Consider the following 107,618-nt stretch of genomic DNA (forward strand, 5'->3'; position numbering starts at 1 on the left):
AGTATCTTAACATAAAGATAAAACGTCATGAATATACTACTAGCAATGATACCCGCTTTTTTTTGGGGAACAACGTATGCTGTAACTCAATATACGTTGACAGATTGGCCACCTCTTTTATTGGGTGCCTTAAGAGCCCTTCCTGCTGGATTATTGCTTTTACTGCTTAAGCCATCTATGCCTCTACGTGCAGACCTACCTCGTCTTTTTACTCTAGGTCTGATTAATATCGCTACATTCTTTTGCTTAATATTTGTTATGGCATTGACATTACCGTCTGCAATCTCAGGTGTGGGGATGGTATCAGTACCTGTATTTGCCATGATATATCACTGGTTAGTACACAAGCATCAACCAAATTATATTCAGGGTATATCGGGCGCAGCGCTAATTGGTCTAGCTTGGTTTCTATTTTCTCCCAGTCAGATTGTATTAAACCCAGTTGGGCTCGCTGCCATGCTATGCGCTATTATGTGTATTGTTATTGGCAGCACTTTAACGAAATCTCTCGGTACAAAAATACATTGGTGGACGGTTTTGACTTGGCAAATGATTATAGGAGGCAGTATGTTATCAGTAGCAGCAGGAGTAGATGCTAGCATTTCACCTGAACGATATACTGATGTCATCAGCCATTTTTCTGTAATCAATGGGGTTGGTTTATTATGGGTGATTGGATTAAATACAGCGCTGGGGTATGGCATGTATGTTTGGTTACTACAACGCATGACTGTCGTTGATTTTACATTTGGTGGAATTGCCAATCCAGTGGCTGGTATTGTTTCTGGTATAGTGTTACTTGGCGAGTCATTCACTTCCTTACAGTACAGTCTCATGGCTGGAATGATAGTGATGTCACTGTTACCACAAATAATACTTTCTCTAAGACAACATAAACCTTGTCCCTAATGGAGCAAATTAAGTAAATGATGTCGTTTACACTGTAAAACACATGTACAGGAAATAAAACCAAGTGCTGAGCACTTGGTTTTTTTGATGAGCTTAAAGTGTAGCGTTATGATATACCTGCTGAACATCATCACAATCATCCAAAAGGTCAATGAACTTTTGGAATTTCTCAGCATCTTCACCAGTAACTGGTGTATGGTTCTGAGGCACAAAAGTTATCTCCTCAACATCCAAAACTACCTCAGGATATTCCGTATTGAGAGCGGTTTTTGCTTTAAAGAACTCAGTATGAGGAGCAAACACAGTAATTACACCCTCATCCAGCTCAATGTCTGTGACATCAACATCTGCCAGCATTAGCGCTTCCAGTACCGACTCTTCGTCTTCACCTTTAAACTGAAATACCGCCTGGTGATCAAACATATGGGCAGTTGTACCTGGAGAACCTATCTTAGCTCCCGTTTTAACAAAGCATTGACGAACATCTTGGAATGTTCGATTACCGTTATCAGTTAAACAATCCACAATGACGCTGGCACCACCAGGCGAAAAACCTTCATATCGTGCTGGTTGATATTCTTCACCACCACCACCACACGCCTTATCAATCGCCTTATCAATAACATGGGCGGGAACTTGATCTTTTTTTGCTTTTGCAATGAGATGTTTTAATGGCTGATTCATGTCTGGATCTGAACCACCATTTTTGGCGCACATGTAAATTTCTTTACCGTATTTGGAATAAACTTTAATTTTTGCGCCTTGTGTTTTAGCCATCGAGGCTTTGCGCACTTCAAAACTTCTTCCCATCGGGATCTTCTCTCTAAGTCAATTTAACGCGGAGGATTTTAGCAAAAAACAAAACCATTTCAATTTCTCGATTGGCAAAAAAGCCTTAAGCAACTCCCATAATTTGCTTATATTTGGCAACGGATTCGAGAAAAGCGCTTCTCTCATCTGGATCTCTAATCTTCTCAGCACTCTGAGCTATTCCTTCAGAACCAGCCTTGGCTTCTCTCATTTTCCAAACGAGAAAAGATGCTTGCTTATCAAGCTCTATTTTGTTTTTTTCTTTGCTTGGGAGTGTAGATAGGTTTATAGACATTATACCGCTAAGTTATCTGTAACAATATGATTAGGACTATAACATAATCGCGTATGAAAGTAGCGCCTGTAGTGGTTGAGGTATTTGACCAAAAAGTAAGGGTGGCTTTAGCCACCCTTATATTGATAATCATTGAAGTCGACATTAATGTAATATGCCCAGCTCCTTTGCTTCTTCAATTGTTAAACCACTCTCCCGGATCTCTTTTAAAGCTTCGATACGACGGCGAGCTTCTGCTGATTTAACATTTCTTGTTGGCTTTTGCGAATCAACTTCCTCACTAAGATCCCACTTATCAGTGATCTCAGCCATTTCATCATGGTCAATGGAATTAATGGACATTGTAACCTCCGAACAAACCACATTAGGATCAGATGATCTTTAAAAATCTAACTGCCCTTATTAAGAAGTTTAGACTGATAAGGTGATTAAGCTAATTATTTGAAATCGACAAATACCAATTCAATTAATAATCAGTGTAATTAAATAAGCGAATAGAAGCATCTAGCGTAAAAATATCCTGTGTATTTCTAGATTAATGCAGGCAATTTACTGGACACATAAACAAGAAAACCTCTTGATCATGTGTCCAGTAAATTTCAACTTTGTGGGTAAACGAAAAACTTACCAAAAAGATTTTTGGCCGAACCGAGTTTCAGCCATTGCACATAAACCAGTTCAAGAAAGTAAACGGACAAAAAAATTGTTCGAAAAATCCTCTAAATTACAAGTTCATGAACACAAAAATAAGAGTACACAGCGAATTACCAATGAAATCGATGGCGGTACGAACTATGCGGAATGGATAAAAGTTCCCAACTTTAGCGATAAGATATTAAATCCCATAGGGGATTCACAATCAATGACACAACAAATTTGGCAGTGAGAGCCGGAGGAATATCACCTCCAGAGATACATGGCACTGGCTTCAGTGCAGAAGGACTTGCAAATAAAATTAATCAACTTTAGTCATAATATGAAAGCATGATCAAGGAATATTTTTGATCGTGCTTCTGAAAAAAGTGCAAAAAAAAAGCGAGTTCTAAGAACTCGCAAAAAATTCAGAATGAATCTAACAATATGAGCCAATCTACAAGGGATAATCCAGATCCCTCATTCATCAGAAAGGACAAAAGGTTGTCTATTCGCGATAGATAATAACTAACGTAAGAACCATAAATGTCAGTTAACTGTCAGCAGAATGTAGTAGATATGTCTGATATTCATCCATGAATGATCTCATGATTTTAACTAGAGACATTTCAGTGTAAATAGCATATTAAAACAATAGCTTACACTGCAACTTCATCTAGTACTCGATAAACACTTTCATCAAGATGCCCGCTATACACCTGCTTACAAACTTTCCTTCTCACCGCAAGCCCTGCTATTAGGCGTTCAATAGAAAGGTGTTTGGTGTCATTTTGGCTATTGTAAAGCTCAATAAGTTTGCTCAACGTTTCATAAGGAATAACCTCTTCCCCTACTTTAAGAAAATCAAGCTTCTCCATAAGCTCCTTGCACTCTTCAAGAATTGAACTGTGTGAATGCCCTGTCATTGCAGATAGTGCTGTTACAGAGCGTTCCAGAGCCTCAGAAGAGGTATATTTGGATAGGGTAATGGTTATCTCATCAGCATTTATCTCAGCCAAATGTTTACGCACCTTAACTCTACGTCCAAGTTTACCTTTAGGGGAGCGTTCTTTTCTCTGAATAGGTTCAAACTCACCGTCGATAATCTGGGACATCTCATCGAGTTGCTGCTTAGTCACCATTTCATTACGTAGTGGGTTAGGGAGAGTGGGAGCCATATTACGTTTACCTGCATTTGTCATGCGAGCCCTAGCGTAACGTAGCACTTCATCTGCGTCGCACTTTATATCTACTTGGTAGTCTTTATTCTTTCCACTTTGTTCAACAGGACAAATGGTCAGGTGATAACCCCAAAGATTTACTTTAAAAATATCCTCATCACTTTGTTGATCTTCAGATAATTTTTTGAGTTCACGGATCAGATCCATTGAGAATCGACGCCATTCAATGTTACGTGCCAATTTTTGATTTAACGCACTTAGTAACATCACATCACTATGACGACGTGACATGCGACTACGGAAATAACTGTAAAGCTGGAAAACAAGTGTATGCTGCCTAAGGATTTCAGGAGGAAACAAGAAAAAGTAGTCACGCGTCAGTAACTCTTCATAAAAAGAAGGTTCCCAAACCAAGATATAGAGATTGGGTTTAATTCGAATTTCTCCATCTTCACCTTCTGTTGGAGCTTCCTCAGATGCTGTAATAGTTCGCGCTAGAAAACGAAAACGATCACTTTTAAAGCCCTCTGGCATATTTTCGCTTAACCATCTGCCAGTTAATTCATGGAGCTGGAAATCTGTAAATTCAATTCGATCGATACTGTCTCTAATCGAATCTCGAGCTGGCCCACTGTCCTTCTTCCCACGCAAAGAGAGGATATCTGTAATATACAACGGGGTTTTGTTAGGCGCATGTTTTGCGTCAATATGATAATCATCTTGATGATGTTCATGGTACTGAACCGTTAAAGTAAACAAGGCAAATAGCGTCATTAGATCGTCCACAGTCATAATACTCTTAGAAGATCGAGTTTCAATGACAGCTTTAGTACCAGATATAGACACTAAGCTCTTTTGATATTGTTTACGGGTACGAGGAGGCGCTAAAGCTTGATCAATAATCCCAGCCCAGTTAGTCGGAGATACAACAAATTGATCCGCCTCATCTTTCATTGCTGGTGGAGTGTTTAATCCATATTCATTCAGTAATCGTTTATTGACATGTGTTTGTGCTAGTGCTTTAGAACGTTTTTGTTTTTCACTTCGCTTTACAGACTCTGTCATCAAACTGGCTGCACCTAACACTGAAATTAACTGGTTTGGATTTACAAAACGATGCAGCATCGTTTTGCCAGCCAATCCTTGCTCAAACCGAACCGGTATTTGTTGAAACAGACCTATGTTTACAGCCGCCCGTAAACGTTGTTGGATTGCTGCTCGAGTAAGCTGCCCATCAGTTGCATCAATTAATTCTGTCGTTGAAACCAATCCATCTTTGCTTGTAAAGCCTTGAAGTGAAATAAGATTTAGCAGCTCAACTATACTTCTCGTCACTCCTTTAAAATGTTGATACTGTTCAATCCAATTAACAGCAGCGTCAGACACTTCAAACATATGCCCGTCTTTATGACTTCTGGGGGATTTAATCAGGACTTTATCTTTTGAGGTCATGGAGATTTATCCGTATAACGTAGACCGTAATCTTAATATCATTCCGAAAGAATAGAGAAAAACAGTTTATAAATAAAGAAAAAACTTGTTGTTTTTTTTAGTTTGCTGCCTGTATCTAACTTACTCTTGAAAGAGTTATGGCGTACCTCCAAAGTGCAGACCTTATATTCAAGTGATCTATTTTCAGTGATCTTTATGCATTAAGCGTCTACCACTACTTGTTAGTTTATCTAGATGCCGAAAGCTTAGGATCATTAGGCCCAAGATAAGAGATAGTGTATTTTTCTCAATCTCAAACTAGCAGGTTCTAGTAAACAGAATAGCTAGGTTAAATAGGGCTGAAGATACATTTTCCATTATTATCGTTCTTTAAATCTGATCTTAATGATTAAAGTGATCTAAATTGATTATATGATCTAATGATCCGGTAGAGAATGAAAGTCTAATGCTTTGTTTTATATGGTATATTTACCTTGCTCATTAGGAAGGATGATCAAGATATGTGTGAAACCATGATCATTATTAAAAAGAAGCATGATCAGTTTTGTGCGAAACGATGATCAATATAATGACGTATATATGATCATTAAAAATCGAAAGCATGATCATTATATATTCACATATTATCCACAGTTCTTTGCTGTCAATCTTTCTGTATCTGCTGTATTTCGTATTATTTGCCCTAATTTGTTTAGAACTATGATCAAGGTATCCACAATATCCTATCCTATCCTTTCTATGGATAGCCTAGAGAATTTTATTTTATAGTTTTAAGTTCTGCTTATTACTTGACTTTCAAGTCAGTTGTATACGAAAGCATGATCAAGATATGATTTTTGTTCTCTGACTGGTTTGTTTTGTTTCTGGATATATCTATGTCTATATCGCGTTTAATCAGATAGCTTTATTCATCTACGTTTAGCCGTAATCTAGTAAGTTATACTCATTCTTCCGAAGTGTGATATTACTTGATCATTGATCCGAAAGACGATCATAGCATTAAGTGTAAATTTTATTTTCCTATTCAGTTGCACTAACTCTTGATCATTGTTCCAAGAACGAATTTTGTACTGAAAGCATGATCAAGTGTATTTCCTTGATCATGCTTTCAGAAAGAAAAAGATATTTAATAAAAGCATTGAGATATATCAGTAGATATAGCTTCTATTATTGCCTTTGTAGTGGATTTTTGAGTCGATAAGTCAAAATTACACTGGCCGTAAGATATGGTTAACTATCAATCGTTCCGTAGCTATATAGCATTCTAAATATCATCTATTTACAATGTAAATAAGTGACGCTGTGACATTTTTAATCTGTTTCTATATTTACATAAAGTATCGAGGAATATTTTAATAGATGCATACAGGTTTTTGTCTTTAATTAATCTAGTTTGTAAATATCATACTATTAGTGTGATTTTGATTCATAAATGTATGTTCAGCATTTTGTTGTATTTGTTTATTTTTGTTGTACAATTGTAATCAGTGACTTATAGCGGAATGTGGTAATGAAAAGAGAACAAACAATTGAGAGCCTTGTTCACCTAGCAGAGCAAACAGCTCAGGTGCAAGCTGACCGGATTGAAATCGTTTTAGAGGAACGTAGTGATGAGCACTTTCCTGCTATGTCTAAAGCTCTAATGGAAACACGGTCAGGATTAACAAGGAGAAAGTTAGACGAAGCTATTGGTAAGTTGGAAGCATCTGGACACCAGTTCACGAAAAATAATGCTAACCATTATTCTATTTCACTGCAGGAAGCACACATGTTGATGGATGCTGCTGGAGTACCAAAGTTCCACCAGAGAAAAAATATACAAGGCAAAAAGCCGTGGATTATAAATGTACAGAATCAAAAAGGTGGCACTGGAAAATCAATGACAGCAGTACACCTTGCTGCCTGTTTAGCATTGAATCTAGATAAGCGCTATCGCATTTGTTTGATTGACTTAGATCCACAGGGATCATTACGTTTATTTCTTAACCCGCAAATTAGCCTAACAGATCATGACAATATTTATTCTGCGGTTGATGTGATGCTAGATAATGTTCCTGAAGGCGTAAATGTTGATAACGAGTTTTTACACAAAAACGTATTACTACCGACTCAATACCCGAATTTAAAAACAGTTTCTGCATTTCCTGAAGATGCAATGTTTAATGCTGAAGCTTGGCAAAATCTATCGCAAAATCAATCTCTTGATATAGTTAAATTATTGAAAGAAAAGCTTATAGATAAAATATCTGATGACTTTGATATTATAATGATAGATACAGGGCCACATGTTGACCCTTTAGTCTGGAATGCTATGTATGCATCAAATGCTTTGCTTATTCCATGTGCAGCTAAACGTCTTGATTGGGCTTCAACAGTGAATTTTTTCCAGCACTTACCAACGGTTTATGAAATGTTTCCACAAGATTGGCAAGGGCTTGAATTCGTACGTTTGATGCCAACAATGTTTGAAGATGACAATAAAAAACAAGTGGCAGTACTGACTGAAATGAATTATTTACTCGGTGATCAAGTGACTATGGCGACGATACCTCGTAGTAGAGCTTTTGAAACCTGCGCAGATACTTATAGTACTGTGTTTGACTTAACAACTGGAGACTTTGAAGGTGGTAAAAAAACACTAGCTACAGCGCAAGATGCAGTCCAAAAAAGTGCTTTAGAGCTTGAACGTGTCCTTCATAGTAATTGGTCATCACTCAATCAGGGGTAAGTAAATAATGGCAATTAAAACTTCAGATTTAAACGCAAGATTATTTGGAAAAGCGAACAAACGCCATGTCTCTAGTCCACTAGAAGCACAGAATGCGGCTAAAGACCAAGCTCAAGTGATTGAACTTGCAGTCGCAGGGGAAGATATTGTTACCTTTGAGTTGTTAAGAATTCCTGCTGATGCAGTTGCACATGAAACGATTGTATTTGCTGATAATGCTAGGGAGCAGTCTTTTCTAAATGAGCATGCTCTATCTGATATATTGAGTACGTTAAAAGAACGTGGTCAGCAATATCCCGCGGTTGGACGAAAAAGTTTGGACGGTAAGATAGAGGTGTTGGATGGCAGCCGTCGTCGAATGTCTTGTATTCTTGCTAATAAAGACTTTCTTATCTACGTTGCTGAGGATATTAATAGTGAGCATGCTAAGTTTTTATCTGATGTTGCTAATGCCCACAAGCCTTTATCTTTGTATGAAAAAGGTAAGGAAATGCAAGCTAAACTCAATAATGGAGAGGCGGAAGATCAAAAGGCTTTAGCGAAAATGTTTCAATGTAGTGAAGCTTTAGTGAGTGGGGCCTTAAAAGCTGCCGACTTACCTTTATCATTACTACAAGCTTATCCTAATGTGGCCGATCTTGGCCGTCCAACCATAGTCAAGTTACATAAACAGTTTAATGAACTAAATGAAACAAATCGAAGTCAGGTTCTTAGTAGATGCGCTTCAACGGAAGGCTTTGTATGGCAGAGGAGTAAGGCGCAGGGAGTAGCCCGTATAACAAGAGAAGTTTCTGAGACTATCGAACAGTGGATAGAAGAACTAGCTCCAAAAGAGTGTCAGGGAAATCGCAAAGTTGAACTTGTTAAGGGACGAGCTAGCTACAGTCGTAAAGGGTCAGGTCTTGTTCTTAATCTCAAAAAAATAGATGATGATCTTATGCAAGAAATTATTGGCTTCATTAATAAAAAATTGGAGTAAAATAGTACCTGTTTAGACCTATGTTTTTAGCTGCACTTTGAGCTTATGTTTTGCTCTTAATACAGTCACTCTATGAAAGGCCTCCAATATTTGGACATCAATGATTGGGGGGGGTTTCATGACTCTCATTTTGTCACCATAGTTGTTATAATTCTTTTATTCCTAATTGATAATACTTTCTATGCTTGATTATTTTTCACACCTAAAAGAATCCGCCGCTAAATCTAACCATAGATATGGTCTAGTTTTGCACGGTGATCTTGGCTGGACAGCCAACACAGTAGAGATGATAAAAAGTTTATATTGTTACTCAGATACGGTCCAGTTAGGTGGTGAAGTAAGAGATGCAGGCGTACGTTATGTCAATTTTAAACAAGGAAAGACGCTATTAGGCCAAGAATGCAATTTATTAATTTGTTATCTATCCGAAGGATTTGATGCAAATTCATTTTGTGCTGCTTCAGGGAGTGTTAAAGGGGGAGGGTTGGTCATAATATTACCCTCATTTAATACCATCTCACCATGTGGGCAGTGTTGGCTTGAAACTGCATTTAGTCGATTGATTCAAGTTGAGCAATCCAAGCCACTGACAAAACACCCTAATGTTAGCGAATCAACTGGGGTTCCTTTTACTGAGCAGAGTTTGGCTGTTAAGAAAATCCATAAAGTTTTAACTGGTCATCGTAAACGTCCTTTAGTCATGACTGCTGATCGAGGGAGAGGTAAAAGTAGTGCATTAGGGTTAGCTGCAGCTGAACTTATGAATCAGCGTAGTATAAGAATTTGTATTACAGCACCGAGCCTTGCAACAGTTACTCCTGTTTTTGAACATGCCCAAATACACGTTAAAAATTGTATCATCAAGAAAGGACGAGTTTCGAATTCTAATGCTTCATTAGAGTTTATTGCACCTGATGAACTGCTCAGAGGTCAACCTGATTGTGATCTATTACTTGTTGATGAGGCTTCAGCAATCCCAGTTCCCATGTTACAGAAGATGGTAGAGTTTTATAATCGGGCTGTTTTCTCTACTACAATACATGGCTATGAAGGGTGTGGTAGAGGATTTACTATTAAGTTTGAAAACTGGCTTAGGAAGACTCGGCCAGGTACTGCTTTTTTCCACCTTAATCAACCTATTCGTTGGGCTGAAAATGACCCTTTAGAAAATTGGTTATTTGAGACTTTTCTGCTAGATACAGATCTTAAGACATTAGTGGCTCTCGAACAGGTCGAAGTTAGATTAGAAAAGGTCAGTAAGCAGCAACTTGTTAATCAGCCTCATATACTGCGAGAGCTGTTTGCTTTACTAGTTAATGCTCACTACCAAACAACGCCTAACGATTTGATGTTATTGTTAGAGGAAGAAGAGATAGATCTCTATGCAGTGGTTTCCAGTGATACATATGTTGGCTGTATCATGACAATCAATGAAGGTGGATTAGAGGAGAGTTTAATTAAATCAATTCAGCGTGGTCAACGCAGACCTAAAGGTCATCTGGTTCCAGTCACACTTGCCAATCACTTAGGGATCTCTCAAGCCGCGTGTCAACGTAGCACTCGTATTATGCGAATTGCCATACACCCTGATATTCAGAGAACGGGAATTGGCACCGAAATATTGTCTCAATTTTTGCAAAGTTCAGATGTTGATTTTGTTTCTACTAGTTTTGGAGCAACGGCGGAATTGATCAGGTTCTGGGCCAAAAGTGGTTTTTCGCCAGTTAAAATGGGAACGCAAAGAGATCAAGCAAGTGGTTGTCATTCTATTATAATGGTGAAGGGTAAAGTTGATTGGTTAGAGAGTGCAAGGGAGCTTAATCATCAATCAATATGTTACCTTCTAACTACGCAATTTTCTGATATTGCAATCGACATTGTTCGTATTTTATTCGTGATGAGTAATGCTTCCGTCGGAAATCATGAATCCAAAACCTTGATTATGAATTATTGTTTAGGAGGAGCTAGTTATGAGAGTATCGCTCCGTTGTTATTTAATTGGATGCTATCGTCATCCGATATTGTTAGAGAGTCTTCAGATCTACTTGTACGTAAAGTACTGCAACAGCGTTCTTGGGAAATGTGTGGTAAGGAGTTTTCGATATTGGGCAGAAAACGCTTGGAACAACAACTCAAAGCGGATATTCAATTTTTGCTTGAATCGATTAAGTTGTGACTTTCTTTACAGTGTAAATTTTACTTTGTTATAATTCACTGCCCCCTATTTTTTTATATTCTCACTAAATATTTACAGTGTAAACTCACTTACAAATCAAATGAAACAACTATTCACTAGTTCCCTCTCAAAAAATATGGTTATTTTTAATAAATAAAATGCCTATTTAACATATTGAAAGTTATGTAATTATATTTATATTGCTAGCAAATTTTATGAATTTGTATTCATATCTGACATTGGCTTGGTTGGCTAAATAGTGAATCCTTTCTACACTCTGAATGAGGCGTAATGCTTCAATAAACGGCTAGGAAATATAAAAAACAAAAAAGGTTGAAACATGAACTGTTTACTGCCTGAGTCTCTAGACATTTCAACAGTGCTAGATGTCACGACTCTGTACCAAGAATGGCTTACTAACCAAGACTCCATCGAACTGAATGCCGAAAAGGTTGTTCGGGTTGATGCGGCCGGCATTCAGCTTCTTTCTTGTCTTTTTATTTCTGCAAAAAAAAATCACATAGAGATTCAAATACTTAAACCTACGGAGCTTTTAACTGATGGAATTCGGACGTTAGGGTTAAGTAGTGTTTTTGAACGGACAATGAAAGTCGGAGAGTAACCACTATGACCAAGATACTTGCAGTAGATGACTCTGTGTCAATACGTCAAATGGTTAGCCACACGTTACGTGATGCAGGCTATGAAGTAGAAACAGCAAATGACGGTCGAGATGCACTTACTAAGGTTGCAAGCCATAAGTTTGATGTTGTGATATCAGATGTCAATATGCCCATTATGGGAGGTTTTGAGCTAGTTAAAGCCTTGAGAGATAAACCTCAGTATAAATTCACTCCAATTTTAATGTTAACAACAGAAACAAGTACTGAAAAAAAACAGCAGGGTAAATCGGCTGGGGCTACTGGATGGCTGGTTAAGCCATTCAATCCAGAAACGCTATTAAAAACACTAAAGCGCGTTATTTGACCACAATATCTGCACTAAACAACGTCATCAGGCAAGGGAAAAGCTTATGGCTTTAGATATGGAACAATTGCGCAAGATGTTTTACGAAGAATGTCGTGAAAATCTTGAAGTATTAGAAGATGTACTCCTTAACTTGGACATTAACAATGTCGAAGAAGAGTCAATTAATACTATATTTCGAGCTGCCCACTCGATTAAGGGAGGAGCTGCGACTTTCAATTTACTTGATATTAGTGAGTTCACTCATTCTGTAGAAGCTTATCTTGATCTAGTCCGTAACCAGCAACGAGAGCTAACTGCAAGTACAGTAGATCTATTGCTTAAAAGTGGCGATTGTATTCATGCGATGCTCGAAGGGCATGAGCAAGGAAGTGATGTCGATATTGAGCTGAAAAATCAAGTTAGTGCTCAACTTCATTCGCTATTGGGGGAGTTAGTCGATGAGCCCATTGAGCCTCCACCAGTTTTATCATCCCAGACCACTGCTTCTTCTTTAATTCAAACTGGTCAATCTGATTGGCAGGTGAAATTTGAGCCTCATCCTGAAATGTTTTTTAGTGGCAATGACCCGCTTAGAATACTAAGAGAACTAAAGGATCTACATACTTCGTGTGTGATTATTGCTGATACCAAATCGCTACCTGAGCTAGATCTAATTGAGGCTGAACTGTGTTATTTGAATTGGACAGTTAAACTATCAGGGGATGTGACAGAAGAGGCTATACGTGAGATTTTTGAGTGGGTAGAAGATGAATGCGATCTGTACATAGACAGAGTTCCGACAAGTCAAAAAGTTACTACGAGCACAGAAGGAATCCAATATAGCAGTGAGTCAGCTAAGCTTAACAACCAACCATCGATATCTAGCCCTGCCAAGTCGGAGCCCAAAACCAATAAAGCGGCTAAATCTGAATCAAGTGTGAGTTCTATTCGAGTCGACATAGACAAAGTTGATAGTTTGATCAACTTAGTTGGAGAGTTAGTGATTACTCAGTCCATGCTCACCGAAATAGGCAATGACTTTACGATTGATAAAATTGAGAAGCTCAAAGTTGGGCTAGCTCAGTTGCTTCAAAATAGTAAGGACTTACAAGAGAATGTGCTTAACATTCGCATGTTACCGATGAGCTTTGCATTTAGCCGTTTCCCTAGGCTGGTTCGTGATTTATCAAGCAGACTTGATAAGCAGGTCGACTTACAAATTCAAGGTGAGCAGACAGAACTAGATAAGACGGTACTTGAACGTATTGTGGATCCATTAGTTCACTTAGTGAGAAACGGCATCGATCATGGTATTGAGCAGCCAGATACTCGTTTAGAGCGGGGTAAGCCAGCACAAGGTGTGATTAAGCTTAATGCTTTTCATCAAGGCGGCTCTATTGTGATCGAAATCAAGGATGATGGTGCAGGGCTTGACTGTGAAAAACTGTGGAATAAAGCGACTGAAAAAGGAGTACTGGCAGCAGAAGTTCGCCGTGAGGATATGAATGACAAACAAATCATGAATTTGATTTTTGCTCCCGGCTTTTCAACTGCGGAGGAAGTCTCTGATATTTCAGGCCGTGGTGTGGGAATGGACGTTGTTAAGAGAAATATCGAAGAACTTGGTGGGCATATTGAAGTTGAGTCTAAGCTCGGAGTTGGTAGTAGTTTTACTATAAGCCTGCCGTTAACTCTGGCAATACTTGATGGGCAGCTAGTCAAGGTTGGGGGGGAGGTATACATCATTCCACTTTTGACCATTGTCGAATCTATTCAAATAGATACAAGCTGTATCAAGCTGGCGTCTGGAGGGATTGAGCTATATCGGTTACGCGATGAGAACATCCCCATATTACGCCTTCAAGAAGAATTAGAAATGGGCCGAAGTGGGTCTCTTGACGCGAGAATACTCTGTTTTGTTGAAGCGGCAGGTAATCGAGTAGGGCTACTTATTGATGAGCTTCTTGATCAACAACAAGTCGTTATCAAGAGTTTGGAATCGAACTACAACAAAGTTGCAGGCATTTCAGGAGCCACTATTTTAGGAGATGGTTCAGTTTCGTTGATCATAGATGTTCAAGGGTTGATAACACACTTTCTAAAACGAACCTCTGACTCTGCCCATAAAGGTATTGCGGCTTAAGGAGAGGTAAATGGAATCTGAATTAATAACACACGATTTAGCGGCAAAAAAAGTTTCGCCAATACAAGGCCAAGTTTCTTTAGATTATGCCACTGAAGAAGGTGTATCTGAAAGTGCTGATTTCTTAAGCTTTAAATTAGAAAGGGAGCTATACGGCGTTGATATTAAAGATGTTGAAGAGATTCGTGTTTGGGAGAGGCCAACTCCAATTCCGCATGCACCTGAATTTGTCAAAGGTGTCATTAATTTACGTGGAATGATTGTTCCTGTTGTCGACCTAAGATGTCGTTTTGGTGTAGGGAACAGTGAATATCTGCCAAGTACCGTAGTGATTGTGCTTCGGTTTGAATCAGATGAGAGTGAACGCTTAATGGGCTTGGTGGTCGATGCGGTTAGTGATGTCGTCAGTCAAGGGCATAATGATTTGTATCCAAGTGTTGGGGAGTCATTAGTCACCCCGTATTTACAAGGGTTGTTGAACGTTGGCGATCAAGTTATGTCTCTGCTGAATACAGAGGAGTTACTTAATATAGATCGTGTATTGGGGAGAGAGTCATGATCATGCCGCAGGAATTTCTCAGCTTTATCTTGGGAGAAGACGAATATGGCGTCCCCATTCTTGATGTCCGTGAAGTACGCGGTTGGGGAGCTGTCCGAGAAGTACCCAACTCTCCATCATATATGCTGGGCGTGTTAGAAATTCGAGGAGAATACGTACCGATTGTTGATTTGAGATCACGGTTTGGTTTGCCACCAGCAGAGATTAGTGCAACGACAGTTGTGATTGTACTCAACGATGCTCAGATGCATCCGCTAGGCATTATTGTTGATGGGGTCTCAGAGGTTTATCCACTAACAGATGAACAAATAAAACCAGCACCACATGTATCGCGGTCGGTTGACCATAGCTTCATCCGAGGTATTGCATCGGTTGAGAACGGTCACCTGATATTAATAAAACTTGAGGCTCTGTTCGATGTGGCAGAGTTGGCTGAACTTGACCAGAAAGAGCAGAGTTTGGCCTAACAAGTCATACGAAACAATCAGTGAGAGGTGACTCATGGCATTTTGGAATCGCAAACCCAAATCAAATGTAATTGAGCAATTTGAAGCAGAAGCATCGGATAGCTTAATGGAAACAGACGATCCTGAAGAAAAAAGTCTGTCAAAAGACCAGCTTGTTTCAGCGCTCAATGCTGCGCAAACAGCATTGATGATGATCGATAGAGACTTTAATATTACCTACATTAATCAGAAGTCCATTGATTTACTGAAAAGTCATGAAAGTTTATTTCAGTCGGTTTGGCCCAACTTTCGTGCCGATGAAGAGTTCTTAATGGGGTATTGTATAGATGGCTTTCATGCAAACCCTGCCCATCAACGTCAGTTGCTTTCGAATCCATCTAACCTACCTCATACCGCAACAATTACTGTTAAAGATGTACAGATTGAGCTAAATGTTGGCGCTATTATTGATGCTAATGGAAACTATGTAGGGAATACGTTGGAGTGGTCTGATGTGACAGATGTACTCAAGCAGCGTGACGATATTGCACGTCTTCGGGCTGCCGTAGACCAAGCTCAGACAGCAATGGTTATGATAGACCGTGATTTCAGTATCACTTATGTGAACCAAGCAACTATCCAGCTTTTTGGTATACATGAAGCAGCGCTCAGGACGGTATGGTCAGGTTTCACCGCTTCTGAAGAATGGTTAATGGGGCGATGCATCGATGAATTTCATAAAAACCCTGCTCACCAGAGACAACTATTGTCAACACCCAATAATCTCCCTCACAAAACCGATATAAACATCGCAGATATAAAAATTGAACTTAATGTTGCTGCAATTATGGATGCCAAGGGAAACTATATTGGTAATACACTAGAGTGGCAAGATGTCACTGCAAGGCGAGCTAAAGACCAGGAAGTCGGTCGTTTAGCTTCTGCGGTAAAAGGAATGACAACCAATCTCATGATGGCGGACAAAGAGGGAATTATTCAATACCTTAACCCATCATTATCTAATTTGCTTAAGTCGAGAGAAAGTGATTTACAGAAAGCATTACCAGGTTTTGATGCCAATAATTTAGTGGGTAAAAATATCGATGTATTCCATAAAAACCCAAGTCATCAAAGGAATATTATCAATAACCCAGATCGCTTACCTTTCTCTTCTAACGTGGCAGTTGGAGGGCTTGAATTTAATTTAACTTGCATTGCAATGCATGATGCTCAGGGTAACTACATCGGGCCAGCACTTCAGTGGGAAGATATTACCGAGCAGCAAGATGGCCAAAGACAGGTTGAGTCATTGATTCAGCGAGCAATATCAGGTGAATTAAATGAGCGCATTGACACGTCTGTTTACAGTGGTTTCATGAAAGAGTTAGGGGATGGTATTAACAACTTGCTCGATACCATGGTGGAACCCATTGGTCAATGTATTGATGTCATGAGCCGTGTGGCTGATGGGGATTTAAATACCAATATGTCTGACAATAAAGGTGAATTCGGCAGGCTGTCAGATGCGGTTAATACCTCAATTATCAACATTCGAAATATGGTGGAAAAGATTACTCAATCTTCGGCCCGAGTGGCGACAGCTTCTACTGAGATTGCTGAAGGAAATAATGATTTAAGTCAGCGTGTTGAAGCCCAAGCATCAAATCTGGAGGAGACAGCTGCGAGTATGGAGCAGATGACCGCCACAGTAAGACAAAATGCGGATAATGCTAAAGGTGCGAATACACTGGCTGAAGATGCGACTAAAAAAGCTAGTAAGGGAGGAGATGTGGTTGGCCAAGCGGTATCGGCTATGTCTGAAATTAACAGCGCAAGTAAGAAAATTGCCGATATCATTGGTGTTATCGATGAAATTGCTTTCCAGACAAATTTATTGGCGTTAAATGCAGCAGTAGAAGCAGCCAGAGCAGGAGAGCAAGGTCGCGGCTTTGCAGTAGTCGCTGGAGAAGTCCGTAACCTAGCGCAAAGAAGTGCAGCAGCAGCGAAAGAAATTAAAGGTTTGATCAATGATAGTGTTGAGAAAGTCGATGAGGGCTCCAGATTGGTCGACGAATCAGGCGATACACTCAATGAAATTGTAGAGGCTGTAGAAAAAGTCACTGAGCTCATTGTTCAGATTGCTTCCTCCAGCCTTGAGCAATCAACGGGCATCGATGAAATTAATCGTGCCATTTCGACTATGGATGAAATGACTCAACAGAATGCTTCTTTAGTTGAGGAGACATCTGCGGCTAGTCAGTCGTTGAAAGATGAAGGGAAACAGCTGCTGCACCTAATGAACTTCTTTGCTTCAGATGACAATGTTGCGACGTTCGAATCAAAAAGATCACAGCAACCTGCTCAAAAAAGTAATGTTAGAGAAATACGAACCCCTCGGGTTGCTAACTCCGGTTTTCAAGCCAGTGAGGAAGGGGACGAATGGGAAGAGTTTTAAGCAGTGAAGATGGAGTTGTATCTGGTACAGAGTTTGAACTGACGGATAAGGACTTTAGATTTATCCAGTGGTTCATGCACAAGCATGCCGGTATCTATTTTTCTGATCGAAAACGTACCATGGTATATGGCCGTATTAGTCGTCAGCTTAGGCGGCTAGGACTGAATCGTTTTGCAGATTACAAGCTGCTGATTGAACAAGATAGTGAAGAACGTGTTGGTTTTATTAATAGCCTTACAACCAATAAGACACAGTTCTTTCGAGAATATCATCACTTTGAATTTCTCGAAAATGTTATGTTGAAAGAGTGGTTAAAACAAGGCGTTCATAATCTAAATTTGTGGTCTGCAGGCTGTTCTACAGGAGAGGAGCCTTACAGTTTAGCTTCTTCACTCTATTTTAAGGAAGCGTTTAGTTCTTTCGAGAAGGTTCAGATATATGCGACAGATCTTGACACTAAAGTACTTTCTCATGCTGAGCAAGGTATTTACAGTGAGGAAGCTGTTTCGTCTATTCCAGATAAATACTTGCAATCTTGTTTTTTTAAAGGAAAAGGATACCAGCAAGGGAACATCAAAGTAGCTAAAGGTTTACAAAAATGTATCAACTTTCAGCAGCTAAATTTGCTTGATGATTGGGGATGGGAGCAACCTTTTGACCTTATTTCATGCAGAAATGTGATGATTTATTTTGATAAGCAAACCCAAGAAAAATTGATAAGACGTTTTTATCAGCAACTTAAACCTCACGGAATACTATTTATAGGTCACTCTGAAAGTGTCGGTTCTTGTAGCGATCTCTTCAGGCACCTCGGGAAAACCATTTATATAAAACAATAGGAAAAACTATGGTTGGACTTAAGGAAGCAAAGCCGATGCATGACAGTAGTCATTTCAATCGCTTTTATCACCGTCAAAAAGAGATGCACATGGTAAAGGTATTGCCTGGAGGGCTGTATTGGAGTCAGAAAAACGATGAATTAATTGCCACAGGATTAGGTTCATGTGTTGCTGTTTGCCTGTGGGATGAACTCGTTGGCATTGGTGGAATGAATCATTTTTTACTTCCTTTTTGCAACCACTCTGAAATCAATGCATGGCGCCCTGGTGAGATTATATCTACAGCTTCGCGTTATGGCAGCCATGCAATGGAAATGTTGATTAATGCGATGATTTCTCATGGTGCTCGTCGATCTGAGCTGAAAATTAAGCTTTTTGGAGGTGCTCAAATGATGGGTAAACATTCGATGATTGGAGAAAAGAATGTTGCTTTTATCTTGGATTATGCTGAACGTGAAAAACTCAATGTCATTGCTCAGGATCTTGGTGGATTAGAGCCAAGGAAGATCATATTTAATCCTCTGACGGGAAAGGTTTGGCTCAAGAGACTTCCGTACACTGAGGTTCATCATCTTCAACAACAAGAAGATAAATATGCTAGCAAATTAAGTCGCGAGAGTCATAGTTTGCAGGATAATGAAGTGGAGTTGTTTGGATGAAAAAAATTAAAGTCTTGGTTGTAGATGACTCACCAGTATTTAGGGCTTTGCTTGAACAAATCATTAACTCTGACCCTTGTCTTAATGTTGTCGCATTAGCTGAAGACCCCTTCCAAGCACGTGAATTGATTAAGAGACATAACCCAGATGTTATTACATTAGACATTGAGATGCCAAAGATGAATGGTGTCCAGTTTCTTAAAAACCTAATGCGGTTAAGGCCAACCCCAGTTGTTATGATATCAACCTTAACGCAGCACGGTGCTGAACCTACATTAACGGCTTTAGAACTTGGGGCTGTTGATTACTTTCCCAAGCCATCAGTCCACAATACCGCTGAGATGGTCAACTACAAAGATCTTGTCAATGATAAAATCAAAATGGCAGCTGGTGCCAATGTTCATAATGATTCTTGCCAAAATTCTTCATCTCAGGCATTGACAACAGGTGCTGGTAAAACAGCAATTGAAATCATAGCTATTGGCGCTTCTACTGGTGGGACAGAGGCGGTTAGGCAAGTATTGTCTGCGTTGCCTGCAGGACTGCCTCCTATCGTTATTACTCAGCATATCAGTGCTATGTTTAGTGCTTCTTTTGCTCAGAGGTTGAACGAAAACTGTGCCTTAGAAGTCAAGGAATTATCAGTTAACAAAGCGCCGTTAGTCAATGGTTGTGCTTATGTTGCTCCAGGAGATAAGCATTTGGTTGTTGTTAAGCAGGGAAATCACCTGTATTGCCAGCTAGATGATAGGCCAAGCGTCAATCGGCACAAACCTTCTGTTGATGTGATGTTTGATGCTGTGGCTGAAACGGTAGGTGAAAACGCGATCGGTGTCATTCTAACTGGAATGGGGCAGGATGGTGCTAAAGGGATGCTTAAAATGAGGCAACAAGGTGCAAGAACTATAGCACAAGACCAAGCTTCTTCAGTGGTATGGGGCATGCCTCGTGTCGCTGTTGAAATGAATGCTGCCCAGAAGATAAAGAGTCTTAAACACATTCCACAACAGATATGTGATTGTCTAGACAACCATTCTTGAGTGTTCAAAGATAAGGTTAGGGGAGATTATGAATAGAAAAATAATGGTCACACAGTATCGATATGGTGTTGCTATCGGGGCTCAGCTTGTACTGCTGTCAATTGGTATGACATTGTCTTCCTCGCTGGCACATGTCGCTGTGATGGTTTTAGCTGCTGCTGTACCTTGGTTTGTCATGCCTCGAAAATCAATTGATGAGTGTGAGAAAGATCTTACCGTCAAACCTGTTAAAAATGTGCAGTCCTCTGCCAAGGAGGTAAGTGAAGCAATTGGCCGGATATCACAGCAGCTAAATGAACCGCTAAGGTTACAAAGTAGTGTTGTAGATGAGTCGGTTGAAACATTAAACAGTAGTTTCTTTGAATTACAAAGTTTGGCGGAAAATCAAAATGATATTGCTGAAGCGCTCGTAGTCAAAACTCTAGGTAGTAAAGATGATACGTACGACATTACTCAAGTTTTACCGAAAACAGAAGCTATTATCCGCCAGTTTGTCGAGACACTCATCACTGTATCGGAGAAAAGTATTTCTGCGGTACACAGTATTCACGATATGTCAGATAAACTGGGTAAAGTATTCAAGTTGCTTAAACAAGTTCGAGGGCTATCTGAGCAAACCAATTTACTTGCTCTCAATGCTGCAATAGAGGCTGCACGTGCTGGTGATGCTGGTCGAGGTTTTGCTGTTGTTGCTCAAGAGGTGCGTAATTTGTCGGTGAAAGCGGAAGAGTTAAATAGTCTGATTGAGAAAGAAATTAACGTTGCGCAAAATACTGTCAAGGAAGCTAACAAAACGGTCGGAGAAATGGCCTCGATTGATATGACAGATGCAATCGAATCAAAAGATAAAGTTGATGAGATGTTACTTGGAGTACAGAAACACAATGCTTTGGTTGAGCGTGAAGTACAGAAAATCAAGTCCATTGGAATAAAACTGCAAAGCAAGGTTGGTGATGGTATTAGGGCGTTACAGTTTACAGATATTATTATCCAGCAGGGTGAATATGCTCAAGCCAGTACGGAGTTTCTTGAAAAAATGGAGAACCACTTTGCTAAATATGCGAGTGGTAGGATTGATGGAGACGAATTTCATCAGGCTATAAACAGCCTTAAACATAACATTGAGCAAAGAAGTGCGCCGGCAGCATCTCAAGCAAGCATTGAAGAAGGCGAAATTGAGTTTTTTTGAAATTTTTCTTGGGTGAATCATGCAAGGGATAAAGCCTTGCTGTCTTAATAGGGAAACATTATGTCAGTTGAGTCAGAAATCGATACAAGTGCGAAGCACATTACTATCGTTATAGAGGGAGCGTTTGGCTTTAGTCTTGTTCAGGATTTTCGTCGTTGTTATTCCGATAAAAAAAATTATCGCTTTACTATCGATTTACGCAAAGTTGATTATATCGATAGTGCAGGTTTGGGGATGTTGCTTAATATGCATAATTATCTTGAGCAAGATGATGGCATGATCCGCATTACCAACACCCTACCTCAAGTTCGAAAAATATTATCTATTTCTCGTTTTGATAAAAAGTTTGCCATCGAGTAGATATCGAGGAGGGTTGTATGCATGTCATGATAGTTGACGACCACGCGACCAATAGAGAGTTGTGTCGGTTTATGTTAAGTGGCATAACAGAAAAGGTCACCACTTTTGAAAACGGTGAGGGAGTTGTCAGCGCCATGCGAAAAATGCCGCTTTTGCCTGATGTCATTCTTCTTGATGTAATGATGCCAGTCAAAGATGGTTTTACAACAGCTAAGGAAATCCGTGAAGCGTTTTCCGGAACACATATGCCGATTATTTTCCTTACCGTGTTAGATGATCACGTTTCATTTGAAAAATGCTTGACGGTTGGTGATGATTTTATTCCCAAGCCAGTAGAACGTAGTGTATTGATAGCTAAGGTACAGGCTCACTATCGAATTGTGAAAATACACAACCAAGTTAGAGAACAAAGAGACGAGCTGAGTCATTTTCACGAGCAGGTGCGCTATGATTATGCGATTGCTGAATCAATTTTTTCCAACTTGATGGACGAAATGGGCTCTCAGTTAAATAATATCTACGGTATCGATTACAAATCCACACCATCGACGGTCTTCAATGGGGATATGATCGTGGTCGCCAATCGTCCACATGGTGGTGTTTATGTCATGATCGCTGATGCTACAGGTCACGGTCTTCCAGCGGCTATTTCTGCTATTCCTGCGACACGAGCTTTTTTTTCCATGGCAGCTAAAGGCCTGTCGCTCGGTGATATTGTACGCGAGCTTAATGATGTATTGGTAAGATTTTTACCTATGGGTATGATGTTAGCTGCAAGTGTATTTGAAGTTAGAGCAAACGGTTTTGAGGTTTCATGGTGGGGTGGTGGGTTGCCTGATGGTTATTTATTAGAGAAAGATGGCACCATCGTTCGTAAACTAGTATCAACCCATATGCCGCTTGGCGTACTAAAAGAGCATGAGTTTGAAGCTGAGCTTACACATTATAAGATGGAACCAGATCAAAGGATTGTTTGTTATACCGATGGAGTTGTTGAAGCTGATAATGGAGCCGGGGAGCAATTTGGGCAGTGGCGGCTAGAAGAAGCGTTGACTTCAGGCCGAGCAATCATCCCTACTGTTTTTGAATCGGTTAAAAATTTCTCCAGCCGTAATGTTGGTGATGACTTATCTATACTGGCAATGACGTTTCCTATTTCCAATAGTAACGATAGAATTACTCAACAAAACAATTCTTATTTAAGTCAGACTCAATCTCAGTCTACGATACGTTTCCCTGCTTCTGTACTAAAGTCAGTCACTGTAATGAGTGAAGTAAGGCAGTTTATGACAGGTGTCATGTCGGGAGCACATCTTGATTTAGTATGTTCAGTATTATCTGAGTTATTTGCCAATGCCATTGAGCATGGGTTACTCAATATGGATTCTAGAATCAAAGAAGAGCCAGATGGATTTTTTACTTTTTATCAGATGCGTGAACAAAAACTTCAAGAATTGTCAGATAAGTATTGGTTATCTTTGTCTATTAATTATCAACCGGATAATACAAAGGTAATCATGACTCTTGAGCATAATGGTGAAGGCTTCGATCACGCTAAGATAAAAACTGGAAGTGATAAATCTTTGACACATGGTCGTGGCATCGTACTTGCTTCAGAATTATGTGATTCATTGGAATATTCAAAGCAGGGTAAATGTGTGACTGCCGTCTATCGTTTGGACTCGAAACATCATTTCCCCAGTTCTGACTAATGATATTTACAGTGTAAAAGTAAGTGAGAAGTGACCGAGCGCCTACTTTGCTATAAATTAAATATTCTATTCCAACAGGATTATATAAACTAAACTTAAAGGGATGACAAAAAGTAGGCTGTAAATGTGGAACAAATTAGTCAGCTTATCTGAAGACGAACGACATGTTATAGCTAAGTTGCCACAGGATATCAATCTTGAAGGTAAACTTAGCGATAAAGGTGTTGAGGAAGTGTTAAACAATATCGGCGCTACCGACTTTTGTATACTGACCGAAGAAATTAATCGATTCGTTAATTGTGCAAATGAAGGTAAAAGTGAAGCGTTGATTGGCTTTCCGATCGCTGAAGTAAGAGATGCTGAAGTAGAGGTTGTTTTATCTGATCATGATATGCTTGCTAGCATGGTAGTGACAGGGGCATTTCGTGGTGCACCATTGAAGGGGCCTCAAATTGTTCATGCTCTAGCACGCGCCCATGTTACTAAAGGTATTAATAAACTTGCACTAAAGAAAGTCTTAGTGATGAGTCATCAACTTAAGCCTGGTGAGACTTTTACGCAAGCGGTTGCGAAAGGCAAAAATCCGGTTCAAGGTCAAGATGCTAAGTTTATTCCTTTGGTTAAAGACGTCACTAAGCAAGTTTTAGCACCAACAGAAGATGAAAGTGGCAAAGTTGATATGCTGAATCTCGGTGAGACTGTCACGGTTGAAGCTAATTCGCGTTTGATGAAGAGAATACCTGCCACTAAGGGAGTCCCTGGTATAACCGTGCAAGGGAAGTCTATCCCGCCAAAACCAGGCAGTGACGCTATACTTAAAGCCTCCAAAGGCTCCGAAATCTCTTCAGATGATCCCAATGTACTTATTGCTTCTGTATCTGGAATGCCAATTATCAAAGAGCGTTCAGTTGAGGTTGAAGATGCAATTTGTCTCCCTTCGATTGGTGTTGCAACTGGGCATATAAAATTTAAAGGTAACGTGATTGTTACGGGAAATATTGAGTCTGATATGGTTGTTCGCACCACCGGAAATCTCACTGTCGGTGGGTTTATTGAATCGGCTGACGTTCAGGCTCAGGGGGATATTGAAGTTGCCAAGGGTATTATTGGGCATAATGTTTCAGGCGATGCTGAAAAAACCTGCAAGATTAAATCAGGTGGGTCTATTACGGCAAACTATGCACAATTTTCTGATTTGCAGGCAGCTGAAAATATTAATCTCTCCATACATTGTATGGGTAATGGGATACGGTGCGGTAAAGACCTTACAGTATCAGATGCAGCAGGAAAACAAGGAACGCTCAGTGGTGGGAGTGCTATGGTCGGCGGCAAGATTACTTGCATCAACTTAGGAGTAGAAGGGGATACTGCGACTCATGTGAATGCATTCGCTCGCTATGCAAATTTTAAGGAGCGACAGCATAAATATAAAGAAGAATATACAGCAGCCCAAGAAGCAACCATGAATGTGGTCAGGAAAGAGCTTGAATTTAAAAAACGACCCAAAGTAGAGCGAACTGAAGAAGAACAAGAGAACATTGATAAGTTAAAGCAAGAATCTAATGCTAGATTAGAAAAAGCAAAAATGGCTAGAGATAGACTTGAAATGGAGTTGGAAGAAGCACTGGAAGAAAACATTATAGAGGTCAAGCACAAGGTCTATACACACGTCACGGTGCAGTATGGCGAAGAAAAGGTGATCACAAAACGTGTCCATGGTGCCAGTACTTTTAGCTTTACTCAGTATGAGATAAAATGTGCCTCAGCTATGGATGAAGAAGCACTGGAGCAAGATTAATAATTTACTTATATTGAAAGTAACCAACTCGGTGCGGTTACTTCGTTTGAATAACTCAAATCATTTTATACAGCTGATAATACATTGACAATGTTCATTGTAATCGCAAATGCAGAGCACATAAGCAAAGTGATAGCCAAACTTCCCGTTAAACAGGAAATTGTCAGCCTAGTTCGAATGTTAAGATCATAAACGAGTTCTAGTCTTGCCCCTGCACTTCCTAAGAATGGTTGTGATAAGTTTAAATTTTGACATCAATGGCTCTCATGGCTATCTCCTAAAATAGGAACAACCAGAATATCGACAGGAGAGCGGTTAATCAGCTGCCGAGAGTAAGAAATAATCTTGCTCCAAAAATCCTGATGATGACCACATAGCAATAAATCCACATGATAGCTTTCTATAGTCTCGGAAAGTTTATTGGCTAAATTTCCAGTGCCAACTAAAAAATGTCGGATAGGAAAGTTTGCGTTAGCTTCGAATGATCTTAATTTTTTCATAGCAAGTTCATTGACAGGCCTGACATGTATGTCGGTATGAATGTCGACGAGATCTGGGTAGATCTCACCATGAGTACCATCAATGTGAATAAACGAGATATCAGCGTTGTGCTGTTTAGCCATAAATATTGCTCTTTCAATCAGTAGGTTACTTTCACTAGAGATCTCTAAAGCAACTAAAATATGTTGGTATCTCATCTTGATTTCCTTCTATTATCTCAGACTTTTCCATCATAATTTTAAAAACTAAAAAATACTGCTTACATGATCTCGTATATGCAATGTTACGCTTATCATTGCAAGTGTGACTGCGATTGAGCCGATAAAAATTTAGTGAAATCTCAATAGTTGACACTTTCGGCACATAACTTTTACCTAGATTTGTTAGAGTTGCGTCAATGATAACAATGTACACCTTTCACTGTAGGTCTTGCCCCTGGGTGCCTACATTTTTAAGATCCTATGAAGTTAAACCGATGTATTAATCGCCTGCGCAACTATGACTTAGAGCGTAGTTTGTTCAAGCAACGGGCAGTTGTAGCCTTTGTCATTATGGTATTGCTGTGTTTTGTGCTTGTTGCAAATTTATACCAGCTCGAAGTAAAAGAGTTTTCTTATTATCAGACACGAGCAAACGATAATCGTATCCAAGTTCTGCCTATCTCTCCGCCTAGGGGATTGATTTATGACAGAAACGGTAATCTTGTGGCTCAAAATATTCCAGTTTACGTATTGGAAGTTGTTCCTAACAAGGTGGCGTCTTTACGTGGATCTATCCTTCATTTATCAAACTATATTGAACTATCGCCAGAGCAACAGGAGAAACTCACGCAATTACGCCCTGCTGGACATAAGCCACAGACAATTAAAAGTGGTTTAAGTGAAGTAGAAGTTGCACGATTTTCGGCTCATCAGCATGAATTTCCAGGTTTTAGACTGAATGCAGAAATGAAACGTTATTATCCTTACGGGGCATCGTTAACGCATGTGGTCGGGTACGTAGCACACATCAACGATCGAGACTTGGAACATTTAAAAGAAGGGGGAGAGCTTGCTAATTACCGGGCAACCAAAACGATTGGGAAACTTGGTATTGAGCGATATTATGAAAAACTTTTGCATGGGCAACAGGGCTATGAGGAAGTTGAAGTTAATAACCGTGGGCGTGTGATACGAACTCTTAAATATGTTCCTCCAGTAGCTGGAAAAGATCTCGTTTTAAATATTGATGTCGCTTTGCAAAATCATGTTTATCAACTTTTTGGGGATAGACAAGGTAGTGCGGTTGTCCTTGATCCAAAAGACAATAGTGTTCTAGCAATGGCTTCGAGCCCAAGCTATGATCCCAACCCATTTGTTGACGGGATTTCTAGTGCCGATTATCGTAAATTACTTCAAAACCCTTATCATCCATTACTCAACCGAGCGACTTTAGGGGTCTACCCTCCAGCATCAACGGTAAAACCATTCATTGCCATTGCAGGTTTAAGTGAGAAAGTTATCAATCCTGAGACGGTTCGTAACGACCATGGTCGTTGGCAGATACCTGGATCGAGCCGCCATTCTAAAGCTTGGCGTGATTGGAGACGTTGGGGGCACGGTAATGTAGACGTTACTTTAGCGATTGAAGAATCGGTTGATTCTTTTTTTTACCAAATTGCTTATGACCTAGGAATAGACAGAATATCTGATTGGATGGGAATGTTTGGCTTTGGTCAGAGAACGGGTGTTGATATTTTCGAAGAGACGACTGCCAATATGCCAACGAGAGAGTGGAAGCAACGGCGTCACCACCAGCCGTGGTACAAAGGTGATACTGTGCCTATCGGAATTGGTCAAGGTTATTGGACAGCAACGCCTCTTCAGCTAGCTAAAGCGACTTCGGTGTTAGTGAATCATGGTGATGTGACGCCTCCTCATATACTTAAGGCGGTCATTGAACATGGACAGAGTTATGAAGCTGCACAACTTGTCGACTACCCTACAACAAATGACATGAAGCAAGTTAAAGATACCTATTGGGACATCTCGCTTAATGCAATGCGTTTAGTAAATGAAGGGTCTAGGGGTTCTGGTCGAAGAGTGTTCAAAGGGGCTCAATATTGCAGCGGTGGAAAGTCTGGTACGGCACAGGTCTTTGGCTTAAAAAAGGATGAAGTCTATAACTCAAAAGAGTTAAGCCATAATCTACTCGATCATGCCCTATTTACTGGTTTTGCTCCATGTGAGGATCCTGATTACGTTACAGCTGTCGTTATAGAACATGGGAATGGTGGCTCTAAAGTTGGTGCACCATTTGTTCGAAATGTGTTTGATTACTTATTGTTGAAACACAAGAGTTAGGTAAAGAGATACTACTACGTTTAATTGTTAGGGACATAAAAGCTGGCAATAACACCAGCTTTTCCTAAAAATATTAATTTACCAACAAGTTACTTTTTGGATGCACTTTTGTTTACGTCTTTCCAATATTGAATGCGAATACGGTGAAGTTGAGCTCTTCTCATTTTTTTCATCAAATTACCTCATATAGCAACGTATTTTCTCTTGATTTCATTAAATCAAGTACTTAATGAACAAATTTACTTTAGTGAGCATATTTAAGGATTACCACTTGACTAAATGTTGTTTTTACATATTTCCTCAAGTTTCTGTTATGAAAGTGAAAAACGTCTCATTTTAATGGAATCGTAATGTAATTCTTATAAAGACAGCTTGCGCATACTTTACAAAAGAAACAATAGTTTAACTTGGTTGTCATTTTTTCAGTCTATCCTCACCAAAGATTAAAAAACACACACAAGGAATAGCAATGAAAAACCACGAAGAGCAAGAGTCTCAATTTAGTCAAATGATAGATGCGAGGCTATCTCGTCGACGTTTTTTAACAGGGACTGCTGCTGTTGGAGCTGGTACTTTTTTATCACTTAATCCGATCGCTAAAGCATTTGCAGCGAATAAGAAAAGCACTTTATTGAATTTCTCTGCGGTACCTGCTTCGACAGACGACACCCTGGTTGTGCCTAAAGGCTATAGTGCGACACCTTTGGTTTCATGGGGGGACCCCCTTTTTGCTGATGCCCCTGAGTTTGACTCAAGTGGAAAACAAGATTCTAAAGCTCAATTGAGACAGTTTGGTGATAACAATGATGGAATGAGCTTATTCCCTATTAGCCAAGATCGGGCAGTTATAGCGGTGAATAATGAGTATACCAACTACGAATACCTGTTTGACCATGGTGGTAAATCGATGACGGCAGATGATGTTGCCAAGTCACAAGCTGCCCATGGAGTAACGGTATTCGAAATTAAAAAATCAGGCAGCCAATGGCACTTAGACAAGAAGGGTACCCGTAATCGCAGAATTACAGCCAATACTGAAATGAGATTAACGGGTCCTGCTGCAGGGCATAGTTTGATGAAAACTAAACTCGATCCCTCGGGTACTAAGCCTTTTGGAACATTTGCAAATTGTGCTAATGGGCAAACTCCGTGGGGCACTTACCTCACTTGTGAAGAAAATTTCGATGGCTATTTTGGCAGCGTCAAATCTGTAGATGTATCTGATGATCACAAACGCTATGGAATTTCACCAGTACAAAGTGAATATCAATGGCACAACAATGATGAACGTTTTGATATTGCTATTCACCCTAATGAGGCCCACCGCTTTGGTTGGGTGGTAGAAATTGATCCACACGACCCTGAATCTACGCCGCTTAAAAGAACAGCTCTTGGTCGCTTTAAACATGAGAATGCGGCTGTTGTTGTCAACGATGATGGTCATGTCGTGGTGTATATGGGGGATGATGAACGTGGAGAGCATCTTTACAAGTTTGTTTCCAAGTACAAGTATCAATTAGGTCATGACAAAGAGAATAGAAGCCTTCTTGAAGAAGGGACTCTGTATGTTGCTAAGTTTTATATGGACAAAGACGAATTGAAAGGTCAGGGCGAGTGGGTGGAGTTAACCTATGGGAAAAATGGTCTTAATAAAACCAACGGCTTTAATGATCAGGCTGAAATCGTCACATTTGCACGTCGAGCTGCAACTCATGTAGGTGCAACAACTATGGACCGTCCAGAGTGGGTTGCGGTTCATCCTGACAAGCAATTTGTTTTTTGTACTCTAACAAATAATAAGAATCGAGGTGTAAAAGAGGGTCAACCAGTCGGAGGGCCTAATCCACGTAAAAAGAATAATTATGGGCAGATTGTTCGTTGGTCACCAACCAAAGGAGATCATACAGCTGAGAGGTTTGAGTGGGATTTATATCTGGTTGCGGGTAACCCAAGTGTCCATAAGGGTAATTTGTATGCAGGGAGCGACAATATTAATCCAGATAATATGTTTAATAGTCCAGACGGTATAGGTTTTGATAAAGCTGGTCGTTTGTGGATTCAAACTGACGGTGACTATTCCAATAAAGGAGATTTTGCTGGCCAAGGGAATAACCAAATGCTCTGCGCAGACCCTGATACCGGAGAAATACGACGTTTTTTAACTGGGCCTATTGCTTGTGAAATCACGGGTTTAACGTTCTCTGAAGATTACAAAACAATGTTTATAGGGGTTCAACATCCCGGTGATAAAGGGGCGCCGTCTCATTTTCCTGCTGGTGGTAAAAGTAAGCCAAGATCAACCATCATGGCTATTACGCGTGAAGATGGTGGTGTAATAGGTGCGTAATTGCCTCAATGTGTTTGCAGCGCTATGAATAAAAAGGAGCAGTGATGCTCCTTTTTATCTTTGATAATATTTAGCAGTGGAAGGTAAGTACGTCTTAATCTGAGCGTCCACGGCCAACAATTTTCCATTTGTCTACAACCAGTCCATTTTTCACAATATGTAACCAGTCAAAGTTGTTTAGTGTAGTGTCACAGTGGCTTGGAGTAAGGGTTAAGGTCTGGCCTATCTTGAGCGTGTGGTCTGAATTGAGGTGCAATATGCCATGTTCATCACCACCACATTGATACGTGATGTTTTGATAATAATCGACAGTCGGCATTCCCAAATCGATTGAAAGTGATTTCATTCCAGCATCAACAACAGCTCTATTGGGTGTTGGGTGGCTTATGACTGTGCTGATAACTTTTAATGCAGAGGTAAATTGCAAGTTTTTATCCTGATCTTTTTCATCTCCTATATTGATATATGATGAATCCATAAACAGGTAAGATCCTGCTTGTATCTCAGTGAAATGTAAGTTCTGGTAGGCTTGATAAGTCCCTGTACCTCCCCCGCTGATTATTTGTGGGGTTAGTTTACGTGGCTTAAGCTCAGTTTCTATGTAATCAAAAAGAGTAGTAACAGCTGAACGTGCTTGCTTCTGTCTTTCTTCAAAACCTTTGATAAGCTGTAGGTGACCACTGTATGCTTGTATTCCTGAGTAATTAACCCCTTCAGCTTCGATAATTTTTTCAATGAGATCCAATAAATCTGGGCCGACTGTAACGCCGCACCTTTGTTGGCCGCTTTCCACTTCTATGAAAAGGTTTACTTCTACTTTAGATAGTTGTGCAAACTTGGCAATATCGTCTACGTGCTTTGGGTGGTCGATAACCTGATATAACTTAGCGTCTGGATATTGAGTATGGAGCTTAATTAAACGCTGAATTTTTACATCGCCTGCAATGGGGGTTGTGATAAGAATGTCTTTAATGCCGCCTTCTAGCATGACTTCAGCTTCACCTAACTTTGAGGTGCATATGCCTCTGGCACCGAAATCAATCTGTTTTTGTGCCAGTTGAGGAATTTTATGTGCTTTAGTATGAGGCCTGAGTGTTAAGCCGAGTTTATCAATTCTACGCTGCATTTCTGCTAGGTTATTTTCAACGGTATCCATATCGATAAACAAAGCCGGTGTATCTAGGTTTTCTAATTTCATAGTTTGACACTTATTATTGTATTGCGAATTTGGAGCCTTAAAGAGTTGCCGTATTGGTATGGTTTTGCCTAATATTAAACTATCGCCCTTTATTGCCGTTAACAACTTAAGAGATTTGTTAAATTTTGCGACTCATTTTGAAAGCGAAACTGTATTAATTATGCCGTAGTAGCTATCTGTATGAACAGTATATGCTTTTTTGAAAAAATTACGGCTTAATTTATGGCATACCGCTTGCGTAATTGAGATTGGACATGCATTTAGAATCACAGGAGGAGTCATGGCTCATTCACTGAATTCTCACACCAGCCAGCGTAGTATCAATATCTCTGGGCTACGAATGTTTGCAGATAATGCATCACATCATTCTGATAGTTCAAACGAACACAGGTCTGCTCTCAAAGATGATTATTGGACAGATGATAATGACTTTCCTCTATTGGTAGATTCAGGATTATTCGAACTACCTGAAGCAGCCTGCCCCTATACACTGTTTGATATTGATAGTGTGGTTGCCAGTAAGGAAACCTTGGGGTCCCTTACTATCGATGGTCATGGGCGTTGGTGTTATTCGGTATACAATATCAAGATGCAGTTTCTAAAGCCAGGTGAGAAAAAAATGGAACATTTCTCACTATATACAGAACAAGGCCAATTGCTGACTGTTTTTTTAACTTTGGTGGGCACCGATAGTGGTGCGGCTGTTAAAAAAGTGTTTACGGAAGCGACTGGCTTTGAGAGTTAGGTTTATCTAGGTCTAGGCGGCATTTAGCTGAGTGGCTAATTCGCGGCCATTTCCTCTGAATTGATCGACTGTTGTAGCGAACTCATTAGGTATTTGGAGTAACCTTGAATCTGGATGCTCAGTTATATATTTTAATTTGGATTCGTTGTTCATGAGTCCGTCCCAATCTCTATGAATAGAGAGAGCCAAATGAATTGTGGTAGCCATTTGGGGGGACAGTTCAGCGTCTCTTGGCTCATGAAAGTTTGCAATAGCATCAATCATTGGAGCTGGAAACTTCCACGTTTTTGCCAGTTTTGCGCCTAAAGCCGGAGCACTGATATTGAGTAATTCTTCTTGTACAGATATAGCATCTTCTCCATTTTGTGTTCTTATCGCTATTTCAGCTGCAGCCTCTGGTACTAGGGTATGAATCATTAGTTCACCAATATTATGAAGAATACCTGTTGTAAAAACTTCATGGGTGTCCATTTGTACTTGTTCAGCGATTTTGCTCGCAATGACAGAAACTTCGAAAGTATCTTCCCAATATTGATTAAGATCTAAGGTTTTGACTTTAGGAAAGGCGCTAGATAATACAGATGCAACGACTAATGTTCTTACTGGGCCTGTTCCTACGCGTAAAAGTGCCTGATGAACTGAGGATACAGATGTATTCCCACCAAAATGGGCAGAATTAGCCATACGTAGTAGTCGAGCACTAAGGACTTGATCGGTTGAAATCTTTTGTGAAAGTTTGTCGAAATCTACTTCATCCTGATTGACCATGTTAAGTAAGTCTTGGAGTACTTTTTGTATGCGAGGTAATTCATTGATGCGAGATAACAGAGCTTCTTGAGCCATTTGTATACCCTCTTAAGCTTATAGACGTTAGTAAAGGATAGCATGTCCCGCTTGAGACAAGATTATTGGTTTTGAGTAATAAAAATCAATCTCTGGTCACAATTTGAGTGTTCGAGAGTTTGATTTATTGATAGCATTAGCATGGATAGTCGGGGAGCTAAATTAGGCAGTAACTTGAAAGCTGAGATCGCATTGCGGGACCCGTAGAACCTGATTCAGTTAACACTGGCGTAGGGAACTATTTGCAATGGGCAGACATCACACAGGTGTGCTCAGTTTGTTTAGTCTCTTCTTTGATAAGCGAGACCTGCAGCCAGCAAAGAGTTCCTTTACCTTTAGCACTAGGAACGATTATGTTAAATAAAAGCATCACCTACCCCGTAGTACTCACCATTGCCGGTTCGGATAGTAGTGGTGGAGCTGGGATTCAAGCAGACATTAAGGCGATGTCTGCTACAGGAACCTATCCATGCTCTGTTATTACGGCCATCACCTCCCAAAATACGCTAGGCGTAACTGCTGTCCATTCTATTCCTCTTAAACACATAGCAAGCCAAATAGATGCAGTATTGAGCGACCTCAACGTTGTTGCGGTCAAAGTTGGTATGCTAGTTGATGACCAAGTGATTAGGCTCGTTGCCGATAAGCTTCGACAATATCGGCCTAAAAACTTGGTTTTAGACCCAGTGATGGTTTCAACCAGTGGTCAAAGGTTATTAGAGCATTCAGCTGTGATGACTTTGAAAGAAGAATTGATTCCAATGATGGATTTAATTACTCCTAACTTACCTGAAGGCGCAGCATTGATAGGTAGTCAGGATCCAAAAGATAACAATCAGATGGAAAATATGGTTGAGCCCTTGCGGGGATTAGGTTCAGAGATGGTGCTTTTAAAAGGGGGACATATGGATTCAGACCAAAATAGCTGCTCTGACTTACTCATATTATCTGATAGTGTTGAGTGGCTGCATTCCAGGCGTTATTCAACAAGAAACACTCATGGAACTGGATGTACACTTTCTGCAGCCATTACATCATACCTAGCCCAAGGGTATAAGCTACATAAAGCTGTTTATTTAGGGAAGCAGTACGTCTCAAAAACTATTGCTAATGCTGATGATCTCAAGATAGGAAGAGGGCATGGCCCTGTACATCACTTTTTTGATGGGCATACGAATGTTCGATGATAGTATTTTCTTAGTGTTACCTAGCACTATCACAAAATGTAAAAACGGTGCCTAAAGGAATTAAAAGTGCAATTCTTAGGTTTGGGTTATCATTGATGCCATAAAATTTTTATATTATTGAAACGTTTAACAGCTTTGTGTGATGATTTTAACATGTTAGCGTTAACTTTCACTTATTTGACATTGATCTGATAAATCATCCCTATTGCTTCGATTACTATTCACCCTCTTCAAAGTATGGTGCGGAGTTTTACTAGTGAAGCATTCCTTTTCGAGCAAGCAATATGGTGTGACCCTTCTAGTAATATTTTTCTTAGGGATTATGGCTCTGAGTTTAATGGCTAGTGATATTGACTTATTTAGTCCCGTATCCGCATCTACTGGCTTTAGTTATACAGCTCTAACATTTTCCGCAGGGCCAAAAGGATTTATTGTTTCTCTCGTAGTCTTAGCTGCTATGACGTGGAGACTTACCCCTAACAGGGTTCTGTGGATGAAGAAAATGTTCCATTTAGGTTTGATTCTTGCCGTAGGTTTTATTTGTAAAACGGCTCTAAAGCAAGTTACAGAAAGCCCGCGTCCATACACTGAAGTATTGACGCAAAACCTCTTGATTCCTCAGCCTTCGCACTTCTATAACCTAAGCTTGTTTCAAAAGCAGCAAGTGATTGAGGAAGTGACAAACAATGTGAGTACTTGGAGAACCAATCAGTGGCAGGGAGAAAAAGATTTTTCTTTTCCCTCAGGGCATACGATTTTCGTCGCTATATGTTTGGCTTTTTTTGGTAATTTGTTTCTTCAAAATGGCCGCTATCTTCTTACGCTCGCACTCAGTACATGGGCAATGGGGGTTGCATATAGCCGCTTATGGCTTGGAATGCACAGGCCGATCGACCTTTTGGGGTCAGTCGTGTTTGTGTTGTTAGTTTATATTCTTAGTGTAAAACTGGAGAAAGTGAGTGATAAAGTCTTAAGCCGTTGTCTTAAAGTAAAAGTTGGTGGGAGCTAGAAGAGTAATTGTCAGGAAAAAACTCACTTTTCCTGACAATGGTAATCTGCGTTATAGGTCGCGCATAAGTGTTTCATATTCTTCATTAGTCTGAGAAATAAGGTGGTGAAGTTCAAGCGCATCCTTGTCATCAAGATCCAGTTGCCATTGATGTTGTGCTCCTTTGCCCTTAAGACGTGTGTTTCCGGCTAACTTTTCAAAACTTATATCGTAAAGGTCAGTTTGATGGTGTTCCTTTTTTTCAATAATATCAACACCTAAAATTCCTGTTGGGTTGACCTCTATATGAGCATGAAAGTGATTTTTGTCTTGTAGCTGGTAGTCTCTGAATGTTGAAATCATGTATAACCCCCTTAGTGATTTATTGATGAGTTTTTCAATTGTAGGACAGAGATCTGAATGTGGTAAAAAATAGTTTTCAAGCTTGATCTAGGTTAAACAGATGTTCAAAATTCCGTCACGGATTTCAACATTTTTTCAATTGCATTGATAGCATGGGTAACAGAAGCAGGTGGTGATTTAGAATAAGGATGCAAGGCATAAACATTGTTTATAGCTAAGTAATGCTCCTTAAAACAAGGTTCTAAGTCCGGGTATCGGCTTAGCAGGAAATCTGGTAGTAAGCCAACGCCCATTCCGTTTTGAATTAAGCTAGCCACTTGGTTGACGTTGTTTGCTCTATGATGGGCAGTATAACAGAGCTCAGTTGTTAATGAATTACCCCTGTGGTTAAGAGTATGAACGATATCTTTTTCCTGCCATTGGTTCGCAATATAGTTAGCTTCAGCTGCACTTTGGCAGGCACGTTTTGATTGACAGAGTACGTCCTGAAAACGACCAATTCGCTTTTGTTTTATATTGCTATCTGGGGACTCTCCGAACCGAATTGCGATATCTATATCATTTTGGAGTAAGTCTAATTGGCGATCATCAGCGATTAAATTTAGTGATACTTTTGGGTAAGAGGCAAATGCACTGCATAAAGCAGGTATGACAATAAGCTCCATCAAAGCTACTGGTGCAGTGACCGATATTTTACCATATGGTTGCTGTTGTAATTGATGGATATCCTCCCAAGCATGAGACATTACATCATTCAATGCGACGCAATGTCGGTAGAACTGCTCACCAGCGAGGGTAAGTGATTGTCGGCGTGTTGTTCGCTTTAGCAAGTCTATGTTTAGCTCATTTTCGAGTTGCTTAAGATGATTGCTGAGAACTGACTTTGATAGTTCGAGTCTTTCAGCGGCTTTAGAAATCGATCCTGAGTCTACAATCGCCTTAAAGATCATCATTTGTCTGTGTTTATTCATTATTGTTCTCCTTTTAAAAACAGTTTTTCTAATTGGTCTGCTTTTATATGTTAAATCTAGATGCACACTGCTTGCATAAAAAAGCAAGGAAGAATTAAATCATCAACTTAGAGTCTATGTAAAGTGGGTAGTCAAGCGTGGAAAAATAGCGATATCAAATGACAATAAATCGATGATGAAATTTTTATATGATCTTCAAAGTGGACCATGAGTAAAGACTTTGGCGTTGTACATAAAGAGGTATGGAGCATTTGCGAAGATGGTGCTGTCAGACTGCCTTTTGATGAGTTTGAAGTCTTGGGTTAACGATACGTTACAATAAGGCCTCGGGGTGAAGGTTTGATGGATGATTGGCAACTACCAAGTACCAACACAAAATATTTAACAAGGTAGATATACCATTTCAAAGTAATGTTCACTTGAACATTATAAAGTCAATTTCTTTGGTTGAACATGTTGCCTCCATCCAATCTCTAGGTGTCATTCCTATAGCATTTCTCGTTTTCATTTGGACTGATTTAGCAGTTTGGAGTAATGCTTTCGAAAAAATCAACTTGTTCACTCTTTTAATGCTGTTTCTTTCGTCATTTTTTAACGCCCAATGAAGAGCAAAGGCATTAAAGATATTCTTTTCTTCTACAGAGGCTAACATAGATTTTATGTGATTTTGGTTACCCAACTCAGCAGCAATATGCAGAGGGGTAAAACCTCGACTATCTTGCCGGGAGCTTTGTTGAGGTGAAAACTTAGATAGGTCAAGATTATTGTGAAATGCGCCAAAATGACAAGGTAGTTGGCCTAGTTTGTTTTTTTGATTAATGAAGCTTGGGAATCTTTTAGCTATGAAGTCTGAAAGTGGCGAATTAATCATCAATGAATAATGTAGAAGATTGTTATCTATTGAATCGCGGATATTACTGAGTTTTTTATTATTTATCATGTCAATAAATAGCTCGGATTCTTGGTTATCAAGGGTTTTGATGGGATCGAAGAATAAGTTAAAGAGCGTAACCGACCCTTTGTTTCTTTGGCATTGTTCGATTAAGTCATTCATTCCATTCTCACGGTAATTTTTTTATCTGGAAGGAATTCGCTAATGAAATCCTTGCAGGCTTTAATGCTTTTAAAGGTTGCAATGTCGTTACGTTTGGTCACAAACACAAAATGTTGATCTTTTAGTTTTCCTTGGAAGTAAATAACCCTATCTGAGATCACCATTTCAATATTATCCATGTGATTTCTAGTTAGAGTGTCGACATCATAAGCGCTAATTCTCATCATCTTTTAATTCAACTTGAAATATAAAAATGCCTAGTTTTTTTAATGTTTTTGAACATGAATCTAGGCTTTTAAAGTTTTTTTTCATGCCATGAGAATCTGACATATACACAAACTTCTCATCTGGAGTTAAAAACTGGATACTGAACCCAAGTTTTTCTTCTATTACCGATGTAAAAGATATAAATCCGAGCGATACCATAATCTGAGCTTTTCCTTGGGAAATCAACATTTCATCGCTCATTACATCGCCCTACCATCGCCTTAAGCGTACCGATAAATTATCTATTTTTCTCTTTGTTATATCAATACTTAAAAAATCAAAAATTAATTATTGAAATAAAAAATTCAATATTGCATTATTGATTCGTTCTTTAAGAACTGAGTTGTATTTTAAATAGTCAATAATTTTTGTTGATAACTCTATATATTAAGAGTGGGTCATGACTTAAAGTAGTGATACGCTGAACTAGTTATTTTCAAAGGCGGATTTTTCGGTGATTAGCCAAGTCAAATAATGTCTCTGGAATAATTCTAGGTATTTGTGAACATATCGAGTGGACTTTGATTTAGTACATATGGTCTTAGTGGAAAATACGATGAAAGATAATGTTTGATTAATCAATTACCTTTCATTAAATTCTAGGGATAAGTTTTTGGTTTATCGGGCCATAAGCGGAATAAATGGATTTGAATCATAAGCACTAAGATTATTGAGCGGTATATCTAGCCTAATTGATATACTTTGAGCCATGACTATATTTTTAATGCCCTAAAATACGAATAGATGATAGAAAAATGGAATGTTTGTAATGGTTATTACCATTAATTTCAATAAATTTGGTACTCGGTTAATTTGGATCGTGTATGTTTAGCTGATCAAGAATATTTCTCAGTGATTCACTAGTCGCACTGCCTTGTTCTTTCGACAGGTTTAGTGCCCATTTTCCAAGAGAACAGTAGACATCAGTGAGCATTCCGTCATCATCCTTTAAAGCATTTAAGTGTGTACTAACTGTCTCTGAATCCCCTCGCGCTATAGGGCCAGTTAAAGCGGATACTGCTCCCAAGGCGAATATATTTGTAATTGTGCCACGGACAATCGGTTCCATCACTTTGAGCGCCGTTTTTCTATCAAGACCAGAGTCAACGTACATTGAGGTTGCTGCTTCTATTAAAGCAACAAGGTTATTGCATGCCATCACAGTTGCGCCATGATAGAGGGCTTTTTTATCTGTATTGATTCTAAATATATGCCCCCCAATGCTTTGAAAACATCCTTCGAGTATGCCTAGCGCCTTTTCATCACCTTCTACCGCGCAAAAAGTCCCCTTAAAATCTGACACTGCGATTGATGGTTCCGCAAAGCTTTTGACCGGATGTACGCTAGCTATATAGCAACCATGCTCTTGGGCACGTTGAAAAATACGTGAAGGTACAGCGCCACTACAATGAAAAATTACGCTGTTTTGTTTAAAGTCGTGTACATCTAACATGCGATCGCACACTTCTCCAAGAGCCCCGTCCGCCGTTGTTATCATATACAGGTCGGCTTGCTCCATGTCACTTAAGTTGGCAATGGGAGTTCCTGTGCCGATAAATGAAGCAGCTCTTTCAGCGCTTAATTTGGTTCGGTTATAAATCGAACCTACCTGAAAAACTTTGGTATTGACCAGCAGTTTTCCAAGAGTTTGGCCAACACGTCCTGCACCCACAATATTTATTTTCATACTGATTTCCAAGCTCGACTATTGAACGATATAAGCTGTAAACTTATGTCTTAGTATCTAGATTAACAATAATTAGATCGATACATTATCGAGAATATATCGTTAATTCAATATTCGTTTTATATTGATGCTGAATAGATTTTGGGCAGAAGCGTGCTAGTCAGTTGGACTAACACGGACACATTTATAAGTGTGAGATGATGTGTTACTTTTTGCTAAAAAATAGGCAGGGTAGTGGGTGTAAATATTGCTGATACTAGTCTTCTGTCGCTTCATGGATGGCTTGTTTGGTATCCCCCCATACCTTGGATGAGTCATCTTTTACGCCTTGCCAAGTGCTTGAACAGCCCGCGATCAGCATAATTATGGCGATAAGTGCAGTTTTCATGTTCTATTCCTTAAGTTGTTCACTTGTTGTTAACTATATCAAAAATGACTAAAGCAAACAGGTATTTGCTCTTTCTTTGTGCTTTAGACTGAGTCTCAGCCATCGAAATAGTGAATAACCTAGCTGTTCCAATTGAAATCGGTTTATACTTCGACTGTTATAGAAATACTTTTTTAGGAATGATTAATGGAACTTGAAGCAGTTGCAAAGGCGCTTAAAGAGCTTGGCCACCCAACCCGTTTATCTATTTATAAGTGCGTTGTTAAAGCGGGAAAGAAAGGCGTTGCTGTTGGTGTTATCCAAGATATGTTGGATATTCCAGGGTCGACTTTGTCTCATCATATTTCGAGTTTAGCGTCTGCAAACCTTATAACACAGCGGCGAGAAGGGCGAACATTGTATTGTGTGGCCGAGTATCAAAATCTTTCAGAGGTGATTTGCTTCCTTCAAGCTGAATGCTGTATTAATGAGTCATGTTAATACAATCCCCTTTATGTAGGATAACTATTTATGATTTCAGCACTGTATGCTTCTATATTAGCTGGCTTAATGATTTGGCTTTCTTTTCAAGTAATTAAACAACGCCGACGTGCTAAAATTGCGTATGCCGATGGCGGCGTTAATGCGCTTCAAGTTGCTCGTAGTGCGCATAGCAATGCGGTTGATTACATTCCTATTACGCTAATTTTGCTGGCGCTGGCTGAGTTCAATGGTGCTAGCCCTTGGATGATTCATGGTATTGCTATCTTGTTTGTTGTCGGTCGGGTGATACATGCTAAAGCGATATTGGCAGAGAGCTTAAAGGGCCGAGTTCAAGGAATGAAGTTAACGTTTTTGTCGATGGCATTACTAATTGCTTTAAACTTGGTTTATCTTCCATACAGCCAGTTATGGTAGCGGCTCAGGGTGAATATATTGACCCTTATTCCTTACATTTCTGTAAAACCTTTTTGCGTTTTACTTCAGCTGTTTTATGTTTTGAGACGGTTAACGTTTTTGTAACAAAAAAAAGCCCTCCCTCATTTTATATGGGATCATTCGGCCTGCCGTTTGGTCCTGATGAGGAAAAGTATAATGAATCGAAACGATAACGTCCCCTTGCCCAACAATACAAGCGAGTGGCTGTTTAACCGGAACAGCTTAATTGTACTTGCAGACATTGCCTTGTTTACCGCCTTATATTTCACCTTGCCTTTTGAGCCTAAAGTTGTGCTTGGCCTAAGTATGCTGGTTTTTATTGCTATTCTTTGGCTGACTGAGGCATTGCATGTCACTGTGACTGCTATTTTTGTTCCGGTTATGGCAGTCTTGTTTGGCATTTTTGATACCCAGACCGCTTTGAATAACTTTTCAAACTCGATTATCTTTTTATTTCTAGGTGGTTTTGCTCTTGCTGCTGCAATGCATCGTCAGGGGCTAGATAAAGTCATTGCGGATAAAGTCTTAGTGATTGCGAGAGGGAAGATGAGCATCGCTGTGTTTATGCTGTTTGGTGTTACAGCAGGCTTATCAATGTGGATTAGTAATACAGCGACAACGGCAATGATGTTACCACTTGTTTTAGGCGTGTTGAGTAAAGTTAATTCTGAAAGTGGCCATAAAACCTATGTGTTTGTGCTGTTAGGAACAGCATATAGCGCTAGCATCGGTGGTATAGCAACTGTTGTGGGTAGCCCACCCAATGCGATTGCCGCAGCAGAAGTGGGTCTTACTTTTACCGATTGGATGAGTTACGGTCTTCCAGCGTCGCTACTGCTGTTGCCCATTGCGATTGCGGTATTGTTTTATGTTTTAAAACCTAATTTATCTGGTCAGTTTGAGTTAGAACATACCCCTGTCACTTGGGACAAAGGAAAAATGGTGACTTTAGCGATCTTTGCTTTAACGGTCTCTTGTTGGATTTTTAGTAAGCCGATTAATGCCATGATCGGCGGTTACGCAAAATTTGATACCATCGTGGCCTTGAGCGCTGTGATAGCAGTCAATTTTGCTCGGGTTGTCCATTGGAAAGATATTGAGAAAACAGCGGACTGGGGCGTGTTGTTACTGTTTGGTGGTGGTATATGTTTGAGTAATGTACTCAAAGCGACGGGGACCAGTGTATTTTTGGCGAATGTGCTGAGTGAGTTGATTTCAAATATTGGCATTGTTCTTATTATCGCGATCATAGCCGCTTTTGTGGTTTTCCTTACGGAATTTGCCAGTAATACCGCAAGTGCTGCTTTGCTTATCCCTGTTTTTGGTAGTGTTGCCCAGGCATTTGGTCTACCACCAGTTGTACTATCTGTGTTAATTGCTGTTGCAGCTTCTTGTGCCTTTATGTTGCCAGTGGCCACACCACCAAATGCTATTGTGTTTGGGTCTGGTCACATTAAACAGAGTGAAATGATGCGGGTGGGTATCGTTCTAAATATTGCCTGTATTGCGGTCCTTACTCTTATAGCCACTTTGTTTTGGACTTAAGCGTCTGACAGATCTCGATTGTCAAAGAAACTTTATCTACTCTTTATTTGGTTTAAAGTCTAGTAATGGCGAAACCTTGAAGAGCAACGCATACTTAGTAGGTCATATCAAAGAGAGCGCTTAGATGAAAAATGAACTTGAACTGACTAAGGTACTTCATGCTTATGAAACAGTAATGTCAAAAGGGACACCAACGGAATATGGTAAGATTTACGAGGGTGTAGAAGCGTACTCAGATTATGACGGATATAGTGTTTATTTACGAGGTAACGGTGTTGAGATCAAGATTGGGTTCCATAATACCTATCACCTTGAGTATGATCAGGAACATTTGCGCGATAGCTTCCTTAAAAAGGTAGCAATGTTAGCCAAATAATAGAAAGCCCTATCTAGCGGGCTTTCTACTCAAGTTTAATCTTCTTCGACTAAAGTAATGCTATCGGAACAGTCTTCAGAGGCTTCCGATTTATTGTGACCATTTAAGGTATGGAAACGCTTTCTGCCTCTAGCGAGCTGTACATACTTAAGCCACACTCTTTCTAACTTCGACTTGGCTTTTGAGGGGGTTTCTAACACCTTGATGAAGTGTTTTTCCTCGGTATTTTCTGGTTTAATTTGGCCGGTCTCTAAACCCAGCATAGTGTCACCATAAAGGGTTAGAATTTGTTCTTCGGCAAGCGTAAAATCACCAGATTTAGCAAAGCCGCGTGGGAACTTTTTATTGTCAAAAAAACGTTTTTTACCATGACGAAATAGAGTGTCAGACATAGTAGGTCGCCTCTGTTAACCTATTTAGTTGAACTAAATCGAAAAGTAGGCGTAAATTTAGCAAAAGAAAAACAAAACCTTTTTATCGTGTCCATTAAACACTTTTATTAAGGTTGTAAATCTGTTTATCTAGTAGAAAGTATGTTGAACCCATTAATGTTGGTCCTAATCGAGGTCTTTTCATGGATGTTAAAGTCTTCAAGACATTTTTAGAATTAGCTAATGTCCGCCATTTTGGGCGTGCCGCTGAGAATCTTTATATTACTCAGGCGGCAGTTAGTGCTCGTATCAAACAGTTAGAAAATTACTTTGATACCCAACTTTTTATCCGTAATAGGAATAATATCAAATTGACGTCTTCTGGAGAGCGTTTGGTGGGGTATGCTGAAGTTATGGTCGCGACGCTTCAGCAGGCCAAGTTGGAACTATCACTTGAGAGTGGTAAAGCGCTACAGTTAACAATGGGTGGTACACCTAATGTTTGGGATGCGTACTTACAAAATTGCTTAAGTATTGTTACAGATGCATTTGGTGGCTACGGTTTTATGGCTGAAGTGATGGGCCGCGAATCTCTTAATCGCAGCCTACAGGAAAGAACCCTAGACATGGCTTTTGCATTCGATCAAATTAAAGCTGATGAACTGCATTGTAAGCGAGTTGCCGACATTGTTTTGGTACTGGTATCTACTGATGAGCATCATGTAGGGACGGTTTTTGAGGATAAATATGTGTACGTTGATTGGGGTACCAAATTTGCTTCAGAGCATGCGGGGAGACATCCTAAGATCCCAGCGCCTTATTTGAGAACATCAACGGCGCGTATTGCGCTTGATTTTATCTTGGAAAAAGGTGGTAGTGCTTACTTACCCACATCACTTGTTGAGCCCTTTATTACCAGCGGCCAGCTTTTTAAGGTCAGCGGGGTTGATGATTGGAATAGGCCTATTTATTTAAGTTACCGTAAAGCAAGTTCCTCTATTGAGGCTATCGGGCAGGTTGAAGAATTAGTCAGGGATATTGACCCTACCACTGCTTATTCATTTCAACAAATGGCTGATCTTCCTTTGGAAGAAGAGATCTGACTCAAGAACCTAAATCTAACACAGTTTAAGAGAAATTTAATCTCATCATCGATGGATCCTTCTTGAGAAGTTAAGCGTGTTGAGTGAGTGTTAGTATCCCATCAGCTGTAACAAATTTTCAGCGGTAGTGATGGCTTCTTTACGATTCGTTATCGCGAGTTTTTGATATAGGTTGCGAATGTGAGTTTTGATGGTCGTCCCAGCAACATCGAGCTCTTGCGCGATTTGTTCATTGCTAAAGCCAGAATAAATTAAGCCAAGCACTTGCCATTCTCGTTGAGTCAGGGGGCTAGTGCGCACGAGCTCCGGAACACTTGGGTGGTGGATTAACTTATTAACAAATTCTTCGTCGAAGTGTATTGAGCGGCTTCTTTGGCTACAAGAAATATCTTTAAGTAATTGTTGAGCTCGATGGCGCTCAAGATCGCTTAGTTCATTTTGAGTGACTAGTTTGTTTAGTACAGCGCTAATTCGAGTTCCTTCGATGAGAAAGTTACCTAAAATTCCTGTTTGATTTGTTAGTTCTAGAGCTTGTTTTAAAAGTAACTTTGCCCTTAATTCATCGTGCTGTTCCATTGCGAGAACCGTTTCAACAATTAAATTTCGGTTGTTATCTGTAACTAGCTGATTGCCATGGGCGTTTTGTTGTAGAAAGCTCAGGGTTTTAGAGGCATCATCAAACTTGCTTAAATTGATTTGAGCTCGTGCCATGTTTCTCCATTGAAGTTGAGTGAAATGGTTACAAGCATCTTTTGGCTTTGGTGTCGTATCTAACCAGTGCTGCATAGATTCCATATCATCTCGTGCTTGCCAAAATAAAATTAATGATAATGATGCATTGGCTGTCCAGTCGACATGGTAAGTAGATTGTTTTAATAAATATGTAATATTATCAATGAACTTGCTAGCTTTATCGATTTCTCCTCGAGCAATTGAGATGCGAGCTAGCATGGAATAACAATGAAGGTGTTTAGTTTGGCTAGCACGCCCTAGTATATCCAGACCTTTGTAAGAACATTCCTCAGCTTCGTCAAGACGGTTCCAACACCAGAATACCTGTGCACGGAGTCGGAGCAGAAATTCATGCATGGGGACTTGATGTAATTGGTGTTCTTCCACTAATTTAAAAGCATTTTCTTGAACTTCAAATGCGGCTTGAACATAACCTTGTGCAATGAGAATTTCACTTTGTTGCAGCATCGCCCATAATGCTTGATGATAAACTTGATATTGGCGAGCCAGCTTTTCTGTCTGCTGCATCATAGGGAGAGCACGGTTTAGATACCCCAATACATGGTTAACTTCACCAATCACAGAAGTGGCGACGATCCTACTCCTATAAGTGTTACTATTGAGTTGGCCTAAAGATAGTTCAGCGAGCTCAAGCGCTTTTTCAGGTTCATTTTGGTTAATCGCCACCTGAGCACGCAAGGCATTAAACTCTCCTTTTTGTTTCGTACTTAGAGATACATTAAATGCCTTCATTTGTTCATCTGCGACGGATAATAAATCGCCCACATCATTGTATCTATGCTGACTTTGTGCCAACCAAGCCTGAAGCATACATAATTTAGGTTCACTATAGAGCTGCTCTGGAGTGAGTGTATCAATGGCATTTTCTAATGTTTGTAGTTCACCACGGTTGAACATTTCCCAGCCATAGTTGCATACAATATCTGCCGTAAGCTGTAGGTTACCTGTTTTTTGAATATGCTGAAGTGCTTGATGAGGAGATGACAGTTTTAACCATGCCTGCGCTGCTGCTTGATGTAACTCTTCTTCTTGATGCGGGATGTGTGCGGTTCGTTCATGAGAGAGAAATTCAGCAAATAAATTATGAAAGCGGAACCAGTTTTGCTCTCCTTCGAGTGGGTGTATAAATAATCCATAGCGATTGAGTGATTCAATAACATTAAGAGCATCTTTTCTTTGGGTGATTTCAGACACCAAAACATCATTGAAGTGGTCGAAAATAGAGCATTGCAATAAGAATAGACGTGTGTCAGCGTCAAGTTGTTCAAACACTTCTTCAACTAAATAATCCCATAAGTGGCGATGGTTAAATTGTGAGTATGATTCAAGTGATTGAGCCAAACTCTTGTGTTGATGTTGAGTCTGCAAAGCAATGAGTTGTAATGCAGATGGCCAGCCTTCGACATAATTGCGTATATGATTGACAACAGTGCTATCAATGTCTCCTGAAATTCTAGATCTGAAAAATCGAGTGGTTTCTTCATTGTCAAAGGCAAGAAGTTCATCACTTATTTCTACCATCAGATCGCGCACTCTTAAGTTAGCAGTGCCAAGAGGAGGGGTGGCTCTACTGGTAACAACCAAGGTGAGGTTGTCTGGCATATGCTTTATAAAAAAGCGCAGTGACTCGTGGATTTCGTTGTTTGAGATAAGATGGTAATCATCGAGAACGAGATAGCATTCCTGCTGGTAATGAACAAGTTCGGCACAAACTTGACTAAAAAGAGAGTGAAGTGATGAGAATTGTCGTTTTTCTACCAGTTTTTGTGAGGCTGTACAGGAGTTGTGAGCCGCCTTGTTCAGTGCCCGTAATAGATAATTCATAAACCGAAAAGTGTCGTTGTCGCTCTCATCAATGTTATACCAACCAAGGTTAGATTTATCTGCCAGCCATTGAGACGCCATTGTCGTTTTGCCATAGCCTGCCGGCGAACGAAATAGTATCAGCTTATAGCAGGGAGCATTTTGTAATAAATCTAGAACTCTTGGACGGATAATGGCGTTGTGTAGTCGTCCTGGGCGGGTTAATTTAGAAGAAATCCACATCTTTTTTCCTCTGGTCTCAGATAACCATAATATTGATTTATCTTTGGAGTGCATCCGATAATGATATCGATGTTACTTGAGATCCATAGAGGCAGTTATTGATCAACCATCATATTTTCGTATATTTCACATTTTAAATTTGCCTACGCCCTTAATGTGTGATCCTAATCACCATTGTTGCCTTTGATAGTATGGTTCATAGACTGTTTTACACTTATCAAGATGAAAATTACTCATTTAGCCAATGCAATATGTGATCGAAAGAACATATCAATCAATTTATTAAACATTTAGCATTTACGATTCGAAAACACGGATTAAGGTTAAACCGTCGTGTGATGTGATCGTTGTCACCACCAGTTTTGCCATATTCGGCTGAATTGAGAGTTAGATCACTGAGGCCATACTTATGGGAACTCTACGCCCTGCATTCTCCTCCTGAACGCTTCTTTAATTAGGAGGATGTTTCAGTTATTGCGTTATTGCACGATATCGCTCAAATGGACTAACCCCGATAAGTGAGATTTCTCTAATGAAACCGACTCAACAGAAAAATTTTGATACGGCAGCATTTAAGCAAAGTGTTGTGAATCATTTGACCTCAACTTATGCCACGACAAAAGAGAGAGCAGGCAGCCGAGCCTGGTATCTAGCGATGGGAAGAGCTCTGGCTGAATTGACCACTCTTGATATGCTGCAGACTGAGCAAGATAGCAAAATCAATAATGCTAAAAGTGTTAACTATTTATCTCTTGAGTTTTTGATTGGTCGGTTAACGGGTAATAATTTAATTAGCCTTGGTCTTTACGAGCAAATTAGTATCGCTATGACTGAATTGGGCCAGAGTTTAACTGATCTACTGGAAGAGGAACGTGACCCATCATTGGGTAATGGTGGCTTGGGGCGTTTAGCTGCTTGCTTCATGGACTCTCTTGCAGCTCAGGAATTTCCGGCGGTTGGGTATGGTCTTCATTACGAATACGGTCTATTTAAACAATCTTTTAAAGATGGGCATCAGCAGGAAGTGCCTGATGCCTGGCGATGTATAGAAGGTTATCCGTGGGAAATTGCTCGTCCTGAACTTGCTCAAGAGATTGGTTTTTATGGCCATGTTGAAGTTTATCGAGAAGGTGGTAAAGAGAATCGACGTTGGGTTCCGAGTATGTCGGTAAAAGCTATGCCATGGGACTTACCTATTGTGGGTTATCAATCAGACACGGTCTACCCTTTACGTTTGTGGGAATGTAGGGCAATAGCGCCATTCTCACTAGCAAGCTTTAACAATGGTGATTATTTTGAAGCCCAGCATGCCTTAATTGATGCTGGCAACATTACAAAAATCTTGTACCCAAACGACAACCATGAGAAAGGAAAAACACTGCGTCTTATGCAGCAATATTTCCACTCTGCTGCTTCGGTAAGAGATATTCTACGTCGTCATGAGGAAGCGGGGAATACTCTAAAATCCTTACCAAAATATGAAACTATTCAGTTAAACGATACCCATCCTACGATCGCTATTCCAGAGCTGATGCGTATTTTAATCGATGAGAAGGGCTTGGGCTGGGATGAAGCTTGGGCTATAAGCTCACAGACATTTGCTTATACCAACCATACTTTGCTTCCTGAAGCATTAGAAACTTGGAGTGAGTCATTAATTCAGCGTTTGTTGCCACGACATATGGAAATCATATATCACATTAACCATCTCTTTTTACAAGAGGTACGCAATAAATGGCCAGGTGACGTCGTGAAGCAGCAAAAACTATCAATCATTGAAGAAGGCTTTCATCGCATGGTGAGAATGGCCAATTTAAGTGTGATTGGTTCTTATGCGGTCAATGGTGTTGCGGCCCTTCATTCTGAGTTGGTCAAACGTGATTTGTTTCCTGAATTTGATGAACTGTATCCTTCTAAGCTACAGAATGTCACCAATGGTATTACTCCACGTCGATGGCTAAAGTTTTGTAACCAGGGTTTGTCTGAACTTATCTCTAGAAAAATAGGCCACGACTGGCCTGCGAATTTAGAGCAACTTGAGAAAATCGCTCAGTATGCGAATGATGATCAGTTCCAGAAAGAGTTTATGGCGGTAAAGAGACAGAACAAACAACGACTTGCCAATTGGGTGAAAGATAATATAGGAATAGAATTAGATACAAATGCTATTTTTGATGTACAAATTAAACGCTTGCATGAATATAAGCGCCAGCATCTCAACATGTTACATATTTTGTCGCTATACCACCGCTTACGGCATGATCCTGATTTTGTCATGGTTCCACGTGTCGTCTTCTTTGCTGCTAAAGCGGCACCGGGATACCATTTAGCAAAAGATATTATCTATGCAGTCAATAAAATAGCTGACAAGATCAATCATGATCCGCGAATCGGTAATAAACTCAAAATTGTGTTTGTTCCAGACTATCGTGTGAGTATGGCTGAAATCATTATTCCAGCCGCTGATGTTTCTGAGCAAATATCAACAGCAGGTAAAGAAGCATCCGGTACCGGAAATATGAAAATGGCGCTTAATGGCGCATTGACTATAGGGACTATGGATGGGGCGAATGTCGAAATTCGAGAAGAAGTGGGCGATGATAATATTTACATCTTCGGCCTTGAGGTCGATGAGGTTGAATCGATACTTGCCCAAGGCTATAACCCATTCGATTATTATCATGCTGATCCTTTGCTCAAAGCTTCTTTAGATCTTTTGCTCGGTGATGAATTTACGCCCGGTGAGCCAGAGAAATTACGCGCTATTTATGACAGTTTGTTAGATGGTGGTGACCCGTATTTGTGTCTTGCTGATTTTGCTTCGTATGTTCAGGCGCATGAGGATATGGATAGACAGTATCGTGATGAATCTGGCTGGGCCAAAAAAGCGATACTCAATACAGCGTTAGTTGGAAAATTTAGCTCTGATCGTTCCATCCGGGACTATGTCAATAATATTTGGCAACTAGAAGCGGTAAAACGATAGCTTTATCAACGAAGCCAAGAATAACATCTCTTGGCTTTGCTCATTAATCACAACTCAACATATGGAAGGTAGAAACTCCTTCGGAGATTGCGATGATACAAAAAAAAATTTTAAACCAAGTCGCTGAAATGGCCAATATTTCTAGTAGTTATATAAGCGCTTGGGGAGAAGAGACACACGTTGAAGAGCAAACTATTCGAGATTTACTGACATCTTTAGGTTACGACACTTTCAATGATGAAAGGCTACTGAAATCAGCACAAAAGAAACACAAGCAAGACGTTTTAAACCCAGTATTGGTTGTGCATGATGGCAACCCTATTCATGTGGCAATGAACTTAGGGGTAAGTGCTCGTGAAAGTGAATTCAGTTGGCGTTTAGATACGGAACAAGGGCAAGTATTAGAAGGGTACCTACAATCACAAATTGTTCGCGATGAGAGAAGTACAGGTGGGCCTTTAGTTTTTGAATTACCCAATGATCTTGAGTGGGGATATCACAAGCTCACGATGACCCGTAAGCGTCGAAAATCACCTTATACAATGACATTAATTGTTACCCCTAAATCTTGCTTTAAACAACAAGAAATCGAAAGCGGCAAAAAGATGTGGGGTCCGAGTGTACAACTATATACGCTTCGTACACAGCATAATTGGGGAATGGGTGATTTTGGGGACTTAAAACAGTTGGTTTCAGATATCGCATCACGAGGAGGTGATTTTGTTGGATTAAACCCTGTCCATGCCTTATTTCCTGCCAATCCAGAGGGGGCAAGCCCATACAGCCCATCGTCCCGACGTTGGTTAAATATTATGTACATTGATGTGAGCTCTGTTGCCGAATTTTCTTTGTCCGTGGAGGCTCAGCAGAAAGTTGGCAGTGCAGAGTTTCAGCAGCGCCTGCAGAAAGTGCGTGAATCTCATTGGGTTAACTATACGGAAGTGGCTGAGCTTAAATTGAGTGTGTTACCGCTACTTTATCGTGAATTTAAAACTCGCCATCTTAATAAATGCACCGAACGAGCTGAAGCCTTTCTGGCTTTTGTTGAAGAAGGTGGTGATAGTTTGTTGCACCAAGCGACTTTTGATGCATTGCATGCAGCTTTACATGCTCAAGATGCCAATATTTGGGGATGGCCAGCTTTTCCTCAAGAACTGGGTTGCTTTGATAGTGTGGCCGTTGACAAATTTATGGCTGAAAATTTAGACCAAGTTCATTTGTATATGTATCTACAGTGGGTTGCAGATATACAAATCCATGAAGCTCAGACACTGGCAGAAGAAAAAGGGATGTTAGTTGGACTGTATCGTGATTTAGCCGTTGGTGTTGCTGACTCTGGTGCTGAAACTTGGGCTGATAATGGAAACTTGGTTATGGATGTCAGTATTGGTGCGCCACCTGATGTATTGGGACCTTTGGGGCAAAATTGGGGATTACCCCCACTTAATCCTCAAATGTTACAAGCAACTGGATATGAAGCCTTCATCAAGCTGTTACGGGCTAACATGAAGCATTGTGGTGCATTACGTATCGACCATGTTCTTGGGCTTTTACGTTTGTGGTGGATCCCAAGAAATAAAAAGGCGACTCAGGGGGCATATCTCTATTATCCGGTTGAGGATATGTTATCAATTCTAGCACTAGAGTCGCACCGACATAAATGCAGTGTGATTGGTGAAGACCTTGGTACTGTACCTGATGAGATCGTGGGGCTGTTGAGTGATGCAGGTGTGCACTCTTATAAGGTCTTTTTCTTTGAAACATCAAAAGAAGATGGAGGGTACCTTTCACCACAGCATTATACTCAGCAGTCGATGGCAGCATTGTGTACACATGATATGCCTACGCTTCGTGGTTTTTGGCATTGTGATGATCTTAAAATGGGTCAAGAGTTGGGCTTATACCCAGATGAAGAGCAGCTAAAAGGGTTATTTACTGATCGATTGGAGAGTAAACAAGGGATTCTTGATTCCGTGTCATGGCACGGGTTCTTACCCGATGGGGTTGGGGGTGATGCCCAATATGTCCCGATGGACTCTTATTTGGCTGAAGGGCTTCAGCAGCATGTTGCATCTGGTTCTTCAGCACTACTTAGTGTCCAACTTGAAGATTGGTTAGAGATGGATAAGCCCGTTAACATTCCCGGGACCATCGATGAATACCCTAACTGGCGGCGCAAGCTCTCTATGAATCTTGATGAGATTTTTGCCAAAGAAAAGGTGAACCGTATTGCTAGCAAGTTAACTAAAGCACGGGCGAAAGCAAGCTAACTGATAGTTCAGTGAGGGCATTATCAAACATAGGATATAAGTGTTCTTCACACTTTTCATTGTATAAGAAGCCCGCATTTTGAACGGGCTTACATGTATTAAACGAGATATTGTTTACTTTTCGCTTTGAGCTCACATTCACCATATAGTGCTCTTTGCAGTAGTTAGCTAAATTTAAAAATGAGTTAATGCTCAGAAAGTTAGGCTAGGGAGAGAATTACTTGAAAACGGCAATAAGAGATAAAAATAGTATAATGTACAACCAGCTCTCAAGGGCATCTTGCTCTGAGCCATTTTCATTTCTAGGACCATTTCTAGCACCAAAGCAGGGGGACTTGAGAGTTTGGATGCCGGGTGCGGATAAGGTAGAAGTAATTCTAGATGGGGAAACCCGTCTAGCATTGGAGCGCGAGGGCTCATCGGGCTTTATTTTGCGTCACGCGCGAGATTTAAGCAAAACGTATTATCAACTTGCGGTAAGTTGGCCAGACTCTGAGCAAATTCTTGATGATCCATATCAATATCATGCCATTTACGCTGATTTTGAGGATTTGCATACTCCAAACAAAATGTATCACCATATGGGGGCCCAATTTGTTACTTTACAGCGTGCAGGTAAGTCTATCCATGGTGTACGTTTTCTCGTGTATGCACCTAATGCGTCGGCATGCAGCCTAGTTGGAGAGTTTAACCAATGGGATGGGCGCCGCACGCCAATGCAAAAGTTAGATTACGGTATTTGGGGAATATTTATCCCGAATTTGGCAGAGGGTGCCCACTATAAATTTGAACTAAAAGGCCCTAATGGAGAAGGTTTACCACACAAAGCAGATCCCTGGGGAACGTATGCAGAGCAGTATCCGTCGTTTGCTTCATTGACATACGATCATAGCCGATATAAATGGCAAGACTCACAGTGGCAAAACCGCCCTATCACTCAAAAAACAAAACAGGCCTTATCCTTTTATGAAGTGCACATAGGTTCTTGGCGACGAAATGACAAAGGCGATTTTCTTACCTATCGCGAGCTCGCTGAGCAACTTATACCCTACTTGAAAGATATGGGATACAGCCATGTAGAACTGATGCCTGTGTCTGAACATCCATTTTATGGCTCTTGGGGCTATCAGCCGGTTGGGTTGTTTGCACCGACCAGTAGGTTTGGTTCGCCGGATGACTTTAAATATTTTGTCGATCAGTGTCACTTGGCAGGCATAGGTGTCGTGATTGATTGGGTTCCGGCGCATTTTCCATCTGACGAGCATGGTTTAGCTAATTTTGATGGTACACCATTATTCCACGATCCGGATCCTCGTCGCGGTTGGCATCCAGATTGGAACTCTTACATTTATGATTTAGGTAGAGAACATGTACGCCGCTTTCTAGTTTCTAATGCTTTATATTGGTTTGAACAGTTTCATGTTGATGGAATACGGGTCGATGCGGTGGCATCCATGCTGTATCTGGATTATTCACGCAGTCATGATCAATGGATTCCAAATGTCGATGGAGGAAATGAAAACTATGATGCAATTGCTACCTTGAAATGGATGAATGAACAAGTCTATCAATATTTTCCCAATGCAATGACTATTGCAGAGGAGTCGACGGCCTTTCCAAATGTTTCTACCCCAACATTTATGGGGGGGCTGGGTTTTGGATTTAAGTGGAATATGGGCTGGATGCACGATTCCTTATCGTACATCAAAGAGCAGCCTGTTCATCGAAAATATCACCATGACACTATCACTTTTCCAATGGTCTACGCGCATAGTGAGAACTATGTTTTACCGCTATCGCATGATGAAGTCGTGTATGGCAAGGGCGCTATCCATAGCAAAATGCCAGGAGATGAATGGCAGCAAACCGCCAATCTTAGAGCTTATTTAGGTTATATGTATGCGCAGCCCGGTAAAAAGCTCAATTTTATGGGAGCGGAAATTGGCCAAACCGCAGAGTGGAACCATGAAGAACAATTACAATGGTTTTTGCTTGATTTTGAGCGCCATCAGGGAGTGCAGTCATTAACCCGCGACCTCAATAAACTGTATGCATCACAGCTTGCTTTGTATCAGCTTGATTGTGAACCGCGTGGTTTTGAATGGCGTCTTCAAGATGCAGCTCAAGCCTCAATTTTGGCCTATGAGCGCTTAAGTGATAAGGGGGAGCGCATCTTAGTTATTAGCAATTTTACCCCTGTTTCGCACGATAGCTTTCGTCTTGGGGTTCCCTTTGCTGGTGAATATCAATTGTTGCTCAATACGGATGATACCCATTATGCTGGCAGTGGTTATGCGATTAACCATTCTATAGTGACAGATTTCGTTGAAAGTGAAAGCCAGCCTCAATCTCTTCTGATGCGTATTCCACCATTGGCAACGGTATTCTACAAGCTAATATAGCCCCCCTTTTATGTAGAAAAGTAAACGCCTACTAACTTAATGCTAGTGGGCGTTTAGTATCAGAGGTGATTCAGTATATTCTAGGTAGTACGCTATACCAGATGGTCATCCATTTCTTTAGTTCGTAAGCTGACTAGGTTTATGCTCTTCAATTGAATGCTTTTTACTCCAGCGATCGACGACCATAGCGCCAATTAAATCACCTTGAACGTTAACCGCTGTCCTAAATGTATCCAAAGGCCTTTCAATAATGAGAAGGATGGCGATTGCTTCAAGAGGGATCCCTGCGGCTAGAAGGACGAGCTGCATGCCAGACATTGAACCTGACGGCATCCCAGGAGCCCCAACCGATGATACCATTGCCATGATGAAAATCATCACGATCCCACTTGTTGATAGATCAATACCAAATAATTGAGCTAAGAATACAGCGGCTACTCCTTCAAATAGAGCAGTACCGTCCATATTCATTACAGCTCCCATCGGTAATACTAGGCTGCTGGTGGAATCTGATACTCCCAATTTCTCTTTAGCGGTTTGAAGGCTAAGAGGCAGTGTGGCTGAACTTGATGAAGTGGCTAAAGCCATCGACATTGGTGCTGAAAGAGCCTTGAACAATGGGATGGGTGATGTTCCTGTTGCCAGTTTTGCAATCAGAGGTAGTACGAACAAACTGTGAATCATTGTTAGGCCAAAGACGAGTAAGCCAAACTCGAATAATTGGCTGAATAGGGTACTGTTTGATTCAATCGTCAATTCGAAAACAATAGCAAATACTGCAAATGGCGCTAAGCGAATAATACCTCTAACTAAAGTAGAAATACTCTGATTTATCCCTTTTACAACCTCAAAGACAGGATGAGAATTGTCTAAAGTTGCCAGTAGGGCAATTGCAATAAGAATGGAAAAGGTGACTATGGCAAGTAAATTACTACCTGATAAGGCGGCAATCGGATTCATCAGCGCCATGGAAAGTAGTTTATTTAAAATGCTTATTCCTTGAGCGGATGAATCGTCAATCAAAGTTAAGCTATCGGCAGCAGGAGGCGCAGAGGTTAGTGGTGTCCATTCAGGCATCATAAGTGCTGCCCCTAGACCTATGCATATTGCAATAGTAGTTGTGATTAAGTAGTAAACAACGGCTACGGAACCTACTTGTTTGAGTCTGACAACGCTTCCGATATTACTAATACCTTCAATTAGGCTGAACATCACCATGAGGCCGACAATGGCTTTTAGCAATCCCAAATAAACAAGTTTGATTAGTGAAAGTGGTTCATTTAATGCTAGCAAAGTGTGTTTTTCAAAGGGTAATAACTGAGTTGTAGCCCAAGCAACGAGTGCAGCAATGATAATTTGGGTAGTTAATGATTGTTTTAAAAAGGCTCCCATGCCTTGTTCCTTGTATCTATTTTGAATACCGCCTTAAATGAGGCAGGTGCGAATAAGTGACGAAGGGTAAAATAAAATACCTGAATTGGGTAGTAGACTTTGGTTACATAGCCAAAGATAAAGTTATAAGAAATCGATAGATATTATTTTTAAAAGATTCTTTAGGGGGATTATTTTTCACCCTCAACAGTTTTTTCGTTTGGTTAGTCATAATTTTTCCCAATTTACCACCTTTAATCTCTAATACCACCCCACGCATTAGGCTTAAGAGGAAAGGCCACCCATCCTCCTGATCGTCTGGGTTTCCAATGAACTTATCATTTTATTCAAACTTATAGATCTTAACAAAACCAACATTTTTGACGAAGAGAATAAAGCCATCTTGAAAAATGATAAATAGTTTTGATCTGGTTGATTTGTCGTCATTTTTTAATGTTTTTATAAAATTTTATTATGAGGTTGGCTCTGTGATTGTTAGCGTTAGGGAGGGTTGTTTTCCGATGTAAAATAACTAATTTAATATGTGATTGTACGGGTATAAAAAATAAGTAGGTTATATGAAATTCAATAAATTAAGTGTATTAATCGGGGTTGCTTTGCTTCCATCATGGAGCGCAGTGGCGGATACAATAGAGCAAACATTAATTTTTACTCCTGACAACTGTGATCCAGGGTGGTATTGCCAATATAAGTCAAACCCTAGTGAACAAGGTGGCTTAGATACAAGTCAACTCAGCAGCTATAAAATGGCATTTAAGTCTCTGCCTCAAGTGCCGGGTGTCAACGTGGGTGAATCCGTATGGAGTAATGGGGCTTTCGTCATTGCTGGTGGCAATGCCGCGGGTCAAGAAGTACAGCAATGGCCTGAATTTTCCGCAGATGTAACTTTCGATGGGGCGCCAAGTGGCGGTGGAGATGGAGGAACGGAAGGAGGCACAGATGTTTTGCCTACTGAAAATGCCGTTATTCATCATGTTACTTTCCCTTATGATGATGCGCAGACGACAATTGATGTTTTCAACTTAAATACACCTTATGCGACAGATGTGGTCATTTCTAATTTAATTGCCGGTACTCTGTATTCTTACCTTGTTGAGAAAAAATATCCTGAAGTTCATTTCAATAAGGAGTATCTAGTTGGTTCTATTTTGTCGCAATTATTACAAGAAGCGGGGCTATCGGACTCTAGAATCAATCCTGATTATTCTGCGGAGGCCGAGAAACAAGCGATTCATGAGCCGGGATACGCGAGTCAATTGCTTGCTGTGGGGCAAGGTGGTCCATATCAAATTAATGACTACAGCAAACGTCTACCGGACGCGTCAACACCTGGCTCTTTGGGTCTAATTAACTACGATGCGCTATACCAAGGTTTGGGCTACACCATTGATGATCAAGACAGCAGTGCGCAAAGTGAGCGGGTTGGGCCAGATTCTCTAGACGACATGTACTTTGGCCCGATCGCAGCGACTTATTTCCAATTCAATGATATTAACCGCTTAGAAGTATTAGCTGGTCAAAGTTGGTATCAGAGCCAGGAAGCGTGGAATACCTGTTTTAACACAGCACTGAAAGACGAGGGATTTACCAGCGATCCTAATGCCCTTCGTTTAACCGATTTCTTAATCAATGTTATTTACAATGCGGGTGACTATAGTCCAGTATTTCAGAGTTACCTCGATGTTTGTGTTAGTGCCTACGGTGATGGAACTAACTTTGACTTTACTTCAGAGTTGCCATATTTGAATGATTATGATCTTGACCCACAAGGGTACCAAGAGGTGATCTCTGACAACAATCAATATACTGAGGGAGATTCGACGTATTTCCGTTATCCACGTCAAGTTTCCTTTTACGCAGACCAGCTGTTTGGTAAGGATTTATCCGCATCTGGTCTAAACATGACTAATACTCAGATACTAACAGTCGCTGATCTAGAACCCGTTTTTGTCAAAGTGTTTGCTCAACTATCATACAAAACCCAGCAAGAGCAATTACCAAAGCTAATTGATGAAGGCACAGCAGAGCTGGCATTTCAGCAAGCGATAGAAAACGCGGGAGTAACACTCGATACCTCTTACTCTTTGTCTGTTGAATCTCAACGTAATGCTTTATTTGATTTCCTCTACCAAGCATTTGTACAGTTAGAGTCTAGTACAGCAGATCTCGGTGCGGTTAGTGGAGAAATCACAGGTGACGATAATGGCAACGGAGGAACCACGCCCCCTGTTGATGGTGAAGAATGGAATCCATCAACAGAATACAGCGTCGAATGTACCGTGGTTACTTACAAAGGGCAGGAATATCAGAATCAGTGGTGGACGAAAGGAGATGAACCAAATCCTGCTGAAGGAGATACTTACAATACAGTGTGGCGTTTCCCAAGCGCTGCCAGTAACGATTGTCCTTAAATGACATACTAAAGTAGCTTTTGAGCTATCTGACATTGAAAAAACGCCATGATTTCTTATTCATGGCGTTTTTTTTCAACTAAATTGTCTTTAAGTGAAATTTTATTAGTGGTGTTTCTATCTATTTAACCATGGCGCTGCCTTATAGGACTTATCTGGTTGATAAGTTGTATAGCGGCTTGTAGAGAGAAATCGAGGTTGTTATGGAGTTAGCAAATCAGATACAAGCGTGGTTGTACGCTGGGCATACCTCTATTTGGGTACTGTTTGTTGGCATCATCTTACTTTCTTATTTACTTGAAGACTTAGCCATAGTGACGGCGGCGACTCTTGCTGTGCAAGAATTAATGCCGATGAGTACCGCCTTGTTTGCGATTTTTGTTGGTATTGCTACTGGAGATTTAGGATTGTATTTCATCGGTAAAAGTGCCAAACGTGTTCGTTTCTTACGTTATCGGATGTTTCAGTATCGGCGTGTTCGTCTGATAAATAGAAAACTACACCAAAATGCGCTTGTGACTTTATTTATTGTTCGGTTTATTCCTGGGTTGCGCACGGTAGGTTTTACTCTAAGTGGCTTCCTCGATATCCCGATCATGCGCTTTTTAGCTGCCGTTATTGGTGCGACATCGCTTTGGACCATTTTAATCTTTGGCTCATTTTATCATTTAGGTAATGTGGCTTGGCTCAAAGATAGCCATATTATCTGGGCACTGATACCTGTAGGGCTATGCTTAATGTGGATGTTAAACAAAATTATTACAACGACCTTACTAAGAGGCATGTATGACAACGCTCGCTAGTATTCAAATGATTCCACAAGGGAAGGTTAATGGCGGAATGCCAATTCTTCCTGCTCCTAAGAGGGTTATCTCGCCGTTTGAGTTTTTACCCGCATGGTTTGTTTATGCACCGGTTGTGTTACAAAGTGCTGCTTTAAGTGTGTACCACAGGGACTGGGCTCTACCTTTAATTGCTAATCCTGCAATTAAACTCAGCGGCATGGTCGGAGAATCGAAACATGATATTTTTGGTGCCGCTGGAGAGGTTACTCGTCAGTGGGTATTACCTTTCATTTTTTTAGAGAAAACCGATATTGAACAAGAGCAATTATTCAGTTTGGCAAAAACAACAATGGAAGATAAAGCACTCAACTATCCGCTTGTAGCTAAACCAGATTTGGGTTGCCGTGGTGTGGGAGTCAAGTTGATTAAAAACGATCAACAATTGCGAGATTACATTGAAACTTTCCCGAATAAGGGCCGGTTTTTGTTGCAAGAGAGATCCAACTATAGTGCTGAGGCGGGCATTTTTTATGTCCGCCAGCCAGGAGAGAAAGGCGGTAAAGTCATCTCTATTACCTTAAAATATTCTCCTTATGTTGTGGGTGATGGCGAGTCCACCCTCAAACAATTGATAGAACGTTGTCCAAGGGCAGGAAAGTTACAGCACTTATACCTCCCCCGTCATAAGGAAGCTTTAGATACTGCTATTCCTGAAGGGGATGAATTTCAGTTGGCATTTGCGGGTAGCCATTCAAGAGGATGTATTTTCCGTAATGGGAATCAGTTTATCACTCCAGAACTTGAGCAAAAATTAGATCAGATTTTGGGAGACTTCAAAGGTTTTAACTATGGCCGCTTAGATGTGAAGTTCAAAGATATCCAACTGTTAATGTGTGGTACTGACTTTGATATTTTAGAAATCAACGGCGCAAGTAGTGAAGCTGCCCATATTTGGGATAGCGACACTTCGTTGTCACATATATTTAGTACGCTGCTTCAACAGTATCGCTTACTGTACCAAATCGGCTCGAAACATAAGAAGCAAGGCTATAAGACGCCCTCCTTGGGAGCCTTATTGCAAGCGTGGCGTGAGGAAAAATTGTTGACTCAACTTTATCCGATGACGGATTAATCGCTTTGTTTAGGAAATAATATGAAGAATACACCGACAGCTGTATCCGAGCCGATTCAATCTCTGTCTTCCCAAACTTTGATTGGTTGCCTTGAAACCCTTAACCAGGGATTAGAGTTTTTGGATAGACTATCTCCTGAAGACTATACTTCTGTTGCAGCCCCTCATATGAATAGCTCTATAGGTGAGCATTATCGTCACTGGCTGGACTTGTTTCATGCCATTCGACTCGACTGTGACAAGATTGATTACAACGTTAGGCGAAGAGGGCATTGCGTAGAAAGAGAGATAAACACTGCTAAGGAAGAAATAAAACAGTTGATTGAATGGCTATTTAAGTTACCAGCCAGCCGCCTTGATCAAGCTGTGACAGTTGAGACAGAAGTACTATTGTCTCAAACTTGTGCAGAAGAAGTTCAATCTTCCCTTGCCCGTGAGCTGACCTTTGCTGCGCTCCATGCAACTCATCATTTTGCAATGATCAAAGTTACGGCCTCTCTACGTGGTATTGCATCCGATACTGGATTTGGTCTTGCACCAGCAACAGCGACATATCAGAGGGCACAATAATTTATGTGCACACTATCTTGGACGTATTACGACAGTAGACATTATGAGGTGTATTTTAACCGTGATGAGCAGCGCACTCGCATGGCAGCACTTGAACCTCAAGGGTTTGTTATTGATGGTGTAAATTGTGTAATGCCGATAGATTCTGCAGGTGGCGGGAGTTGGATATCCACCAATCAATATGCTGTGACGATATGCCTGCTCAACTACTATCAGGGGCGCGCTCCACAAAGTATGCTTACCAGCCGAGGTGTCGTGGTGAAAAAGCTGGCGAGTAGTGACTCTAGCCGAACAGTTAGACTACGTTTATTGGAGATGGATTTAACGTCTTTTGCTCCTTTTACTCTCGTCTCTTTCGATCTTGATGGAACTAAGCAAGTCAATGCGTGGACATGGGATGGTCAGAATCTGGAACACTCTATTATTAGTGCACCCGTTGTATCATCGGCTAAGCATTATCAACAAGCGCGTAGATACAGAGTTGATTTGTATGAAAAATTACGTTTGACCACAAAAGTAAAAAAACTGGGTACTCGTTTTCACATGAGTTTTGATAACGATCATCCGCACCTTTCGCCTTTAATGGCAAGAGATGATGCCAGAACGGTAAGTTTTACCTCAGTGTCTGCCTGCGCAGATCACCAGAAAATGTATTATCAATCCATTGACAACAATAGTGGTGTTGATTTTGAAATCGAAAAAACATGTTTAATGACCGAGCAAGGAGTTTTTAAATGAAGAAGCTATTGGCCCTTTTTATATTATTTGTGAGTTGGCCTTCTTGGTCTGCAGATAAAATCTCTACCGGATATTTTAGTAATAAGGCGGTAAGTGGTTACGATACGGTGGCGTATTTTACCGAAGGAAAACCTGTAAAAGGGGATGATAAATGGCAATTTGAGTATCAAGGGGCAGATTGGTATTTTTCCTCTCAGGAGAACTTAGACAAGTTTAAAGCCAGCCCAGAAGCTTATGCTCCTCAGTATGGTGGCTACTGTGCATGGGCGGTCTCTGCCAAGAATGATTTTGCTTCTTCAGACCCTGAAAAATGGGCGATTGTTGATGGAAAATTGTATCTCAATTACAACGCAGACGTAAAAAATATGTGGGATAAGGACCGTGCAGGCCATATCAAACAAGCTAATGTGAATTGGCCAAACCTTATCAAATAAAAGGATTCTAATGATGAAAATCTCTCCGGTTAAACATATCCCTGCAGCTTTTATCGCTTTTGTGTTTGTTCAATCACTTTTCTTTAAGTTTTCTGGTTCTAATGAGACAGATCATATTTTTGGCACCTTAGGAGAATGGTCGGGCCTTGAATGGTTTGGGATATATGGAGGGTATTTGGTCGGTATTTCTGAGTTGATTGCTTCAGTGCTGCTGTTTACTCGTTTTCATGGTGTGGGCGCAGCAATGAGTGCTGGAATCATGTCCGGAGCAATTTTCTTTCATCTCTTTACTCCACTAGGTGTAGTCATGCCTGAATTTAATGCTATGGGTGAGATTGTTGGAGATGACGGTGGTTTACTGTTTGGTATGGCCTGCATTGTTTGGGCGTGTGGTGTTTTCTTGTTCATCCGAGATGTTAAGACTGAAGGTTCGTTTACACGAAATCTGTTAGTCAAAGGAGAGTAGTATGCAGAAAAGTCCTTTCCGGTTACCTCGTAAAACGCCTTTTGGTATTGGTGAAAGTATGGTGGAGTGGGCGACAGGTCTGTCGACTTTAGATGCTTTATATACGCAAGATGAGTTACCTGAAGATAGCTTCGATTTTATGCACGAAGCCCTAAGGCGCATCGGCACGCAATATCGCGTTGATTATGGCAGTCTTGATAGTATATCTAAGAAAGGGCCGTTGCTCATAGTCGCTAATCATCCATTTGGAGGAATCGAAGGGGTTATTCTTGCAGCACTAATTTCAAAGGTGCGTAAAGACGTCAAGGTGCTTGCCAATGAACTTCTAAAACGAATTCCTGAACTGGATGACCTTTTTATTGGTGTTGATGTGTTTGGTGGTAAGCAAGCCAGGCTAACAAATAGTAAAGCTATAAAATCAGCGAATAAGCATTTGAAGCAAGGAGGAGTTCTGATCCTTTTCCCAGCAGGTGAGGTATCTGCTTGGCAGTCCCATGAGAATAAGGTAACCGATAAAGTTTGGAGTAAATCGGTTGCTAAGTTTGTAAAGTACTCAGAGGCGACGACAGTTCCGATCTTTATCAATGGGAGAAATAGCAAATTATTTTATCAGGCGGGCAGAATTCATCCGCTACTTAGAACGGCTTTATTGGGACGAGAGTTACTAAACAAAGCAGGACAAACCATTTCAGTGTCAGTGGGTAATGCTATACCATTTTCAGAACTTAAAGGTTTTGAGAAAGAAAGTGATATTACCCAATATTTGCGCCTCAATACTTATTTAATGGGTAGTATGGGTGGCGTGTCGACAGTGAATGAACCTATGGTGGATATAGGATTAGCTATAATAGACCCCATAGAACCCCACTTTTTGCAAAATGAATTGACTCAGATCCAACAGTATAAACTTATAGAGCAGGGGGAGTTTGAAGTGTACTGTGCTCCCACAGCGGCTATTCCGTACATGATGAAAGAAATAGGACGAGTTAGAGAGCAAAGCTTTCGTGAAGTGGGTGAAGGTAGTGGCTTAGCTTGTGATATCGATAATTATGATCCTCATTATCACCAATTATTTGTTTGGCACAAAAAAAACCAAGACTTGGTAGGGGCTTATCGACTTGGACTCGTTGATGAATTAATGGCAAATGGTGGATTAGAACAGCTCTATTCAACCAGCTTATTTAACTATGACCTCGCTTTTCTACAAACATTAGGACAATCTATTGAAGTTGGGCGCTCGGTCGTTTCTAAGCAATATCAACGTAACATACATTCGCTGTTATTATTGTGGAAAGGAATTGCTAAATTCATCCAGCGCCATCCTCAATATACGCATTTGTTTGGTCCTGTAAGTATTAGCAATGATTATAGCCCAGTGGCAAGACAGCTTATTGCCTCTGTCATGTCAATTCATTACTACGATGAGGAAAAAGCCAAATTAGTGTCTCCGACTACACCGCTCAAAGAAAGTGGTCAGGAATTCTGGCGTCCAGATATGTTGAGTTCTCTTGCCGACTTACCTTTACTCTCGAAAGTGCTGGACCGGTTAGATCAAGGAATGGGAGTGCCAGTACTACTAAGACAGTACCTTGGATTACATGGTAAATTAGTATGTTTCAACGTCGATCCGGCATTTAACTTTGCATTAGATGGGCTTATCGTTGTGGATTTAACCACAGTGCCTGTTAATACCCTTGGAAAATACATGGGGCGCGAAGAAGCAAAAGTATACCTTACCCAACATCAAGAAAAGAAAAAGTCTGATATTGAATGAAACGTTTTTCCCTATCGTTAACGATAGGGAAATATTATAGAATTTGTTTTAGTATTTTGAGAACGCCATCTTCGTAATTACTGGGCGCAGTAAATCTTGCTATCTGCTTGATTTTATTGTGAGCGTTGCCCATTGCGTAAGAATAGTAACTTTCTTCAAGCATTTCTAAATCATTCAAATAATCACCAAAACTCATTGTTTGTTGATGGGTAAACCCGAGTGTTTGCTGAAGATATTTGATGGCGGCCCCTTTGGATGCATTAATATTCATCACATCCAGCCATATTTTGGCACTGACAACAACTTGATGTGTGGTACCAAAGTGAGAGTTTATAGTTGGGAATACGCACTCTTGGGTACCATTAAAGTGACAAATCGCGACTTTGATAAACTCATCTTTTACGTTCAGTAGATCGTCGACACTTTGGCAGCGGTGATAATAGTGAGATATTTCCTCGATAGCTTGAGGATCTTGAGTTTCAATATAGGCTGAGCGTTTACCACATAACACAACATGCGCACCTGTGATCTCTCTTGCTAGTTCTATTATATCTTTAATTGAGTCAGCACCAATGGTACAACAATATAGTTCCCTATCTTGGTACATTACTAGAGTGCCATTTTCCGCGATAAACACTATACGGTCTTTGATTGGGTAAAAAGTCTCTCTGAGGCTGTAATACTGGCGTCCTGAAGCCGCAGCAAAAGTAATGTTTTTTTGTTCAAGTTGTGAAAAGATCTCGAAAAACTCTGGGTTGAGATCACCGTTTTCGTTTAAAAGAGTGCCATCCATATCGGAAGCAACGAATTTAATATCCATAAGCGACATACAAGGTTTACCTAAAGTTTACTAATTGCCAACCCTGAGAGGGCGTCGGCTACATATAGAAAGTAAATTACAGTAACTAGAGATAATCGCAAGTTTGTTAATAAAATCGAGAATTTTTTAGAGACGTTTAAATGCAAAAACGAACAAAATGCATTTCTAGATCGATATCGATATCTAATTCCATGTGATACTTTTTTCTTACAACGCTCTCAACTGCGGCTATCCAGAACATCATTGCTGCCGTATTTTGTTTCAAAACTCTAATTTGCCATTGTCCACGATACTTTGATGTCAGTTTATGAAAAACTTGTTTACCAACTCCCTGACCTTTGAATTTCCTCAATATAAAAAATTGTTCGATGTCCCAAGTGTTTTTGCACTGAGGGTACCTTCTTAAGAGTGCAAAGCCGGCGATTTCATTCTCTATATAAATAAAATAAGGTATGTGATCCTCTTGATTCCAATAGGAAGTTAAAGTATTTTTATCAAAGATAAATTGACCATTTTCAGGAATACTCCAACCCATAAACTCTGTCATATCATAAACATAGTAAGAAAAGAGGTTTTCCAATACACTTTGTTGGCTTTGCCGTATTTCTCTAAGTTCAATATCCATTAGGCGGTAGTATCCAAGGTTAATGGGTAAAATTGTCCTGATATACTTACTTCGCTCATAGTACAAAGTAACACCCCAGGTTGATTGTTATCAGAGCTGGCTATTAGTTTACCGTTTAGATCCCAAATACTATTGTTGCCACATGTTTCCCATCCTCCCGTCGTGGAAATATGATTACACAATAAGGTAGGTATTTGATGGCGAAACGCTATATTAGATAAGATCTCTGCATCATGTTGATAACCTGAAGGGGAGATAAGAGCACTGGCAATATACACATCAGCCGCCTTTTTTATAGCGCGTTTGGAATGTTCGGGCTCAGAGAAATCAGCGCACACAGCAAGTGCGATTTTATGTTCACCAATAGTGAATTGATAGTCTTTCTCTCCTGGTAAGCAATATTGTTCTTCGCCGTCATGCAAGTATTGTTTAGAGTAAAATTCGATGTTACCGCAAGGAAAACAAATCACTGCCCCAATCTGCGGCTTTGAACTTTGTGTGGCTAGAGGACAACCTGCAATTACAATGATGTCATTGTTTTTTGAAGCTTTAGATAAATCTTTAAATATGCGGTCAGATGGCTTTAATGCGTTCTCATTTGCTATATCGAGTTCATAGCCAGTTAAGGATAGCTCTGGAAAAACGATGAGTTGTGCTCCCAAGAATGCTGAGTGTTCAATATGAGTTAGATGGTGATCCAGATTAGATTGAAATCCACCCCGTGTAACTGGGCATTGGGATAGAGCAATTGTTAGAATGGGTTGCATTATTCTTCGCAAATGTAGATTGTGATCAAAAGGTTGACTTAAAGCCACTCTAAATCTTTATATGGCTGAGCTCGTAAGCTGTCTAAGCGTGTATTTAAATTACCGCAGTGGATCTCCAATTTATGCCCATCAGGGTCGAGAAGATAGGCCGATAGCCCTTCGCTGCAATTTTTTTTCCACAGTTTAATACTACTCTTATCAAGTCTCTGGCACAGTGCTGAAAAATTCTCCTCTTCAACATTAAATGCGATATGGCTGTAATCTTTGCTCGGATGAGGCTTATCACATGAGAGACACAACCATAAATCACCAGCTGACAAGTATGCACCCTTTGCCCACTTTACTTTACCTTTGAAGCCAAGGACTTGAATGTAAAATGCGAGGGATACTTCTAAGTCATTAACAGCAAGAGTAAGATGATTAAGACCTGAGACCATATTTATTACCTGATAATCAATTTTGATTTATCTTGTCGATAGACTAATCATGCAGCCTAGATACCTGAACCGCTGCGTCATATGGGCTTCATGCTTAGTGTATATTCCAGACATGATAAATTCCAAATCGCCATTACTAAGGTTATGATAATAATATAAAATAATGATGTTTAATAGAGGCGCATATGAGAAATAGGTACACTGCGCCTAATCGATGGTTATGTCAAAGACGCCTAGGTTCAGCCCTTTTCAACAATGCCTTCACCAGTTCGTCCAATTACGGCAGAGCCAATCCCCATAATGGCATTGACACCTTGTACTGTTGCCGCTTGCATAGTAATTTGTCCTTGCTGCTGAGCTGTTGTTGCATTGTGTGCAGCATTAGATAGAGCGTGCGAGGTAGACATCAGCAAGTTGCCCATCGCCATTGCTGGGGCTTCGCCAACGACTTTAGTATTAACTTGAGTAACAGAATCGGTGATCTGTGGGTTTACGATTGTTGCTGCGGTATCTGACATCGGTTAGTTCCTCTTAAAATATTTAATGACAGTTAGAAATTGGGCCCATGTTGTCCGAAAATTAGGCCCAATGGTATTGCTTGGTACTAATTAACCTTTCTCAATAATTTCTTCGCTTGTCCGACCAATCACAGCAGAACCTACGCTCATAAGAGAGTTAATTCCTTGGACAGTAGCTGCTTGCATCGTGATCTGACCTTGCTGCTGTGCCGTCGTCGCATTATGAGCTGCATTAGACAACGAATGTGACGTTGCCATAAGCAAGTTACCCATAGCCATAGCAGGTGTTTCACCAACGACTTTGGTGTTCACTTGTGTAACTGAATCTGTGATTTGAGCGTTTACTGTTGTTGCTGCTGTATCTGACATGGATGTATCCTTTATAAAGTTTTGGGTAGTTGTTTTAAAATAGTTAACTAACAGCAGGAACATCTACGGACTGTTTTGCTGCTTTAGTATCCAATATTTCATTAACGTATTAACGTATTAACGTATTAACGTTTGACTTAGTTGATGTTCTCTTTTGCTTTAGTTCCAAGTTCAGAGAAGTTGTTAATTGCTTGCGTGACGACCTCACCCGCTTTATCAATACCATCCAAATATTTTGGATCACCAGTTTCAATAAATTGTCCTAATGCTACGCCTATCGCTGTTGTGCCAATAGATGATAGGTTTCTGAGGTTGTCTGTTGCATCAGATAAAGCCATCGCCGATGATTGTGCGATTGATTGTGTTGCCGTATTTTTTGCGCTTTCAATGGGCTTTGGTGGTTCATTCATTGTTACTTGCCTCTAAGATAGGGGAGAGTTATTTTTCCAAAATAGCTTCTGCGGCTTTTGAAATAGATGCTGTACCAATCGTATTAATCGCATTGATACCTTGGGTGGTTGCTGCCTGCATTAACATTTGACCCTGCTGCTGGGCTGCTGTGGCATTATGGTTACTATTACTTACTGCTGTGTTGGTCGCCATGATGAAGTTGCTCATCGCCATTGCAGGAGTCTCTGCAACCGTTTTTGTATTGGTTTGAGTAACAGAGTCGGTTATCTGTTCACATACTGAATCTGGCATAATCTTGCTCCGTTTTTTAAAATAAATTTAAATTGTTTGAGTTAAGTGCTTTTTGAGTAAAAAGAAGTTTTCCCACTCTTTATTTACTATTGCATAGTCTTCAAATAAACCTATTTTTTTGAAGTTAATTGAGGTTAAAAGCTTTAATGACTTTTTATTATTTGTCATACAATATGCAGTGACACATCTAATTTTCTGATACTTAGCCATCCACCCTAGCACCTTTATAATTGATGATTTCATTATTCCTTTATTTTGATATCGTTTATCAATTGAATAACTAATGTTGCAAGAATAATTAGGGTATTTCTTTATATCACTGATATTTATCAATCCAATTATTTCATTTTTGATCTTTATCGTGAATGAAAAAAACTTAGCTAAGTTATAATCCTTTATGATAGATGATATATATTTTTGCCAACTTGATTGTATTTCAATGTTCTCATTGGTTCTGGGTTCCCATTTTTTAAGGTATTCATTATTTCTCTTGTAATATTCAGTGATCGGTTTACTATCCGATACAGACAGTAATGATATCGAAAAATCATTACCATCAATACTAAAAAAGTCGATGAACATAGTACTAACCTAACTTTGTTTTCGAACTGAATCTCTAAAATCACCTATGTTTGAACCTTCGTATTTTCTATATATTTTTCCAAAATGACTTAAATCATAGAAACCAACTTGAATAGCGACATTTGTTAGGGTAACCCTAGGGTTATGAGTTATGATTTCTCTTGCTTTATTTAGTCTAAGAATGAATAGGACCTTTTTAAATTTAGTGTTCAATTTAGTCCTAAATAAATATGACAGATGAGAAGGGCTGACATATGCTGACTTTGCAACCTCCTCTAATGTAATGTCATTTGATAAGTTCTTGTATATATATGATACCGCAAGATATAGAGATGTATGATACTTCTTTAAATGCTCAATATCTTCTTCAGTGCTTAATATCTGCTTGAGCTGTTGCTCATCATCACAGGTTTCATCATATCCGACTGTATACGTATTTTGCTCTACAGGTATGTAAATATTAAAAAAATCGTCACTTAGAAATATATCGACTAAACCTTTTTTAATCGAGGTATCATTGAACGGGAAAATGACTTTTATAGACTTATCATCATTATCCCTTCTAATAAGTTTGAGGATCTGATCGTAGTCGCTTTCTTCAAAAAATTCTAAACCATTGATAAAAAGTGTAAGCTTATCTTTAGATTTTAATAATAGCTTGAGTTTATTAATGATATTTTTTACATCACTATCTCCCTCAACAACTATAAACTTACCATAATCATTTTCACCATTAAGGTGGAAGTTCTCAACGTGAAGCTTTGTCAGTTTTTCATCTCTACAGTAAATGCTTATTAATTTGTTCTTGGATTGCTGAGCCATATGAATATGTTTATTCAATATTGAGTTAGGGCAATTTTTCATTTCATTTATGATTCCGTTGTTTATCATGATCAACTCCGATGAAGTAACTTTGATAAAATTTTCACATTAATATTCTCCGAATTATTGTCAATTTTGACTAACATTAGGTAAATATTAGCTAATTATCCGTTTGTTTATTTTTTAATTATTAAACTAGATTGAAATAAATCCTTGGTCCTGGCCCACAAAACGTTGCACTTAATAAATGCCCATATCCAAGTTCACATTTGAAGTCACAGTGATTCAAAACTTGGGTTACGACCACACTATTTGGTCATTATTTACATTATGAATGTTAATTATTTTAATCATATATATATGTCGATATTGTTTGTTGATGGTAAAATAGGATTTAATAATGAATTAAATGATAAAAATACATCTAATATTATGTTTTTAAATTTTAATTCTAATAGTTTTTATCAAATTCAAAGTCACTATTAATGTATGGAATTTGGTATTCTTCATCTAAGTTTTCGATGCTTTCAAAGTGCTCAATATCTATAATCCAATCTGAGATATCTTCTTCTATAAATAAGTTTACCCCTTCAATTTTTATAGACTTAATTTCAGATTCAGGATCTTCATTGTTGTTCATTTTTCAATTCCTAATAATGCGAAGTTAAATATTTATATTTTTAATATGAAAATTTTAAATAAAAGAAATTTTTTTGATAGTAAAAAGAAGCTAAGTTTATATAAAACCCATTCATGTGAAAATCTAATAATTAAAATTTGGTTGTTTATTACAAGATTGACATTGGTCTCTATGATTTAATTATAAAACATCTTTAAAGGAGTTTATTTCGTGAATAATAATATAAAGTTAACACAAATCGAGTTACTGGGAGTTCCTGATCAATCAGAAGGCGCTGATGAAGGCTTAACCTTGTCTATCCTCACACAGTGTGAAAGGTTTCAAGCAGAAACCTTATGCAGAAATCTACGAACGAACGGATACCCCAAAGCGGAAGTTATTTATGATATTAAGAAAACGGGTTTTGGTCTTATGGATGCCGAGGTTTATGAAAATGAATATCAGCCAGTGAAGATTAAAAAGTGTATTGAAAACTTAACTCGTGGTGTGGAGATTTTTGTTGTTGATAGGAACCTAGGGTTTGATCAGGATCTACCCGTCTTTGATAGTGAAGATGATGGTAAATTGAATTTTACTAAGATTGGTAAAGAAACGAGTTGGATCCTATCTTCTGACAAGTTTGTGATAGGCGAGGGGTATCGATCTTGTCCAGAAACGATTACGTATAAAAAGACGTGTCCTGATGAACGTCGAGTAAGGACTTTGAGTTATTGTAAAAATGACAATAATGCAATAATTACCTCTATTTTAACCGCTGCATACATTACCAGGTTTAATCCTAGAGCATTAAGAGATGCGATGTATGAAAATCCTTTATCGGAGGAGCATGCTGAAACTGAGTTGGCGAATTTGATTCTTCATTTTAAGGCTAAGTACCAAGGTGCAACTACTAGAGATATTCCAGATGTAGATTTCTATTGATGGAGTGTGTTGAAGCTTGAATAGCTTGATACAAAATAAATGGACTTCTTCTACTTTTCAGTCAATCTACCCCTATGAACCAAGTTCTCATTGAATGATTCCTAGTGAAAATTTAGTGAGAACTTTTTCCATGCAAAGAATATTGCATTATCTTATCAAAATACCCTGTAGTTCAAAAAATAATCAAACCACTTTCAGACATAAAGTTAATATTATCTTTATTGAGATTATTAAATAAACATTTAATTTTTTGCCTTTTTGTATAAGTTTTTAATTGTTTTTGACTATCTTGATTTTATCGATGGAGATAATATTACCACAAGAAAAGAGAGACGGGGTTTTCTTTTGGATAGCTCTAGAAATTTTAAAGGAATATATATAGAGACAAGAATATTATTAGTTATTTCACTAGTTATTAATTTTTTAATTATTATTTTAATACTCTTTTATTTTATGAGTGATAGTGAAGGAATTTTTAAAGGTAGTAGTTTTTATTTATCAGTTAATAATAGTGATGATGCTAATGATAGTGGCAGTCGAGGAATTAGGAACAATAATCCCCTAAATATAAGAAATTCATTTAAAAACAATTGGTTAGGCGAGTCCGGGGAGAAGGTGGATCCAGACTTTGAAGAGTTTGTTAGCGTTGAGTTTGGCTTTAGAGCTGGATATAAGACACTCATGACATACCGAGATAAATATAAAATTAAAACTATCGAAGGCATAATAAAAAGGTTTTCCCCACCTAATGAAAATAATACTGAAAATATAATAAAAAAAATATCAGAAATGACTGGAATACCAAGAAGTGAAACTATCGATAATGATGAATATATAATTTTAATACAGAAAATGGCAGTTATTGAGTCGGGTCACTTATTCGATATTGAAGTGATTAAAAAAGGAATAAATATTAAGTAGTTAAATTTACAAAAATTGTTAATTATAAATGTATATACATTTAATAAAAATTATCAGCACCATGAAATAGTAACTGAATGAAAATATGAGGACATAAAATGTCAGACTCTGCTGCAACCGTAAATGCCCAAGTTACAGATTCTATTACACAAGTGAACACAAAAGTGGTTGGAGATACTCCCGCTATGGCAATGAGTAACTTGTTGATGTCTACGTCACATGCGTTGGGCGCTACGGCACATAATGTCACCACTTCTCAACAGCAATGGCAGATCACGATGCAAGCAGCAACGGTCCAGGGAGTGAACTCATTGGTGAGCGTAAGTTCAGCGGCACTTGGTCTTGCGAGTGAAACGGTTCTTGAAAAGAATTAACTCGTTCTCGGTTTAATAATCATCTTAATCAAAGGAGGTAGAAAACTATGTCTGATGCAATAGCAGCAATGAATGCTCAGATGACGGACTCCGTCACTCAAGTAAATACACAGGTGATTGGCGATGCACCAGCGATGGCAATGGGAAACCTTTTGCTATCAACTTCTCACGCTTTGAGCACTGGTTCTCATAACGTGACGGCAGCTCAGCAGTATGGTCAAACGACGATGCATGCAGCAACAGTTCAGGGGGTTAATTCTCTGATAAGTGTTGGTTCATCAGCTATTGGTAGAACTGGCGAAGAAATAATCGAAAGCAATTAATAACGTTATTTTCATAACAATACTATTAAATCAAAGAGGGAATAGAGTATGTCAGATACAGCAGCAACTACGGTAAATGCACAAATAACTGATTCAGTAACCCAAGTGAACACCAAAGTCGTTGGTGAAACACCAGCAATGGCAATGGGTAACTTGCTCATGTCAACTTCTCACGCTCTAAGCACTGGTGCTCACAACGCTACCTCAGCTCAGCAACAGGGACAAATTACTATGCATGCAGCGACTGTCCAAGGCGTGAACTCTCTAATGAGCGTTGGTTCTGCAGTAATTGGTCGTACAAGCGAAGAAATTATCGAGAAAGGTTAATAGCCAATCTGAAACATCTAATCATTTATTTAACTAAGTAAAAAAGGAAATTAATTATGTCAGATACAGCCGCAACAATCGTTAATCCACAAATAACAGACTCTGTGACTCAAGTTAACACAAAAGTCGTAGGTGAAACACCAGCAATGGCAATGGGTAACCTGCTTATTTCTACATCTCATGCTTTAAGTGCTGGCGCACACAACGCAACATCTGCTCAACAGCAAGGGCAAATCACTATGCATGCAGCTACAGTGCAAGGTGTTAACTCTCTAATGAGCGTAGGCTCTGCTGTTATCGGCCGCACAAGTGAAGAGATCATCGAGAAAAAATAATAATCAATATTTCAATTAATACATTCAGTAAAGGAAAAGACTTATGTCAGATGCAGCATCAGCAGTAAATGCACAAATTACAGACTCAGTAACACAAGTTAACACTAAAGTTGTGGGTGAAACACCAGCAATGGCAATGGGTAACTTGCTCATGTCAACTTCTCACGCTTTAAGCACTGGTGCACACAACGCGACTTCTGCCCAGCAGCAAGGTCAAATCACTATGCACGCTGCAACCGTTCAAGGCGTTAACTCTCTAATGAGTGTAGGTTCGGCTGTTATCGGTCGCACAAGTGAAGAAATTATCGAGAAAAACTAACAGCTTTTAATTAAATCAATACTCAATTAAATCAGTAAAGGAAACGACTTATGTCAGATACAGCATCTGCGGTAAACGCACAAATTACAGACTCTGTAACTCAAGTTAACACTAAAGTTGTGGGTGAAACACCAGCAATGGCAATGGGTAACTTACTTATGTCAACTTCTCACGCTTTGAGTAATGCGGCACATAACGCGACATCTTCTCAGCAGCAGGGACAAATTACTATGCAGGCAGCAACCGTTCAAGGTGTTAATTCACTGATGAGCGTAGGCTCAGCAGTTATCGGTCGTTCAAGTGAAGAAGTCATTGAAAAGAAATAATTAGTTGAAGTAAACAAAGAGGAATCAAAATATGTCAGATACGGCACCAACTACAGTTAACGGTCAAATCACCGATTCTGTTACTCAAGTTAATACAAAAGTTGTGGGTGAAACACCAGCAATGGCAATGGGTAACCTATTGGTTTCTACATCGCATGCTTTAAGCACTGGCGCACACAATGTGACGTCGGCTCAGCAGCAAGGTCAAATCACCATGCATGCAGCAACAGTTCAGGGCATTAATTCACTAATGAGTGTTGGCTCTGCAGCCATAGGCCGCACAAGCGAAGAAATTATCGAGAAAGGCTAATAATTAGCGAAAAAGTAAATTGAACAATAAATAAGAGAGGAAAAAAATATGTCAGATACAGCAGCAACTCAAGTTAATGGACAAGTTACAGATTCTGTTACTCAAGTTAACACAAAAGTAGTTGGCGAAACACCTGCAATGGCGATGGGCAACTTACTAGTCTCAACTTCACATGCTCTAAGTACTGGTGCACATAATGTAACATCAGCTCAGCAACAAGGTCAGATCACTATGCATGCTGCTACCATACAAGGTTTCAATGCACTAATGTCAGTGGGTGGATCAATTGTTGGGCGAACTGCTGAAGGAATTATTGAGAAGCGTTAATCTCATAGTAATAAGTAAGCAAAAGATTTTATGATAGGTAAAATATAGCCATTATATTATTAATATAGTGGCTATATTAATAGAAGAAATAAGGTCAAATAATGTATATAAGATGGTTGGACTTAATAATTTTATGTTGGATTCTACTGTTAACCGTCCCTCATATATCTAGAATGATAGGGTAAAATATGTAAGTGAGGACTATGGACATAAGAGAGCTAATAATATCTGATATAAGAAAATTGCTTTGGTTTGTATTTGATAGCGAAATTCTTACACTAGAAAAAAAGGAAGATCTTAATATTGATCTTAGTGAAATTGAAAACATAGACAATTTAGAAATAGATGATCTATTTTCTCTGAGGGATAAATTACTAGAACTAACAAAAGAGCATTCTATGGAACAAATATCTAATAGATATTATATGGCTTCTATTGAATCTCATAAGTTATTGAGTTTGTTTTTAAAGATATTTCTATTCTTACTGATTTCTTTTATCATTATGCTGATATATCTACACCATAATGATATTATATCGGTATCTGTTGATGAAGGAAATCTCATTAACTTCACATACACTAAAGGTTATTACTTATTTAAGGAATATATTAATCCTTATATATTTGCATTGATGTCAGTTTTGTTACGTATAGTTTTTCTTTTGAATGGTTGTATTCTTACTTATAATAGCGCTAGGATTAAAAGAAATAAATATATAATTTACTCTGTTGTATGGCCTCCAATTGTCGTCCTTATGTCAAAATCAATAAATATTGAAAGTATTCCTGTTCAGTTTCTATGTATAATATTAGGGTGGGGTGTAGAAACATTTATAAAAACCATTGAAAAGTCGGCTATTATTTTTGAAAAGCAAGTTTCTAAAAAAATATTGAGCATATTAAATGTAATTAATGGGTTTTCCAGTAAATGACAGATGAATCAGTTTGGGGTGTGACTAGTTTAGATAAGTAATTTTAGCTTTCAGCTAGGAAGCTTATAGTTCAAGGTGTTTTGTGTTTGTGCTAAAGAACACAAACACTCTATCTAGTACATATGTATCATAAACTGATGTATATGATATCGGCTGTTTTCTAACTAGGTTCCAAGGTGGAGGAACTCGAACTCGGTTGTTGGCCAACATGAGGGTTGTTCCAGTTGGGGTTAAGTAGGGATACCAGTTCGTGGTCTTCCCAGTGTTTGTTGATTAAGAGGTAGTCCTTTGCAAATCCATTTGATTTGAACTCAAGATGATTTAGAACGGCTTTACTTCTAGCATTCTTGGGCATAACTGAAGCCGATATCCTGTGTATATTTTGTACTTGAAACATATAATTAACAGCGATACGCAAAGCTTTGGTCATTATCCCCCTACCTTGTACACTTTTACTTAATGAATAGTCTAATTTACAGCAATGGAATGGAAAACGACAGATATTGCTAAAAGATATAGTGCCAATCATTTTAGCAGATTGGCGATCTAGGATAATAAAATAGACCAATGACCCATTTTTACTTAGTTCATCAAATTTATAAAGTATTTGGTGCCATCCTTGTGTTGTAAAAAAGTTTTCATCTCTTTCAGGCTCCCACTTTGCTAAGTGGGCTTTATTTAGTAGATAATAATTAGTAATTTCTTCAACATCTGATGGTCTTGCGGTCCTAATGATGATGTCGCCTTCATATAGCTCTACATTATGTAAAAAATTTATTTTTTTCATTTCTATTATACCCTGTTATTTAAGTAAATATACTTTTGCTATTATAAAAATCATGATGAATATATTAGATAAGGTAAGTATTTTGTAACAGATAAAAAACACTTAACTTCAGGTAATTTATAGCCTTATTGATGAGTACTAAATCATTCATATTTTTTATTTGTTATTATTTAATTATAATCTCCCCTTATTTTTAATAACTGATATGAAAATAGTACTTTTCATGATGAATAAAACTGAAAAAACAATGCTTATCTGACTGATTTAGATAAATTAATTTTCATATGATGTCAGTGGACAGAAGGGCTGTAGCCAATTTATATCTTTGAAATTAGGGGCTTTAAAAATCGTTTTTATATGAAAAAAAAGAAGAATTAATTATGAGGTTTTCGAAAAATATTTTTATATATTTTTGAAATTTTATAACCTTTCTATTCTTTTTACTCTTGAAATAAATTAGGTTAACAAAATATTATTATAAGAAAATCAGTGAGTAAGGATAATGAGTAGAAAGCTTAAAGCATGCTTTAGAGCATATCGTTGCTTTCATAAGGCAATTGAAAAAACGGGGTATTTATCATTGTCATCTATTGTTGAGAGCCAATACTATTACCCGAGAGATTATCCACTTCAGCCCAAAAGAAATGAAGTTCTATTGGATACTGATATGAATAACTATGTACCTATGAGTAAAAGAGATAAAGGTATTTTAATATCACGATTTAAAAAACCATAATCGACTGTAAAACTAATATGGTGATACTAGCGTGAATGAGTGGAATGAAATTTGATTAATCAGTCAGAGTCTAGTGAGTTTCTTCTGATTTTTATTAAAGGGTTTACATTTTTGTCGCATAGGTCTTCTAATCTAGAATGAACTTGTGGAAAACACTCTATCTGCTTATCTTTACTCATCTGGTTGTACGTATCTACGATTTTATCAAGCAAGTTGAAAATGTCTTCTTCCAGCTGTAAATCACTTTTTAGAACTGGGTTATACTTATATGTGACAGTCTTTTTTCTTATGGGACCCAAACGAGTAGTGCGTCGAATAATACGATATTTAATGTCTTCCATTTGTTACCTTTTGAATAAATCAGAAAATAAAGAATCGTTTCTTTTGCTTTGCTACTAATGATGCTTCAGCGTTTTTCTGGCGGCATTCTATTGATAGAGAAACGATTTTTTCATAGTTTTTAATCGCATTTTCAATCAATTGGTTAGATTCTGCTATTGTAGTGATGCATGTAACTTTATCGCCTCCTTCCAGCAGTTTTGCCATAGCAACACCAGACGCAGTATTACAGATATCAGTGACATTACGTATATTGTCGACAGCATCTTGAATAGCTATCGATGTTGCTTGATCGATGTAGTTATTCTGTTCATCTGCCATTAGGCTTATGCGCTATTCAAGATGCTCAAACCATATTATGAGCGTGAAAAGAAGCTAGCTATTCCGCCTTTTTTCTTTTTCTCTCTTTCACGCTGCGCACTAATACCAAAATCATCACTTACGCTTCCTTTTTGTGTTGAGGCTTGAGGAATGGCAAGTAACCGTGCACATGCATTGGTAACTGACGCTGATGTAGTGACCTGAGACTGCTGTTGGTTCGCAACCAAGTTATGCATTGTTAAACCAATCGTTTCAGTTAGGGTAGTTTCTGCTATTGACGTAGGTTGTTCAGAAAACTTCTGCAACGTCGTATAATCTTGATTAGACATATGGCTTCCTATATTTGTAAATATGTGTATGAACAGAGAAGTATAATATCTAATGTAAAGATGTTTTATTATTATAAAATAATCAATATTTAGTAATATCTAGCTAATATGATAAGCAATACCAAATTTTATCTAATAGTTTTTATTATAAATTGCTTAGGAACCATAATTATTTAATATGACAATGGTATTTTATACTTAAATTACAAAAATTTATGTTTATTTTTCGGCTAAGTGGTACTGTATCAGTACTATGGAGTTAAGGTACAGAGTGAAAATCGTATAAATATAACTATAGTAGAGTTGTCATCAAATCGGTGAACTTTACTTATTAGTATTGACGTAAACCTGAATCTATTTTTACTTAAAACTTTATCAGCAGAGAGTTATGACGAAATATAAGTATTTACAAAGAGTATATGAACGAAGAATAATTAATGCTAGTTCAATATCTGATTTGATTGTAAGAAAACGTTATTATGGAGGTTTCAACAGTAACTCTCTATCTATGGGTATAGAAAATGGCTGTCTTATATTAAGAAGATATAATATCTCCGATGGTAATAAGATTAAGTAGTATTATTTATTATCATTTTTTCCTATCAATAATAATTTTAATCCAGTTTTTAAAGTACCTAATTAAAGATGCTTGTTTATTATTTATTATTGGCACTTTTAAACTATCTAGTATTTTGCTGTATTTGTTACGTTATTCAAACCTTAAAATTATAACGTGTATTTTATATACCAGCAAAGTATGTCAATCTATTCATGTAAGAATGTTACTATAAAAGAAAAACTTTTATTACCATCATTTATATATCACTGACTATATTTTCTCGGTATTCTGGAGCTTTAAATGTCAGTCTTTGATTATTTCCTTTTATATCTATATTTTCTTAAGTATCTAGCTACCTTTTTACTTGTTTTTATTTTTTATTTTGGATTTGATGATTTTATTGTCGACATATTATACTGGTATAAAAGTTTTATCGGAAAAAATAGGATTAAGTGTAATAATTTAGAGCTAAATACATTAACTGATGAGCCACAACGACATTTAGCTATAATGATACCAGCTTGGCAAGAGTATGGTATCGTTGATAAAATGGTTACTCTTCTTGCATCATCGTGTAAATATGATAAATTTCATATATTTGTAGGTACTTATCCAAATGATCTCGCTACAAAAAAATGTATTGATGAGGTCTGTAAAAGATTTAGCAATGTCCATAATGTTATTTGTAAAAATCCGGGTCCTACAAGTAAAGCAGATTGTCTAAATAATATATTTAAACATATATTAAAAATGGAAATAAAATATAATATTAAATTTTCAGGATTTATTCTTCATGACTCAGAAGATGTAGTTCATTCATCTGAACTTGAACTATTTAATACTTACCTTCCTCATAATGACCTCATACAAATTCCAGTATATCCATATGTAAGAAAGTGGTATCAATTTTCCTGCTCTCATTACATAGATGAATTTTCTGAATTACATGAGAAAGATTTAATGGTTCGTATGTCAATGACAAGACATGTTCCGAGTGCTGGGGTTGGAACTTGCTTAAGTCGTAGAGCAGTATTGAAATTAGCTAGATCTGGTCGGGGTCTGCCATTTGATTGTGCTTCTTTAACCGAAGATTATGATATCAGTATAAGGCTGAAGCAATGGGGGATGAAAGAGATATTTGTTCGTGCTAAAGCAAAAAATGGTTACCTAAACTCACATCAAAATGAGGATGACTCATTAATATGTGTTAGAGAGTTCTTCCCTAGTACATTTAATGCTGCAGTCAGGCAAAAAAGTCGTTGGATTGTTGGGATAGTATTTCAAGGTTGGAAGAATATTGGTTGGACTAAAGATTGGAAATTGAATTATTTTTTATGGAGAGATAGACGGTGTGTCGTTTCTAATATCGTCTCTTTCTTATCTATGATTGTTTTCTTTCAAGTTATATGTATAGCCATGTATCAAATTATTTTTGATGGTAGCTATTTTTTTATTTCAATATTTAATGATGATATTTTTTTGAAAATATTAAGTTATGCGAATTTTTTATTTTTCATAAATAGAATAATACATAGGTTTATTTTTGTAAGAAGATTCTATGGTTTTTTTAATGCTTTTATTTCAATACCTAGAACAGTATGGGGTAATGTTATAAATTTCTTTGCAAATATAAGGGCAATATATCTTGTCATTTCTAAAGATAATGTAATGAAAATATCATGGGATAAAACAAAGCATGACTTTCCTGATATTGTTAATAATAAAAAATAAGGAAATGAATTATGAAATTAATACGCTATATCAAAATAAGTATAATAGTTATTTCATTGCTAACTACGCCTGCGTTGGATGCGGTGAGAGAAAACACTATTGATTTGGCTTCTACTCTGAGTGATTCAGCCCATTTTCGTACTTTTCCTTATTTGAATAGAGCATTTGCCTTGGAGCGTTCTGAAAAAACGTTGGACGCTATCTCTCAAGTTAACAGAGCTTTAAACATTGCCCATAACTATCCCCCATTTTTACACTACCTATTTAAACTCCAGTTACAGGCAAAGTTGTTTAAAGAAGCTGAGGCTACGCTACAAAATTTACCTGCGTATGAACGAGTAAAGTTACTAGTCGTTTTAAGAAGCGAAATGTCAATAAAAAGCCTAGCCTTATCCAACTCTGAATTTATGTCATTACTTGATGGTTTGTCACTTGAAGGCCAAAAGCAGGTATATCTGTATCGTCTCTATTGGCTTGCAGAGCAGTCTGAACCATTATCGTTAGAATGGAGTGTATCCCAAACTCTGCTAGTAAAGCCTGATCAGGCAATACTCTATGAAGCAGAAGCTTGGTTAAGACGTGAAAATTACCGGCAAGTGTTAGATTCTATTGCGCAATTAAGAGGCAGGAGATTATTGTCAGACAGGGAGAAATATCTAGTCGGTCTTGCATTACTTAAAAGTAAACGAATAGAAGAAACCATCTCTTTGCTTAAAGAATCATGGGGAGGATCAAGTCGGCTTTTGTTGGCTAAGCAACTGATTTCTGACTTCATACATGACCAGCAGTATAGCCGAGCATTAATGTGGTATAAATGGCTTGAAAAATATTATGCTCTTACATCAGAAGACTATTCACAAGCCTATCAGCTTGCTATAAACGTCGGCGATTGGGATCTTGCGAGAAGTTATCAAAATAAAATTTCTAATACTTCTTGTACTGAAAGCGCACTCATTAGCGCTAGGCTAGGTAATCGTGATTTAGCTAAAGAGCAGTTAGCATCATGTACCACATTTGAGTCACCTGCATTATGGTTAAGCTTAGCGGAAGAGCTCAATCTGGCTTTTATGATAGAAAGTGCATCATTTAGTGGTTCGAGGTTAGTTTATCGGCAAAGCGTAATCATTGCTTGGAACAAATACAATCAAGCAGAATACCAGAAAGTAATAGATATTTTGACGCCGATGTCTCTTTCTAGTCATTCGCGAAAACTGCTAGCGTCAGCTTACGATAAAAATGGTGAGTTCAGTAATTCGATGCTTGAATGGGAAAGAATTTACAATGAATCTAGCCAGTTATCCGATCTGAAAAGCTTGCTTGAAGTGATGAAGAAAGCATTAACTGAGACTGAATTAATAAGTAAATTCGAGAGGCTATTGTCCGATGTTTCTTTACCTCCGAGCATCAGGAAAAATCTTGCAGAGCAACTTCTTTACTTATATGAGAAACACCCAGAGGATTTTAATCCAGAGATTGTCATGCGGTTGACTGATATTAAAGTCGACTCACTAATTAATGCAAATCTTTGGCAAATTAATGGTGGGTGTGGAGTGGCCAAGGAAACATTGATTAATCCACAAACTGCGTTTGGTTGGCAAGTGTTGGGGTATTGCAGTTATAAAGAAAACCCAGCACGAGCTATTGGATATATTGAAAATGCTTTGTTATTAGAAAAATCAGCATCAAATCGAATTGATATTATGGGTATTAAAGCTCAGATGCTTTCTGATCAGCAACGTTACCAAGAGGTGCTTAATGTTTTATTGCCTCAATGGCACCAACTGCGGTCTTCATATACTCGACTGTTGGTTCCTAACGCCCATTATCAGCTCGGACAAGTTGAAAAGGCGAGGTTGTGGTGGAGAGAAATCGATGAAAGAGATACTTTAGAATGGTGGTTACTAGGTTCTGATATATATATGAGTCAAAAAGAATTTGATCAAGCTAAAGATATTTTAGAGGAAGCAGAAAAAAAATTTAATCACAATCCGCAGTTTGTTGTTAGGTATGTAAAACTCTATAAGTCCATGGAAAAAAAGAAAAATCTTATCGATTACCTTTCTCGCCAGCATCAATATCACCCTGATGATGTTTATATTACCACTGAACTTGCCTATGCATATTTTCCTAGTGATCCTGAACGCTCGGTCAGACTATTTGAGTCTGTTGTTTTGAAGTTAACAGGTAAAAATCAAATTATGGCATATTATCAATTAGCACAAGGTTATAACAAAATCGGACGTAGGGATAAGGCACAAAGTGAGTTTCATGAACTTATTGACCAACTAACGATTGTGCCTTTGCAAGATAATCAGCTTATTACACAGCTTAGGGCTGAAAATCATAATGTTGCCTCAAATTGGGCATTTGTTTTGAGTGGAGAATCTGGAGGCAGTAGCCCCTTTCAAGAATTTCTTGAAGATTCAAGCAATAGTGGATTTTATCAGATTAGCGCCAACTATCATTTTGAGGAGCTGCCTTCTTTATTTGGGCAAATGAGTTTGCTGAGTTCAGGGAGTTTGGAGACGACGGGAATGGATTTAGGGGTGATGTTAAAACCCTTTAAAAGTTTTGATCTCTCAATTTCATCAGGAGTTCGCCAGTATTTTGGAGATGACGCTTTCACTAGTGCTTATGTTAGAGCTAACGGTGACTTTTTTTCTGGTTTAAACATGGACAAATCTTGGAAAGGAGAACGGAAATTGAACTGGTCAAATAGCTTGTATTTTGATGCTTACTACCAATTCTATGACAAAAGATCGTTACTTTATCTCAGAGGAGAATCTGGGCCTGTTTGGGGAGTTGCTGAGAACTACAATCAACGCGTGAGGGCCTATGGATTACTTCAAGCTAGTACCGATATGGTGAATGAAGAAAATGAGAGTAATGTTAAAGCGGGGGTTGGTATTGGGTGGTTATCCTCATTTAATTACGATAAATATTTGGGCTATGAGAATCAAGCGGAGGTAGCACTTGAATGGCAAAAACAGCTTAATCATAACGAGCAGGATGAATTAGTGCTACGGTTTAGTGTCTACTATTAGGTTAGATAGCGCTTCAAGCTAGGGTAACTTAATGGTTTATTATCATATCGATTTATTGAAATAAAATTCTTGAATGTTCATTAGTGTTAGTCTGTGAGAAATTAGCCATAAAAATCAAATAACCACAACATTAATATGTAATTTTATAATTGATAATACTTATATTATAAGCTTTTGTAATTTTTAAAAATTATTCTTATATGTATATTTCTTTCTTCTGGCTTCAATTCTTATTATTAATATAATTTATCATATTCTGTGAAATTTACATATAACCTTATGATTATTAAATCATTTTAATCATATGAATGATTTCTTACAAAAATAAGAGTGTTATGCTGATTGTTCGAAGTTTAGTTAATGATATATATTTCATTTGTGTTAATCATATGTAAATTATTTGTGGGATTGAGATTTGTGGTAATGCGGTAGTTCTATTTTATTGAACCGTCTTAGCGTTTATTATGAGTTTTCGACCCAGGTCTATTTTCTGGATGAGACTGGACAACGGACACTATTGGTATTAATTAAATTCCTCCATATAAAAACATGTGAATAGCACTAGTGGCTTTCATTTAAAGACGATCATTTTAGGCGGGGGACACTTACCATAAAAATGATATGCCCATCACTGTAGTACCTCAGTTCTAAATGAAAGTACTGCTTCCCGTTTGCTATGTATGGAGCGTTTGTTTTGCTCCGGCATATTATTTGAATAAAAATATGAAAAAAATATTATTTCTTGCATTACTTTTTGTTTCTATTTCAGTGGGCGCAACAGAGACGACATTCACTCAATATAACCATCATCAGATTATGCGAGATAAAGTCAGCCAATGGGTTGACTGGGAATCTCAAGAGCATGCTTTAACTGCTGTTGAAGCGCTGAATGTAGTGAAGAAAAAACATGGTATTGAGTACATGTCGAGTTTATTTATGACTCGGTTAAGTGAAGTAGCCAACCATCAGTACAATATAGATGGATTAGCTAATATAGAGCTTGGGATCATCAACGAGGCTTCGACAGTATTTGTTATGTCTCAAGCACCTGATTTGCCTCATTATGAATTGCTTCCTTCTGAATACATGTTGCAAACCTTCTTGGCCAATTTGGCTATGGAGCTTGAAGTTCTTTATCCAATGGCAGAAGACGAAGCAATGTATCTGCAAAGGTATTATGAACACGATCCACTAGGTTTGTCTCTTTATTCTATCGCCTTAAATATAGGCTTAGAAGAGCATGGAGAGAGCGAGCTTGTTCAAAAGCTTGCCGAAAAAACAGGTAGCAGGCACTCAAATTCACTTCGACAATTCTTAATCGCAAATTTTTCAGCAGGAGGCCGATTTAAAGGGCGACTAGAGCTGGTTTTACTTGAGGATCTAAAAAACTTTTCTGTCAATTGGAAGCCAAAGTATGACGATTTTTCTCAATCATTAAACGGCTTTCACCCATATGCACGAGTGGGTGCTATGGTGCAAAGTACTTTACTGAACGAGTGGCCCTCACTTCGACAAGATGAGCGCGAGGCTTTAGGTGATTGGCATGAGCAAGTCATTAACCTGCCTAGTTACAAATACGGTTACTCTATGGTAGGAGAGGCAGTAGTCAATCATTTTCGTCAGCATAAACAGCAAGAGCACCATAGCCGGTGGAATTTTCCAACATTTGCCGCAGTGACATTAGCTACTTTAGTAGTACCAGAACTATTAGGTGAGCTAGCCCTTGGTGAGGCCGCTCAGGCGCTGATATTTTCCAGAACCATGTTTACTGGAGCTAAGGTTGCTGATGCCGTTTATACTGATGAACTTATTGAGCTTTCGCTCCAAGAAACAGCGAGACCTGGTGCAATTCTGCCACAAAGCACTGCGCTGTCTTTGAGTAAAGTCACCAGTCCTTCTGCTATTGGCGGTGAAATTGAACCTGGACTCCATCACTATCTTGGCACTGATGCAATTGAAGGTACTGACTATGTTGCTAATGTAGAAGGTAATTGGCAAAGAGTGAGACGCTTTCCTTTTACTGATGATTATGCATTATTTGGTGGAATGGGATCATTAGGTGTACATAAAGTTGCTCGATCTGGTGCGGCTGGTTGGTTATTAAATCAAACAGCAAATGGATTAAGAAATTGGGTATCATCGGGCGAATATCGACATGTGTTACTGCTTGGAAAAGGTCAGCCTGAATCGCTATTTCGTCATTACGGAGAGAATGTAAAGAGTCGTTATGGTATTCCTCAACGAAATATGGCGAGCGATGGTGACTTAACCTCACATCGACTAAGCGGAATGTTTCCTCAAGCGTCGTCAGGGCAGCTCTCATCACTGACTTTTAATCATCGTTTAGATGTTGTTGCACATGGTAATCCGTATGGGCCAATTTGTGGTGATCAAAATGGTTTAGAAGCATCTTTAACACCAGCGGGCTTAGCAAAAAAATTGTTTGATTTAGGCTTGCGTCAGGTCGGTGTGCTAAAAGTCCAGTCGTGTAATGTAGGCGGAGGTTTCTACTTGACTCAACTCGAACGGGCCCTCAAAAAAGCGGGGATTAATGTTGGATTTCTTGCTGCACCTAAGGGTTATTTAGTACAACTGCCAAGGCTGCCTAGAGCTGTGTTTTCACCATTTCCAAACTTCAGTCCAGATCGCTATGAAGTGATATCAACAGGTTTGCATCTAGGGTTTCCTGGTACTCGGTACCAGTAAAATGATAGTTTGAAGCGTTGAAGTCTATGTGGAAGTGTTTTGTGTATGGAGAAAATCAAAACACTTCAATCATATACGTTAGATAAGCACTAATTATGTGTAGGGCGTGGGTTACAGGCATCTATTTTTTGGAGGTGCTTAGCTTGCCATAATCAATAGCATGATGAATTTGTGATTAAGGTTTGGTTTATCATCTTGTCTTTCTGTATATATAACAGCACAATCTGCAAAAATGTTTCAGGAGTGAAGATGGAACTTGAAGATATTCGGCGTGAATACAGTAAAGGCGGTTTACGCAGAAAAGATCTAAAAGAGAACCCTGTCGACCAGTTTAATTTTTGGTTGCAGCAAGCGATTGATGCTGGGTTAACAGATCCTACTGCTATGACAGTTGCTACCGTTGATGCAAATGGTCAACCTTTTCAGCGTATTGTTCTACTTAAACATATCGATGAGGGTGGGTTTGTTTTTTACACCAATTTGGGAAGCAGAAAGGCTCAGCAGATTGAGGGTAATGCCAAAGTAAGTTTACATTTTCCATGGCACCCTATTGAACGCCAAGTGCATATTACGGGTGTTGCAGAGAAGTTAGGCGTTATTGAAAATATTAAATATTTCTCTTCCAGACCGAAAGAAAGTCAGTTGGCGGCGATTGCGAGTAAACAAAGCAGCAGAATTTCGACTCGTGGTGTTTTAGAAGGGAAGTTCCTTGAGTTAAAGCAGAAGTTTGCTAATGGCGAGATCCCTGTTCCAAGCTTCTGGGGTGGGTTTAGAATTAAAGCAGAATCTATTGAGTTTTGGCAAGGAGGGGATAATCGCCTTCACGATCGATTCTTATTCTCTAAACGAGACAACACTTGGAAGATTGATAGGCTTGCTCCTTAGATAGCTAATAAGCATCTTTGTCATAAATAAAAATGCCGCTTAATGCGGCGTTTTTAATCGGGTTATGACGGTGTGAAATATAAATTAATTTATTTCACGTAAGACTCGAAATCCGACGTAGTTTGCTGCTGATGAGTTTGATAAAGAAAGCTGTTCATGTGCTGCAGCCATTTCCGGAGAGAAGTTCCAAGCACCGCCTTTTAGAATGCCGCGCGCGTCATTCGTCCATTGCCAAACATTACCTACGGCATCATATATACCCAATTTATTTGGCTGAAAAGCCATGACTGGAGATGTGCTCTTATTTGACCATGGGGTTCCTCCCCAACCAGTATTTGCTTGGCTTGGTGTAAAGTGGTCACCCCACCAATAATTGCTTTCTGAACCTGCTCTGGCTGCGATTTCCCACTCATCTTCACTAGGCAATCTGTAGTAGTGATTGGTTTTGTTACTTAGCCATTGAGCATAGGCTTGTGCATCATTTTTACTGACACAGACTACGGGTGAATTAGCAGCCTGTTTAAAGCCTGGGTTACGCCAGTACCCTTTGGATATTGGTGTCACTTCACCTTTGACTATTGCAGTACATGTATTCGTCAGCTCTGCATCTGTTTGGTAATTGGTTGAGTCGACGAACGATTCAAATTGTCTTACGGTTACAGGTGTAGTGCCAAATCCAAACGGCTGATTTAGCTTTAACTGTTTGGAACCATGCTCACCCAGCATATATCGACCTGGAAGGACAGTTGATACTTCGGGACCTTGACTACCTGAGCCTAAAGAGTCAGCGAATTTGTCCCCTTCTCGCAGTGGATTTTCGGTTTCCATTAGGACGGCCCGGAGGTTATGATCACGTTTAATAGATAACTCTTTATGGAAGTCTCGGTAGCCTTCTTTCCTGATGGATACTGTGTGCTGACCTACTGGTAACATAACTTCTATTGGGGTACTGCCGTATTTGACTCCGTCAATGGTTACCTTATCATCGTAAAGATTTGAACGAACATTTAAAGTTACCCATGCGACTTCTTTGTTAATAACCGAGTTTTCTTTGTCATCAGATCGTTTAGGTTCAAAACAGTACTTTTTATTGATTGCTAAAAGGGTGCATGCTGCACTCTGGGTTGGCCTAGCCTGCATTTCAACGTTCATTATGCTGCGATAGCGGATACCGTCATAAAAGCCAGACTCTTTGGTCTGAGAGCGTAAAACATGAATATTAAAAGGGACTTTATTAGAGTTTGGTTTAATAGTCTGTGGTTCGCTAGTACTGCTAATTAACTCAGATTGAAACTGTTTAACTGCCTTCTGGACCGTGAGGTCGCGTGTTTGACGGTCACACTCAGCAATAGTCATATTTGCCTGGCAGCGATTTGTAAAGCTGACAGAAAGGGCCTGAGGTTGTTTAAGTTCTTCTTGCAGTCGTTCCGCTCGAGCTCTCAGTTTAGTTTGCTCCAGAGATTCAATACTTTGGCCAATGGCTTCAAGCTCATTGCTAGCAAGATTCAGTTGATGCTCCAGTTCTTGTAATATCTGTTCTTCGAATAAACGCTGTTGCTGATTTTGTTTCAATGTTGACCAAGAATCTTGATAGGTTTTTTGGCTGGCTGAGAGGTCGACGGTTGGGTCGTCAATCATGCGAGTATAATTAGCTTCAAGTTGAGCTTTAGCTTCACTGAATTTTTTATCAAGTGATTTAGCTAATTTAGTCAATTCAGCAACAGATTGTTGTTGTTCTTCTAAGCTTGAGTGCTTGTCATCTCGGCGTTGAGTTGCCGACTTCAATTCTTCATGTTTGTCGAACAACTGCTGATCGATTTTTACGATAGGGTCGCGCGCTTCCTCAGCTGCAATACCAGCAGAGATAAAGTAAGGTGACAGAGCTAGAAGGAAGGTTGGTAAACCAATTCGCATTATCAATTTCTACAATTATTTTAATCTTATGGACTTATTCTAAACGAAAACGCCACTTTTTCGTAAGTTATTCCCTTATAACTTACGATAAAATGGCGTTTTTGGTCAATTTTGTGCATCTTACTTCTATTGAAAAAGAGAAGTGCGTTAAATATTTGAATTCGGGCGTAACTTAACCCAGACAGTATCATTACCATTAATAGCAATCGTACGGTTGTACGTCTGGAAACCATCTTTAGATACGGTAAACTGATGTTTGCCTTTTGGTAGGACGACTTCTATCGGAGTACTACCGTAATTAACACCATTGATTGTCACTCGATCTTGGTACTGATCCGACCGAATCGTGATGTTTGCCCAGCTCTGTTGTGTAGTTGACTTTTCTTTTTTAGCGATGCTGGCACTATTGAGACAGTAACGTGAAGATACATTGAGTAATTTACATGCAGCAGAAGCCTCTGGGCGAGCCTGAAGTTGTGCCTGCATTTCAGTGTAATAGCTGTTGTTACCTTCAAAGCCCGAGCGAATTATTTGGCTCTCTTGAACAAATACATTCAGTTGGACACCTTTCATGTTTTGTTTGGCTATATTGGCCTCTGTTAAGCTGTCGAGTAGTTTTGTCTTAAAGGAGTTAACCGCACGTTGCTTCGTTAAATATTTACCCTGATTCGTACACTCACCTAACGTCATTGTTGCCGAGCAAGTTGTTTTGAATGCTGTATTCAAAACATCACTTTCTCGTAACTCAGCATCAAGACGCTTTACGCGAGCTTCGACTTTCTGCTCTTTAAGATAAGATAACTCAGAGTTAATCCTTGAACGTTTTTGCTTGATTTGAGACAAGCGCATCTCTTGCTCAGTAATACTTTGCTCTTGTTCAAGTATTTGCGTTTGATTCTTCTTTAACGAAGCCCAAGCCTCTTGGTATTCCTGCTGAAAAGAGAGTAAATCAACATCTGGATCATCGAGAAGACGGTTATATTGTTTGTCCAGTGCTGATTTAGCTCGATTACGTTTAGCATTGAGTTCTTGCTCTTCACGCTGATACTTACCTAGCTCTGCTCTAAGCGTTTGTATACGTGATGATTCAGCTTCAAACTCAGAACCAAGCTCTTGTAACTCACTTTGTTTGTTTTCTAATTTACTATCGATAGTTGCGACAGGATCGGCAGAGTCCACCATTTCCGCAAAAATCGAAGTTGATGCCCATAAAGGGCTTAGCGCAATTAAAAGCGCTGGGATGCGACGTATTATCATATTTCCCTGCAACAATTAACGTTTAATGACCAACGTAAAAAACCAAAAAAAAGACAAACTCTTGACAGTCCTTGTGTTCCTGTCTCTTCCAAGTTTACTTCAACCTTGCATCTTTCTCTTCTTAAAGATTAACCAGCTTTATGGAGATTAGCCTAATTTAACGTATATAAAACTTGGATGCTATCTATCATTTTGAGTTGATTGGGGAAATATGCAAGTGAAGATTGAGTATCTGTAAAAAGAAAGTTGCTAGAAGTGACATAAACCGTAATTTATGTGCACTTGATCATTCTTCCGATGAGCATATGTCGGTAATTGAATGGCCATTATTTCCCTTGCTGCTATTCAAACTATGTTGGTTGAATGTGTTACGGCTTGGTGGTGATAAATTTCGAATCAAGACGATTTTGGTATAACATGCGTAGTTAATACAACCTGAGGTCAAAAACTGTCTCATGAGCTGTTTCAAATCTCCGTCTCTAAATGGTGAAATGTCACCTAAGCCAGCGGAACTCGTCACCCTGCCATCACATATGGACTGTCATGATCATAGCTATACACAGATCGTTATTGGTCTTAAAGGGAAAGCTGAGTTTGAAGTCAGTGGTTTTGGAAACTTAGTTGGCCCTGGGCAAGGTTGTGTGGTGACATCCGGGTCAGGTCACGCTTTTGGCGGTGTTGTTGAGAAGTCAGATATCCTTGTACTCAATATGCCATTTCCAAGCGATGATGACCCATTGATGTTGCAGAAACTCAATGAACTGAGTCGACGCGAGACCTACTTTCAGTTAGACAGCCAGATCCAGAAGTTGATTCAAATGTTAGTTACAGAAATGCAGTCGAGACCCGAAGACTTACTTCTTAGTCGGGCTTGCAATGATACTTTGATTGCTTTACTTCAACGGCACATGTCAACGTTTGCATCATCATACAAAGAGTCACGCTTCGATCTTGAAGTTATAGACCGTTATATTGAGCAGCACTTGAGTCAGAAGATTTCGGTGGCTCAGTTGGCAGGGAGTGTTTTCCTAGGAGAAAGTCAGTTCCACCATTTGTTCAAATCATATATTGGGATAACACCCCATCAATATGTGTTGGGCAAGCGAATTGACATGGCTAAGTTGTTGATTGAAAAGGGCGATTTAACTTTGGGCCAGGTGGCTGAATTTACGGGATTTTCTAGTCAAAGTACTTTTAGCCATACCTTCTTTCGCTTACAGGGCGTGTCCCCCTCTCTCTATAAGAAAAAATGTAGTTAAAATTTTTATCTAATTTCATGTGATTCTGTTTTTGTTTTGTTAATAAGCGGAGTTTTAAGCAAAAAACTCGGAGTTTTTGACAAGTAATCCTCTCCCGCGCAAAATACACTGCAAACCATTGTAATAACTCTGATGAATTTATCAGGTTTGAGATTGAGGAAAACGCATGTTTACTGCAACTGATGTGTTGAATGCCGAGTTTGTTGAGCAGCCGCTGAATAACCTTTGGTCGCTGATCTCGCCACTTTACATGGTGGACGAATCCCAATGGCTTGAGCAATTATTGCCTCTAGCAACACCGACAAATGCTGAAAAAGAGCAAATGTCGGTCAAAACGACGGAGCTGATTGAAGCTATTCGTGCAGACAAGAAATCGATCCAAATGATAGATGCTTTGCTGCTTGAATATAGCTTGGATACACAGGAAGGCATTTTACTGATGTGCTTGGCTGAAGCCTTAATGCGCGTGCCAGATGCTGCCACTGCTGATGCCTTAATTCGTGACAAACTCTGTGTTGCTGACTGGAAATCTCATCTAAAAAGCTCTGATTCGGTTTTTGTTAACGCATCGACGTGGGGCTTGATGTTGACTGGTAAAGTGGTTGGATTATCTGAATCTGAGTCACGCAGCCCTGTCTCAGCAGTCAACCGTTTAGTTAATAAAATGTCTGAACCTGTTATCCGCAAAGCTATGCACCAGGCGATGAAAGTGATGGGACACCAGTTCGTTCTTGGACGCTCTATCGCTGAGGCCCAGAAAAATGGGCGGAGTATGCGTGATAAAGGTTACACCTACTCTTACGACATGCTAGGAGAGGCCGCGTTAACGACAGCAGATGCAAGTAAATATTTTAATGACTATCTGATGGCAATTGAAGCGGTAGGTCGTGATAATTATGGTTTAGATACCAGTCCTGCTCCTTCGGTTTCAATCAAACTATCGGCATTACACCCGCGCTATGAAGTAGCCAATGAAGAGCGTGTATTAACCGAGCTTGCTGATACCGTAATGCAATTGCTTGGTAAAGCGATTGAAGTGGATGTGGCGATTACTATTGATGCAGAAGAAGCAGATCGCCTTGAATTATCACTAAAACTTTTTGAAAAAGTCTATCGAAGTGATTTAGTTAAAGGCTGGGGGAAATTTGGTCTCGTTATCCAAGCTTATTCAAAGCGGGCACTGCCAGTTTTAGTTTGGATTAATGGCTTGGCTCGAGAGCAGGGCGATCTTATTCCTCTTCGTCTAGTTAAGGGGGCTTACTGGGATAGTGAAATTAAATGGTCACAGCAGGCTGGCTATGAAAACTACCCGGTTTACACTCGTAAAGAAGCGACTGATGTCGCATACCTTGCCTGTGCTCGTTTTCTGCTATCTAACAATGTTCGAGGCAATATTTTCCCGCAGTTTGCGAGCCACAATGCTCAGACCGTTACTTCAATTGCTATCATGGCCGAGCACGAAAACTATGAATTTCAGCGTTTGCATGGCATGGGTGATTCCCTTTACCATCATGTGATGGAAGCTTACCAGCAACCGGTGCGTATTTATGCCCCTGTTGGAAGCCACAAGGATTTATTGCCCTATTTGGTTCGTCGATTATTGGAAAATGGTGCAAATAGCTCCTTTGTTCATCGCTTAGTCGACGCACGTTGTCCTATTGAATCTCTTACTCAGCATCCTGTAGATATGCTTGGTGCATTTGAGACACTCAACAACAAAAGTATTCCGCTTCCGCCACAGATATTCTCTGAACGTAGCAATTCATATGGCGTCAATATTGATATTGAATCTCAAGCAAAAACATTTGAGCAACAAGTTGAGGGTTTTCTAGATAAACAATGGTTTGCCGGCCCAATAATCAATGGCCAAATATTTACTGAAAGCATGATCAAGGAAAATACGACCGCAGAGAACATCATGGCGCCTTATGACAGGCGCATTAAAGTCGGGCAAGTGACATTTTCTAACCTTGATCATGTTTCCGCTGCCATTGACGGTGCGCAGAAAGCCTTTAGTACTTGGCAAGCTAGCTCATCAGATCAAAGAGCAAAACGACTAGAAACATTGGCAGACCTGCTTGAGGAAAATCTCGCAGAGCTGGTCGCTTTATGCCACCAAGAAGCAGGGAAAACAATTCATGACAGCATTGATGAAGTGCGTGAAGCTGTCGATTTTTGTCGTTATTATGCTAACCAAGTTAACACTTTAGGTGAAGTCGACATTCAAGGCTTTGATACTCAGATGCGTAAAGTATCCCGCAATGGTCGCGGTGTGTTTGTATGTATCAGCCCATGGAATTTCCCTTTGGCGATCTTCTTGGGTCAAATCACTGCAGCTTTGGTGGCAGGTAACACAGTAGTCGCTAAACCAGCGGAACAAACCAGTTTAATCGCAGCTCGAGCCGTCGAATTTATGATTGAAGCAGGGTTCCCTAATGGAACCATTCAGCTTCTACCGGGTCGTGGAGCTGATATTGGGTCGGCATTGACGTCGCATTCTGCTATAGCTGGTGTCGCTTTTACTGGCTCAACGTTAACAGCCCAGCGCATTAATCGTACTCTTGCCGAACGAGATACAGCACCTGTGCCCTTTATTGCTGAGACGGGTGGGCAGAATGCGATGATTGTGGATAGTACAGCCCTTCCTGAGCAAGTTGTCCGTGACGTGATTCGTTCTGCCTTTGCTTCTGCGGGACAACGTTGTAGCGCACTAAGAGTTTTATATGTACAAGAAGACGTTGCAGATCGTATTATCGCTTTGATACAAGGTGCGATGCAGGAGTTAAAGATAGGTTTACCTTTTGAACACTCGACTGATGTTGGTCCCGTAATTGACGAAAACGCCAAAAATAAGCTTCTCAAGCATATTGAACGTATGACGGCTACTCAGCAAAAGATTGCTGGATTGGAACTCAATGATCTGCATCGACATGGTGATTTTGTTGCGCCATGTGCATTTGAAATCGATGATATTTCTTGTTTAGACGAAGAACAATTTGGCCCGATTTTGCATATTGTTCGCTTTAAAGCGAGTCATTTACATCAAGTCGTTGAAAGAATAAATGGAACTGGCTTTGGTCTCACCATGGGGATTCATAGCCGTAATGAAACGACTTATCGCTGGATTGAAAAGCATGCTCGTGTCGGAAACTGTTACATAAATCGTGATCAAGTAGGGGCTGTCGTTGGGGTTCAGCCATTTGGCGGGCAAGGTCTATCTGGTACAGGCCCAAAAGCAGGCGGCCCGCACTACCTGTTCCGATTTACACAGACATCGTTTTCTTAATCTGTAAGCAAGGAGAAAAATTATGGTTCATCAAGTTACTCGTTTTTCCGATGCTTATTCAGCATGGGAGAATTGGAATCTCACAAACTTTGATGCAAAAAGTGAGTGTTTGCTTGCGTTCAAGCAAGCTTTGCAGGGTGAGCATCCTACCTTGGCTGCTGTAATTGGTTACCATTATCAACACTCAGCTGGATTGTTGTCTCAAACGCATGAGATGCCGGGACCGACAGGGGAAACCAATGAGTTGTATACTGCTGGCCGAGGCGTGGCATTAATCATTCAGGACCACATGTCCCAGCCAGGACAAAAAACAACTCTTGCACAATTAACAGCAGCGCTCATTGCAGGTAACAGCGTAATTGTGTGCAGTGATGATATTGACTTTATCAAAGCTCTTGAATTGGCGGCTAAAAGTGCTTCCTTACCGATAAACTTATTACAATTTGCTTCTCTTGATGCTTATCACCAGTTGTTGGAGTCAGATGTTAGAAGTGTCGGCTATATCGGCAATCAAGAGGTTGAGCGTAATGTCAACTGTCAATTAGCGAAACGAACGGGTGCTATAGTAGGCCTAGTTTCTGAAACGGACGTAGAGGCTATTCCTGTTGCTCACGATCCATACTTATCGCTTCGCTTTATCACAGAGCGAACGAGAACAATAAATATAACTGCTGTGGGCGGTAATGCGACCTTACTAGAGCTTGGCAGCGAAGCCCACTAATCCTTTCTCGGAGAGCCCTTACTCAGTGTAAGTAAGGGCGTTCATGGAAGGTGATTTTTTTATGAGGACAAACACATGGAAAATAGCTTTGCTATTACGACGACGTTTATTGCGTATCTAATCCTAATGATGGCAATAGGCGTTATTGCATACCAACGAACGAAAAACTCAACGGACTACTTCCTTGGCGGTCGATCATTGGGCCCTTGGCCTGCTGCGCTTTCTGCCGGAGCCTCTGATATGAGCGGCTGGTTACTTCTCGGTCTTCCTGGTTATGCTTATGCCGCTGGTATTGAAGCTTTTTGGTTGGCTGGTGGTTTACTTGTTGGAACGTGGTTGAACTGGTTGATTAACGCCAAACGCTTACGCACCTACAGTATTACTACGGATGCCTTAACGCTACCAGAATTTTTGTCTCGACGCTTTAATGATAAATCCAAGTTGATTCAGGTTATATCTGCATTCTTTATTTTGTTATTTTTCCTTTTCTACACCAGCTCAGGTTTAGTGGCTGGTGGTAAATTGTTTGAAACTGTATTCGGGATGGATTACAGCATCGCTGTCATTATTGGGACAGTATGTGTCGTATCTTACACACTATTTGGTGGCTTTTTAGCGGTATCTTGGACGGACCTTGTTCAGGGGCTGCTCATGTCTGCTGCGTTACTGGTGGTGCCCATTGCAGCGATGGAAGGTGATTTTGGCCAACTTAGCACTGACTTGGCTAGTATAAACCCTCAGCTACTTACCTTATGGAGTGATACAAAAGGAGAGCCATTATCTGCTATCGCTATCATCTCACTGGTGGCTTGGGGACTAGGTTATTTTGGACAGCCACATATTTTGGCGCGTTTTAAAGCCACTCGCAGCAATAAAGACTTAACCACAGCGCGTCGTATTGCTGTCGTATGGACTGCACTATCAATGGTCGGTGCTATGCTGGTTGGCTTGGTCGGTTTGATTTATGTCAAGAACTCTGGCGTAACAATTGACGATGGAGAGAAAATCTTCATGTTACTAGTCAACTCAATCTTCCATCCAGTTGTTGCCGGGATACTTCTTGCTGCGATTCTTGCGGCAGTTATGAGTACTGCTGATTCTCAGCTCTTGGTGTCCTCTTCGGCGTTAGCAGAAGATTTTTATAAGCAGCTAATTAAGAAAGATGCAAGTTCACAAGAAATTGTGATGGTTGGGCGCCTTGCAGTGGTTACTATCTCAATTATTGCTTTGATTTTAGCTATGAACCCTGATAGTTCAGTGCTTGGGCTGGTTTCTTATGCTTGGGCTGGTTTTGGTGCAGCATTTGGTCCAGCAATCGTTCTTAGCCTATATTGGTCACGTATGAACCGTAACGGTGCTCTTACCGGTATCATTGTTGGTGGTGTGACCATTGTGGTATGGAAGCAGTTAACAGGTGGTTGGTTCGATGTGTACGAAATTGTACCTGGGATCTTATTATCAACGATTTCGATAGTTGCTGTGAGTTTATTAACCGCTGAACCTGAAGAATCTGTGAAAGCTCAGCATGCTAAGTTCAAAAAGCAGTTGGTTGAACTCGATTAATTTAGGAAGTTAAGCCTTGATACCACCGCCTATGGCGGTGGTAATCTTATTATTTCTTTTTTTCTTTCGCTAATTTCTTGACTGAGCGTTTTTCTAGTACGTCTAAAAATTCTTGGAAACTCTCTTGATCAATGAACGGATTAGTTTGCTGTGAATACCTAGCGTTGCGTTCAAAAATTTGTGCCATGTGAGGGTGACTGGCGAGGTTTACTTCTACGTGTGGCTTGGATAGAGAGAGATTTCTAATCCTTTGAACACTATGTGCGTACTTTTCTGCTAAATCGAAACCAGTAAAATTGGTCCCATTACCCCCGACAATAAATGCTCTATAGCTTTTCCCTTTATCTGTAACAAAAAACTCTAGTGATAGGGTCCCTCTTGTATGTCCCGGTGTTAAATAGAACTTAAAGTGTTTGCTCCCCACACTTAATTCATCGTTGTCACTTACAAAGGTTTCAACTTTAGGTGGTAGAAACAGATTATCACCTGTTGAATTTTTTGCCGTGAATTTAGCTAAACGAAAATCTATGCTGGACATCATAACTTTTGCCCCAAAATGCCTTTGGATATATTCGGCAGAACCGACGTGATCTGAGTGACCATGGGTAATAAAAATGTATCTAATATCTTTTGGGTTGAATCCTAATTTCTGTATATTTTGTGGGATCCATCGCCCATAGGGACTATCTAATGAATCAATGAGAACAAGTCCATCTGACGTGGTGACCAAATAGGAAGAAACCCATTTATCGCCGACATAATAGAGGTCATCGAACATCTGAAAAGGTTCAACGTAGCCGTTTTTCACGGATTTATTTGGAATATATTCTTTTAGAACGGCGGAAAAAGCGTTCATTGATAGTAAAAAGAGCAAGCCAATTTTATATGTCATCATGCAATCTCGCCTATGGTGAGTCATTTCTGGTGTGTACAACACCATGTTGCTTAAACCTTGTGGCTAATGTCGTCGATTGTCCTAGCGATGAGACTAAGTTGCAAGCCCAAATCCTACTCGCATCTGAGCTTAAAATCTTGAATGAAAAAAGTAAAATGGCTAGTTATGTTGTCTTGGATTTATCTGAGTCTTTTGACCATTGGGTGGGAAGGGCTTAGCTGTAAAAGATCCCACAGGTTACCGTATAGATCTTTAAAAACGGCGACCGTGCCGTAGTCTTGTTGCTCAGGCTCTCTAATAAATTCGATTCCGATTGAAACCATTCTTTCGTAATCTCGCCAAAAATCGTCTGTGTTTAGAAACAGAAATACACGCCCACCTGATTGGTTGCCGATAAAGTCACGCTGCTGAGGTTTAGACGCTTTGGCGAGTAATAAAGTCGTACCGCATGAATTTGGTGGCGCAACCACTACCCAGCGCTTTTTTTGCTCCGGTTGGTAGGTATCTTCTATTAGTTCAAACTTAAGTTTGTTGATATAAAAATCAATGGCGTCGTCGTAGTCATCGACTACCAAAGCGATATGGATAATACTTTGTTTCATTGTCAGCCTTTCATCGTAGCTCTATTTATTTTGTATGGTATCAGACAGGTAAATCGCCACAAAGTAAGTGTCACATTAAAAATTCCATACTAAATAAATAATTATCATTATTATAATAAATGATAATTATTTTTTATAATAAATTGTTCTTATAATGCAGTCATTGAAACAAACCGTAAGATTAATTATATATTTGGAGCCAATTATGAAGATGAATCACGTGGGTATTATGGTGGGTGATATGAGTAAAGCGGTTGAGTTTTATACCCAAGCGTTAGGCCTGCGAGTCGTGATGAATAACACCAAAGTTATCGAAGAGCGAGAGTCTGCAATCGGGCGTATGTGCATTGCCGTGTTTGGTAAAGGGTTTGCAGGGTTTAATATTGCGCATCTTGTGACAACCGATGGCATTGGTGTGGAACTGTTTGAAATGAAGCAACGTCAAGATCGACATCATGTTGACTTTGCTCGTCTAGGTATTTTTCATTTCTGTCTGCAAACGGATGACTTTGAAGGAGTGATGGCAAAGGTAGAGTCTCTCGGTGGTAAAGTTCGTATGGATGTGATGCGCTACCATCCTGAAGATGATACTAAGCCAGCAAAAATGGTTTACCTAGAGGACCCGTTTGGTAATTTGTTTGAGTTGTACTCCCACTCTTATGAAGAAACCTATGCGTCTGATTATGAGTAACTCAACCGATAGATTGGGAGGAATTTAGGCGCTACTCTTTGTACGGGCATCCACTTAGCGCTAAGTAACGAAAAACAAACTGGTTTTGGTATGTTACTTACTGGCACTTAATGTTTTCTCGATTACTGCGATAACTTGGTTATAGCGTTTGCCAAGCGAAGTATTGAGTTTGCTGACCAGATAAATGGGTTCCAAAACTTCTTTTTCTATTTCGATCACTTTGAGTTTATGTCTGCCATTGAATAGGTTTATGCACCAGCTCGGGACAACGGTAAAGCCAATTCCTCTCGTGATAGGCTCTAAGATCTGGTGTATTTGATTGATATAGCTTTGGGTTTTTATTTCATCGAGATTGAGTAAGTTGAGCTGGGTATGGTTGGACTGGGCAATATAGGTTTGGAAATAATGTGCGAGATCTGGATGTCGAATGATACCTAGGTCCTTGAGTAGATTGTCTAAAGGTGAGTCCATTTTTGTACACTCGGGCACAACCAACTCGAGACGTTCAGCGCCGATATTTTGGCTAGAAAAATACTTGGAATCAGGTTTTTTTGTCACCAAGCCAAGGTCGAGTGTGCCTTGCTTTATTTGCTCAAAAATGCATTCGTTTGGCGTTGCTTCAAGCTCAATAGATAAGTCCGGATAGCGAGCTTGTAAGTCCAGTAGAGGAGAATAGAGCAGCCAAGCCAATGTGCCGGAGCAACCTATGGTACATCGTCCTTTAAAGGCTTCATCCTGGCCTAAATTTTGTAAAAGTCTGGCTTCATTTGCGAAGTAATCAAGTGCGTAGTGGTAAACTTTTTGCCCGTAAAGGGTAAGCTCAAACTGTTTATTGAAGCGTTTTAAAAGCGGATATCCACAGGCATGTTCTAGTTTGCTGATATGTTGAGTTACACCGGGTTGAGTCATATGAAGCGTTTCAGCAGTTCTGGTAAAATGGCCAACTTCGATAAGGGTTTTAAATGTGTTTAGCCATATGGGGTTTAGCATGAGTAGTGACCAATAATTATCAACAAGTTTATCTTTGATAATTTGTCATTATACAGACAAATTACCTTCTCGTATGATGAATATTTTCATGTAGCTTTGAAATGCACCTTGATTTGTTCTCTAAACAATATCCCAACCTATTATTGTTCAAAAATATTGTGAAATACCAAATTTCACTAATAATATTTCAGTATTGAGACCTAAATACCAATTTTTTCTCATGTCATAAAGTTGAAATAAAGTTTGACATCTAATGTTTAGTGTATAAATGTTTAATTTTTCTGATTATTAAATGATTAAGTAGAAAAGCCGTCATTAACATATAAATAGAGATTTTTAATTTATGGCCTGTATGTTCTTCTTGTAGGGGGTTGTTTTATTTTTCTAGATATTTCAATAATTTAAAGTTTTTTTTTGATTTTGGTTATAGATTCTAAGTATGGTTTTCCAGTTTTAATCTCAATGATTCTAACGACTTGTTATTTGATAATACTTATTTTTTTGTTTAGAGTACAAAGTGTTTGTGCGTTTGTGCACCTAGCAAAGGATAAATCATATGATTCCCATACTAGAAGTTAAGGGACTCTACAAAGTGTTTGGAGAGAACACAGATCGTGCATTTACAATGATGGATAAGGGTGCGGATAAAGACCAAATTTTTGAAAAGACGGGTCTAACCATTGGGGTAAATGATGTATCTCTTTCAATAAATGAGGGAGAGATCTTTGTTATTATGGGCCTCTCCGGTTCAGGCAAATCTACATTGGTTCGTTTACTAAATCGCCTTATTGAACCGACCAAAGGCAGTGTGTACTTCAAAGGTGACGATATTTCTCATATTTCTGAAGAAGCGCTCAGAGCCGTTCGTCGTAAAAATATTTCTATGGTTTTTCAGAGTTTTGCGCTTATGCCCCATATGACGACTCTCGAAAACGCAGCATTTGGTTTAGAGTTGGCTGGTTTGGAGCTTGATGCACGAAAGAAGCTCGCGCTTGAGGCTTTAGAAAGGGTCGGCTTGGAAGCTTATTGTGATTCTTTTCCTGATGAATTGTCTGGCGGAATGAAGCAGCGGGTAGGTTTAGCTCGTGCATTAGCCTGTGATCCAGATATTTTATTGATGGATGAAGCCTTTTCAGCATTGGACCCACTGATAAGAACGGAAATGCAAGACGAACTGATACGTTTGCAAAATGATGATAAGAGAACAGTGGTGTTTATTTCCCACGATCTAGATGAAGCGATGCGTATTGGTGACCGTATTGCAATTATGCAAGATGGTGGGGTTGTTCAGGTTGGTACCCCTGACGAAATTCTTCAAAAACCAGCTAACGATTATGTGGCTGCATTTTTTAGAGGTGTTAACTTAGCTTCGGCGCTAACGGCTAAAGATATTGCTAAAAAAGCACCAGCAGCCGTATTCAAAAAATCAGAGCATGATGGCCCTGCTTCGGCATTACAGCTGTTAGTTGATAGTGATAGAGAGTTTGGAATTATTGTCGATAAAGGAAATCATTATTCTGGTATCGTGTCATTAGATTCACTTCAATTGGCACACAGAGAAAATCGTTCTCTGTCTAGTGCCGAGCTTGATGGTTCCATCACTCTTAAACCTGAACAACCGATAAATAGTATTCTTGGGTCCGTTGCGGCTGTCCCCTACGCTGTTCCTGTAGTCGACGATGGTGGTAATTACTTTGGTGTCATCAGTAAATCGAGATTACTGCAAGTATTGGATAAGGAGTAGAACCATGTCATCTACGCAAAATACAACTGATCCTTGGGGTACCAGTCAAACTGAGCAATCTAATGATTGGTTAAATGCAGAAGTAGTTGAAGAAAAGCCTTTTGACTTACTGAACCCTTTTGAAGATGCTTTTCTACCATTAGATAATTGGGTCGATTCAGGCTTAAATTGGCTTGTGGAATACGGACGCCCTATTTTTCAAGCTATTCGTGTACCTATTGATTTTATTTTAACGTCATTCGAAGCTGTGCTTGTTTCAACCCCCGCGCCAATAATGCTCGTTATTTTATCATTGCTTGCTTGGCAGTTTTCTAGTTTACGACTTGGCGCCACGACCTTTTTATCATTAATTTTTATTGGTTTTATCGGCGTTTGGTCTCAGTCGATGACGACCCTATCACTCGTTATGACCTCGGTGTTTTTCTGTTTATTGATAGGTTTGCCTGTCGGCATTTGGCTCGCTAGGAGTGATACTGCGGCAAAATTTATTAGGCCAATACTTGATGCTATGCAAACGACGCCAGCGTTTGTTTATCTTGTTCCCATCGTCATGTTATTTGGTATAGGGAATGTACCCGGAGTCGTGGTGACGATTATCTTTGCGTTACCCCCAGTTATTCGTTTAACCATATTGGGTATACAACAAGTTCCGGAAGAGCTAATAGAAGCGGGGCACTCATTTGGTGCGAGTAAAAAGCAGATGCTGTATCGCATCCAATTACCTCTTGCTTTACCGACTATTATGGCAGGGGTAAACCAGACCTTAATGCTATCACTTTCAATGGTGGTGATTGCTTCAATGATTGCTGTTGGTGGTTTGGGTCAGATGGTTTTGAGAGGCATAGGTCGATTAGACATGGGGCTCGCTGCTGTTGGTGGTTTAGGTATTGTAATACTTGCGATTTTATTAGATAGAATAACTCAAGAACTGGGAAAAAATGCAGGCAATACCAAGACACGTTGGTACCAGTCTGGGCCAATTTCAATTGTCCTACATTTTTTCAAACAAACGAAATCCCCCAAAGCATCCCTAGAGGAGAACTATAAATGAATCATTCATGGAAGAAATTATTGACAGTAAGTACTTTATTTACAATGGTGCTTTCTGCTCAAGTATCAGCGGGTAGCCTTCCCGGTGAAGGTGTGACGGTTCAGCCATTACAATCAACAGTTGCTGAAGAAACGTTCCAAACTTTGATCGTGAATCGAGCGCTGGAAGCACTTGGTTACAAGGTCCAAGAAACAAAAGAAGTAGATTATAACGTTGGATATACATCTATCGCTAAAGGGGATGCGACGTTTCTTGCTGTTGGTTGGTTTCCACTTCATGCTGACAAATACACAATGGCAGGTGGAGACGAGAAGTTTTATCGTCAAGGACAATATATTAGTGGCGCTGCACAAGGGTATCTGATAGATAAAAAAACAGCACAAAAATATGGTATTACTAATATCGGGCAGTTGAAGGATCCTAAATTAGCTAAGCTTTTTGATGCTAATGGTGATGGTAAAGCAGACTTAACTGGTTGTAATCCTGGTTGGGGTTGTGAAATGGTTATCGAGAAGCAGCTAAACGCTTTTGGATTGCAAAACACGGTTACTCACAACCAAGGTAATTATGCGGCAATCATTGCCGATACAATATCTCGTTATAAAAAGGGCGATCCTGTTCTTTATTATACGTGGACTCCATACTGGGTTAGTGGGGTACTTGTTCCAAGAAAAGATGTTGTTTGGCTTGAAGTGCCATTTTCTGCATTGCCCGGTGAGCGTGAAAATGTGGATACTACCTTGGCGAATGGAAAGAACTATGGATTTGAAATGAACTCGATGCGTATTGTAGCGAATAAAGATTTCACAGATAAGAATCCTGCAGCCGCTAAGCTTTTTGAAATCATTAAGTTAGATATTAATGATGTTAGTGCGCAAAATATGATGATGAGTCAAGGCAAAAGTAGTTCTGCTGATATAGAGTCGCACGTAAATGGGTGGATAAAAGCGAATCGTTCACAGTTTGATGCTTGGGTTTCTGAAGCCAAAAAAGCGGCTTTATAATATGTAACGCTATGCTACTTATGAGTGTCTGGCTAGGTAGTTAGACATTCATAAAAGCCATTATATGTTGCGACTTTTACGCCTCGTGGTACGCGAGTATATTTCGTACTCCGACACCTTACCTCGTATATGATTGCCTGCTGATATGATATTTGGTGCTACTTGTAGCACTAATTGGTAATTTTCATGGCTTTAGTTTATAGGTCTGATTATTATCGTAGCAATATTTCTTTATAGTTAGGTTGGTAAATGGGCTTAGATAGAATTGACCGTGAAATCTTGCGCATCTTGAACCTCAAAGGCCGCCTACCTGTCGTTGAGCTAGCTAAGTCGGTGAATCTAACGACTTCACCTTGTTCAGATCGTGTAAAGCGCCTCGAGAAAGAGGGGTATATCAAAGGCTATCATGCGGAGTTAAATCCAGAAAAGTTGGGGCTAGATGTACAGGTGTTTATCCATATTCGCCTTGATCAGTCTAGTTTTTCAATTTTTGATAAGTTTGCCAAAGCCGTCGAAGACATGCCAGAAATTGAAGAGTGCTATTCCTTATCAGGAGATTTCGATACTATGATCAAGGTTCGTGTCAAAGATATGAAAGCCTATCAGAGTTTTATGTCGAGTAAGCTGGGTACCTTACCAGGTGTGATTCAAACGCGCAGTGAAGTGGTTATTGAAGAACATAAAATCGGTTTTGGAGTTAATGCTGATTTGATCATGACGTTGTAAAAAGGGAAGTTTTTCTTCCCTTTTTATCTTACAAGCCTTAAGCAACAAACGAAGAGGCAATACCGATCAGGCCGCCAAACACGCCTCCCCAAACAACAAGCCAACCTAGATGTTGCTTAATCATTTTTTGCACTATCTCTTTAACCAGCTTAGGTGTTAGCTCATTAAGCCGCTGATCAATAATATTCTCGATATTCGCTTGAATCTCTTCCATCATTGCAGGCGATTCTAACTGATCTTTGAGCGCTTCTTTTACGGCATCACTTTGGCTGATCTCAACCACTGCTTGCTGCATTTTTTCGACAAATGGTTCTTTGAGTGGTTGTAGAGCTTCAGTGCCACCAAACATGGCCAGCATGCTACCAAAAGAGGAATCTGCGATGACATTCACCAAGGAATCAAATGTTGGATTAAAATCTACTTTTTCTAAAATGGGCTCAAGTTTGAGGCTTTTTCCTCCAGACATTTCTTTGTTAAGGAAACGGTCTATATTTTCTTCGGTAAAAAATTGCTCCATCATGAGGCTTTTGATGGCAGCCTTAAATTCCTCAAATCGAGCAGGAATGACACCTGAACCATACAAGCCAGGCACTTTTTCGAACAGCATGTGGATGGCTAACCAGTTAGTAATCGCGCCTGAGAAAGCGAATAATCCAGCGTAATAGGCAAGGGTGTTGTCAGTTTGATAGCCACCAGCTAACAAAGCCAGTGCGAGAATATTAGTCAGTAAACTCTTGTTCATGCTTTCTCTAAAACAATAATTGGATAGTAGTGTGCGAGTATACACCAAGTACCAACGGAGATTGAACAGGATATGGAGTAATCTCCGTTGTAGCACTCGATTAAAAATACGTTTCTTCGAATTTACATTCGGGTCTCTACCTTCTAGTGTTCCTGAAGACGCCCCAAAGCACAACAATGCTTTTTGTCTTTCTTACATAACCATATGTTTATAAAGCGATTCATTTGATGCCAACATATGGGTGTGGTAGTGTGTTATATAGTTAAACTATTGAATTTTTAGAATTTTTTAGAGCGCCTTTGGTTGGGGACATATGAAGATTACGACTTTAGTGGATAATTTATGTATTAGTAGTAGGGAAGATCTAAAGGTTGAACGAGGCTTATCTCTTCATATCGAAACGTCCAGTACTGACATTTTATTTGATACTGGTAACAGCAGAACATTTTGTGATAACGCACGCCTACTTGATATCGATATTGCTGAGGTTGGCTTGGTGGTGTTGTCTCATCGGCATCATGATCATTGTAATGGCACCTTGCATTTTACCGAAGCAAATAGTAAAGCAAAAATTTATATGAGAGAGTGCGAGGATCAGAACTATTATTTTCAGGCATTTGGTTTTAAGTCCAACGTAGGCATGGACAAAGAGATTTTAGAACGAAATAGTCACCGAATTGAGTTTGTCAAAAATACTACTGAAATTTCGAATAATATTTACATTGTCACTAAAATTGATGAGAAATATGCTCAGTCTTTAGGTAATAAATATCTTTACACTCAATCAAAAACTGGTTTTGAACGCGATAAGTTTAATCACGAACTTATTCTCGTTATTAAAGAAGAGGATGGCCTAGTTGTATTTACTGGGTGTGCCCACAGCGGTGTGCTTAATATGGTTGAAACTGTAGTTAATCTGTTTCCAGAGCAAAAAATTAAAGCTGTGGTGGGTGGTTTTCATCTCGTAGGCCTACCGGTATTTAATAGCATAGGTGGTTCTAAACAAGATATTGAAGTCATTGGTCAAGTTTTAGCTGAGTATCCAATCGATAAGTTTTATACAGGGCATTGCACAGGAATGAAAGCATACGCCATTCTCAAGCAGGTGCTAAGCGATCGTCTGGAATACATACCAACCGGTCTGAGTGTGTATCTTTAGTGAGTGTTGTTATCAAAGTCACTATAAATCTCATTTAGAGTACGTCATTAGCATAATTAGCTGTTGAATTTATGCAGGAGAATTATATCTAATATATCAAGGTTACTTGTATATTATATATAAATCAATGAATTAAATGACTAAATGATATAGTTTAAAGTCACAATTTTATACTATATTCGAAGTATTTAATTG

General features: G+C 39.4%; 102 protein-coding genes and 1 riboswitch. Of the genes, 65 read left to right on the forward strand and 37 right to left on the reverse strand.

What is annotated here, in order from left to right; genetic code table 11:
* The first annotated feature begins 27 nt into the window (after positions 1-27).
* Entirely contained in the window at positions 28-909 is an 882-nt protein-coding gene (locus KO511_RS21570; protein WP_215989442.1) for a DMT family transporter, read from the forward strand.
* A gap of 93 nt (positions 910-1,002) precedes the next feature.
* Here KO511_RS21570 and KO511_RS21575 read toward each other — a convergent pair whose 3' ends face one another.
* From KO511_RS21575 to KO511_RS21585, 3 genes are all read right to left on the reverse strand, one after another.
* Complete coding sequence (locus KO511_RS21575) at positions 1,003-1,719, reverse strand: YebC/PmpR family DNA-binding transcriptional regulator (protein ID WP_215989443.1); 717 nt, start codon at positions 1,717-1,719, stop codon at positions 1,003-1,005.
* An 85-nt stretch (positions 1,720-1,804) separates the two neighbouring features.
* Positions 1,805-2,014 (reverse strand): DUF3283 family protein, encoded by a 210-nt coding sequence (locus tag KO511_RS21580; protein ID WP_215989444.1) that lies wholly within the window; start codon positions 2,012-2,014, stop codon positions 1,805-1,807.
* A 144-nt stretch (positions 2,015-2,158) separates the two neighbouring features.
* The gene (locus KO511_RS21585) at positions 2,159-2,356 is read right to left on the reverse strand and encodes a PA3496 family putative envelope integrity protein (protein WP_215989445.1); all 198 of its coding nucleotides are present in this window, start codon (positions 2,354-2,356) and stop codon (positions 2,159-2,161) included.
* A 241-nt stretch (positions 2,357-2,597) separates the two neighbouring features.
* Between KO511_RS21585 and KO511_RS21590 the strand changes: the two genes are divergently transcribed.
* Positions 2,598-2,900 carry a hypothetical protein gene (locus KO511_RS21590; protein ID WP_215989446.1) on the forward strand — a complete coding sequence of 101 codons (303 nt, stop codon included), beginning with the start codon at positions 2,598-2,600 and terminating at the stop codon, positions 2,898-2,900.
* Between the two features lie 406 nt (positions 2,901-3,306).
* On the opposite strand, the gene KO511_RS21595 is transcribed toward KO511_RS21590, so the two are convergent.
* Entirely contained in the window at positions 3,307-5,280 is a 1,974-nt protein-coding gene (locus KO511_RS21595; RefSeq protein ID WP_215989447.1) for a replication initiator protein RctB domain-containing protein, read from the reverse strand.
* A gap of 1,510 nt (positions 5,281-6,790) precedes the next feature.
* On the opposite strand from KO511_RS21595, the gene KO511_RS21600 reads away from it, so the two are divergent.
* From KO511_RS21600 to KO511_RS21675, 16 genes are all read left to right on the forward strand, one after another.
* A complete protein-coding gene (locus KO511_RS21600) occupies positions 6,791-8,008 on the forward strand; it encodes a ParA family protein (protein ID WP_215989448.1) in 1,218 nt (405 codons plus the stop codon).
* A gap of 7 nt (positions 8,009-8,015) precedes the next feature.
* Complete coding sequence (locus tag KO511_RS21605; RefSeq protein ID WP_215989449.1) at positions 8,016-8,987, forward strand: ParB/RepB/Spo0J family partition protein; 972 nt, start codon at positions 8,016-8,018, stop codon at positions 8,985-8,987.
* 181 nt (positions 8,988-9,168) lie between these two features.
* Entirely contained in the window at positions 9,169-11,163 is a 1,995-nt protein-coding gene (locus tag KO511_RS21610; protein ID WP_215989450.1) for a tRNA(Met) cytidine acetyltransferase TmcA, read from the forward strand.
* 340 nt (positions 11,164-11,503) lie between these two features.
* Positions 11,504-11,785 (forward strand): STAS domain-containing protein, encoded by a 282-nt coding sequence (locus tag KO511_RS21615; RefSeq protein ID WP_215989451.1) that lies wholly within the window; start codon positions 11,504-11,506, stop codon positions 11,783-11,785.
* A 5-nt stretch (positions 11,786-11,790) separates the two neighbouring features.
* Positions 11,791-12,150 carry a response regulator gene (locus KO511_RS21620; RefSeq protein ID WP_215989452.1) on the forward strand — a complete coding sequence of 120 codons (360 nt, stop codon included), beginning with the start codon at positions 11,791-11,793 and terminating at the stop codon, positions 12,148-12,150.
* Positions 12,151-12,196: 46 nt separating this feature from the next.
* Positions 12,197-14,275, forward strand: a complete 2,079-nt coding sequence (locus KO511_RS21625) for a chemotaxis protein CheA (RefSeq protein WP_215989453.1) — start codon at positions 12,197-12,199, stop codon at positions 14,273-14,275.
* A gap of 10 nt (positions 14,276-14,285) precedes the next feature.
* Complete coding sequence (locus tag KO511_RS21630; protein ID WP_215989454.1) at positions 14,286-14,834, forward strand: chemotaxis protein CheW; 549 nt, start codon at positions 14,286-14,288, stop codon at positions 14,832-14,834.
* Positions 14,831-15,301 carry a chemotaxis protein CheW gene (locus tag KO511_RS21635; protein WP_215989455.1) on the forward strand — a complete coding sequence of 157 codons (471 nt, stop codon included), beginning with the start codon at positions 14,831-14,833 and terminating at the stop codon, positions 15,299-15,301. Before KO511_RS21630 ends, KO511_RS21635 begins: the two co-directional genes overlap by 4 nt.
* A 34-nt stretch (positions 15,302-15,335) precedes the next feature.
* Positions 15,336-17,735 carry an aerotaxis transducer Aer2 gene (gene aer2 / locus KO511_RS21640; protein ID WP_215989456.1) on the forward strand — a complete coding sequence of 800 codons (2,400 nt, stop codon included), beginning with the start codon at positions 15,336-15,338 and terminating at the stop codon, positions 17,733-17,735.
* Positions 17,720-18,574, forward strand: coding sequence for a CheR family methyltransferase (locus KO511_RS21645; protein WP_215989457.1), 855 nt, complete (start codon positions 17,720-17,722; stop codon positions 18,572-18,574). Before aer2 ends, KO511_RS21645 begins: the two co-directional genes overlap by 16 nt.
* Before the next feature lie 8 nt (positions 18,575-18,582).
* Positions 18,583-19,233 carry a chemotaxis protein CheD gene (locus tag KO511_RS21650; RefSeq protein WP_215989458.1) on the forward strand — a complete coding sequence of 217 codons (651 nt, stop codon included), beginning with the start codon at positions 18,583-18,585 and terminating at the stop codon, positions 19,231-19,233.
* On the forward strand, positions 19,230-20,273 hold the full coding sequence (locus KO511_RS21655) for a protein-glutamate methylesterase/protein-glutamine glutaminase (RefSeq protein ID WP_215989459.1): 1,044 nt from the start codon (positions 19,230-19,232) through the stop codon (positions 20,271-20,273). Before KO511_RS21650 ends, KO511_RS21655 begins: the two co-directional genes overlap by 4 nt.
* Positions 20,274-20,301: 28 nt before the next feature.
* Positions 20,302-21,462: a methyl-accepting chemotaxis protein gene (locus KO511_RS21660; RefSeq protein ID WP_215989460.1), complete on the forward strand. Its 1,161-nt coding sequence runs from the start codon at positions 20,302-20,304 to the stop codon at positions 21,460-21,462.
* A 60-nt stretch (positions 21,463-21,522) separates the two neighbouring features.
* Positions 21,523-21,822 (forward strand): STAS domain-containing protein, encoded by a 300-nt coding sequence (locus KO511_RS21665; protein WP_215989461.1) that lies wholly within the window; start codon positions 21,523-21,525, stop codon positions 21,820-21,822.
* A gap of 17 nt (positions 21,823-21,839) precedes the next feature.
* Complete coding sequence (locus KO511_RS21670; protein WP_215989462.1) at positions 21,840-23,534, forward strand: ATP-binding SpoIIE family protein phosphatase; 1,695 nt, start codon at positions 21,840-21,842, stop codon at positions 23,532-23,534.
* A gap of 124 nt (positions 23,535-23,658) precedes the next feature.
* Entirely contained in the window at positions 23,659-25,332 is a 1,674-nt protein-coding gene (locus KO511_RS21675; protein ID WP_215989463.1) for a DUF342 domain-containing protein, read from the forward strand.
* Positions 25,333-25,586: 254 nt separating this feature from the next.
* Here the strand turns inward: KO511_RS21675 and KO511_RS21680 are convergent, their stop codons facing one another.
* Positions 25,587-26,030 carry a universal stress protein gene (locus KO511_RS21680; protein ID WP_215989464.1) on the reverse strand — a complete coding sequence of 148 codons (444 nt, stop codon included), beginning with the start codon at positions 26,028-26,030 and terminating at the stop codon, positions 25,587-25,589.
* A gap of 264 nt (positions 26,031-26,294) precedes the next feature.
* Here KO511_RS21680 and mrdA point away from each other — a divergent pair, with 264 nt between their 5' ends.
* Entirely contained in the window at positions 26,295-28,175 is a 1,881-nt protein-coding gene (mrdA, locus tag KO511_RS21685) for a penicillin-binding protein 2 (RefSeq protein ID WP_215989465.1), read from the forward strand.
* Positions 28,176-28,644: 469 nt separating this feature from the next.
* The gene (locus KO511_RS21690) at positions 28,645-30,522 is read left to right on the forward strand and encodes a PhoX family protein (RefSeq protein WP_215989466.1); all 1,878 of its coding nucleotides are present in this window, start codon (positions 28,645-28,647) and stop codon (positions 30,520-30,522) included.
* 94 nt (positions 30,523-30,616) lie between these two features.
* On the opposite strand, the gene KO511_RS21695 is transcribed toward KO511_RS21690, so the two are convergent.
* Entirely contained in the window at positions 30,617-31,720 is a 1,104-nt protein-coding gene (locus KO511_RS21695; RefSeq protein WP_215989467.1) for a DSD1 family PLP-dependent enzyme, read from the reverse strand.
* Between the two features lie 280 nt (positions 31,721-32,000).
* Here KO511_RS21695 and KO511_RS21700 point away from each other — a divergent pair, with 280 nt between their 5' ends.
* A complete protein-coding gene (locus KO511_RS21700) occupies positions 32,001-32,465 on the forward strand; it encodes a VCBS domain-containing protein (RefSeq protein WP_215989468.1) in 465 nt (154 codons plus the stop codon).
* A 12-nt stretch (positions 32,466-32,477) separates the two neighbouring features.
* Here KO511_RS21700 and KO511_RS21705 read toward each other — a convergent pair whose 3' ends face one another.
* On the reverse strand, positions 32,478-33,308 hold the full coding sequence (locus tag KO511_RS21705; protein ID WP_215989469.1) for an HDOD domain-containing protein: 831 nt from the start codon (positions 33,306-33,308) through the stop codon (positions 32,478-32,480).
* 140 nt (positions 33,309-33,448) lie between these two features.
* Positions 33,449-33,562: riboswitch (TPP riboswitch) on the forward strand.
* 99 nt (positions 33,563-33,661) lie between these two features.
* On the opposite strand from KO511_RS21705, the gene thiD reads away from it, so the two are divergent.
* Both thiD and KO511_RS21715 read left to right on the forward strand, forming a co-directional pair.
* Positions 33,662-34,495 carry a bifunctional hydroxymethylpyrimidine kinase/phosphomethylpyrimidine kinase gene (thiD, locus tag KO511_RS21710; protein WP_215989470.1) on the forward strand — a complete coding sequence of 278 codons (834 nt, stop codon included), beginning with the start codon at positions 33,662-33,664 and terminating at the stop codon, positions 34,493-34,495.
* Between the two features lie 256 nt (positions 34,496-34,751).
* Positions 34,752-35,504, forward strand: a complete 753-nt coding sequence (locus tag KO511_RS21715) for a phosphatase PAP2 family protein (RefSeq protein ID WP_436840236.1) — start codon at positions 34,752-34,754, stop codon at positions 35,502-35,504.
* Positions 35,505-35,555: 51 nt separating this feature from the next.
* On the opposite strand, the gene KO511_RS21720 is transcribed toward KO511_RS21715, so the two are convergent.
* From KO511_RS21720 to KO511_RS21750, 7 genes are all read right to left on the reverse strand, one after another.
* Positions 35,556-35,846, reverse strand: coding sequence for a hypothetical protein (locus KO511_RS21720; protein WP_215989471.1), 291 nt, complete (start codon positions 35,844-35,846; stop codon positions 35,556-35,558).
* A gap of 104 nt (positions 35,847-35,950) precedes the next feature.
* Positions 35,951-36,817, reverse strand: a complete 867-nt coding sequence (locus tag KO511_RS21725; protein ID WP_215989472.1) for a LysR family transcriptional regulator — start codon at positions 36,815-36,817, stop codon at positions 35,951-35,953.
* 415 nt (positions 36,818-37,232) lie between these two features.
* Positions 37,233-37,871 carry an ankyrin repeat domain-containing protein gene (locus KO511_RS21730; RefSeq protein ID WP_215989473.1) on the reverse strand — a complete coding sequence of 213 codons (639 nt, stop codon included), beginning with the start codon at positions 37,869-37,871 and terminating at the stop codon, positions 37,233-37,235.
* Entirely contained in the window at positions 37,868-38,098 is a 231-nt protein-coding gene (locus KO511_RS21735) for a hypothetical protein (RefSeq protein ID WP_215989474.1), read from the reverse strand. The genes KO511_RS21730 and KO511_RS21735 overlap by 4 nt, the downstream gene beginning before the upstream one ends.
* Positions 38,085-38,339, reverse strand: a complete 255-nt coding sequence (locus tag KO511_RS21740; protein ID WP_215989475.1) for a hypothetical protein — start codon at positions 38,337-38,339, stop codon at positions 38,085-38,087. The genes KO511_RS21735 and KO511_RS21740 overlap by 14 nt, the downstream gene beginning before the upstream one ends.
* A gap of 607 nt (positions 38,340-38,946) precedes the next feature.
* A complete protein-coding gene (locus KO511_RS21745) occupies positions 38,947-39,825 on the reverse strand; it encodes a Rossmann-like and DUF2520 domain-containing protein (RefSeq protein WP_215989476.1) in 879 nt (292 codons plus the stop codon).
* A 256-nt stretch (positions 39,826-40,081) separates the two neighbouring features.
* On the reverse strand, positions 40,082-40,213 hold the full coding sequence (locus tag KO511_RS21750) for an entericidin EcnAB (RefSeq protein WP_215989477.1): 132 nt from the start codon (positions 40,211-40,213) through the stop codon (positions 40,082-40,084).
* A 186-nt stretch (positions 40,214-40,399) separates the two neighbouring features.
* Between KO511_RS21750 and KO511_RS21755 the strand changes: the two genes are divergently transcribed.
* The 4 genes from KO511_RS21755 (at position 40,400) to KO511_RS21770 (ending at position 43,052) form a co-directional block, all read left to right on the forward strand.
* On the forward strand, positions 40,400-40,693 hold the full coding sequence (locus tag KO511_RS21755) for an ArsR/SmtB family transcription factor (RefSeq protein WP_215989478.1): 294 nt from the start codon (positions 40,400-40,402) through the stop codon (positions 40,691-40,693).
* 30 nt (positions 40,694-40,723) lie between these two features.
* The gene (locus KO511_RS21760; protein ID WP_215989479.1) at positions 40,724-41,110 is read left to right on the forward strand and encodes an MAPEG family protein; all 387 of its coding nucleotides are present in this window, start codon (positions 40,724-40,726) and stop codon (positions 41,108-41,110) included.
* A 177-nt stretch (positions 41,111-41,287) separates the two neighbouring features.
* A complete protein-coding gene (locus KO511_RS21765; protein WP_215989480.1) occupies positions 41,288-42,676 on the forward strand; it encodes an SLC13 family permease in 1,389 nt (462 codons plus the stop codon).
* Between the two features lie 124 nt (positions 42,677-42,800).
* A complete protein-coding gene (locus KO511_RS21770) occupies positions 42,801-43,052 on the forward strand; it encodes a DUF3081 domain-containing protein (RefSeq protein WP_215989481.1) in 252 nt (83 codons plus the stop codon).
* A 35-nt stretch (positions 43,053-43,087) separates the two neighbouring features.
* On the opposite strand, the gene KO511_RS21775 is transcribed toward KO511_RS21770, so the two are convergent.
* Positions 43,088-43,444, reverse strand: a complete 357-nt coding sequence (locus KO511_RS21775) for a DUF413 domain-containing protein (protein WP_215989482.1) — start codon at positions 43,442-43,444, stop codon at positions 43,088-43,090.
* Between the two features lie 182 nt (positions 43,445-43,626).
* Between KO511_RS21775 and KO511_RS21780 the strand changes: the two genes are divergently transcribed.
* Complete coding sequence (locus KO511_RS21780; protein WP_215989483.1) at positions 43,627-44,526, forward strand: LysR family transcriptional regulator; 900 nt, start codon at positions 43,627-43,629, stop codon at positions 44,524-44,526.
* 90 nt (positions 44,527-44,616) lie between these two features.
* On the opposite strand, the gene malT is transcribed toward KO511_RS21780, so the two are convergent.
* A complete protein-coding gene (gene malT, locus KO511_RS21785; RefSeq protein ID WP_215989484.1) occupies positions 44,617-47,325 on the reverse strand; it encodes an HTH-type transcriptional regulator MalT in 2,709 nt (902 codons plus the stop codon).
* A 532-nt stretch (positions 47,326-47,857) separates the two neighbouring features.
* Here malT and KO511_RS21790 point away from each other — a divergent pair.
* The 3 genes from KO511_RS21790 (at position 47,858) to glgB (ending at position 54,983) form a co-directional block, all read left to right on the forward strand.
* Complete coding sequence (locus KO511_RS21790; protein ID WP_215989485.1) at positions 47,858-50,311, forward strand: glycogen/starch/alpha-glucan phosphorylase; 2,454 nt, start codon at positions 47,858-47,860, stop codon at positions 50,309-50,311.
* A 92-nt stretch (positions 50,312-50,403) separates the two neighbouring features.
* On the forward strand, positions 50,404-52,581 hold the full coding sequence (gene malQ / locus KO511_RS21795) for a 4-alpha-glucanotransferase (protein ID WP_215989486.1): 2,178 nt from the start codon (positions 50,404-50,406) through the stop codon (positions 52,579-52,581).
* 254 nt (positions 52,582-52,835) lie between these two features.
* Positions 52,836-54,983 (forward strand): 1,4-alpha-glucan branching protein GlgB, encoded by a 2,148-nt coding sequence (glgB, locus tag KO511_RS21800; protein ID WP_215989536.1) that lies wholly within the window; start codon positions 52,836-52,838, stop codon positions 54,981-54,983.
* Positions 54,984-55,100: 117 nt separating this feature from the next.
* Here glgB and KO511_RS21805 read toward each other — a convergent pair whose 3' ends face one another.
* A complete protein-coding gene (locus KO511_RS21805; RefSeq protein ID WP_215989487.1) occupies positions 55,101-56,375 on the reverse strand; it encodes a dicarboxylate/amino acid:cation symporter in 1,275 nt (424 codons plus the stop codon).
* Positions 56,376-56,932: 557 nt separating this feature from the next.
* On the opposite strand from KO511_RS21805, the gene KO511_RS21810 reads away from it, so the two are divergent.
* From KO511_RS21810 to KO511_RS21845, 8 genes are all read left to right on the forward strand, one after another.
* On the forward strand, positions 56,933-58,786 hold the full coding sequence (locus KO511_RS21810; protein WP_215989488.1) for a hypothetical protein: 1,854 nt from the start codon (positions 56,933-56,935) through the stop codon (positions 58,784-58,786).
* Positions 58,787-58,989: 203 nt separating this feature from the next.
* Entirely contained in the window at positions 58,990-59,589 is a 600-nt protein-coding gene (locus KO511_RS21815; protein ID WP_215989489.1) for a DedA family protein, read from the forward strand.
* Entirely contained in the window at positions 59,573-60,703 is a 1,131-nt protein-coding gene (locus tag KO511_RS21820; RefSeq protein WP_215989490.1) for a D-alanine--D-alanine ligase, read from the forward strand. The genes KO511_RS21815 and KO511_RS21820 overlap by 17 nt, the downstream gene beginning before the upstream one ends.
* 21 nt (positions 60,704-60,724) lie before the next feature.
* On the forward strand, positions 60,725-61,273 hold the full coding sequence (locus KO511_RS21825; RefSeq protein WP_215989491.1) for a DinB family protein: 549 nt from the start codon (positions 60,725-60,727) through the stop codon (positions 61,271-61,273).
* 3 nt (positions 61,274-61,276) lie between these two features.
* Positions 61,277-62,011 carry an NRDE family protein gene (locus tag KO511_RS21830; protein WP_215989492.1) on the forward strand — a complete coding sequence of 245 codons (735 nt, stop codon included), beginning with the start codon at positions 61,277-61,279 and terminating at the stop codon, positions 62,009-62,011.
* A complete protein-coding gene (locus KO511_RS21835) occupies positions 62,008-62,445 on the forward strand; it encodes a YHS domain-containing (seleno)protein (protein ID WP_215989493.1) in 438 nt (145 codons plus the stop codon). The genes KO511_RS21830 and KO511_RS21835 overlap by 4 nt, the downstream gene beginning before the upstream one ends.
* A gap of 13 nt (positions 62,446-62,458) precedes the next feature.
* The gene (locus KO511_RS21840; RefSeq protein WP_215989537.1) at positions 62,459-62,911 is read left to right on the forward strand and encodes a hypothetical protein; all 453 of its coding nucleotides are present in this window, start codon (positions 62,459-62,461) and stop codon (positions 62,909-62,911) included.
* A 1-nt stretch (position 62,912) separates the two neighbouring features.
* Positions 62,913-64,685, forward strand: coding sequence for a lysophospholipid acyltransferase family protein (locus KO511_RS21845; protein ID WP_215989494.1), 1,773 nt, complete (start codon positions 62,913-62,915; stop codon positions 64,683-64,685).
* A gap of 34 nt (positions 64,686-64,719) precedes the next feature.
* Here KO511_RS21845 and KO511_RS21850 read toward each other — a convergent pair whose 3' ends face one another.
* From KO511_RS21850 to KO511_RS21900, 11 genes are all read right to left on the reverse strand, one after another.
* Positions 64,720-65,514 carry a Cof-type HAD-IIB family hydrolase gene (locus KO511_RS21850; RefSeq protein ID WP_215989495.1) on the reverse strand — a complete coding sequence of 265 codons (795 nt, stop codon included), beginning with the start codon at positions 65,512-65,514 and terminating at the stop codon, positions 64,720-64,722.
* A gap of 127 nt (positions 65,515-65,641) precedes the next feature.
* Complete coding sequence (locus KO511_RS21855; RefSeq protein WP_215989496.1) at positions 65,642-66,130, reverse strand: GNAT family N-acetyltransferase; 489 nt, start codon at positions 66,128-66,130, stop codon at positions 65,642-65,644.
* Entirely contained in the window at positions 66,130-66,897 is a 768-nt protein-coding gene (locus KO511_RS21860; RefSeq protein ID WP_215989497.1) for a carbon-nitrogen hydrolase family protein, read from the reverse strand. The genes KO511_RS21855 and KO511_RS21860 overlap by 1 nt, the downstream gene beginning before the upstream one ends.
* Before the next feature lie 38 nt (positions 66,898-66,935).
* Entirely contained in the window at positions 66,936-67,334 is a 399-nt protein-coding gene (gene fos, locus KO511_RS21865; RefSeq protein ID WP_215989498.1) for a fosfomycin resistance glutathione transferase, read from the reverse strand.
* Between the two features lie 239 nt (positions 67,335-67,573).
* Positions 67,574-67,852 carry a RebB family R body protein gene (locus KO511_RS21870; protein ID WP_125323110.1) on the reverse strand — a complete coding sequence of 93 codons (279 nt, stop codon included), beginning with the start codon at positions 67,850-67,852 and terminating at the stop codon, positions 67,574-67,576.
* Between the two features lie 90 nt (positions 67,853-67,942).
* Positions 67,943-68,221, reverse strand: coding sequence for a RebB family R body protein (locus KO511_RS21875; protein WP_215989499.1), 279 nt, complete (start codon positions 68,219-68,221; stop codon positions 67,943-67,945).
* A 137-nt stretch (positions 68,222-68,358) separates the two neighbouring features.
* Complete coding sequence (locus tag KO511_RS21880) at positions 68,359-68,631, reverse strand: hypothetical protein (protein ID WP_125323112.1); 273 nt, start codon at positions 68,629-68,631, stop codon at positions 68,359-68,361.
* Positions 68,632-68,659: 28 nt separating this feature from the next.
* On the reverse strand, positions 68,660-68,923 hold the full coding sequence (locus tag KO511_RS21885) for a RebB family R body protein (protein WP_215989500.1): 264 nt from the start codon (positions 68,921-68,923) through the stop codon (positions 68,660-68,662).
* A 27-nt stretch (positions 68,924-68,950) separates the two neighbouring features.
* Complete coding sequence (locus KO511_RS21890; RefSeq protein ID WP_215989501.1) at positions 68,951-69,505, reverse strand: GNAT family N-acetyltransferase; 555 nt, start codon at positions 69,503-69,505, stop codon at positions 68,951-68,953.
* Between the two features lie 9 nt (positions 69,506-69,514).
* Entirely contained in the window at positions 69,515-70,396 is an 882-nt protein-coding gene (locus KO511_RS21895) for a helix-turn-helix domain-containing protein (RefSeq protein WP_215989502.1), read from the reverse strand.
* A 382-nt stretch (positions 70,397-70,778) separates the two neighbouring features.
* Positions 70,779-70,967, reverse strand: a complete 189-nt coding sequence (locus tag KO511_RS21900) for a hypothetical protein (protein ID WP_215989503.1) — start codon at positions 70,965-70,967, stop codon at positions 70,779-70,781.
* Positions 70,968-71,177: 210 nt separating this feature from the next.
* On the opposite strand from KO511_RS21900, the gene KO511_RS21905 reads away from it, so the two are divergent.
* From KO511_RS21905 to KO511_RS21955, 11 genes are all read left to right on the forward strand, one after another.
* Positions 71,178-71,888: a hypothetical protein gene (locus tag KO511_RS21905; RefSeq protein WP_215989504.1), complete on the forward strand. Its 711-nt coding sequence runs from the start codon at positions 71,178-71,180 to the stop codon at positions 71,886-71,888.
* A 345-nt stretch (positions 71,889-72,233) separates the two neighbouring features.
* The gene (locus KO511_RS21910; RefSeq protein ID WP_252724508.1) at positions 72,234-72,809 is read left to right on the forward strand and encodes a structural protein P5; all 576 of its coding nucleotides are present in this window, start codon (positions 72,234-72,236) and stop codon (positions 72,807-72,809) included.
* Between the two features lie 98 nt (positions 72,810-72,907).
* Positions 72,908-73,183 (forward strand): RebB family R body protein, encoded by a 276-nt coding sequence (locus KO511_RS21915; RefSeq protein WP_215989505.1) that lies wholly within the window; start codon positions 72,908-72,910, stop codon positions 73,181-73,183.
* 47 nt (positions 73,184-73,230) lie between these two features.
* On the forward strand, positions 73,231-73,506 hold the full coding sequence (locus tag KO511_RS21920) for a RebB family R body protein (RefSeq protein WP_215989506.1): 276 nt from the start codon (positions 73,231-73,233) through the stop codon (positions 73,504-73,506).
* Between the two features lie 48 nt (positions 73,507-73,554).
* The gene (locus KO511_RS21925; protein WP_215989507.1) at positions 73,555-73,833 is read left to right on the forward strand and encodes a RebB family R body protein; all 279 of its coding nucleotides are present in this window, start codon (positions 73,555-73,557) and stop codon (positions 73,831-73,833) included.
* 56 nt (positions 73,834-73,889) lie between these two features.
* On the forward strand, positions 73,890-74,168 hold the full coding sequence (locus KO511_RS21930; protein ID WP_215989508.1) for a RebB family R body protein: 279 nt from the start codon (positions 73,890-73,892) through the stop codon (positions 74,166-74,168).
* Between the two features lie 43 nt (positions 74,169-74,211).
* A complete protein-coding gene (locus KO511_RS21935) occupies positions 74,212-74,487 on the forward strand; it encodes a RebB family R body protein (protein ID WP_215989509.1) in 276 nt (91 codons plus the stop codon).
* A 50-nt stretch (positions 74,488-74,537) separates the two neighbouring features.
* The gene (locus KO511_RS21940; protein WP_215989510.1) at positions 74,538-74,813 is read left to right on the forward strand and encodes a RebB family R body protein; all 276 of its coding nucleotides are present in this window, start codon (positions 74,538-74,540) and stop codon (positions 74,811-74,813) included.
* A gap of 31 nt (positions 74,814-74,844) precedes the next feature.
* The gene (locus KO511_RS21945) at positions 74,845-75,123 is read left to right on the forward strand and encodes a RebB family R body protein (RefSeq protein WP_215989511.1); all 279 of its coding nucleotides are present in this window, start codon (positions 74,845-74,847) and stop codon (positions 75,121-75,123) included.
* 48 nt (positions 75,124-75,171) lie between these two features.
* A complete protein-coding gene (locus tag KO511_RS21950) occupies positions 75,172-75,450 on the forward strand; it encodes a RebB family R body protein (protein ID WP_125323424.1) in 279 nt (92 codons plus the stop codon).
* Positions 75,451-75,653: 203 nt separating this feature from the next.
* A complete protein-coding gene (locus KO511_RS21955; protein WP_215989512.1) occupies positions 75,654-76,382 on the forward strand; it encodes a hypothetical protein in 729 nt (242 codons plus the stop codon).
* A 160-nt stretch (positions 76,383-76,542) separates the two neighbouring features.
* Here the strand turns inward: KO511_RS21955 and KO511_RS21960 are convergent, their stop codons facing one another.
* A complete protein-coding gene (locus KO511_RS21960; RefSeq protein WP_215989513.1) occupies positions 76,543-77,169 on the reverse strand; it encodes a GNAT family N-acetyltransferase in 627 nt (208 codons plus the stop codon).
* A 502-nt stretch (positions 77,170-77,671) separates the two neighbouring features.
* Between KO511_RS21960 and KO511_RS21965 the strand changes: the two genes are divergently transcribed.
* On the forward strand, positions 77,672-77,905 hold the full coding sequence (locus KO511_RS21965) for a hypothetical protein (RefSeq protein WP_215989514.1): 234 nt from the start codon (positions 77,672-77,674) through the stop codon (positions 77,903-77,905).
* A 360-nt stretch (positions 77,906-78,265) separates the two neighbouring features.
* Here the strand turns inward: KO511_RS21965 and KO511_RS21970 are convergent, their stop codons facing one another.
* Together KO511_RS21970 and KO511_RS21975 are read right to left on the reverse strand one after the other, a co-directional pair.
* On the reverse strand, positions 78,266-78,565 hold the full coding sequence (locus tag KO511_RS21970; protein WP_215989515.1) for a hypothetical protein: 300 nt from the start codon (positions 78,563-78,565) through the stop codon (positions 78,266-78,268).
* A gap of 35 nt (positions 78,566-78,600) precedes the next feature.
* Complete coding sequence (locus tag KO511_RS21975) at positions 78,601-78,894, reverse strand: RebB family R body protein (protein ID WP_215989516.1); 294 nt, start codon at positions 78,892-78,894, stop codon at positions 78,601-78,603.
* Between the two features lie 859 nt (positions 78,895-79,753).
* Between KO511_RS21975 and KO511_RS21980 the strand changes: the two genes are divergently transcribed.
* The 4 genes from KO511_RS21980 to pdxH all read left to right on the forward strand — a co-directional run bounded on the left by KO511_RS21980 (position 79,754) and on the right by pdxH (position 87,819).
* Positions 79,754-81,184: a glycosyltransferase gene (locus KO511_RS21980; RefSeq protein WP_215989517.1), complete on the forward strand. Its 1,431-nt coding sequence runs from the start codon at positions 79,754-79,756 to the stop codon at positions 81,182-81,184.
* Between the two features lie 11 nt (positions 81,185-81,195).
* A complete protein-coding gene (locus tag KO511_RS21985) occupies positions 81,196-84,228 on the forward strand; it encodes an NfrA family protein (RefSeq protein WP_215989518.1) in 3,033 nt (1,010 codons plus the stop codon).
* A gap of 723 nt (positions 84,229-84,951) precedes the next feature.
* Positions 84,952-86,934 (forward strand): hypothetical protein, encoded by a 1,983-nt coding sequence (locus KO511_RS21990; protein ID WP_252724509.1) that lies wholly within the window; start codon positions 84,952-84,954, stop codon positions 86,932-86,934.
* A 249-nt stretch (positions 86,935-87,183) separates the two neighbouring features.
* On the forward strand, positions 87,184-87,819 hold the full coding sequence (gene pdxH / locus KO511_RS21995) for a pyridoxamine 5'-phosphate oxidase (RefSeq protein WP_215989519.1): 636 nt from the start codon (positions 87,184-87,186) through the stop codon (positions 87,817-87,819).
* An 84-nt stretch (positions 87,820-87,903) separates the two neighbouring features.
* Here pdxH and KO511_RS22000 read toward each other — a convergent pair whose 3' ends face one another.
* Positions 87,904-89,733 carry an SUMF1/EgtB/PvdO family nonheme iron enzyme gene (locus KO511_RS22000; RefSeq protein ID WP_215989520.1) on the reverse strand — a complete coding sequence of 610 codons (1,830 nt, stop codon included), beginning with the start codon at positions 89,731-89,733 and terminating at the stop codon, positions 87,904-87,906.
* Between the two features lie 147 nt (positions 89,734-89,880).
* Complete coding sequence (locus KO511_RS22005) at positions 89,881-90,990, reverse strand: PEGA domain-containing protein (protein WP_215989521.1); 1,110 nt, start codon at positions 90,988-90,990, stop codon at positions 89,881-89,883.
* Between the two features lie 455 nt (positions 90,991-91,445).
* Here KO511_RS22005 and KO511_RS22010 point away from each other — a divergent pair, with 455 nt between their 5' ends.
* The 4 genes from KO511_RS22010 to putP all read left to right on the forward strand — a co-directional run bounded on the left by KO511_RS22010 (position 91,446) and on the right by putP (position 97,819).
* Positions 91,446-92,249, forward strand: coding sequence for an AraC family transcriptional regulator (locus KO511_RS22010; protein ID WP_252724510.1), 804 nt, complete (start codon positions 91,446-91,448; stop codon positions 92,247-92,249).
* Positions 92,250-92,415: 166 nt separating this feature from the next.
* Positions 92,416-95,535, forward strand: coding sequence for a bifunctional proline dehydrogenase/L-glutamate gamma-semialdehyde dehydrogenase PutA (gene putA / locus KO511_RS22015; protein ID WP_215989522.1), 3,120 nt, complete (start codon positions 92,416-92,418; stop codon positions 95,533-95,535).
* Between the two features lie 22 nt (positions 95,536-95,557).
* Positions 95,558-96,256: a 1-pyrroline-5-carboxylate dehydrogenase gene (locus tag KO511_RS22020; protein WP_215989523.1), complete on the forward strand. Its 699-nt coding sequence runs from the start codon at positions 95,558-95,560 to the stop codon at positions 96,254-96,256.
* Positions 96,257-96,331: 75 nt separating this feature from the next.
* Positions 96,332-97,819 (forward strand): sodium/proline symporter PutP, encoded by a 1,488-nt coding sequence (gene putP / locus KO511_RS22025; protein ID WP_215989524.1) that lies wholly within the window; start codon positions 96,332-96,334, stop codon positions 97,817-97,819.
* A gap of 49 nt (positions 97,820-97,868) precedes the next feature.
* Here putP and KO511_RS22030 read toward each other — a convergent pair whose 3' ends face one another.
* Together KO511_RS22030 and KO511_RS22035 are read right to left on the reverse strand one after the other, a co-directional pair.
* On the reverse strand, positions 97,869-98,714 hold the full coding sequence (locus KO511_RS22030) for an MBL fold metallo-hydrolase (protein ID WP_215989525.1): 846 nt from the start codon (positions 98,712-98,714) through the stop codon (positions 97,869-97,871).
* A gap of 179 nt (positions 98,715-98,893) precedes the next feature.
* The gene (locus KO511_RS22035) at positions 98,894-99,316 is read right to left on the reverse strand and encodes a VOC family protein (protein ID WP_215989526.1); all 423 of its coding nucleotides are present in this window, start codon (positions 99,314-99,316) and stop codon (positions 98,894-98,896) included.
* A gap of 205 nt (positions 99,317-99,521) precedes the next feature.
* On the opposite strand from KO511_RS22035, the gene KO511_RS22040 reads away from it, so the two are divergent.
* Complete coding sequence (locus tag KO511_RS22040) at positions 99,522-100,007, forward strand: VOC family protein (RefSeq protein ID WP_215989527.1); 486 nt, start codon at positions 99,522-99,524, stop codon at positions 100,005-100,007.
* A gap of 93 nt (positions 100,008-100,100) precedes the next feature.
* Here the strand turns inward: KO511_RS22040 and KO511_RS22045 are convergent, their stop codons facing one another.
* Entirely contained in the window at positions 100,101-100,997 is an 897-nt protein-coding gene (locus KO511_RS22045) for a LysR family transcriptional regulator (protein WP_215989528.1), read from the reverse strand.
* Between the two features lie 556 nt (positions 100,998-101,553).
* Between KO511_RS22045 and proV the strand changes: the two genes are divergently transcribed.
* The 4 genes from proV to KO511_RS22065 all read left to right on the forward strand — a co-directional run bounded on the left by proV (position 101,554) and on the right by KO511_RS22065 (position 105,522).
* Positions 101,554-102,741, forward strand: a complete 1,188-nt coding sequence (gene proV / locus KO511_RS22050; protein ID WP_215989529.1) for a glycine betaine/L-proline ABC transporter ATP-binding protein ProV — start codon at positions 101,554-101,556, stop codon at positions 102,739-102,741.
* Between the two features lie 4 nt (positions 102,742-102,745).
* Positions 102,746-103,792, forward strand: a complete 1,047-nt coding sequence (proW, locus tag KO511_RS22055) for a glycine betaine/L-proline ABC transporter permease ProW (RefSeq protein ID WP_252724511.1) — start codon at positions 102,746-102,748, stop codon at positions 103,790-103,792.
* Positions 103,789-104,796, forward strand: a complete 1,008-nt coding sequence (proX, locus tag KO511_RS22060) for a glycine betaine/L-proline ABC transporter substrate-binding protein ProX (RefSeq protein ID WP_215989531.1) — start codon at positions 103,789-103,791, stop codon at positions 104,794-104,796. The genes proW and proX overlap by 4 nt, the downstream gene beginning before the upstream one ends.
* Positions 104,797-105,045: 249 nt before the next feature.
* The gene (locus KO511_RS22065; RefSeq protein WP_215989532.1) at positions 105,046-105,522 is read left to right on the forward strand and encodes an Lrp/AsnC family transcriptional regulator; all 477 of its coding nucleotides are present in this window, start codon (positions 105,046-105,048) and stop codon (positions 105,520-105,522) included.
* Between the two features lie 37 nt (positions 105,523-105,559).
* Here KO511_RS22065 and KO511_RS22070 read toward each other — a convergent pair whose 3' ends face one another.
* On the reverse strand, positions 105,560-106,264 hold the full coding sequence (locus KO511_RS22070; RefSeq protein WP_215989533.1) for a DUF445 domain-containing protein: 705 nt from the start codon (positions 106,262-106,264) through the stop codon (positions 105,560-105,562).
* Positions 106,265-106,577: 313 nt separating this feature from the next.
* Between KO511_RS22070 and KO511_RS22075 the strand changes: the two genes are divergently transcribed.
* On the forward strand, positions 106,578-107,423 hold the full coding sequence (locus KO511_RS22075) for an MBL fold metallo-hydrolase (RefSeq protein ID WP_215989534.1): 846 nt from the start codon (positions 106,578-106,580) through the stop codon (positions 107,421-107,423).
* Positions 107,424-107,618 lie beyond the last annotated feature (195 nt).

It is taken from the genome of Vibrio hepatarius, assembly GCF_018860525.1.
GTDB classification, from domain to species: Bacteria; Pseudomonadota; Gammaproteobacteria; order Enterobacterales; family Vibrionaceae; genus Vibrio; species Vibrio hepatarius_B.

Bases quoted from the DNA above. Each gene is read 5' to 3' on its own strand.
- KO511_RS21570 (WP_215989442.1), top strand. From the start codon at position 28: ATGAATATACTACTAGCAATGATACCCGCTTTTTTTTGGGGAACAACG.
- KO511_RS21575 (WP_215989443.1), bottom strand. From the start codon at position 1,719: ATGGGAAGAAGTTTTGAAGTGCGCAAAGCCTCGATGGCTAAAACACAA.
- KO511_RS21580 (WP_215989444.1), bottom strand. From the start codon at position 2,014: ATGTCTATAAACCTATCTACACTCCCAAGCAAAGAAAAAAACAAAATA.
- KO511_RS21585 (WP_215989445.1), bottom strand. From the start codon at position 2,356: ATGTCCATTAATTCCATTGACCATGATGAAATGGCTGAGATCACTGAT.
- KO511_RS21590 (WP_215989446.1), top strand. From the start codon at position 2,598: ATGTGTCCAGTAAATTTCAACTTTGTGGGTAAACGAAAAACTTACCAA.
- KO511_RS21595 (WP_215989447.1), bottom strand. From the start codon at position 5,280: ATGACCTCAAAAGATAAAGTCCTGATTAAATCCCCCAGAAGTCATAAA.
- KO511_RS21600 (WP_215989448.1), top strand. From the start codon at position 6,791: ATGAAAAGAGAACAAACAATTGAGAGCCTTGTTCACCTAGCAGAGCAA.
- KO511_RS21605 (WP_215989449.1), top strand. From the start codon at position 8,016: ATGGCAATTAAAACTTCAGATTTAAACGCAAGATTATTTGGAAAAGCG.
- KO511_RS21610 (WP_215989450.1), top strand. From the start codon at position 9,169: ATGCTTGATTATTTTTCACACCTAAAAGAATCCGCCGCTAAATCTAAC.
- KO511_RS21615 (WP_215989451.1), top strand. From the start codon at position 11,504: ATGAACTGTTTACTGCCTGAGTCTCTAGACATTTCAACAGTGCTAGAT.
- KO511_RS21620 (WP_215989452.1), top strand. From the start codon at position 11,791: ATGACCAAGATACTTGCAGTAGATGACTCTGTGTCAATACGTCAAATG.
- KO511_RS21625 (WP_215989453.1), top strand. From the start codon at position 12,197: ATGGCTTTAGATATGGAACAATTGCGCAAGATGTTTTACGAAGAATGT.
- KO511_RS21630 (WP_215989454.1), top strand. From the start codon at position 14,286: ATGGAATCTGAATTAATAACACACGATTTAGCGGCAAAAAAAGTTTCG.
- KO511_RS21635 (WP_215989455.1), top strand. From the start codon at position 14,831: ATGATCATGCCGCAGGAATTTCTCAGCTTTATCTTGGGAGAAGACGAA.
- aer2 (WP_215989456.1), top strand. From the start codon at position 15,336: ATGGCATTTTGGAATCGCAAACCCAAATCAAATGTAATTGAGCAATTT.
- KO511_RS21645 (WP_215989457.1), top strand. From the start codon at position 17,720: ATGGGAAGAGTTTTAAGCAGTGAAGATGGAGTTGTATCTGGTACAGAG.
- KO511_RS21650 (WP_215989458.1), top strand. From the start codon at position 18,583: ATGGTTGGACTTAAGGAAGCAAAGCCGATGCATGACAGTAGTCATTTC.
- KO511_RS21655 (WP_215989459.1), top strand. From the start codon at position 19,230: ATGAAAAAAATTAAAGTCTTGGTTGTAGATGACTCACCAGTATTTAGG.
- KO511_RS21660 (WP_215989460.1), top strand. From the start codon at position 20,302: ATGAATAGAAAAATAATGGTCACACAGTATCGATATGGTGTTGCTATC.
- KO511_RS21665 (WP_215989461.1), top strand. From the start codon at position 21,523: ATGTCAGTTGAGTCAGAAATCGATACAAGTGCGAAGCACATTACTATC.
- KO511_RS21670 (WP_215989462.1), top strand. From the start codon at position 21,840: ATGCATGTCATGATAGTTGACGACCACGCGACCAATAGAGAGTTGTGT.
- KO511_RS21675 (WP_215989463.1), top strand. From the start codon at position 23,659: ATGTGGAACAAATTAGTCAGCTTATCTGAAGACGAACGACATGTTATA.
- KO511_RS21680 (WP_215989464.1), bottom strand. From the start codon at position 26,030: ATGAGATACCAACATATTTTAGTTGCTTTAGAGATCTCTAGTGAAAGT.
- mrdA (WP_215989465.1), top strand. From the start codon at position 26,295: ATGAAGTTAAACCGATGTATTAATCGCCTGCGCAACTATGACTTAGAG.
- KO511_RS21690 (WP_215989466.1), top strand. From the start codon at position 28,645: ATGAAAAACCACGAAGAGCAAGAGTCTCAATTTAGTCAAATGATAGAT.
- KO511_RS21695 (WP_215989467.1), bottom strand. From the start codon at position 31,720: ATGAAATTAGAAAACCTAGATACACCGGCTTTGTTTATCGATATGGAT.
- KO511_RS21700 (WP_215989468.1), top strand. From the start codon at position 32,001: ATGGCTCATTCACTGAATTCTCACACCAGCCAGCGTAGTATCAATATC.
- KO511_RS21705 (WP_215989469.1), bottom strand. From the start codon at position 33,308: ATGGCTCAAGAAGCTCTGTTATCTCGCATCAATGAATTACCTCGCATA.
- thiD (WP_215989470.1), top strand. From the start codon at position 33,662: ATGTTAAATAAAAGCATCACCTACCCCGTAGTACTCACCATTGCCGGT.
- KO511_RS21720 (WP_215989471.1), bottom strand. From the start codon at position 35,846: ATGATTTCAACATTCAGAGACTACCAGCTACAAGACAAAAATCACTTT.
- KO511_RS21725 (WP_215989472.1), bottom strand. From the start codon at position 36,817: ATGAATAAACACAGACAAATGATGATCTTTAAGGCGATTGTAGACTCA.
- KO511_RS21730 (WP_215989473.1), bottom strand. From the start codon at position 37,871: ATGAATGACTTAATCGAACAATGCCAAAGAAACAAAGGGTCGGTTACG.
- KO511_RS21735 (WP_215989474.1), bottom strand. From the start codon at position 38,098: ATGATGAGAATTAGCGCTTATGATGTCGACACTCTAACTAGAAATCAC.
- KO511_RS21740 (WP_215989475.1), bottom strand. From the start codon at position 38,339: ATGAGCGATGAAATGTTGATTTCCCAAGGAAAAGCTCAGATTATGGTA.
- KO511_RS21745 (WP_215989476.1), bottom strand. From the start codon at position 39,825: ATGAAAATAAATATTGTGGGTGCAGGACGTGTTGGCCAAACTCTTGGA.
- KO511_RS21750 (WP_215989477.1), bottom strand. From the start codon at position 40,213: ATGAAAACTGCACTTATCGCCATAATTATGCTGATCGCGGGCTGTTCA.
- KO511_RS21755 (WP_215989478.1), top strand. From the start codon at position 40,400: ATGGAACTTGAAGCAGTTGCAAAGGCGCTTAAAGAGCTTGGCCACCCA.
- KO511_RS21760 (WP_215989479.1), top strand. From the start codon at position 40,724: ATGATTTCAGCACTGTATGCTTCTATATTAGCTGGCTTAATGATTTGG.
- KO511_RS21765 (WP_215989480.1), top strand. From the start codon at position 41,288: ATGAATCGAAACGATAACGTCCCCTTGCCCAACAATACAAGCGAGTGG.
- KO511_RS21770 (WP_215989481.1), top strand. From the start codon at position 42,801: ATGAAAAATGAACTTGAACTGACTAAGGTACTTCATGCTTATGAAACA.
- KO511_RS21775 (WP_215989482.1), bottom strand. From the start codon at position 43,444: ATGTCTGACACTCTATTTCGTCATGGTAAAAAACGTTTTTTTGACAAT.
- KO511_RS21780 (WP_215989483.1), top strand. From the start codon at position 43,627: ATGGATGTTAAAGTCTTCAAGACATTTTTAGAATTAGCTAATGTCCGC.
- malT (WP_215989484.1), bottom strand. From the start codon at position 47,325: ATGTGGATTTCTTCTAAATTAACCCGCCCAGGACGACTACACAACGCC.
- KO511_RS21790 (WP_215989485.1), top strand. From the start codon at position 47,858: ATGAAACCGACTCAACAGAAAAATTTTGATACGGCAGCATTTAAGCAA.
- malQ (WP_215989486.1), top strand. From the start codon at position 50,404: ATGATACAAAAAAAAATTTTAAACCAAGTCGCTGAAATGGCCAATATT.
- glgB (WP_215989536.1), top strand. From the start codon at position 52,836: ATGTACAACCAGCTCTCAAGGGCATCTTGCTCTGAGCCATTTTCATTT.
- KO511_RS21805 (WP_215989487.1), bottom strand. From the start codon at position 56,375: ATGGGAGCCTTTTTAAAACAATCATTAACTACCCAAATTATCATTGCT.
- KO511_RS21810 (WP_215989488.1), top strand. From the start codon at position 56,933: ATGAAATTCAATAAATTAAGTGTATTAATCGGGGTTGCTTTGCTTCCA.
- KO511_RS21815 (WP_215989489.1), top strand. From the start codon at position 58,990: ATGGAGTTAGCAAATCAGATACAAGCGTGGTTGTACGCTGGGCATACC.
- KO511_RS21820 (WP_215989490.1), top strand. From the start codon at position 59,573: ATGACAACGCTCGCTAGTATTCAAATGATTCCACAAGGGAAGGTTAAT.
- KO511_RS21825 (WP_215989491.1), top strand. From the start codon at position 60,725: ATGAAGAATACACCGACAGCTGTATCCGAGCCGATTCAATCTCTGTCT.
- KO511_RS21830 (WP_215989492.1), top strand. From the start codon at position 61,277: ATGTGCACACTATCTTGGACGTATTACGACAGTAGACATTATGAGGTG.
- KO511_RS21835 (WP_215989493.1), top strand. From the start codon at position 62,008: ATGAAGAAGCTATTGGCCCTTTTTATATTATTTGTGAGTTGGCCTTCT.
- KO511_RS21840 (WP_215989537.1), top strand. From the start codon at position 62,459: ATGAAAATCTCTCCGGTTAAACATATCCCTGCAGCTTTTATCGCTTTT.
- KO511_RS21845 (WP_215989494.1), top strand. From the start codon at position 62,913: ATGCAGAAAAGTCCTTTCCGGTTACCTCGTAAAACGCCTTTTGGTATT.
- KO511_RS21850 (WP_215989495.1), bottom strand. From the start codon at position 65,514: ATGTCGCTTATGGATATTAAATTCGTTGCTTCCGATATGGATGGCACT.
- KO511_RS21855 (WP_215989496.1), bottom strand. From the start codon at position 66,130: ATGGATATTGAACTTAGAGAAATACGGCAAAGCCAACAAAGTGTATTG.
- KO511_RS21860 (WP_215989497.1), bottom strand. From the start codon at position 66,897: ATGCAACCCATTCTAACAATTGCTCTATCCCAATGCCCAGTTACACGG.
- fos (WP_215989498.1), bottom strand. From the start codon at position 67,334: ATGGTCTCAGGTCTTAATCATCTTACTCTTGCTGTTAATGACTTAGAA.
- KO511_RS21870 (WP_125323110.1), bottom strand. From the start codon at position 67,852: ATGTCAGATACCGCAGCAACAATCGTAAACCCACAGATCACCGATTCT.
- KO511_RS21875 (WP_215989499.1), bottom strand. From the start codon at position 68,221: ATGTCAGATACAGCAGCAACAACAGTAAACGCTCAAATCACAGATTCA.
- KO511_RS21880 (WP_125323112.1), bottom strand. From the start codon at position 68,631: ATGAATGAACCACCAAAGCCCATTGAAAGCGCAAAAAATACGGCAACA.
- KO511_RS21885 (WP_215989500.1), bottom strand. From the start codon at position 68,923: ATGCCAGATTCAGTATGTGAACAGATAACCGACTCTGTTACTCAAACC.
- KO511_RS21890 (WP_215989501.1), bottom strand. From the start codon at position 69,505: ATGTTCATCGACTTTTTTAGTATTGATGGTAATGATTTTTCGATATCA.
- KO511_RS21895 (WP_215989502.1), bottom strand. From the start codon at position 70,396: ATGATAAACAACGGAATCATAAATGAAATGAAAAATTGCCCTAACTCA.
- KO511_RS21900 (WP_215989503.1), bottom strand. From the start codon at position 70,967: ATGAACAACAATGAAGATCCTGAATCTGAAATTAAGTCTATAAAAATT.
- KO511_RS21915 (WP_215989505.1), top strand. From the start codon at position 72,908: ATGTCAGACTCTGCTGCAACCGTAAATGCCCAAGTTACAGATTCTATT.
- KO511_RS21920 (WP_215989506.1), top strand. From the start codon at position 73,231: ATGTCTGATGCAATAGCAGCAATGAATGCTCAGATGACGGACTCCGTC.
- KO511_RS21925 (WP_215989507.1), top strand. From the start codon at position 73,555: ATGTCAGATACAGCAGCAACTACGGTAAATGCACAAATAACTGATTCA.
- KO511_RS21930 (WP_215989508.1), top strand. From the start codon at position 73,890: ATGTCAGATACAGCCGCAACAATCGTTAATCCACAAATAACAGACTCT.
- KO511_RS21935 (WP_215989509.1), top strand. From the start codon at position 74,212: ATGTCAGATGCAGCATCAGCAGTAAATGCACAAATTACAGACTCAGTA.
- KO511_RS21940 (WP_215989510.1), top strand. From the start codon at position 74,538: ATGTCAGATACAGCATCTGCGGTAAACGCACAAATTACAGACTCTGTA.
- KO511_RS21945 (WP_215989511.1), top strand. From the start codon at position 74,845: ATGTCAGATACGGCACCAACTACAGTTAACGGTCAAATCACCGATTCT.
- KO511_RS21950 (WP_125323424.1), top strand. From the start codon at position 75,172: ATGTCAGATACAGCAGCAACTCAAGTTAATGGACAAGTTACAGATTCT.
- KO511_RS21955 (WP_215989512.1), top strand. From the start codon at position 75,654: ATGGACATAAGAGAGCTAATAATATCTGATATAAGAAAATTGCTTTGG.
- KO511_RS21960 (WP_215989513.1), bottom strand. From the start codon at position 77,169: ATGAAAAAAATAAATTTTTTACATAATGTAGAGCTATATGAAGGCGAC.
- KO511_RS21965 (WP_215989514.1), top strand. From the start codon at position 77,672: ATGAGTAGAAAGCTTAAAGCATGCTTTAGAGCATATCGTTGCTTTCAT.
- KO511_RS21970 (WP_215989515.1), bottom strand. From the start codon at position 78,565: ATGGCAGATGAACAGAATAACTACATCGATCAAGCAACATCGATAGCT.
- KO511_RS21975 (WP_215989516.1), bottom strand. From the start codon at position 78,894: ATGTCTAATCAAGATTATACGACGTTGCAGAAGTTTTCTGAACAACCT.
- KO511_RS21980 (WP_215989517.1), top strand. From the start codon at position 79,754: ATGTCAGTCTTTGATTATTTCCTTTTATATCTATATTTTCTTAAGTAT.
- KO511_RS21985 (WP_215989518.1), top strand. From the start codon at position 81,196: ATGAAATTAATACGCTATATCAAAATAAGTATAATAGTTATTTCATTG.
- KO511_RS21990 (WP_252724509.1), top strand. From the start codon at position 84,952: ATGAAAAAAATATTATTTCTTGCATTACTTTTTGTTTCTATTTCAGTG.
- pdxH (WP_215989519.1), top strand. From the start codon at position 87,184: ATGGAACTTGAAGATATTCGGCGTGAATACAGTAAAGGCGGTTTACGC.
- KO511_RS22000 (WP_215989520.1), bottom strand. From the start codon at position 89,733: ATGCGAATTGGTTTACCAACCTTCCTTCTAGCTCTGTCACCTTACTTT.
- KO511_RS22005 (WP_215989521.1), bottom strand. From the start codon at position 90,990: ATGATAATACGTCGCATCCCAGCGCTTTTAATTGCGCTAAGCCCTTTA.
- KO511_RS22010 (WP_252724510.1), top strand. From the start codon at position 91,446: ATGAGCTGTTTCAAATCTCCGTCTCTAAATGGTGAAATGTCACCTAAG.
- putA (WP_215989522.1), top strand. From the start codon at position 92,416: ATGTTTACTGCAACTGATGTGTTGAATGCCGAGTTTGTTGAGCAGCCG.
- KO511_RS22020 (WP_215989523.1), top strand. From the start codon at position 95,558: ATGGTTCATCAAGTTACTCGTTTTTCCGATGCTTATTCAGCATGGGAG.
- putP (WP_215989524.1), top strand. From the start codon at position 96,332: ATGGAAAATAGCTTTGCTATTACGACGACGTTTATTGCGTATCTAATC.
- KO511_RS22030 (WP_215989525.1), bottom strand. From the start codon at position 98,714: ATGATGACATATAAAATTGGCTTGCTCTTTTTACTATCAATGAACGCT.
- KO511_RS22035 (WP_215989526.1), bottom strand. From the start codon at position 99,316: ATGAAACAAAGTATTATCCATATCGCTTTGGTAGTCGATGACTACGAC.
- KO511_RS22040 (WP_215989527.1), top strand. From the start codon at position 99,522: ATGAAGATGAATCACGTGGGTATTATGGTGGGTGATATGAGTAAAGCG.
- KO511_RS22045 (WP_215989528.1), bottom strand. From the start codon at position 100,997: ATGCTAAACCCCATATGGCTAAACACATTTAAAACCCTTATCGAAGTT.
- proV (WP_215989529.1), top strand. From the start codon at position 101,554: ATGATTCCCATACTAGAAGTTAAGGGACTCTACAAAGTGTTTGGAGAG.
- proW (WP_252724511.1), top strand. From the start codon at position 102,746: ATGTCATCTACGCAAAATACAACTGATCCTTGGGGTACCAGTCAAACT.
- proX (WP_215989531.1), top strand. From the start codon at position 103,789: ATGAATCATTCATGGAAGAAATTATTGACAGTAAGTACTTTATTTACA.
- KO511_RS22065 (WP_215989532.1), top strand. From the start codon at position 105,046: ATGGGCTTAGATAGAATTGACCGTGAAATCTTGCGCATCTTGAACCTC.
- KO511_RS22070 (WP_215989533.1), bottom strand. From the start codon at position 106,264: ATGAACAAGAGTTTACTGACTAATATTCTCGCACTGGCTTTGTTAGCT.
- KO511_RS22075 (WP_215989534.1), top strand. From the start codon at position 106,578: ATGAAGATTACGACTTTAGTGGATAATTTATGTATTAGTAGTAGGGAA.